At 40.3% G+C, this 115343-nt stretch carries 96 protein-coding genes, 2 tRNA genes, 3 rRNA genes and 1 pseudogene (1 of these 102 running past the window's edge); 45 read left to right on the plus strand and 57 right to left on the minus strand.

From position 1 onward, the window contains the following. Positions 1-1012 precede the first annotated feature (1012 nt). From MSVAZ_RS00205 to MSVAZ_RS00220, 4 genes are all read left to right on the plus strand, one after another. Entirely contained in the window at positions 1013-2257 is a 1245-nt protein-coding gene (locus MSVAZ_RS00205) for an ORC1-type DNA replication protein (protein ID WP_048116571.1), read from the plus strand. 855 nt (positions 2258-3112) lie between these two features. After that, on the plus strand, positions 3113-3673 hold the full coding sequence (locus MSVAZ_RS00210; RefSeq protein WP_048116573.1) for a dephospho-CoA kinase: 561 nt from the start codon (positions 3113-3115) through the stop codon (positions 3671-3673). A gap of 73 nt (positions 3674-3746) precedes the next feature. Continuing rightward, positions 3747-4226: an RNA-binding domain-containing protein gene (locus MSVAZ_RS00215; protein WP_048116576.1), complete on the plus strand. Its 480-nt coding sequence runs from the start codon at positions 3747-3749 to the stop codon at positions 4224-4226. A 242-nt stretch (positions 4227-4468) separates the two neighbouring features. After that, positions 4469-5242 carry a sugar phosphate isomerase/epimerase family protein gene (locus tag MSVAZ_RS00220; protein WP_048116579.1) on the plus strand — a complete coding sequence of 258 codons (774 nt, stop codon included), beginning with the start codon at positions 4469-4471 and terminating at the stop codon, positions 5240-5242. Positions 5243-5401: 159 nt separating this feature from the next. Here the strand turns inward: MSVAZ_RS00220 and MSVAZ_RS00225 are convergent, their stop codons facing one another. The 4 genes from MSVAZ_RS00225 to MSVAZ_RS00240 form a co-directional block, all read right to left on the minus strand. Continuing rightward, a complete protein-coding gene (locus tag MSVAZ_RS00225; protein WP_048116581.1) occupies positions 5402-6241 on the minus strand; it encodes a class I SAM-dependent methyltransferase in 840 nt (279 codons plus the stop codon). Between the two features lie 414 nt (positions 6242-6655). Then, the gene (locus MSVAZ_RS00230) at positions 6656-7243 is read right to left on the minus strand and encodes a gamma-glutamylcyclotransferase family protein (protein ID WP_232316157.1); all 588 of its coding nucleotides are present in this window, start codon (positions 7241-7243) and stop codon (positions 6656-6658) included. 41 nt (positions 7244-7284) lie between these two features. After that, positions 7285-8355: an elongation factor Tu gene (locus MSVAZ_RS00235; RefSeq protein ID WP_048116583.1), complete on the minus strand. Its 1071-nt coding sequence runs from the start codon at positions 8353-8355 to the stop codon at positions 7285-7287. A gap of 469 nt (positions 8356-8824) precedes the next feature. Next, positions 8825-9997 carry an RNA ligase gene (locus tag MSVAZ_RS00240; RefSeq protein ID WP_048116586.1) on the minus strand — a complete coding sequence of 391 codons (1173 nt, stop codon included), beginning with the start codon at positions 9995-9997 and terminating at the stop codon, positions 8825-8827. Positions 9998-10264: 267 nt separating this feature from the next. Here MSVAZ_RS00240 and MSVAZ_RS00245 point away from each other — a divergent pair, with 267 nt between their 5' ends. Next, positions 10265-11053 carry a TIGR00266 family protein gene (locus tag MSVAZ_RS00245; RefSeq protein ID WP_048116589.1) on the plus strand — a complete coding sequence of 263 codons (789 nt, stop codon included), beginning with the start codon at positions 10265-10267 and terminating at the stop codon, positions 11051-11053. A gap of 462 nt (positions 11054-11515) precedes the next feature. On the opposite strand, the gene MSVAZ_RS00250 is transcribed toward MSVAZ_RS00245, so the two are convergent. The 6 genes from MSVAZ_RS00250 to MSVAZ_RS00275 all read right to left on the minus strand — a co-directional run bounded on the left by MSVAZ_RS00250 (position 11516) and on the right by MSVAZ_RS00275 (position 18975). Continuing rightward, positions 11516-12292: a CBS domain-containing protein gene (locus tag MSVAZ_RS00250; RefSeq protein ID WP_048116592.1), complete on the minus strand. Its 777-nt coding sequence runs from the start codon at positions 12290-12292 to the stop codon at positions 11516-11518. Between the two features lie 171 nt (positions 12293-12463). Further along, on the minus strand, positions 12464-13309 hold the full coding sequence (locus tag MSVAZ_RS00255; protein ID WP_048116595.1) for a CBS domain-containing protein: 846 nt from the start codon (positions 13307-13309) through the stop codon (positions 12464-12466). Positions 13310-13882: 573 nt separating this feature from the next. Further along, positions 13883-15004, minus strand: coding sequence for a CBS domain-containing protein (locus tag MSVAZ_RS00260; RefSeq protein WP_232316158.1), 1122 nt, complete (start codon positions 15002-15004; stop codon positions 13883-13885). Between the two features lie 182 nt (positions 15005-15186). Continuing rightward, on the minus strand, positions 15187-16002 hold the full coding sequence (locus MSVAZ_RS00265) for a CBS domain-containing protein (protein ID WP_048116598.1): 816 nt from the start codon (positions 16000-16002) through the stop codon (positions 15187-15189). A 64-nt stretch (positions 16003-16066) separates the two neighbouring features. Beyond that, complete coding sequence (locus MSVAZ_RS00270) at positions 16067-16714, minus strand: CBS domain-containing protein (protein ID WP_048116601.1); 648 nt, start codon at positions 16712-16714, stop codon at positions 16067-16069. Between the two features lie 806 nt (positions 16715-17520). Further along, a complete protein-coding gene (locus MSVAZ_RS00275; protein WP_048116604.1) occupies positions 17521-18975 on the minus strand; it encodes an OB-fold nucleic acid binding domain-containing protein in 1455 nt (484 codons plus the stop codon). Positions 18976-19812: 837 nt separating this feature from the next. Between MSVAZ_RS00275 and MSVAZ_RS00280 the strand changes: the two genes are divergently transcribed. Continuing rightward, positions 19813-20436 carry an RNA 2'-phosphotransferase gene (locus MSVAZ_RS00280; protein WP_048116607.1) on the plus strand — a complete coding sequence of 208 codons (624 nt, stop codon included), beginning with the start codon at positions 19813-19815 and terminating at the stop codon, positions 20434-20436. Positions 20437-20560: 124 nt separating this feature from the next. Here the strand turns inward: MSVAZ_RS00280 and rtcA are convergent, their stop codons facing one another. Continuing rightward, entirely contained in the window at positions 20561-21556 is a 996-nt protein-coding gene (gene rtcA, locus MSVAZ_RS00285) for an RNA 3'-terminal phosphate cyclase (RefSeq protein WP_048116609.1), read from the minus strand. 99 nt (positions 21557-21655) lie between these two features. Then, entirely contained in the window at positions 21656-23134 is a 1479-nt protein-coding gene (locus MSVAZ_RS00290; protein WP_048116611.1) for an NAD(P)/FAD-dependent oxidoreductase, read from the minus strand. Between the two features lie 1515 nt (positions 23135-24649). Between MSVAZ_RS00290 and dnaG the strand changes: the two genes are divergently transcribed. Together dnaG and MSVAZ_RS00300 are read left to right on the plus strand one after the other, a co-directional pair. Then, positions 24650-26206 carry a DNA primase DnaG gene (dnaG, locus tag MSVAZ_RS00295; RefSeq protein ID WP_048116614.1) on the plus strand — a complete coding sequence of 519 codons (1557 nt, stop codon included), beginning with the start codon at positions 24650-24652 and terminating at the stop codon, positions 26204-26206. A 698-nt stretch (positions 26207-26904) separates the two neighbouring features. Next, the gene (locus tag MSVAZ_RS00300) at positions 26905-27183 is read left to right on the plus strand and encodes a UPF0058 family protein (protein WP_011305979.1); all 279 of its coding nucleotides are present in this window, start codon (positions 26905-26907) and stop codon (positions 27181-27183) included. Here the strand turns inward: MSVAZ_RS00300 and rimI are convergent. Together rimI and arcS are read right to left on the minus strand one after the other, a co-directional pair. Continuing rightward, positions 27167-27697, minus strand: coding sequence for a ribosomal protein S18-alanine N-acetyltransferase (gene rimI, locus MSVAZ_RS00305; RefSeq protein ID WP_048116619.1), 531 nt, complete (start codon positions 27695-27697; stop codon positions 27167-27169). The genes MSVAZ_RS00300 and rimI overlap by 17 nt on opposite strands. Positions 27698-27988: 291 nt before the next feature. After that, a complete protein-coding gene (gene arcS, locus MSVAZ_RS00310) occupies positions 27989-29869 on the minus strand; it encodes an archaeosine synthase subunit alpha (RefSeq protein WP_048116622.1) in 1881 nt (626 codons plus the stop codon). A gap of 315 nt (positions 29870-30184) precedes the next feature. Between arcS and MSVAZ_RS00315 the strand changes: the two genes are divergently transcribed. The 4 genes from MSVAZ_RS00315 to MSVAZ_RS00330 all read left to right on the plus strand — a co-directional run bounded on the left by MSVAZ_RS00315 (position 30185) and on the right by MSVAZ_RS00330 (position 33466). Next, positions 30185-31555: an FAD-binding oxidoreductase gene (locus MSVAZ_RS00315; protein ID WP_048123441.1), complete on the plus strand. Its 1371-nt coding sequence runs from the start codon at positions 30185-30187 to the stop codon at positions 31553-31555. A gap of 4 nt (positions 31556-31559) precedes the next feature. Then, complete coding sequence (locus tag MSVAZ_RS00320; protein WP_084626034.1) at positions 31560-32753, plus strand: (Fe-S)-binding protein; 1194 nt, start codon at positions 31560-31562, stop codon at positions 32751-32753. Positions 32754-32905: 152 nt separating this feature from the next. Beyond that, on the plus strand, positions 32906-33178 hold the full coding sequence (locus MSVAZ_RS00325; RefSeq protein WP_232316159.1) for a hypothetical protein: 273 nt from the start codon (positions 32906-32908) through the stop codon (positions 33176-33178). Positions 33179-33184: 6 nt separating this feature from the next. Continuing rightward, positions 33185-33466: a hypothetical protein gene (locus MSVAZ_RS00330; RefSeq protein ID WP_048116624.1), complete on the plus strand. Its 282-nt coding sequence runs from the start codon at positions 33185-33187 to the stop codon at positions 33464-33466. A gap of 248 nt (positions 33467-33714) precedes the next feature. Here the strand turns inward: MSVAZ_RS00330 and MSVAZ_RS00335 are convergent, their stop codons facing one another. The 3 genes from MSVAZ_RS00335 to MSVAZ_RS00345 form a co-directional block, all read right to left on the minus strand. Further along, on the minus strand, positions 33715-35193 hold the full coding sequence (locus MSVAZ_RS00335; RefSeq protein WP_048116627.1) for a flippase: 1479 nt from the start codon (positions 35191-35193) through the stop codon (positions 33715-33717). A gap of 399 nt (positions 35194-35592) precedes the next feature. Then, positions 35593-35853, minus strand: coding sequence for a type II toxin-antitoxin system RelE family toxin (locus tag MSVAZ_RS00340; protein WP_048116630.1), 261 nt, complete (start codon positions 35851-35853; stop codon positions 35593-35595). Between the two features lie 2 nt (positions 35854-35855). Continuing rightward, positions 35856-36116, minus strand: a complete 261-nt coding sequence (locus tag MSVAZ_RS00345; RefSeq protein ID WP_048116633.1) for a DUF2683 family protein — start codon at positions 36114-36116, stop codon at positions 35856-35858. Between the two features lie 273 nt (positions 36117-36389). Between MSVAZ_RS00345 and MSVAZ_RS00350 the strand changes: the two genes are divergently transcribed. Continuing rightward, complete coding sequence (locus tag MSVAZ_RS00350; RefSeq protein WP_048116636.1) at positions 36390-37715, plus strand: HEPN domain-containing protein; 1326 nt, start codon at positions 36390-36392, stop codon at positions 37713-37715. A 359-nt stretch (positions 37716-38074) separates the two neighbouring features. On the opposite strand, the gene MSVAZ_RS00355 is transcribed toward MSVAZ_RS00350, so the two are convergent. The 4 genes from MSVAZ_RS00355 to MSVAZ_RS00370 form a co-directional block, all read right to left on the minus strand. After that, the gene (locus tag MSVAZ_RS00355) at positions 38075-39916 is read right to left on the minus strand and encodes a YgiQ family radical SAM protein (RefSeq protein ID WP_048123447.1); all 1842 of its coding nucleotides are present in this window, start codon (positions 39914-39916) and stop codon (positions 38075-38077) included. A 417-nt stretch (positions 39917-40333) separates the two neighbouring features. Then, a complete protein-coding gene (locus tag MSVAZ_RS00360) occupies positions 40334-40975 on the minus strand; it encodes an MBL fold metallo-hydrolase (protein ID WP_048116639.1) in 642 nt (213 codons plus the stop codon). A gap of 312 nt (positions 40976-41287) precedes the next feature. Beyond that, positions 41288-42046: a TatD family hydrolase gene (locus MSVAZ_RS00365; protein ID WP_232316160.1), complete on the minus strand. Its 759-nt coding sequence runs from the start codon at positions 42044-42046 to the stop codon at positions 41288-41290. Between the two features lie 154 nt (positions 42047-42200). Then, on the minus strand, positions 42201-43709 hold the full coding sequence (locus tag MSVAZ_RS00370) for a 2-isopropylmalate synthase (RefSeq protein WP_048116644.1): 1509 nt from the start codon (positions 43707-43709) through the stop codon (positions 42201-42203). A gap of 831 nt (positions 43710-44540) precedes the next feature. Between MSVAZ_RS00370 and MSVAZ_RS00375 the strand changes: the two genes are divergently transcribed. From MSVAZ_RS00375 to rrf, 3 genes are all read left to right on the plus strand, one after another. Further along, a 16S ribosomal RNA gene (locus tag MSVAZ_RS00375) occupies positions 44541-46018 on the plus strand. Between the two features lie 209 nt (positions 46019-46227). After that, positions 46228-49135, plus strand: a 23S ribosomal RNA gene (locus tag MSVAZ_RS00380). Between the two features lie 71 nt (positions 49136-49206). Beyond that, positions 49207-49328, plus strand: a 5S ribosomal RNA gene (gene rrf, locus MSVAZ_RS00385). Together the 16S, 23S and 5S rRNA genes form the textbook arrangement of a ribosomal RNA operon. A gap of 485 nt (positions 49329-49813) precedes the next feature. On the opposite strand, the gene bfr is transcribed toward rrf, so the two are convergent. After that, positions 49814-50284, minus strand: coding sequence for a bacterioferritin (gene bfr, locus MSVAZ_RS00390; RefSeq protein ID WP_048116646.1), 471 nt, complete (start codon positions 50282-50284; stop codon positions 49814-49816). A gap of 293 nt (positions 50285-50577) precedes the next feature. Here bfr and MSVAZ_RS00395 point away from each other — a divergent pair, with 293 nt between their 5' ends. The 7 genes from MSVAZ_RS00395 to tpiA all read left to right on the plus strand — a co-directional run bounded on the left by MSVAZ_RS00395 (position 50578) and on the right by tpiA (position 55286). After that, positions 50578-50964, plus strand: a complete 387-nt coding sequence (locus tag MSVAZ_RS00395; RefSeq protein WP_048116648.1) for a hypothetical protein — start codon at positions 50578-50580, stop codon at positions 50962-50964. Between the two features lie 228 nt (positions 50965-51192). Next, the gene (locus MSVAZ_RS00400) at positions 51193-51825 is read left to right on the plus strand and encodes a YIP1 family protein (protein ID WP_048116649.1); all 633 of its coding nucleotides are present in this window, start codon (positions 51193-51195) and stop codon (positions 51823-51825) included. Positions 51826-51952: 127 nt separating this feature from the next. Beyond that, positions 51953-52024, plus strand: a tRNA-Cys gene (locus MSVAZ_RS00405). Between the two features lie 60 nt (positions 52025-52084). Further along, positions 52085-52156 (plus strand) — tRNA-Cys (locus MSVAZ_RS00410). 154 nt (positions 52157-52310) lie between these two features. Continuing rightward, on the plus strand, positions 52311-52925 hold the full coding sequence (locus MSVAZ_RS00415; RefSeq protein ID WP_048116650.1) for an endonuclease III domain-containing protein: 615 nt from the start codon (positions 52311-52313) through the stop codon (positions 52923-52925). A 287-nt stretch (positions 52926-53212) separates the two neighbouring features. Beyond that, complete coding sequence (locus MSVAZ_RS00425) at positions 53213-54391, plus strand: bifunctional 5,6,7,8-tetrahydromethanopterin hydro-lyase/3-hexulose-6-phosphate synthase (RefSeq protein WP_048116656.1); 1179 nt, start codon at positions 53213-53215, stop codon at positions 54389-54391. Positions 54392-54617: 226 nt separating this feature from the next. Next, positions 54618-55286, plus strand: coding sequence for a triose-phosphate isomerase (gene tpiA, locus MSVAZ_RS00430; RefSeq protein WP_048116659.1), 669 nt, complete (start codon positions 54618-54620; stop codon positions 55284-55286). On the opposite strand, the gene MSVAZ_RS00435 is transcribed toward tpiA, so the two are convergent. The 3 genes from MSVAZ_RS00435 to MSVAZ_RS00445 form a co-directional block, all read right to left on the minus strand. Next, the gene (locus tag MSVAZ_RS00435; protein ID WP_232316161.1) at positions 55283-58147 is read right to left on the minus strand and encodes a HEAT repeat domain-containing protein; all 2865 of its coding nucleotides are present in this window, start codon (positions 58145-58147) and stop codon (positions 55283-55285) included. The genes tpiA and MSVAZ_RS00435 overlap by 4 nt on opposite strands. Before the next feature lie 350 nt (positions 58148-58497). Then, positions 58498-58677 carry a hypothetical protein gene (locus MSVAZ_RS00440; protein WP_048116665.1) on the minus strand — a complete coding sequence of 60 codons (180 nt, stop codon included), beginning with the start codon at positions 58675-58677 and terminating at the stop codon, positions 58498-58500. A 154-nt stretch (positions 58678-58831) separates the two neighbouring features. Then, positions 58832-60874 carry a DNA-directed DNA polymerase II small subunit gene (locus MSVAZ_RS00445; RefSeq protein WP_048116667.1) on the minus strand — a complete coding sequence of 681 codons (2043 nt, stop codon included), beginning with the start codon at positions 60872-60874 and terminating at the stop codon, positions 58832-58834. 730 nt (positions 60875-61604) lie between these two features. Here MSVAZ_RS00445 and MSVAZ_RS00450 point away from each other — a divergent pair. From MSVAZ_RS00450 to porB, 6 genes are all read left to right on the plus strand, one after another. Further along, a complete protein-coding gene (locus tag MSVAZ_RS00450) occupies positions 61605-62162 on the plus strand; it encodes a signal peptidase I (RefSeq protein ID WP_048116670.1) in 558 nt (185 codons plus the stop codon). Between the two features lie 674 nt (positions 62163-62836). Then, positions 62837-63808 carry a tRNA dihydrouridine synthase DusB gene (dusB, locus tag MSVAZ_RS00455; RefSeq protein ID WP_048116672.1) on the plus strand — a complete coding sequence of 324 codons (972 nt, stop codon included), beginning with the start codon at positions 62837-62839 and terminating at the stop codon, positions 63806-63808. Between the two features lie 614 nt (positions 63809-64422). Continuing rightward, positions 64423-64971 (plus strand): pyruvate ferredoxin oxidoreductase subunit gamma, encoded by a 549-nt coding sequence (locus MSVAZ_RS00460; RefSeq protein WP_048116675.1) that lies wholly within the window; start codon positions 64423-64425, stop codon positions 64969-64971. Further along, complete coding sequence (gene porD / locus MSVAZ_RS00465; protein WP_048116678.1) at positions 64968-65252, plus strand: pyruvate synthase subunit PorD; 285 nt, start codon at positions 64968-64970, stop codon at positions 65250-65252. Before MSVAZ_RS00460 ends, porD begins: the two co-directional genes overlap by 4 nt. Then, the gene (gene porA / locus MSVAZ_RS00470; protein ID WP_048116681.1) at positions 65252-66460 is read left to right on the plus strand and encodes a pyruvate synthase subunit PorA; all 1209 of its coding nucleotides are present in this window, start codon (positions 65252-65254) and stop codon (positions 66458-66460) included. The genes porD and porA overlap by 1 nt, the downstream gene beginning before the upstream one ends. Beyond that, positions 66457-67347, plus strand: a complete 891-nt coding sequence (gene porB, locus MSVAZ_RS00475) for a pyruvate synthase subunit PorB (protein ID WP_048116684.1) — start codon at positions 66457-66459, stop codon at positions 67345-67347. The genes porA and porB overlap by 4 nt, the downstream gene beginning before the upstream one ends. Positions 67348-68842: 1495 nt before the next feature. Here the strand turns inward: porB and MSVAZ_RS00480 are convergent. From MSVAZ_RS00480 to MSVAZ_RS00510, 8 genes and pseudogenes are all read right to left on the minus strand, one after another. Continuing rightward, the gene (locus MSVAZ_RS00480; RefSeq protein WP_048116689.1) at positions 68843-69298 is read right to left on the minus strand and encodes a hypothetical protein; all 456 of its coding nucleotides are present in this window, start codon (positions 69296-69298) and stop codon (positions 68843-68845) included. 473 nt (positions 69299-69771) lie between these two features. Next, positions 69772-70596, minus strand: coding sequence for a metal ABC transporter permease (locus MSVAZ_RS00485; RefSeq protein ID WP_048116691.1), 825 nt, complete (start codon positions 70594-70596; stop codon positions 69772-69774). A gap of 54 nt (positions 70597-70650) precedes the next feature. Beyond that, positions 70651-71415 (minus strand): metal ABC transporter ATP-binding protein, encoded by a 765-nt coding sequence (locus MSVAZ_RS00490; RefSeq protein WP_048116693.1) that lies wholly within the window; start codon positions 71413-71415, stop codon positions 70651-70653. 250 nt (positions 71416-71665) lie between these two features. Continuing rightward, the gene (locus tag MSVAZ_RS00495) at positions 71666-72628 is read right to left on the minus strand and encodes a metal ABC transporter solute-binding protein, Zn/Mn family (RefSeq protein ID WP_048116695.1); all 963 of its coding nucleotides are present in this window, start codon (positions 72626-72628) and stop codon (positions 71666-71668) included. Positions 72629-72910: 282 nt separating this feature from the next. Further along, the gene (locus MSVAZ_RS00500; protein WP_048123449.1) at positions 72911-73360 is read right to left on the minus strand and encodes a metal-dependent transcriptional regulator; all 450 of its coding nucleotides are present in this window, start codon (positions 73358-73360) and stop codon (positions 72911-72913) included. Positions 73361-73508: 148 nt separating this feature from the next. Continuing rightward, entirely contained in the window at positions 73509-74822 is a 1314-nt protein-coding gene (locus MSVAZ_RS00505; RefSeq protein WP_048116698.1) for a GntP family permease, read from the minus strand. A gap of 122 nt (positions 74823-74944) precedes the next feature. Further along, positions 74945-75055 (minus strand): annotated as a pseudogene (locus tag MSVAZ_RS19880) (IS1 family transposase); the annotation flags it as partial. Between the two features lie 465 nt (positions 75056-75520). Further along, positions 75521-77218 carry a hypothetical protein gene (locus tag MSVAZ_RS00510; RefSeq protein WP_048116701.1) on the minus strand — a complete coding sequence of 566 codons (1698 nt, stop codon included), beginning with the start codon at positions 77216-77218 and terminating at the stop codon, positions 75521-75523. Positions 77219-77642: 424 nt separating this feature from the next. Between MSVAZ_RS00510 and MSVAZ_RS00515 the strand changes: the two genes are divergently transcribed. From MSVAZ_RS00515 to MSVAZ_RS00525, 3 genes are all read left to right on the plus strand, one after another. Beyond that, the gene (locus tag MSVAZ_RS00515; RefSeq protein WP_048123451.1) at positions 77643-78962 is read left to right on the plus strand and encodes a cobyrinate a,c-diamide synthase; all 1320 of its coding nucleotides are present in this window, start codon (positions 77643-77645) and stop codon (positions 78960-78962) included. A gap of 539 nt (positions 78963-79501) precedes the next feature. Continuing rightward, entirely contained in the window at positions 79502-79966 is a 465-nt protein-coding gene (locus MSVAZ_RS00520) for a glyoxalase/bleomycin resistance/dioxygenase family protein (RefSeq protein WP_048116704.1), read from the plus strand. Positions 79967-80711: 745 nt separating this feature from the next. Next, positions 80712-82145, plus strand: coding sequence for a methanogenesis marker 14 protein (locus MSVAZ_RS00525; protein WP_048116707.1), 1434 nt, complete (start codon positions 80712-80714; stop codon positions 82143-82145). Positions 82146-82324: 179 nt separating this feature from the next. Here MSVAZ_RS00525 and MSVAZ_RS00530 read toward each other — a convergent pair whose 3' ends face one another. Together MSVAZ_RS00530 and mptA are read right to left on the minus strand one after the other, a co-directional pair. After that, complete coding sequence (locus MSVAZ_RS00530) at positions 82325-82651, minus strand: DUF2098 domain-containing protein (RefSeq protein ID WP_048123454.1); 327 nt, start codon at positions 82649-82651, stop codon at positions 82325-82327. Positions 82652-83185: 534 nt separating this feature from the next. Next, positions 83186-84145, minus strand: a complete 960-nt coding sequence (gene mptA, locus MSVAZ_RS00535) for a GTP cyclohydrolase MptA (protein ID WP_048116709.1) — start codon at positions 84143-84145, stop codon at positions 83186-83188. Between the two features lie 400 nt (positions 84146-84545). Here mptA and MSVAZ_RS00540 point away from each other — a divergent pair, with 400 nt between their 5' ends. Then, positions 84546-84830, plus strand: a complete 285-nt coding sequence (locus tag MSVAZ_RS00540; protein WP_048116710.1) for a non-histone chromosomal MC1 family protein — start codon at positions 84546-84548, stop codon at positions 84828-84830. 121 nt (positions 84831-84951) lie between these two features. Here the strand turns inward: MSVAZ_RS00540 and MSVAZ_RS00545 are convergent, their stop codons facing one another. Further along, positions 84952-85260, minus strand: coding sequence for a hypothetical protein (locus tag MSVAZ_RS00545; RefSeq protein WP_157205982.1), 309 nt, complete (start codon positions 85258-85260; stop codon positions 84952-84954). 49 nt (positions 85261-85309) lie between these two features. Between MSVAZ_RS00545 and argB the strand changes: the two genes are divergently transcribed. Next, complete coding sequence (gene argB, locus MSVAZ_RS00550) at positions 85310-86209, plus strand: acetylglutamate kinase (protein ID WP_048116714.1); 900 nt, start codon at positions 85310-85312, stop codon at positions 86207-86209. 73 nt (positions 86210-86282) lie between these two features. Next, positions 86283-86789 (plus strand): GNAT family N-acetyltransferase, encoded by a 507-nt coding sequence (locus MSVAZ_RS00555; protein ID WP_048116717.1) that lies wholly within the window; start codon positions 86283-86285, stop codon positions 86787-86789. Between the two features lie 35 nt (positions 86790-86824). Here the strand turns inward: MSVAZ_RS00555 and MSVAZ_RS00560 are convergent, their stop codons facing one another. Further along, a complete protein-coding gene (locus MSVAZ_RS00560; RefSeq protein ID WP_048116720.1) occupies positions 86825-87865 on the minus strand; it encodes an archaeosine biosynthesis radical SAM protein RaSEA in 1041 nt (346 codons plus the stop codon). Between the two features lie 142 nt (positions 87866-88007). Further along, entirely contained in the window at positions 88008-88925 is a 918-nt protein-coding gene (guaA, locus tag MSVAZ_RS00565; RefSeq protein ID WP_048116722.1) for a glutamine-hydrolyzing GMP synthase, read from the minus strand. A 492-nt stretch (positions 88926-89417) separates the two neighbouring features. On the opposite strand from guaA, the gene MSVAZ_RS20975 reads away from it, so the two are divergent. Continuing rightward, positions 89418-89561 (plus strand): hypothetical protein, encoded by a 144-nt coding sequence (locus MSVAZ_RS20975; RefSeq protein ID WP_232316162.1) that lies wholly within the window; start codon positions 89418-89420, stop codon positions 89559-89561. Between the two features lie 719 nt (positions 89562-90280). Continuing rightward, complete coding sequence (recQ, locus tag MSVAZ_RS00570; RefSeq protein WP_052728030.1) at positions 90281-93058, plus strand: DNA helicase RecQ; 2778 nt, start codon at positions 90281-90283, stop codon at positions 93056-93058. Positions 93059-93284: 226 nt separating this feature from the next. Here recQ and hxlA read toward each other — a convergent pair whose 3' ends face one another. Beyond that, on the minus strand, positions 93285-94565 hold the full coding sequence (gene hxlA, locus MSVAZ_RS00575) for a 3-hexulose-6-phosphate synthase (protein WP_157205983.1): 1281 nt from the start codon (positions 94563-94565) through the stop codon (positions 93285-93287). Between the two features lie 366 nt (positions 94566-94931). On the opposite strand from hxlA, the gene MSVAZ_RS00580 reads away from it, so the two are divergent. The 4 genes from MSVAZ_RS00580 to MSVAZ_RS00595 all read left to right on the plus strand — a co-directional run bounded on the left by MSVAZ_RS00580 (position 94932) and on the right by MSVAZ_RS00595 (position 97885). Then, positions 94932-95408 (plus strand): DUF5788 family protein, encoded by a 477-nt coding sequence (locus tag MSVAZ_RS00580; RefSeq protein ID WP_048116726.1) that lies wholly within the window; start codon positions 94932-94934, stop codon positions 95406-95408. 331 nt (positions 95409-95739) lie between these two features. Further along, positions 95740-96666 carry an aspartate carbamoyltransferase gene (gene pyrB, locus MSVAZ_RS00585; RefSeq protein WP_048116728.1) on the plus strand — a complete coding sequence of 309 codons (927 nt, stop codon included), beginning with the start codon at positions 95740-95742 and terminating at the stop codon, positions 96664-96666. Further along, positions 96663-97133 carry an aspartate carbamoyltransferase regulatory subunit gene (gene pyrI, locus MSVAZ_RS00590; RefSeq protein WP_048116730.1) on the plus strand — a complete coding sequence of 157 codons (471 nt, stop codon included), beginning with the start codon at positions 96663-96665 and terminating at the stop codon, positions 97131-97133. Before pyrB ends, pyrI begins: the two co-directional genes overlap by 4 nt. A 278-nt stretch (positions 97134-97411) precedes the next feature. Next, positions 97412-97885 (plus strand): DUF5788 family protein, encoded by a 474-nt coding sequence (locus MSVAZ_RS00595; RefSeq protein WP_048116733.1) that lies wholly within the window; start codon positions 97412-97414, stop codon positions 97883-97885. A 90-nt stretch (positions 97886-97975) separates the two neighbouring features. On the opposite strand, the gene MSVAZ_RS00600 is transcribed toward MSVAZ_RS00595, so the two are convergent. From MSVAZ_RS00600 to MSVAZ_RS00645, 10 genes are all read right to left on the minus strand, one after another. Continuing rightward, the gene (locus tag MSVAZ_RS00600) at positions 97976-98716 is read right to left on the minus strand and encodes a DUF1673 family protein (protein ID WP_157205984.1); all 741 of its coding nucleotides are present in this window, start codon (positions 98714-98716) and stop codon (positions 97976-97978) included. Between the two features lie 11 nt (positions 98717-98727). Next, the gene (locus MSVAZ_RS00605; RefSeq protein WP_048116739.1) at positions 98728-99519 is read right to left on the minus strand and encodes a DUF1673 family protein; all 792 of its coding nucleotides are present in this window, start codon (positions 99517-99519) and stop codon (positions 98728-98730) included. Continuing rightward, positions 99516-100139, minus strand: coding sequence for a DUF1673 domain-containing protein (locus tag MSVAZ_RS00610; RefSeq protein WP_269746804.1), 624 nt, complete (start codon positions 100137-100139; stop codon positions 99516-99518). Before MSVAZ_RS00610 ends, MSVAZ_RS00605 begins: the two co-directional genes overlap by 4 nt. Then, positions 100136-100738, minus strand: a complete 603-nt coding sequence (locus MSVAZ_RS00615) for a DUF1673 domain-containing protein (protein WP_048116742.1) — start codon at positions 100736-100738, stop codon at positions 100136-100138. The genes MSVAZ_RS00610 and MSVAZ_RS00615 overlap by 4 nt, the downstream gene beginning before the upstream one ends. Further along, a complete protein-coding gene (locus MSVAZ_RS00620) occupies positions 100735-101355 on the minus strand; it encodes a DUF1673 domain-containing protein (RefSeq protein WP_048116745.1) in 621 nt (206 codons plus the stop codon). Before MSVAZ_RS00620 ends, MSVAZ_RS00615 begins: the two co-directional genes overlap by 4 nt. Continuing rightward, a complete protein-coding gene (locus tag MSVAZ_RS00625) occupies positions 101352-101969 on the minus strand; it encodes a DUF1673 family protein (protein WP_048116748.1) in 618 nt (205 codons plus the stop codon). Before MSVAZ_RS00625 ends, MSVAZ_RS00620 begins: the two co-directional genes overlap by 4 nt. Continuing rightward, positions 101966-102583, minus strand: a complete 618-nt coding sequence (locus MSVAZ_RS00630; protein WP_048116751.1) for a DUF1673 family protein — start codon at positions 102581-102583, stop codon at positions 101966-101968. Before MSVAZ_RS00630 ends, MSVAZ_RS00625 begins: the two co-directional genes overlap by 4 nt. Before the next feature lie 13 nt (positions 102584-102596). Beyond that, positions 102597-103247: a DUF1673 domain-containing protein gene (locus MSVAZ_RS00635; protein ID WP_231592323.1), complete on the minus strand. Its 651-nt coding sequence runs from the start codon at positions 103245-103247 to the stop codon at positions 102597-102599. Positions 103248-103311: 64 nt separating this feature from the next. After that, the gene (locus MSVAZ_RS00640; protein ID WP_048116755.1) at positions 103312-103893 is read right to left on the minus strand and encodes a DUF1673 domain-containing protein; all 582 of its coding nucleotides are present in this window, start codon (positions 103891-103893) and stop codon (positions 103312-103314) included. Between the two features lie 40 nt (positions 103894-103933). After that, positions 103934-104383 carry a hypothetical protein gene (locus tag MSVAZ_RS00645; protein WP_048116757.1) on the minus strand — a complete coding sequence of 150 codons (450 nt, stop codon included), beginning with the start codon at positions 104381-104383 and terminating at the stop codon, positions 103934-103936. A gap of 254 nt (positions 104384-104637) precedes the next feature. On the opposite strand from MSVAZ_RS00645, the gene MSVAZ_RS00650 reads away from it, so the two are divergent. The 3 genes from MSVAZ_RS00650 (at position 104638) to MSVAZ_RS00660 (ending at position 106329) form a co-directional block, all read left to right on the plus strand. Then, positions 104638-105054 (plus strand): hypothetical protein, encoded by a 417-nt coding sequence (locus tag MSVAZ_RS00650; RefSeq protein WP_048116760.1) that lies wholly within the window; start codon positions 104638-104640, stop codon positions 105052-105054. A gap of 48 nt (positions 105055-105102) precedes the next feature. Continuing rightward, positions 105103-105306 carry a hypothetical protein gene (locus MSVAZ_RS19885; RefSeq protein WP_156150922.1) on the plus strand — a complete coding sequence of 68 codons (204 nt, stop codon included), beginning with the start codon at positions 105103-105105 and terminating at the stop codon, positions 105304-105306. A 501-nt stretch (positions 105307-105807) separates the two neighbouring features. Continuing rightward, positions 105808-106329: a hypothetical protein gene (locus tag MSVAZ_RS00660; RefSeq protein WP_232316163.1), complete on the plus strand. Its 522-nt coding sequence runs from the start codon at positions 105808-105810 to the stop codon at positions 106327-106329. Positions 106330-106999: 670 nt separating this feature from the next. Here the strand turns inward: MSVAZ_RS00660 and dapB are convergent. From dapB to MSVAZ_RS00695, 7 genes are all read right to left on the minus strand, one after another. Beyond that, the gene (dapB, locus tag MSVAZ_RS00665; RefSeq protein WP_048116763.1) at positions 107000-107791 is read right to left on the minus strand and encodes a 4-hydroxy-tetrahydrodipicolinate reductase; all 792 of its coding nucleotides are present in this window, start codon (positions 107789-107791) and stop codon (positions 107000-107002) included. Continuing rightward, positions 107788-108663 carry a 4-hydroxy-tetrahydrodipicolinate synthase gene (gene dapA / locus MSVAZ_RS00670; protein WP_048116766.1) on the minus strand — a complete coding sequence of 292 codons (876 nt, stop codon included), beginning with the start codon at positions 108661-108663 and terminating at the stop codon, positions 107788-107790. The genes dapB and dapA overlap by 4 nt, the downstream gene beginning before the upstream one ends. A 40-nt stretch (positions 108664-108703) precedes the next feature. Continuing rightward, positions 108704-108898, minus strand: coding sequence for a 30S ribosomal protein S17e (locus tag MSVAZ_RS00675; protein WP_048116768.1), 195 nt, complete (start codon positions 108896-108898; stop codon positions 108704-108706). 571 nt (positions 108899-109469) lie between these two features. Continuing rightward, positions 109470-109769, minus strand: coding sequence for a hypothetical protein (locus MSVAZ_RS00680; protein ID WP_048123461.1), 300 nt, complete (start codon positions 109767-109769; stop codon positions 109470-109472). Positions 109770-110063: 294 nt separating this feature from the next. Further along, positions 110064-110828, minus strand: coding sequence for a heparan-alpha-glucosaminide N-acetyltransferase (locus MSVAZ_RS00685; RefSeq protein WP_048123463.1), 765 nt, complete (start codon positions 110826-110828; stop codon positions 110064-110066). A gap of 419 nt (positions 110829-111247) precedes the next feature. Beyond that, complete coding sequence (locus MSVAZ_RS00690; RefSeq protein WP_048116769.1) at positions 111248-112123, minus strand: CPBP family intramembrane glutamic endopeptidase; 876 nt, start codon at positions 112121-112123, stop codon at positions 111248-111250. A 2-nt stretch (positions 112124-112125) separates the two neighbouring features. Beyond that, positions 112126-113007: a DUF1616 domain-containing protein gene (locus MSVAZ_RS00695; protein ID WP_048116771.1), complete on the minus strand. Its 882-nt coding sequence runs from the start codon at positions 113005-113007 to the stop codon at positions 112126-112128. 477 nt (positions 113008-113484) lie between these two features. Here MSVAZ_RS00695 and MSVAZ_RS00700 point away from each other — a divergent pair, with 477 nt between their 5' ends. Continuing rightward, positions 113485-114381: an NAD-dependent epimerase/dehydratase family protein gene (locus MSVAZ_RS00700; protein ID WP_048123465.1), complete on the plus strand. Its 897-nt coding sequence runs from the start codon at positions 113485-113487 to the stop codon at positions 114379-114381. 324 nt (positions 114382-114705) lie between these two features. Here MSVAZ_RS00700 and MSVAZ_RS00705 read toward each other — a convergent pair whose 3' ends face one another. Next, positions 114706-115343 carry the 3' portion of a DUF1616 domain-containing protein gene (locus tag MSVAZ_RS00705; RefSeq protein WP_048116774.1) on the minus strand. The gene runs 259 nt beyond the window's last position, so 638 of the gene's 897 nt are visible here — the last part of the coding sequence; its start codon lies off the right edge, out of view; its stop codon occupies positions 114706-114708.

Consider the following 115343-nt stretch of genomic DNA (forward strand, 5'->3'; position numbering starts at 1 on the left):
TATTTAAGGTATAAAATATTTCCAGTGGAAATCAGGGGGTCTTTACCATAACAATTAATACGGTGTACTTCCATTGCATCTACTGCAAATATAGCTTAAATTCACTTGTTTATAAACCAATTTCACCTAAAATTTCAACAAAAGAAGATATGGAATATAGATTTTATCTGGTAGGCGAGGTATCTTAATACTTAAAACTCGCCCGCCATTTTATCATTAGCTAGTAGAAAATAAGGGTTTCAGGCATTAATTATAAGCAATATGTCTCTTCTATCCCTTTCTCCTTATTAGCAGGATATATAGGGTTTTTCATAAAGGCACAAATAATGATGGAGTAAAATCTCAGAAATCCTAAAATGAACTTTAGTTCCAGATATTGAAAGTTAAAATTTCGGAGTTGAGAGTTTAACCTTTCCCCCTTTCCCTCTCTCCCTCTTTCCAAATATCCCTTACATGAAACCACATTTACAGCCTCCTAAAATCCCTTGATAACCATTACACAAATTATTGAAAACCGCTGAACGGCTATTGTAAAATCAGTCTAAAGCTTGTCAAATAGTTGCGGTTATAATTGTCAGGCATTTGAAAAGGAAGCTCTAAAAACACAATACTTAATAGATGCGGATCAGGAGGATTAAATTGACTGCAGACTGTAAAAATTCCTCCTGATTTCAGGTAACAGTAAAACGTTTGAGATTAAAAACACTTAAAATTAGTAAAACGCTTAAAATTAAAAGCACTTAAAATTAGTAAAACATTTAAAATCAAAACATTTAAAATTAAAAAACTAAAAATCATTATTACAAAAATAAATATTAAAGTAATTCAAAGAAAAAGTATACAGAGTTTTTCAACTATATTAATTTATTATATCTAACTTACTTAGTAAAATTACTGTATCTACTGTATCCATTAATTTGACATGCAATGGTTTGCATTGTATTAATTATCTGCGTTAGAAGTATCTTAATTTCTTAAATGCTTAATATCATAATTTTTATAGAGGATCTTCATGATAAAAGCTCAATCATTAGACGGCTTATTCGAAAAATTACTTGACGGAAAATCAATTTTCAAAAATAAAGAAGTACTTCGGCCTTCTTATACGCCTGACCTTTTATTGCACAGAAATGAGCAAATTAACAGTCTTGCGACAATCCTGGTTTCTGCACTCCGAGGAGAAACTCCTTCCAATGTACTTATTTATGGGAAAACCGGGACAGGAAAAACCGCTGTTACCCGTTATGTTGGAAAAGAACTTGAAAGGGTAAGTGAAGACAAATCCCTTTTCTGCTCGGTTGTTTATATTAATTGTGAAGTAATCGATACACAGTACCGGCTCCTTGCAAATCTTGCCAGACATTTTGAAGAAGAAGTTCCGATGACCGGATGGCCTACTGATCAGGTCTTCATGAAATTCAAGGAGGCAATAGATTCCAGAGAGCAGGTCATTGTCATAATTCTGGACGAAATCGATAAGCTGATAAAAAAAGGCGATGATGTTCTTTATAACCTGTCGAGAATCAATACAGACTTGCAGAGAGCCAAAGTCAGTATGATCGGCGTTTCAAACGATCTTAAATTCACGGAATTTCTGGACCCCAGGGTCAAAAGTTCCCTGGGTGAAGAAGAACTTATCTTTCCTCCTTATGACGCTGAACAGATAAGCGATATCCTGAAACAAAGAGCAAAAATGGCCTACACCGACGGTGCTCTTGGTGAGATGGTAATTCCCTTATGCGCCGCTTTTGCAGCTCAGGAACACGGCGATGCAAGGCGCGCACTTGACCTCCTAAGGGTCTCGGGGGAAATTGCAGAAAGGGAAAATCAGCCTCAGGTTCTTGAAGAGCACGTAAGGCGCGCTCAAGAAAAAATCGAAGTTGACCGCGTAGTCGAAGTGGTAAGAACCCTTCCAACCCAGTCCAAACTCGTACTCTATAGTATCATTCTTTTGCGGAGTAGAGGCAGAGAAGGTAAAAATGTCACAACAGGCGAGATGTACAATGTTTACCGCCAGCTCTGCCACCATATTGACGTGGATATTCTTACCCAGCGCAGGGTTACTGATCTCATGTCCGAACTTGATATGCTGGGAATAGTCAACGCAGTGGTTGTAAGTAAAGGTCGCTATGGTCGAACGAAAGAAATTTCACTGAGCGTTCCAGTCGAAAGCACCCGTAAAGTACTTCTTGAGGATTACAGGCTCAAACCTCTGGTAGATTTCAAGGCATCAGTTTTCAGCAAGATGTTTTCGTAAAGACGTTTTCGTAAAGACGTTTTCGTAAAGACGTTTTTGTAAAGACGTTTTTGTAAAGACGTTTTTCTAAAGATGTTTTCAGCAAGACGTTTTCATAAAGACGTTTTCATAAGAATGAGGCATGTTTTCACAAGGATGAGACTTTTTATATTCTCCATCCTGGTTTTTTGGCCTACCTGCTAACTTCTCACTTTTTCGGGGTTTCCATAACTTCTTTTAACTTTTCTTATTTTAGGTCTTTAAGTCTTCTCTAACTTCCCTTACTTCAGGTTTTTGCCTTTCTTTGCCCTTTCTCTACTCTCAGTTTTCTCTCAGTTTTTCAGTTTTTTTCGTGCTCCAGCTTATTTTTATCATTCATGTGTTAGTTTTCAGGAAATAATATATACGATCCTGTGATTTGACTAGAATCATATTATCTTATGTTAGCTTATGGATTCGATTATTCAACTTACTATTTAATTTATAATTTTATCTCTATCCACCTTTGAAATTAGGATTCAATATACTCAGGTTTCTGTTCAAATCTAATAATTCAATAGTACAAACCCAATAATCTAATATTAAACAAATTAGACAATTCAAATCCAATGATTATTGCTTAGGCAATTCAGATCCAATGATTATTGCTTAGATAATTCAGATCCAATGATTATTGCTTAAATAATTCAAGTCCAATGATTATTGCTTAGATAATTCAAATCCAATGATTATTGCTTAGATAATTCAAATCCAATGATTATTGCTTAAATAATTCAAGTCCAATGATTCACGATCCAGTAATTCAAGTTAATAATTCAGGTTTAATGGCTCATATTAATAGTTTAAGTTTAATTAAAGTTTAAAGGGTAATTTTTGATGAAGATAATAGCGTTCGTAGGCATGCCAGCATCTGGAAAGTCGGAAGCTGCCAGAATTGCTGCTGAAATGGGTATTCCCGTTATTAACATGGGTGATGTGATCCGGAAGGAAGTTTCAAAGCGCGGGCTTGAACCCAATGATTCCAATACCGGAATGGTTGCAACACAACTTCGCAAATGCGAGGGTATGGATGCAGTCGCAGTACGCTGTACTTCCCAAATCAGGGATGCCGGCTCTGACCTTATTGTTGTGGATGGGGTGCGTGGAATTGCCGAAGTGGAATGCTTCAGGCGAGAATTCGGAGAAGGTTTTATTCTAATTTCGATTTATGCTCCTATTGAAATTCGCTTTTCTAGAGTTCAGAAACGAGGAAGAAGCGATGATATGAACAGTATAGAAGGTCTCCGCAACCGGGACGAACGAGAACTCGGCTGGGGGATGGGAGAAGCTATAGAAGCATCGAATATTGAAATTGAAAATAATTCCACTCTGGAAATTTTCAAAAAGGATGTTGTTGAAGTTTTGAGCAACTACTTTGGAAAAACTCCCGCGAAGTAACACTCTCAAATATATTTCTGAAAAAAATTCAAAATTCCGGAATAAATCCTTTTTAAATTACTGGAGTAGATTTATGATACATGTTAAGGTTTCAGCAGCTGTATATCCTACAGAAGACTCGGAAAAGGTTGTCAAAGCAGTCTCGTCTCTTTTTACTGATATTGAACTTGAGAAGAAAGATATTGAAATCACTGGTTCAGAAACGGGAGTTTCTCCTTCCTTTTTCTTTTCAGGGGAAGGGGGAATTGATGTTCTGCAAACCCTGCATTGGCTCATTCGCAGGGAAGAAATTATAGATAGCGTCCGCAACAAAGCTTTCAGCAAAGGTTTGTCCAGCGACGGGCTTTCGGTTCGTTTTTCGCTCAATAAACAGGCTGCTTTTGTCGGAATTCCCAGTGTTCCTGCGCAGGAAGAATCTCTTGGATCTATTGAAATCATTATCAGGGCCGACTCTCAGGAAGAAATGGAAAGGCTTTTTGAATGGCTTTTGCCCCTTACTGAAGATGGAAAGCCTGTTGTTGAGGTAGAAATGGACTATGTGGAGAGGAATTGAAGGGCTTTAACATGTTTTACACAACATACATTTTCTTTGTAACCTTTTAATCCATTTTTAATCAATTTTTAATATATTCAAAATATATTTTTAATACATTTTTAATACATTTTTAATATTTAACATCTTTAATATTTTGTAAAACTGGGCTAATAATAGTTCATTAAAATAATTCAGTTAAATATATCTCAGTTCTCGCTAGATGATGTATATTGATAAATGAAAAGGAATGAACTTTCATCATGCAATTGCACAGAATCAGCTATTCTTCGCGTGCAGTCATTGAAGACCCTTTCAAATGGGCTTACACGCTCGAAGACCATGGATACACCGGTTGGGAAGTCGTACAGGAAGGTTCTCAGTGCCTGAACAGTAAGAACATTCAGAATTTGAAAAATATCAGTGAAACCACAGGTCTCGAGCTAACTCTGCACCTACCTTTCTCGGATATGAATCTGGCAGGTCTGAATTACTCAATCAGGACAGAAGTTATCAGGCAGATGAAGCACTACCTCACTCTTGCCTCTAACTATGTCAATCTTGCTGTAGTACACCCTGGTTATCTTTCTCCTTATGGTGCGCAGGTTCCACAGGAAGCTTATTTTACCAATCTTGCTTCTCTCCAGGAAATCTGTGACTTCGCTGCGGATTTCGGAATCCTTGTTGCTGTCGAAAATATGCCCGACATGCCTAAGATCTTTGGAAAATATCCCGACGAGATGCTTGAGATGCTTGAATCCATTGGAAGCCATAATGTAGGTTTCACCTTCGATGTCGGACACGCAAACACATTAGGGCTTATTGACGATTTTCTGGATCAGTTAAGCAATCGTATTTCCCATGTGCACATCCATGATAATATGGGAAAAAAAGATGAACATTTACCTATTGGAGAGGGTAATATTAACTGGAAACAGGTTATGGAGAAGCTCTCAAACTATGAAGGAATCTTTGTTACTGAAATGAGTTCAGTAGAAGAAGGGATCAAGAGCCTCGAGTTTTTAAGGAATTTGTGATAAGGAACTTGTGAGTTTTTGAGGCTCTGTTTCCCATTTTTTACTTCTTTCAAATTATTTTTTTCCCTATATTTTCATAACTCATCTTTCTGAAGAACCTCTTGAAATTATTTTTCCCCTATATTTCCATAACTCGTCTTTCTGATGATACTATTTAAATTACTTTTTAGTTGCCTTGCAAAAGATAACATTATTTCCATTCCAGAGATCAGTATCTGGCAAGACGTCATCATAGCACTCGACCTGTTTAAAGCCTTCCTGTTCCAGAATTTTCTTCAGGTCATCAGACGTAAAGAAGTGAGTCCAAAAACGATATACATTGAAATTGTCAGAATTATCGATTACGATGTGCTGGTACAATATCACTTTGTCCATCGGATAATAATAGGAGTCTGAAAGAACAAGGTATGGTCTATCTTTCCAAAAGCCACATTCTTCCATTTCCCAGGATTTTTCAGCAACTTTCAATTCGATGTCTTTATCGCTGAGAACATCAAAAATGAAAATTCCTTTAGGCTTTAAAGCTCTGTAAGTATTCTGTAATAAAGTCCTTCTTGCAACTGGTGTTAAGACGCCAAAATCAGTAAAAATCATCATTGCAAGGTCATATTTATTCTCTTCACATAGTTCGAGGTAATTCTGGTTTATGTATTCTATATCCAGGTTTTTCTTTATGGCTTCATTTCTGGCATATTCGATTGAATTCTTTGAGAAATCGACACCTGTTACTTTATGTCCCCTCTTTGCCATAACCTCAGCATACAATCCGGGTCCGCATCCCAGATCAAGAATATTCATTTTTTCCTGATTGACGGAGTTTAAAATCCAGTCCACGGTACTCTCTATACTTGCTTTTTTCCGGCTTGCCAGATCAATATCCGGGTTCAAATGGATATTCAACAGCTGCTTTGAAATGTGGTCATCTGTCCACATAACAGCGTTTCCTTCTGCATAGATTTGCGGTTTCTTTGTAAACTCTAGAATATCTATAAAATTCATAAATGAGCCCTCTTTTCCACCATCATGGATTTATTTACGGACTTATTCACGGACTCTTATATTTGCGATTAACCACAACTCTCTATCTCTACGATTAACCGTTAAACAACTCTCTATTTGCGATTAACCACAACTCTCTATCTCTACGATTAACCGTTAAACAACTCTCTATTTGCGATTAACCACAACTCTCTATCTACGATTAACCGTTAACATCTTTCAATAAAACAGAATGCTCAGCTGTTGTTCATTCTAAAATCCTTTTTTGAATTCCCTATTAATAACTTACGCCATGGTGGGAATTCTTCGTAATGTTTAGCATGAAAATTCTTTCAAGTACTTTCATTTCTTTGTGCCTGTGATTAGAAGAATTTCATGTGTGTTTTGGTAGTATTATTCACTTTCTTAATTGTTTCATTCCTGTGGTTCTTTTTCATTCAAGTATCTGGCCCAGTCACCATGCTCGATTCTTTCCGATTCAGGTTTCTCATCATAAACGTAAATAAAGCCTCTAAATTTCTGCTCACCAATTTCCAGATCTACATACTCCCTGTGGTATCCTCCGAAAAGTTCCATATAATCAATTGATTTGGCAATTTCAAGCTGCTGTTTTCCTGAAAACCTGCGTACTTCAGCTACAACACAGGAATTTTCCAAGGGATAGATGCCTGGATAAGGGCCCAGGGAGTAAAGAGCGTACCCTCTTACTGTTGTTGTACCAAGAAACTCTGACCTATTTTGCAGATCAAAACGGCGGCTATTGTAAAGCCCATTTCTTAGGCTGCCGTACAGTGCTATGATAAGCTCTTCACCTTCAGGTTTCTGGTAAGAACGCTGCCAACAGACATTTCTATGAAAAACATTTCCATAAAGAGTCTTATCTCTTACTGTACTCTCCACGTCTTCACAAGTAGCTTCATTTTTTCTTGAATCATCTTTTCCTAAATCCCTTTTTCCTAAATCCTTTTTTCCCAAATCCTTTTTTCCTGAATTTTTCTCCATATTCTACCCTTAAAAATTATGTATATAAATTTATAAAATAGTTATTTTGTAAAGCCATAGCCTGCAAATCTCTGGGGAATGTCAAGGTTTGCCAGCAGGAAACGGTCTTCTTTACTGTAAGCTACTTTTTTGTTACCTAAAAGTTCCATCACGCAGGTACTGCCAGGCTTTGCTTCTTTTACTTCCTTCCCATCAACCAGGATCTTCTCCACACGTACAGGTTCGGACTGCAGGCCAACAAAGAGATGAAGCACACTTGAGGTTTCAATTGCTCGTGTGAATCTTGAGATGGTGCATTCAAGGACATAATCAGTACTTATGATTTCTTTATCGGAGATGATAAATCCCCTTTCTATATCTTTGGCCTGCACGTTTTTAAGACGCATTCCTACTCTGGTGCCTGTGGGTGCACTTTCAATATCCACATCGTGGCTCTGGATGGATCGGATTTCAATGTCTCTGTCCATCGGGAAAATTTTGGTTTTGTCCTTGTCTTTTGAAATCCCCTGTTTGACAACTCCAAGAACAACGCAGCCTTTTCCAGTAACATTGAACGCATGATCTATAAACACTCTTGTAGGCAGACTATTCAACTCAGCCTGTTCGGCTTCGATTTTTTCCGAGATCTCGGAAATTTTGGCTTTGAGGTCTTCCACACCCTCAAAAGGATCTTTTGCACTTTTATTGGTATTCAGGGAAATACATTCCCAATCCTGAAGGGAAGTGCCTGCGGTCATCAGTTTTATTTTCTTTATCAGCTCATCGATTGCATACATATGTGTACTGTCGGACTTTGTCAGGGCAATTATTCCATGCTTAAAGCCGAGCAGATCCAGGGCAACAATGCATTCTCCGGTATGAACACTTGCAGGATTATTCCTATCAAGGCCATCAGGAGGGACACAGAGGACTGCCATATCTGAAATATTCAGTACCGTAATCAGGGATTTTAAAGCTTTAGGATAGCCGTGCGAGTCTACAAAAACCATTTTCCGGCTCTCCTTAGCATTATTATACATAGTTATGTCGGAGGATGTTCCTTTTTTCCCCAGGTTTGCGGCAAGGGAGGTTCTTCCACTTTTTTCCGTCCCGATAATTGCAACATTTGTCATACTGGATTCCTTCTAATTTTTTGTAATTTCTTTTAATTTCTTGTAATTCCTTTTAATTTCTTTTAGTTCCTTGTAATCTCTTGTAATTCCTTTTAATTTCTTTTAATTTCTTTTAATTTCTTGTAATTTCTTGTAATTCCTTTTAATTCCTTTTAATTCCTTTTAATTCCTTTTAATTCCTTTTAATTCCTTTTAATTCCTTTTAATTCCTTTTAATTCCTTTTAATTCCTTTTAATTCCTTTTAATTCCTTTTAATTCCTTTTAATTCCTTATAGTGTCTTGCAATTCCTTGATCTATGTGCTATTGATAACTCTGAATTTACAGTGTATTATGACTCTGAATTTACAGGGTATTATAACTCTGAACCTGCATCTGGTATAATTATACTGTAATATATTTCTTTTCGAAACACTCTGAAAAAAACTATTCAAAATTCAAATCTTAAAACACAATCTGGCAGGGAAAGATTACCAGGTTTCACCCTGCCACATTGCTTGAGTTTTATCGTTGGTGCTTTTGTTAATCTTTTTTATAATTACCAGATACTCTTCTCCTACTAACTGAGGCTCTTCAAAAATTGCATCTATCCCGAGTCTTTTAAGATAATCTTCGAACTCGGCTGCAGTTTTTAGATCCCTTACCCGGATCTTTGCTTCTTCATATAACCGCTGACCGTTTTTTACACTCAGAATGGATTCACTGAGAGGGCCAAGTATACTCTTCCCTAGCTGCATGCAGCGTTTTTCAAACTCGGCCTTATCTTCGTTCCATTCAACTGTTTGAAAACCTTCTCTGACAATTCGGGAAAGCATATAGTCTCTGCCGGTCTCATTGTAAAACTTAAAGGCATGTCTGAGATCCGAGCAATTACTCTGGGAAGAGGTATATTTTAACGGAGAAAGAACCATTTCCGGGTCTTTTATTACGACGCCTTCATGTTCTTTTTCTCCGAGTTCCCGGATGATTTTTCCAATTTCTTCAGCAGCACTTTCCAGAGGAATTTCTTTGAAAAACTTTACCTGGAAAAAGCCGTACTTTTCCAAAATTTCCTGTTTCCGGCTTATTGGGAGAGGCTTACCGCTATTTTTCTCCCGGATATCAAAAATATAAAACTCTACTGAATCGATGCCATAGATATCTTTAGGGACATAAGGATTGTCCGGACCTATCATCTCTCCATAAAGTACAAGTTCAGGGAAATCGTCAAAAAACTTCAGGTTCAATTTCTCTTTTGCTTTTTGAGTCGTATAGGGACAGATATATCCGCTTCGGGTAATTGCAAGAATTTCGTCTTTTGCAATCGCTATGCGGACATTATACCCATTCATCTTTTCTTCCACAGCCACTTTTTCAAGGCCGCTGAAGTGCTTTTTAATCGTGGTGTCCAGTACCATTGCTCTCCGGATTTTCGGGAAACCCATTATGATTTCGAAAGAATCGTCTTTCTCATAAAGCACAGTTCCCCTCTCTATATGGGAGATCTCCTTATCGAAACGGAACAGATATTCATATTTTCCCCAATTCTGGGCAAGATAGTTTTTCTCAAAAAGGTGCTGAACCCTTTCTTTATCGAATCCCAGGAAACTGGCAAGCTTAACTATAAATTGAGGATCTATTTCCTCGTTCCCCTCTCTACTCATGTTTATTTATCTGTTTTCACGCCTGAAATAAGTTGTCGTTATCAGGCATGTATCAGAATATCTACATCTGTCTTCACAATAACCTGTCTTCACAATAACCTGTCTTCACAATAACCTGTCTTCACAATAACCTGTCTTCACAATAACCTGTTTTCATGAAATAATTTAAAAATGATTTAGTCCATTAAAAATGTTTTTAAGTATTCGGTTCTAATTTGTTTCTAATTTTATTACATCTAAGCTTACAAAAAGGTTGGAGAGTATAATATGGCAGATGAAATCGACTACGAGATTATCGGCGACGATATGCAGATCGTTGAAATTGAGCTTGATCCGAATGAAGCTGTTCAGGCAGAAGCCGGGGCTATGGCATACATGGGGCCCGGAATTGAGATGCAGACCAGTATGGGTAACGAAGGTGGTGGATTTTTCGGAGGTCTCAAAAAAGGACTTAAAAGGGCCCTGACAGGGGAAAGTTTCTTCATTACAAGCTTTGTTCAAAAAGGTTCTGGAAAGGGACATGTAGCTTTTGCGGCTCCTTATCCGGGAAAGATTATTCCCCTTGACCTCACAAAGTTTGGAGGCAGTCTCCTCTGTCAGAAAGATTCATTTCTCTGTGCTGCTCGCGGAGTAGAAATAGAAGTAGCTTTCACCCGCAAGCTTGGAGCAGGATTCTTCGGTGGCGAAGGTTTTATCCTGCAGAGACTGACAGGTGACGGTCTGGCCTTTCTCCATATCGGGGGCACAGTTATAAGAAAAGACCTGGCGGTTGGTGAGACTTATCGTGTTGACACAGGCTGTGTGGCAGCTTTCACCGAAACCGTAACATATGATATAACCTGGTCAAGGAACTTTAAAAATGCCCTTTTCGGTGGTGAAGGAGTTGTTCTTGCAACCCTTACAGGTCCGGGCACAGTATATATGCAGAGCCTTCCTTTCTCCCGCCTTGCTGACAGAATCTTTGCAGCTTCTGCTTATAGTCACAGGGACGAACAGACCGGCGTTGCTGGAACTGGTATTCTGGGAGGCCTCATCGGTGGAGATAGATCTTTCTAAAAATAGGAAAGTATTCTAAATGAAAAAATCATTCTAAAAGGGGAATTGTTTTAAAATCGAATCTTCTTAAACAGGCAGTCTCAAAAGTAAACTTGATTCTACAATTGATATATTATATTTGACTGTAAAGTTAATCCATATCTAAAGTTTGGAAAAATAGCTTCGATGTATTTAAAGTAAATATTATCCATAGTCCAATTGTAGAAATGGCTTGAGTTTTGAGACAGCTTGTAAAGAGAAATTCATTGAAAAATCGAATTCTTCTTAAAGAGAGATTCATCGTAAAATAGGAATCCTTCCTAAATCGGATTAAAGTAAAATTTGTTTTAAAGCAAGAAATAGGTCCAAGAGAAAGTGCAGAAATTCAAAAAAGGCCTGTTTAAGAAAGCAGGCCTTTTTTTAATTACTGGCTTTCAGGATTTCAATTAAGTTTTTTCTCTCTCTCTTTCTCTGGTTTTGAGCTTACTTCTCAAGTGTATTTATTACATTTCTGCGGGCCAGGAAACCAGCAAGTTCATCATCCAGGCTAAGGACTGGAACACCTCCTACATCGTGTTCTAGCATTGTCCTGACAGCTTCTTCAAGTGGAGTATTGGTATAGACACTAATCACACTACGGGTCATAATATCCCCTACCAATAGGTTCTTGATCCTTGAATCCTGCTGATTATCAGCCACCAGATCCCTGAAAGAACGCATGGCAAAGGCAATATCGTCTTCAGCAATAATGCCTACAAGTTTTCCGTTTTCAAGTACTGGCAGCCTTCCTACATCTTTGTCCAGGATAACTCGCCTAGCATGGCTAACCCTATCGGATGAACTGATTACTACAGGATTTTTTTCCATTACTTCCCCGACAAAGCCTGTGAAGTGATTTAGTTCCATGAATTCCTGGGGTGTCACCCAACCCAGGGCTTTTCCATTATCAGTGACAATAATTACGCCACCAGTCTTTTTCATCAGGGTAAGAACATCCCTGGTATCGGTATCAGGCAGAACCTTTACAAAATTGTCGGATACGGCTGTTGCAACATGCAGAGAGGATGCAGGTTTGCTCAGTTTCTTGCGAGTCCCGAGCTGCTCTGTCAGACTTCTCATTGTAAGTACACCGATTATCTGATCGTCATGAACTACCAGCAGACGTTTTGTGTTTTTCTTTTCCATTAGATCCAGAGCGTGAGATATGGTGTCTGACTTATCAATCCTGTATGGCTGTACCATCATGTCTTTAGCTTGCATGTAATTCACCTCATGCGTATCCAGAATTTTTAATTATATTTTTCGTAATTCTTTACGTGTTTTCTTCATCCGTTTCCTACGGTTTAATTCCGCATTCTTTTCTTACATTTGGATGATTTGTCTATCGCTGTTAATTGGTTCTTTCGCAGTATGTACCTCCACTGCGGTGTTTCAGAGGATGGCTTTCATGATATCGGTTCTGCTTATTATGCCCACTATATCTTCTCCATCACTGACAGGTAATGCAGTCACTCCATTTTCAATCATCTTTTTGGCGGCTGCACTGATATCTTCATTTGAATCAATGGAGTTTATTGGAGATATCATGATGTCTTCTGCGGTCAAGGGTAACTCTTTTACATATCTATAGGTCTTCTGGCCCCCAGGAGAGGATTTGCGAGTCATCTTGATGTTTTTCGTGGAAAGTTCGCCTTGAAAATCAGTTAAGAGGTTTAAGGCAAGGCTTCTGCTGGAAATAATTCCTACAGGCTTTCCTGCATCGTCTTTAACAATCACTCTTTCGATGTTATTTCTGTTCATTTCGTCAATTACATGGTTGATAGTATGATGCCTGTGAACAGAAATAATATCTTCAGTCATTAATTTAGAGATTTTTGTTTTCATTTCCTCGTCATTTTCCGCAACAAAGCGCACAAGATCTGTCCTGGTGATAATACCTACAATATCGTTCTTTACAACCGGGATAGTATGCACCCCGTTCTCAAGCATTAAGGCAGCTGCTTGGGAAATAGAGGCTTCAGGATAGATGCTAATGACCGATTCAGTCATCAATAACTTGATAGGGATTTGATCTATTGGCCTCCTCCTCCATAGAGGTTCAGCCTGAGCCAGACGGTTAGTGATGTCTGATTTTGTAACGATTCCCACTATTTTGCCCTCATTGAGGACGAGCAACGTACTGATTTTATGCCTTAACATCAGTTTTCTCGCACGTGACACGGGTTCATCTGTATTTACGACGTACACAGGTGAACTCATGATGTTCGCTACATTCATGAAGTACCTCCTTCACTTTTACAATATATAAGTGTCAATAATTATACTTTTTGAATCGGAAGCAAAAGTTACAGTTTTTAGCTGTACTCGGTGAAATTTCAGGGAAGTAACCAGTACCTCTTGTTGAAGCGAGAATTATTTTAAAAGGTTCTTATTTTAGAAAGTTTTTATTTTAATGAGCTACACTTCAAATCCTGAGTACTCAATGTACAGCTTACTTTTCGACCTATCCACAAATTGTAGGCTTACTTCTTGATCTATCCAGCTAGAAAATTTTCCTTTTCTTCAAGTCTCCTGGAACCTTAGTCTCCTGGAATCTTAATCTCCTGGAATCTTAATCTCTTAAAACTTAAGCCCGAAAGTTTCTCGGGCTCAGTTCAACTTTAATTTTCGCTAAACTTCGTTAAGTTCCGTGACAGTTTGAACCAGCTTGAATCAACTTGTATCGGCTTGAATCAGCTTGAATCAGCTTGAATCAGCTTGAACCGACTTGAACCAGCTTGAATCAACTTTAACCAGCCTGGATGAGGTCTAATCAATTTGAATCTCTAATCAATTGATTATTCCTAGAATTCATTTAAGAGATCTCAGAAGGTCTCTTTCAGTAATAATGCCGCGGAGCAGCCCATTATCCAGGACCGGAAGTGAACCTATCTTTTTCTCAAGCATTATTTCCATTGCTTTTCCCAGGTCTGTGCCTGGACCAGTCCATATCAGCTCTCTTGAGACAATAGAACCTACAGGCCGGTCTAGAGCCTCGTGAATGTTTCCTGTTGTCAGCTTACTGAAGGCTTCCCCCTTTCCAAGGAAATGGATAATATCAGAGGACGTGATAATTCCTGCGAAGATGCCGTCCTTGACTACAGGAAGCCTTCGAAGCCTGTTCTCTACCATTATTTTTGCTGCCTGTCCAATGGGGGTATCAGTTGAGACCATTCTGACGTTCTCGGTCATATATTCATCAACAGTTCGGTTTGTCACGATTCCGCCCATCAATTCAAGTGCATTCCTTTCGGTAAAGATTGCAACGACCTGCATGTCACTGTTCACGATTGGCAGACCGCCTGTTCTTCTTTCAATCATTGTTGAAACAGCGTCTTTAAAGTCAGCCTGGTCATAAAGATAGGGAATGTCAGTTTCCATGATTTGTCGTACTTCTTCGTTGATTGCAGCCAGAAGGTTACCTTTGAAGCGGTTTTCAACGAGCAGATTCTTTTTTCCGCCCCCCAGAAAATCGATAATATCTACGGAAGTAACTACCCCTTCCAGTCTCCGCGTACCGGCGTTTGTAATAGGAATGCGCCTGAACCTCTTTTCAGTCATAATCCTGATTGCATCCATTATTTTTGCGGTTGGAGGGAGGGTTACTACATTTCTTGTTGCCAGAGCCAGGATTTTTCCCTCATGTTCTGAAATGCGGGATTTAAACTCAGGACCTATTCGCATAGTGCCCATGCTGCTAATCGTGTGCGGGTCTTTCTGCTGCGCTTTCTTGGATTTGCTCACACCTGGCTGAATCTTCATCTTGTCGACAGATTTAAATGTCATATTTTTGTCCAATGGAATCACCGAATTCGAGTTGCAGTTAATTGCTTTTTTCATATGCCGTTTTTCTCTTCCTGCAGCTTGCAGGAGTTTCCCTGGAGCGTGCAGCTTACTTCTCAGCAAACCCAGGTTTGCTACTGGAAAAAACAAAACCTGAAAGCAATTTCTCCCGAATCTTTCCGAAAGGTTTACTTTATTTGTGGATTTATAATTATTATTGATGATAGTCTTTGATGTTATAATCTTTTTGCATGAAAACTGCCATTTATTTTTTACATTAATTTTCTGGCCAGTTTTCACAATTCACGGAGCTTTAAAGTAGAAAGTTAATTTCAAAAGCGATTATCTGAGGGTTGTTCAGTCCATACATTGACAATAGACTTCAGAAGATCCTGTCTGTCAGCAATTCCGGATACTTTTCCATGTTCATTCACTACAGTGACCCTCCCGATATCATAGTGAATAATCATCTCAATTGCACTCCGGACGGAATCGCTTTCTGAAATAGTATATGTGGGAGTTGACATTACCGTTTCAACCTTCGGACTGTCATTGGGCCTTGTCGCTCGATCGTCTTCTACGGATATCCGCACAGCTCCTGATTTGATGATGTCCCTTCTGGTTATCATCCCTATGGGCTCCCCTGTTTTTGAAGCTACAGGAATACCCGTGTAATCTGTCTCAAGCATACGCCCCCAAATCTTTGCCACTCTTTCTTCTGGAGAGCAGATTTCAACTTTTTTTGTCATAATCTCCTGTATGGTTTTGGGAAGATTTTTCGGAAGCTCCACGTTTCTAAGAATATCCACATTACTCAGGACGCCGACAACCGTATGGTCAGCAGTTGATTTAACAACCGGGACCCTATTCTGTTTCGATTGCACTATTAACCTTGCAGCTTTCATGACATCCATATCCGGAGTGACTGTCGGGGATTGGCTTGCATACCCGTCTACTGTGACATTTGAGCGTGTAGAGGTAACCCTCAAGATATCCTGGTCACTTAGCATTCCCACAAGCCTGTTCTCTTCGTCAACAACAACAAGGCTTCGAAGAAGGTAATCGCGCATCAGCTGACGGGCGTGAGTTACAAAGTCTCCTTCTTTGATACTTATAGGCCCTTCTGACATAATCTCGCTGACATTCATTGTTTACCTTCCTGTGCTTTCTTTAAGACCGAATATTTGAAAGTCGAGATTTCAAGATTGTAATTCATTCGTAATTCTCCCCTTCTTCTTGCCGACAGTTTTCGCATAAATACATGCCGTCAACTAATTTAAGGTCTGCTGAGTGATAAAAACAGGATTCACATATTCCTGTGATGAACTCCTCTGTAATCTCTTCAACTGAAGGAGTGGAGAGGAGAGCTTCCCGGTTCATATCAATAAGATCTTTGAGTATGGTGCTGAGCCCGGGTGTAACCATCAGAATATCAGTATTCGAAACCACTCCTATTATTGTACCGTTTTCCAGGACTGGCAACCTTTTAATATTCGCCTTTAACATGATCTCAGAAGTTTTTATTACACTTGTTTCAGGCTTTACAGTTATTAAGGGGGTTGAGAGGATTTCACTTGCCTTTACCTCACCTGGTTTTCTATCTTCTGTAACAATACCCTTTACAAAGTCCCTTTCAGTTATAATTCCCATGGCTTTGCCATTTTCTGTAATAATGACGCTTCCTGCATCACGGCTGACCATTTCCCTTGCAATGGCAGGAATGTCTGAATTAATGTCCATTATTATGACTGCTTTATTCATGACTTCAGCAACTGAGACCTCTCTTTCAATCTCTCTGCTGTGAATACCAGTATCTATATCTCTCTCAGCATCGGTGCCCCTTCTAGGTCCATCTGCCATCTACCGCCGTTCCCCCTTTCATTCCGTAATTCGGCAATTCACAATATAAAATTTACAGATAATTTTAGATAATTTTAGATAATGTTAGATAATGTTAGACAACGTATAATATATAAACTTATAATATATTATTTAAAATATAATTTATACTAAAATTTCGAAAAAGCTCTTCAGGTATCAAGTGTCCTGTGGAAAAACGTTCAAGATCGCTTTAGTTTTCCCTCCAGTTTAGGCCTTGCAATCATTAGCTTTTTAAAGATAATACTCCGGTGAGGCCCATTGTCCCGGATTTCTTTTTTTGTCCGCTTCCTCTAAGATGTTTTCCCCATAATTTTCGGACTTTTTTTACAGCTTATATTATGATTCAATGGTACATAATAATAACGGCATTTACTTTTTTTGTAGAGAACATAAATTTGCATGAAGTCAAGCGCATTCACTTTAAATCTCCAGTTAGTTTGCTTATGGTAAATCTCATAGTAAAAAGCTTGAGGAAATCACGGAGGAAATTTTTCAGAACCCCCCTATTTCCACTGGAGGTTTTTGCTGAGAATGAAAAAGATTCAATCTTCTGGAAGAAGTATTAGAAAGAAGTGCAGAAAAGAAGTATACTTTAGAAAATAGGCTTATACAGTTTCAAAAAATCCAAATTATATTTGTAATGCTTTCTATTTCTCTCACAAGAAATTTTTCAGACCCCTTTATTTCCACTGGAACGCACTTTATAAGTTTTTACCTTAAAAAGTATGGCTTGAGGAGTAAACCAGAAGCAGAAGCCCGATCCGAACCCGAAAAAGGGAAAGTGATTAAAGCATAATTACTCTGCTTCGGTTCCCAATACTCAGCTCGATTTCTTCATTCAGGCCATACTTCGAATATGCATTAATGACCTGGATTTCGGAGTCAATATCAAGATCTTCGATCACATAAGCCTGTTCTCCCCAGAGAGTTAGCCTTATGCTGCCGGTTTCGTCTTTTATTTGGAGATTTGCAACCACATTCTCGGTTCCATCTTCCCTTTCAAACTCGCGGAGTTCCCCTATTTCGGAAACCTTACCCTGAACCGAATAGTTTTCCCCAGGGATAATATCAGCGATATCCGTAAACTTTTCTCTGTACTCAATCTCCTTTTCACTCTTCTGGATTATTCCCCGGCTTCCCATGTTGAGTTCCACCTGCTGGTTGAAGGCATTTTCACGAGAGTAAGCATGAAGTACCTCTATGGTCTCGTCAAAGTCGATTTCATCCAGAAAACTGGTTTTTTCATCCCATAGAGTCAGCCTGATTTTTCCAGTGGAATCACCAAGAAGAAGATTTCCGACTCTTCCGGCAGACCCGTCTTTTTTCTCAAAGGTCCGGATTTCCCCTATATCAAGAACTCTACCGGAAACGTTAATATTGTTCATATCAGCCCCGATATCCTCAATTGGGGTAAATTCCTCTTCGTACTCGATTTTTTTCTCACTTTTCTTTATTATACTTCGGTTTCCCACCTGCAACTCAACTTTCTGGGTAAAGGCATTCTCCCGCGCATAAGCACTGACCAGCTCCACAGTGTCTCCATATTCTACCTGGTTCATAAACTCAGTCCTGTCGTCCCAGAGGGTCACCCTGACTGTGCCTGTACTGTCTCCAAGAAGCAGATTTCCTACCTTTCCATTGGTCCCGTCTTTTCGCTGGAAGGTCCTTATCTCTGAAATTTCCAGGACTTTTCCTGTCAAATTCAGGTCTCCCATGCCGTCCTTTATATCCTTTATTTTCTGGTTGTTGGCAGCTACATCGATTTCTTCTTCACTCTCGGCCAGGACTCCATTATTTCCGACATTGACTTCCACTCCTGAGTATCCTTGCTTCGCATAGCCGCTGATCTGGAGGGTTTGCCCTGCTACGATTTTTCCAGTTTTGATGAGATCTGCCATGTTGTCCCAGAGAGTGAGCTTAATCTTGCCGGTTTCATCTCCAACAATTATATTTCCGACTCTACCTATCGTCCCGTCGTTTCGGGTGAATTCTTTGATCTCAAAAACCGACACAACCTTTGCAACAAAGTTAATTTGCCCGCTATCAGCTGTAATATTTTCAACTTTTACACTATCCCGACCTACATCCGAAAATCCAAGTTCATTGGCAACCAGCATGGCAGCCATAGGTTCATCGCAAAGCCCTCCCATGCTTTCGACCTTTTCCTGTACACGCTGCAGAAAGTCTTCTTTACTGATAACGTTATTAAGTTTATTATAGATTGATTCAATATCTGTCATATTATCCCCTTAATATATGATTTCTATTTTCAGTGTCTATTATTTGCCTCAATTATTTGCCTTAATTCCTGTGGCAATAATTGTTAGTGACTATTAGTGATTGTTAGTGACTATTAGTGATTGTTAGTGATTGTTAGTGACTATTAGTGATTGTTAGTGACTGTTAGTGATTGTTAGTGATTGTTAGTGATTGTTAGTGACTGTTAGTGACGGTCAATGCTTTGAATCCGGTTTAGCATTATGGCATAAAATTCAAAAACTGTTAAGAGACAAGTAAATTACAGGTTAGTAAATTACAAGTTTATAAGTCTGAGCACATTAACTTAAGTCGCACATTAACTTTTTCTTACATCTTTTAATGAATGATAAGAATAATCATAACCAAATACCTTCTAAAGTCCCTTTTATTCTTTTTGATTTTAAGTTTGAACACGCGGCTGTTGAAGTACTTTATATATTGCGCTACGATATGCAAGCCGTCTTACTAAAGATTACCGTGTGCCAGATGAAAGTATTTCTCAACAAAGCGGAATCAATATTAATAAACTATGCCCGTTTAATAAACTATGCCCATTTAATAAACATGCCTGAGCTTATCTATTCTATCTCCCGCTGGCTTTCAAACTAAAAATATCCTGAAATCAAAGCTTGATATTCACTATTTTTCCTTGAATGCCGTACTGAAGAACTCAGAGGTTTCCTGTCCTGCGAATTTCAGGAAATAAATTGGGGTAGAGGATAGTTGAGAAACATACAATTTTGGCTCTGCAACTTTGTTAAAATAAAACTTAAAACAAAACCTTATTTATAGTAAAGTTTCATTATGTACGTGATATCATGATTCGAAAATGCACTGAGCACGGCTATTTTAGAGGAGGCAGCTGTCTGCAGTGTAAACGCCCTGGAAGATACCTGCTGGACGATAACAAGGAAGAAAAGCTTGGCAGGTTTGTATCTGGTGCTCTCAGACATTTCCCGGAATCTGCGGGAGTTGAAATGGACAGATTCGGCTGGGTTAATATCAACGATTTCTGTGACGTTATGAGAAAGCGATACAACTGGATGAGGAAGGAATACCTTTACGCGCTTGTAGAATCTGATGAAAAAGGAAGGTACGAGATCCGCAATTCAAGAATCAGGGCACGTTACGGGCACTCTGTCAATATTGATCTGGATTACAGGGAAAGCGATTCTCCATATCTGTATTATGGGGCAAGCCCTGAAGAAGTTGATGTTCTGCTGGAGAACGGAATATTTCCAATAAAGCAAAGATATGTCCATCTCAGCACTTCGTATGAAAAAGCAGTAGAAGTGTCTCTTATTCATACTGAAAGCCCTGTCATCCTTCAAATCGATGCCTTTAAAGCTCAGGAAGATGGGATCTCTCTCAAACTTGCAACTGATGACATCGTACTTGCGGAAAAGATACCTCCTGAATATCTCTTTATCGTTGAAGACTGATTTTAAAGGGTCGATTTCAAAAGAACAACTTTAAAAGGCTGATTTTTAAATTTCCAGCAAGTTATTTGTGTTACTTTTCTTTTCGTTCTTTTCTTTTTTCTTTTCTTTCTCTTTCTCTCTTCTTTCAATTCACGGACACTTCTAAAAAGCCTTCTTTTTTTTCTATCCTGAATTTGACATTCAGAAACTGTTCAGTAATCCAGATATTTGTCGTAGTATGAAGAGAGAGTTCACGGACAGTGTAAGAACAATTTCCTGCAAGAGCCATGTACGGTATTAGCTGGTCTGCCAGATGTGTGTCCACCGAGGCTCCTGATCTAAGTTCAGGAATAATTTCGTCTGCGGCATATTTGCCTACTTTTTCTGCGGGAAGCCCTCTTTCCCCAAGGGCACTCCCACCTATATAGCCTGTCCAGAGGGTTATCCCGCTTCCGGTGGAAAAAGCTTCAAAGGATTGAGTTTCAATTTGAGATGTATATCCGGCTTCCATTAATCTCGTACTGGCAGCTTCGGCCTGGCGTAAAGGTACATGAGCCGGAAGATTCGAAGCGTGAGAAATCCCCTTGATTTCTTCCTCTTCTTTTAAAAAATTAAATCCTCGCAACCTGCACGGCTTAAAATAAGCTGAAACTTTTCCTCCTCCTTTTGGGTAGTAACCGTGTTCTTTCAGAGTTAAGCTGCCTGAATATCCAAGTTGTTTCAGAGCCCTGAAGGTTACATTCTGCAGGTAGTCTATTGTTGGAGACCAGGCAACGTCGGTTCCCCCTTTTATAGTGAGCTCGACCTTCTTTTTTGCAAACGGTAGGGCAGGCATAATGCACTGGAGGAGCAGGGTTATGCTTCCTGCAGTCCCGATATCAATATCATACTTACCCCCCCCTATTTCCACTGGAACAAACAAAATTTCAGTAGAGCCTGGAAAAAGTCCAGATGTCTGAGCTCTACATATACTGGCTGCAGTTTCCAGCGCCTTTAAATGCTGCTGTTTCAGGCCTGGATTTGGTCTGTTTTTCCTGATATTAGTAATCCTTATCCCATTTCCGGTAACTGCGGAAAGGGCAACAGCCGTTCTGACCAACTGCCCTCCCCCTTCACCATAAGAGCCGTCGATCTCTAACATTTGCTTCCCCCACATTTTCCTGATTCCATCTTACGTTATCCTACTGATTTCTATTTGCTTTGCTTCCATTTATGTTGCTTCTATTTTCTTCGCTTCCATTCACTGTGTTTCTATTTGCTTTCCTTCCTTTTCCTTTATATTTCGGATTGCAGTTTTTACAGCTGGTCTGAGAGGATCCACAAGCATAGAGACCGGTGGTGCATAGCAAGTCTCCAGGTCAAGAAGGTCTCTAATGGTAGCTTTCTTTCGGATTGCCAGGGAAAGAGCATCAATCCTTTCTTTTATTCCCTCTCCTCCGGCAAGCTGTGCACCTACCAGAATATCGTCTTTGAATAGGAGTTTAATGTACAGGTCTTTACGGCCCGGATAATAGGAAGCTCTAGTACGCCCCCGTGAAAATCCTGTGTTTATTTTTATTCCATGGCTTTCAGCCTCTTTTGAGGTAATGCCAACTCCGCCGAATTGTAACTCTCCTGCCACGGCTACCCAGGGGTTGGTAAGTGGTCCGAGAGGAGTACGTTTTCCTGTGAGATTATTGCCGATTATGTCGGCCATATGCCGGGCTGTCGTTCCCAGTTGACTTAATTTTGCTTCCCCTGTTATAAGATCTATTACTTCCACACATTCCCCGCCTGCATATACATAGGGAAGAAATTCTTCTCCTGCCTTAACCTGGAGCATTTCATTTACAATTATTCCTCCTGCTTTCCCTATTTCGATACCGGCCTCCAGGGCAAGGGATATCTCAGGTCTAACTCCACTCGCAAGAAGTACAAGATCTGCAGAAAGCTGACTATCTCCTACATATAGCGTTTTTTCTTTCCAGAAATTTTCAGGATAAACAGCAAGTTCCCCGAAAATGACCTCAATCCCGAGACTTTCCAGATGTTCTTTTATGATTTCGGAAATGTCAGGGTCCAGTTGTCTGGAAAGCAGATTTTTACTTCGGCTTATAAGGGAGGTTTTAATTCCTCTTTTTGAAAGTGCCGCTGAACACTCTATTCCTATTGTTCCTGCGCCTATTATGCAAACTCTCTCAACAGTTTCCAGGGCTTTTTCAAAAAGTACTCCATCGTCAAGGGTCCTTAGAGTAAAAACACCATAAGGGAGAACATTTGTGCTGCCTGTTAGAGGTATAAATGGAAGGCTACCTGTAGCGATAACAAGTTTGTCAAAAGGATAAGTCCCTTCTCCTGTCCGAACAACTTTTAAATCGAGGTCTATTGAACTGACACACTCGTTTAGCCTGACATCTATTCGATTTCTTTTGAAAAAATCCGTGGGCTTCACTATTAATTTTTCAAAACTCTCGATTTCCCGGCTCAGAACAAAAGGGATTCCGCAGTGGCTGTAAGCAGTATGGGAATCTCTTGAAATTACGGTAATCTCAAAATCGCTCTGTCTTCGAATTTTGGTAGCAACCGCCATTCCACAGGCTCCCCCTCCTATAATAACCACTTTTACGGGGTCTTTTTTTTCGAGATTCTGTGCGGATACTGCTCCCTGAAATTTTCCATCGGCTCTGACTGCTTTCTGTATTTCATCTACAACGCTTTCTGTGCCAAAATCGCTTCCCATGCTCTCAGTAATTGTGTTTCCCGCCTATTATAATTTAAGTGCCCAAAAAGCTTTCAGGTTAACGAGTGGAGAATTCTTAAAACGATTCATCAAGGTTATTTGATCAGGCATTTTTTGAAAGGCAGATTACTTGAAAATCATCTGCTCTTCCCACATGAAAATGGGTCTTTACATAATCCGGAAAAAGCGTGAAAAGGACTTATAATCTTCAGGGGTGGCTGAACGAGCGAGTTTGGGAGTGGGGGGTTAGTACATAAAAAAGTTTCTATGCCTCGCCCGTTCAATTTTTTACAAGTCTTTTTTTTTATATATACTTTTCTAAATTTTCGACTCTATTATTTTTTACATTTTCTAAATTTCTTATGACCCGTTCTGAAAGACTTCTTCTGAAGTTGTTTTGAAAGTATCTTATCTTCAAGACATCAGACATGAAAAATTACTTTGATTTGATAAAACTCTTTAAATAACCACAAAGTTCTTAAAGCCTGCCGGCATTAAATACATGAATTTAAAACATATGACGTACAGGTTTCCTCATTTGCCGAGACTCCTTTAAAAGCAGAAGGGAACTGTTCTGTCAGATCATATCATTGATTAACAACTTCACCTATTCACCATTGCTAAATTCGTAAAGATAATCCAATGTAACTAATCCATATGCAAATTAATAAAAACTTCAGATTCACTACATTATCACTCAGGGTTAAAATACCATTCAACGTAAAACTGAAATTCATATCTCATCACCCATGAAGTAAAAGTCAAAAAGTGTTCTCGATAAACCTGATATACATTTCACTTACCGCTTACCAGTTATCACTACAGAGCCCCTAAATCACGGGATAGGGCGTCTGCACATATCGGCTTCATGCCCGGATTACCCGTTTTTAAGGGTATTTATTGAAAATCATAGTTATCAGGCTAATTGAAATGTGAACACTTTTTTTTGGCTTTCGGTCCTGAAGTTTATCTCAGGGTCATAATAAGAACTTATGTTAGGGAAAAGGCTTTCGAACAGATATTGGAAAGTCTCAGAAACAACGCAGGTATTATTGTCTGTTCAATTGAAAGTTAAGAGATTCTAGATCTAGAGAGCCTTAAGACAGGTTAACTCAGGTCTGGGATTATAGCAGGTTCTCATAAGGTAAGAGCTTCCACTTAATAGCGTAAATTTCTGGCACTCTACCGAATTATGTCTCCTGGCATAAGTACAATGGAAACTCAAGGCAGGTTCGGAACTAGCTTTCCGGCTACATTTATAGTTAATTCTTAAATCTGCCCCTTCAAGGGTGTTTTGTCCCTGATCCGAGATGAAATCTGATTTTTTTACTATTTTTGCATTTTCAGGGCTTTACGAGTTTTCGGAGTCTAGAGAATAGTTTATGTTATCAGAAAACTCGACGGATCTAATTCACAAATGTAATTAATTACAATTGTTGGGAATTAACTTCCTAGTGTGTTTAATTTAATAAATCTATCACGATAAATCATTCACAATATATGAGGAGAATTCACATGCAAAATACGGATACTACAAAATACATCATTCATTCTAAAATTAATGCTGATGGGGTAATTGAACGTCCTGATATCGTAGGTGCGATCTTTGGGCAAACTGAGGGATTACTCGGGGCTGATCTTGATCTCCGTGACCTGCAAAAAACTGGCCGGATTGGCAGGATCGAGGTAATGGTTACGGCTAAAGGAGGAAAGACTAAAGGAAATATCTTTGTTCCCTCAAGCCTTGATAAGGTCGAAACCTCAATTCTTGCCGCGTCGCTTGAGACCATTGACAGAGTGGGGCCATGTAGCGCAAAAATCGAGGTTTTCCAAGTAGAAGACGTAAGAGCTGTAAAGCGAAAGAAGATTATTGAAAGGGCAAAACTCATTTTTACCAAAATGTTTGATGAGACCGTGCCTGAATCCCAGGAACTGGCCGACGAAGTACGACAGTCCGTAAGAGTCGATGAACTCACTTACTACGGAAAATCCAGAATTCCCTGTGGGCCGAATGTACTTAATTCAGATGCCATTATTATTCTCGAGGGAAGGGCTGACATTCTAAACCTGCTCCGCTATGGTATAAAGAACACCATCTGTGTAGGAGGAACAAATATTCCTCCGGAAGTTGCAGAGCTTACTAAAAAGAAAACGGTAACAGCGTTTACTGACGGAGACCGCGGAGGAGAACTCATAATACGTGAGCTCCTCCAGGTGGCAGACATCGACTATGTTGCCCGTGCCCCCGATGGAAAATGTGTAGAGGACCTTGTCCAGAAAGAAGTTATACGAGCTCTTCGTCGGAAGGTTCCTGTAGAGCAGATCATCGAGAAATACGGAATCCAGGAGAGGGAAGGCGAAGATAGTGCCTGCAGAGTGGAGAGGGGCTCCAAAAGAAAGATAAGGACACCTGAAATTGCTCCCAGGATTGCCGAAAAGAAGTTGCACAAGCGTGTTAAAGTTCACAGGGTCTCTTCAAAGCCAGACCTTTACGGGGAGGAATTCCCGGAAGAAGAAACGAAAGAAACAGAATCTGTAAAAGCTTTTGAAAAGATTTCTGAAAAAACTGCTGAAAAAGTCTCGGGAATAGTTCCTGTGACTGCAGAAAAAGTCAAAACAAGACCTATCATCGCAAAACCTCAGATTTCAGCAAGGGTAGTTCCTTCTGCTGTCAGAGTTTCCAGAGAAAAGCCTGCCGATAAGATCCCGGCAGCCGTCAAAGTTCCTGGAGGTGAGGCGGTCAGGGTCTCACCTGCTCCAGTAAAGCCAGTCCCTGTTTCTCCTGAAGCCCTCAGGTTCAGGCCTCATGTCGAGGCTCTGAAAGGAACTTTAACAGCCAGAATTCTTGACTCTCAGGACAAGGTAATAGAAGAGATTGCGGTGCGGGACCTTGCGAGCAGGCTGAAAACCTATAAAGAAAATATCCAGAGCGTAGTTTTTGATGGCGTAATTACTCAGAGACTCGTTGATATTGCCTCAAGTAATGCAATTAAGAACCTTATAGGTGTAAAGATAGGGAATATAGCCAAGGTTCCTGCTGATATGGAAGTTTTAACCGCAAGCATGCTTTGAGAGACCTTTACTTCTCTCAATATTTATTCTTTTTTACTTCCTTTTTTCAATTTCTATTCCTTATTACTTCCTTTTTTCTATTTTCATTCCTTATTTCTTCATTTTTTCATTTCCTATTCCTTATTACTTCTTTTTTCACTTTTCATTCCTTATTGCTTCCTTTTTTCATTTTTCCTTCCTTTTTACTTCTATTATCCTAATTTCCATCCTTTTAAACTACTCTTTTTTCAATCTTCACTCTTCCCTATTCTTTTTTCTTTTTCCAGCTTATCTTTCATTTTTTCAAGTTTTTACTTCTTTTTTGTTTTTTTTCTTAATTCTGGGGTTTTATTTTCTAAAATCTGTTTTTTTTCCATAAGTTCTTACATTTCATGATCTCATTTTTCTAAAAAATACATTCCTATACTTTCCATCTTTTTCTAAAGTCAACTCCATCTGGACTGTCATCTTATGTGTAATATTTATATATAAGGTCCAGAAGTTTATGTATAGGGTCTAGAGGATCACCACGATTTGGTATTTTTTCACACCATAGTGCTAAACTTCACACTTTCTGCCATAATCCTTCATTATTTATCATATACATTATATGGAAAAGTTTATCATTTAAAACTAGGAAGTTCATTTCCTCGGATAATTCTTTTATCCGATTCAAGATAACATTAAATTGATCTTGTAAAATTGTAGGTCTGTTCGCTATGCACAAGGAAGAGCTAATACAACTACACACGTATATGGCCCAAATGAAGAGATATTTCGAAAGGCACGGGGTAACGCACGAATTCGATGATTACAAGGCTTTATCCATAAGCCCTGTACACATTCACCGGAGCAAGGCAGATCACAAGCGCGCAATTTTTATTTTAGGAGGCGAACTTGCAACTCTCATGTCCCGGGACGATCCTATCTTTGAAGAAACACCAGCTCATATGAGGGATTCACTGAATTCCGTCATCAAGCTCATGGGTAATAACTGATAGGGCCCCTGAAGGTGACAAAGAATTCGTTATCTGAAATTATAGATTCCAGGTATTTTTGTTTTGAAATTAGGAGACGATAAGGGTGAAGGTGCATCTTCATCACCATCCCGTCCTCTCCATCTGCATAATATTTTTTTTCGGTCCAGCAGGATACAAATCCTATGGACTTATATAATTTTTGCGCTCCTTCGTTACTGTTTCTTACTTCGAGCCTTGCGTATCGAAGACCGTTTGCAACAAATATATCACAGATAGCATGAATTAGTGATGTGCCTATTCTTCTTCCCCGATATTCTTCTTTGACACCGACAGAAAAAATGTGCCCTTCGTTTTCTCCGGAACGGTAGCCTACTACATACCCCACGACTTTTCCATCTTGTTCTGCGACAAGAAAACCATCCCCGACGGTTTCATAAAAGCTCATGTACAGGAGGGAGTTGTGCTCCGAAAAGGCCTCACTTTCAATTTCAACTACTTCTTGAAAGTCCTCAGGTACAAAACGCCTTATCATAATATCTAATATATTCCTGCCATTTTATTATTTCTTCGAGAGGAAAAGTTTCTTCTAATTTCCTCCCAAAGTTCTTCTGAAGTCATTTTGAAGCCATAAAGTTCAGATTTCATGAACTTATTTCAGTATAGCTGGTTTTCATATAGCTGGTTTTCATATAACCGATTTCAATATAACCGATTTCAATATAACCGATTTCAATATAACCGATTTCAATATAACCGATTTCAATATAACTTATTTCAATATAACTTATTTCAATATAACTGATTTAGAGGTCCATGTATAAGCTCAGAGTTTCTTGATATGCCTGACATCCACTGCAACTCCTCTACTGGATTTCACCATTTCTTCTCCGCTCATCATAGCTCGCCCTACACAGAGCGCTTTTTTCCCGAGCACAATTACCTCATCATTAGGCCTTATTCCCGGATCGGCTTCAATAACTCCTGGGGCAAGGATGGAACCGCGTGGTAGAAAATCATCAATTTTTACCAGGTATTTCTTGTTTTTTAGCACGAGTTCAGCCCCTTCGAGGGAAAGAGCAAGCATTCCGTATTGCGGAACCAGGGTTGCGAGTTGTTTTTTTCCAGAAAAGAGCTGATACTTGGGGAATCGGCCTTTAACTGCAAGCTTTCCGGTTTCTTCAGAGAAAAGAAATGCAGCACCTTCTCCGAACTGATATTCTGCAATAGCTCTCATGAAATTCTTTTTGTCTTCTTCCGCGTTCAGGCTTTTCCTGCTGAAACTTTCGGATGTGCAGATAGACTCAACGGTCTTCTTGAGGTTTGAAAGAGCCTCCATAGATACAAGGCTTCCTGTGGCAGTATAGGTTATTTCAATCCCGAGCTTACCTGCCGATCGTTCACAGATTTCTCTGTATGCCCCTTCTACATGGGCGACTATGGCCTTGTATCTGTATTTTGAGAGATAAGCCTCAAGGCAGCCGGAAACCCAGGCTTTTTCTTCTTCGTCCCAGTGCCCTGTAACCGCAGTGTCATAATGGGCTGCTGGGTATGTTAATTCCAGTTCTCTGGGTACTATTCCAAGAGGCGAGGTTAAAATCACTTCATGGACGAATTTCCGGTATTTTCCTAGGGCCAGAATAAATTTCTGATGGGATTGGGAAATTGAGTAAGGTTTTCTGGCCGCGCATGGTAAAAGTACGAGGATCTCAAGGTCCGGAGGTGTATACTTCTCCTGTATACGCCGTGCAAACCGCACCACTTCGACTCGAGATAGAGCCTCCGAGGTATCTGCAAGCAACTGGTTTTGCCGGAAAGCAGGAATTCTTTCTTCAAGGTAGGAATACTCAAAATCTCCAAGTCTTAACAGGGCTGTGAGCCAGGGCCTGACTCTGCACTGGCCTTCAACATATTCTCTCAATGTTCCGGTCCTTATTCTTTCCCGCACAAGGGAAAGTTCGGCTTCGAGAGCATTCTTATTGTGAGCTGAAAGGAATTTTGCTCTCTCTATCTTCGGAAGCTTCCTGAGATCTGCAGGTGTACTTTCGGCACATACCCTGCACCTGCAGGGAAACTCTGTCAGGGAGTCAAGATAAAAGCTGCCTGCTGCTGTCAGGTAAATATCAGAATAAGCTGCAATTTCTGCTCTGGTATCGTCCAGGACATCAACTCCGAGGTAGACCAGCATAGCTATATTTTCAGGAAGCGCCAGGTTTGGGGCATAAAGAGCTGTATCAGGGGGAATATGGTTTCTAAACTCTATTACAGTCTCGAGAAATCTTCGTGCATTGTTTTCCAGGGTACCTGCCCCTTCCATTACATACAGGTCAGTTTTTTCAGGCTGTTCTCCCATCCTCAGGAGAGAACCTGTCGGGCCTGCATCTTCAACGTTTTCGCCTTTAAAAGCAGTAAATTTTTGGACTTTCTCAAGGGACTCAACTGGAATAGAAGGCGGATACGCTTGATGCGGCAGGATTATAAGAGTTCCTTTTCCTGCTTTTTCCCGGATTTGCTTTACGCGTGCTTCTAGCTCTGCATCGGATTTTACACCCCAGAAACTTCCTGCATCAATAACAGGGCCAGGTTTTTCCAGCCTTCCTAGTTTTGCCGCATTCAAAATGCAGGGCGTATGAAGCTCGGGAGACAGCAGAAGTTTTCCAATCCTTGCTGCTCCGTCTCTCTGTTCTATCTCAAAGTACCGTGTCATATTTGTCCTCTTATGTCTATCAGGATGTAAAGGTTTGTCCTGCACTTTTTTCCTGAATATTTCTTTTACTCCCCGCTTTTCTGAAGCTAAAAGGTTCTCAGCTTTACGTTTTATCCCTTGAACTCTTCAGAAGGAGAATGGTATTCTTCAGAAGAAAAAAAGATATTCCTCAGAAGAAAGGAGGATGGTATATTTTTATATATTATTAATCTTGATTATTTGCTGCAACTCATCTTTCATTTGTCTGTCATTGTCTGTCTCAAGCCGTGGCAGAAATTCTATTTTTCACATTTGAACTCCAATTTGAGGTCTAGAATGGATATAACTGCAGAACTTCAAAAAATCGTTGGTGGACGACTTTCTGTCTCTCCTTCGGAACTTTATTGTTATTCTTCTGATGCATCCCAGGTCAAGGGAATGCCTGATTACGTGGTACGCCCGAAAAGTACAGACGAAGTAAGCCGGATTGTCAGGCTTGCCTATGAGAACGAGATCCCTGTGACTGCAAGGGGAGCAGGCACCGGACTTGCAGGTGGTGCAGTCCCTGTTAAAGGGGGCATTGTGCTGGATATGTCGGGCATGAACCGTGTTCTTGAACTCGATATTGATAATATTCAGGTTCTGGTAGAACCCGGGCTTATTCAGGATGCTTTAAATGAAGCGCTAAAGCCTTATGGCTTTTTCTTTCCTCCAAATCCTGGCAGCTCAGCCATGTGTACTATCGGGGGTATGATAGCTTACAACGCAAGCGGAATGCGCTGTGTTAAGTACGGTACTACCAGAAACTACGTTCGTGACCTTGAAGTGGTGCTTGCGGACGGGACAGTTATTCATACCGGTTCAAAGATGCTGAAATCCGCAGCAGGATATGATTTGACCCAGCTTATTGTAGGTTCGGAAGGCACACTCGGCATTGTCACAAAAGCCAGGCTTAAGATTGCTCCTCTCCCTAAAACCCGAAAACTGGTAATTACTTCCTTTGAAAATGCGGAAATTGCAGGGCAGGCAGTTGTAAAAACCTTTTCAAACGGGGTTATTCCCTCGGCCTGTGAGATTCTGGACAGGGTTTCTCTACAGGTTCTCAAACGTTACGACCCGAACCTTGTGCTTCCTTCAGAAGGCGATGTTATTCTTTTCGAGGTTGACGGCACTGAAAACTCGGCACGTGAAGCTGCAGAACAGATAATGAAAGTTTGTGCCCCCCTGGCTCTTTCCATAAGGCTTGCGGAAAGTGAAAAGGAAATGGCAGATATCTGGGCAGCCAGAAAACTCGTAGGGGCTGCTGTTTCTCGCCTGGATCCAACAAAGAGCCGCATCTATGTCGGAGAAGACGTGGGAGTTCCCATAAAGCAAATCCCGGAACTGCTAAAACGAGCACAGGAAATCGCCGAGAAATTCAACCTGCCGGCTATGAAATACGGGCATATAGGGGACGGAAACCTGCACCTTGCCCTTTTCATCGATGTCTTGAATAAAGACGAGTGGGACCGCCTGAAAAAAGCTGCGGACCTTATTCACAGGACAGCGATTGAGCTTGGAGGCACAGTTAGCTCCGAACATGGTATAGGCGCGGCCAGGGCTGAATACATGAAAGCACAATGGGGCCCTGCCCTTGAGGTAATGCGTGCGATCAAAAATGTCCTTGACCCGAAAGGTATACTGAATCCGGGCAAACTGGGGTTGTGAGAACATGAAAAACGAAGGAAAAAAGGAAACTGAGCAGGCAAAAAAACCGGCAAAAACCAAAATAACCGATAATGAGATCAAAATAACCGATAATGGGATAAACGGGAATGAGAGCGAAAGCGAAAAGCAGTCCTTTGAGGTTGACCGCAGGTCGGTTTATAGATGCGTGCAGTGCGGGACCTGCCGCTCGGTTTGCCCTGTGTTTGACGTGGTAGGCTGGGAATCTGCCAACACACGAGGCAGGATGCTAATCATCAAAAGCCTGCTCGAAGGGAGGCCCCCTTCCGAAGATGTCCTCCCAAGCCTTGCTTCCTGTACAACATGCGGAATCTGTGCTTCCAAATGCCCTGCAGGAGCAAACCCACCTGAAGTTGTGGAAGCTGCCCGTGCCCAGCTTGTGAAATGTGGTATCACAACTGACGCCCAGGAAAACTTGAAATCGGCAATTATGACATACGGAAACTCGTTCGGGGAAACAAGAGGCCGTAAACACTGGCTCTCCGAAGCAGAACTTTCCAAACTTCCTCATAAATCCGATTATGTCTATTTTGTGGGCTGCTTCGATTCCTACCGCTATCCGGAGTTTGCTAAAAGAACTTTTGAAATTCTGCAGCGTTTTGGAGTGACTCTCCTTCCTGACGAGCAGTGCTGTGCTTCTCCACTCCTGCGTACCGGATTTAGGGAGGAAGCAGAAGAGGTAATGAAGCACAACCTTGAGCAGATCAGAAAAGTAGGGGCACACACAATTATCACAAGCTGTGCCGGTTGTTATACAACGCTCAAGAACAACTACCCCGAGGAACTTAAGGTTATAAGTCTCCCTGAATTCCTTGCCGAACACCTGGAAGAACTCAATTTAAAGAAACTTGACCTTACAGTTACCTATCATGACCCCTGCCACCTGGGCAGGCATAATAAGGTTTATGATGCTCCAAGAAAGGTTATTCAGGCAATCTGTACTCTCAAGGAAATGAAGAATATTAAAGAGAACGCACGTTGCTGCGGCGGCGGAGGCGGGGTACGGACAGGGTATCCTGATATCTCTCTTGAACTTGCAAGAAACAGGCTTCAAGATGTGCCGGAAGGCATGGATTATATCGTCACTTCCTGTCCTCTCTGTGTGAGAAATCTCAGGGATGCAGGCGGAAATATCGAGGTTATTGATATTGTAGAACTCGTGGCAATGGCAATGGAGTAATTCTATCTCCTTTTTCTTTCTCCTTTTTCTTTCTCCTTGTCTGATGTCGCTTCAACAGTAAAAAACAGTATATTTTTATCTCCTGAGTGATTCTTGTTATTGAATGCTGTATTCAGATGTCAACCTTATAAGTAAGTCAGGAGGACAGGACTGTGAGTGATAATTCAATAACTTTCCATAACGTTTCACCTGCCAGTTTCAAATGTATGAAGAAAAAGCTTCAGAAAATGGGTATTTTTGTCCCTCCTGGCAACAAAGGAAAGCTTTCAGGCCAGGGAGTTGCAGCAGATTTCGAATGGGATGGAGAGTCAAAACTTATCATTACAATCAAGAAAAAGCCCTTAATTGTCAGTTACGAGACTGTAACTTGGAAAATGAGCGAATTTGTTAAAGAGTGCCAGGGCTCAATAGAGAAAATTCTGTGATTAAGTATGGCCGAAAGGAAACTGGATACTGAGGGCTGCCAGGGAATTAAATTCAGAAATGTAACTCCTGAAGTATTTTCCTGCATAAATAAAAAATTTCAAAGCTATGGACTTGAAGTTTCATCCGGGAATTCCGGTGTTCTTAAAGGAAACGGAATAGTTGCACATTTTAGCTGGGATGGTGAGGCAAACCTGTCAATTGAGATCAAGGAAAGGCCTCTGGACACTTACTGCGGGCAGGTAAGTGGAAAATTCAGGGCTTTCTGGCGTGAATGTCAGGGTTTATGAAGGTAAACCCAAGCCATGCTTACATCAGGATTACGTGTGTTTTTTATAACTGGTTTAAAAAAGAATTATTGATTGATTTGGCAGATCTTGATATTGAAATACGGTATCTTTGTAGATATAGTACTTGAGAATCTCATAATCCCATAATCTCATAAATATTTTCACAACTCTTTCCATGTTACGGGAATTATAGCAATATTTTAGTTTTATGCGGCAGAGAATGAGTTCAACATTAAACAGTCTAATGTTTAAACTCCAATTATTTTGACTAGATTTTTCTTGATTCCAAACAAATATCTTTTCATTAAAGAAAGTTCAAGGTCGTTGAACCCTCCCAACAGAAACATTCCAAATAAATAGATTAAAACACCTATTCCTGCTACCTCAAAAATCTCATGGATGCTTGAAATCTCAAAATAAGAAACAAAGAGATACATAGCCACTGAGGACAAAATGCTTTTTGCAATATCATGAAAATAGAATTCATGTTTAAAATATTTTAAAGACATATGCGTGCAGAGAATTGCCATAAAAAAGTATGAGATCAGAGTTGAAAGAGCAGCTCCGACAATACCTATTGAGGGTATTAGTAAAAGATTGAGCAATACGTTCGAAACTGCCGCAGCAATATTGATATTAGTTTGTGCTTTTGTTTTTTTGACAATTAACAGTGTATTGACAAAAATTTGAACAACTCCTGCCATAAGGCCAGAAAAAGCGATAACAGGAATCACAAACCAACCCGATAGAAAGTCTTCAGTTGTAAATATTCCAAGTAAAGGCTTTGCAAGAGCTGAAAGCCCAAAGACTGCCGGAATGGAAATGAAAAGGAAATATCGCAAAGAATAGGACATATAAATAATTACTTTGTCAATTTTATTTTCATCAAACAATTTTGCAAGTTCTGGGAGAAGAATAAGCTGAAGGGGACTTACAAAAAGCTGTGTAAGGCTACCAATGGAACAGGCTGCCGAATAAACACCCACAATTTTTAGACCAAGAAAGTAGGTAACCAGATATCTATCACTTGATTCCGTAACCCATCTGATAAGAGCATTTGGGGTCAGCGGTAAAGAAAATTGCAGGTACTCTCTTATATAAACAAATCGAGGAATAACAAATCCAATCTGTGATATAATTGTTAGAAAAGCGATTAAAATAATCATGCTCTGTACCATTAATGTGGCTGCTATGACACCAAGAAGCCCGTATCCCATTTTAAGAAGAGCAAGAGTCAAAAGTAGTTTTCCAAACACCTCAAAAATAGTAAGGCAAGAGTATTTCTTGATCTGTTTAAATACTCTGAAATAATATAGGGACACAGGTTCGAGCACATTCAAGAGAATCAAAAGTGAACCTGCTTTGATGAAATAAGCTGCTCTAAGGTCCTTGAAAGCAAATGTCGCGAGAGGTTCTGCAAACATATAAAGCAAAAAAGAGACTAAAAGACCAGACATAGTTACGAAAAAAAGAATGGAGTAGACAGCTTCCCTTATTTTGTTAATCTCTGTTTCAGAAGATAAAAATCTAACAAGAGCCATTGAAAGGCCCAGAAGTGCAAATGGGGTAATAAGGGACACAGTGATAGTGATCTGAGCCCAGATGCCATAATAATATGCTCCAAGGCTTTTTGTGATTATCGGAAGTAGAAAAAAAGTACCCAGGCTTGTAAGTACTTGAGCCGTGCCTATTAAGCCAACATCTCTTGCAAACTTTTGATATGACATCAATTAACCTTGAAAAAATCCTGTTTTTTTATATTTATAATTTGAATAAACTCACGAAAATAATACTTACAAAAATACTCTTAAAATTTAATCCAACTTATTATCAATAATGTATTTAAATCCTTTTGAACGTCATGTGGAGGTCCATTGCAAAAATAAACCCTAAAAATAAAAACACATTGTCACAAAAATCAACATTATCTAAATTTACACATAAGACCTCTGGACACTTACTGTGGGCAGGTAAGTAGGAAATTCAGGGCTTTCTGGCGTGAGTGTCAGGGTTTATGAAGGTGAATCCAATTCATGCTTACATCAGGATTACGTTTATTACAGCAAATTCATGACACTGCCGAAGTGCTACTAAAGTTCAACAATTTACACGAACTTGCACTTTAATTAATAAGCATCTTTGTGATGGGCCAATTTTACTAACGTCACAGTTTGCTCTTTTTCATCAACAGAAAAACATAGCACAAAATTAGAATCAACATGCACTCGCTTATACTTATTCAAAGGATAGTTGAGATTTTTGTAATGCTGAGGATTAATGCAAATTTCATCAGCTTTTTTGAATACTGCCTCAAATAGGACATGATTCTTTTTGTTTAACTTTCTCAGCTCTTTTGAAAGTTTTCCTTTGATTAATAATTTGTACAAGCTTATTCATCCTCATCAGGCAAGCTTTCGATGTATGCTTTTAGTTCATTGGCATTTTCAAATGGCCCAATTACTTCGTCATTTTCCGAATCAAGCATTTCCTTTATGAACTCAGGACTGTACTGAGGCTCAAGTATTTTCTCTTCATACTGAGCTACAACTAAGTCAAGAGCTGCACTCTTATCCTTTAGATTATATTTGGCTTTAACAATATTCAAAACCTGGTTTGTCCTGTCTGATATTTTAACTCTAGCTTGTATCATATACATTCCTTATGCACATTATATGCACACGTTGAATATAATACTATCTTTCTATAAAGCCGAAAAATACATAGCTTTATGACAAAAACTATGAATCATAAATTAAAATTGTCAGATCTTTAGATATACTGATTTGAAAAACAGTTTTGGCACTAATTTTGCAACAAAAACAGATTTTTGTTCACTTGATGTACGTCATAAAATAGGACAAAGGACAATGAAATGTCATAAAGAAAAACATGAGAATTTATACTCTAAATAAGATTTCTTATTATGAGCAAAAAAGACCAATTCATAAAAGAGTTTAAACCTTTGATAGATAATTTTCTGCAGATAATATGGGATAATAAAAGACATCAAAAAGAAAACGTAAAAGGTTTTACTGTCTCTGGTTTTCAATATGATATTATCATAACAATAGATCAATTTACCTCTTTTAATGATCTTGTGACGAAGCTCACTTACTACCAAGATTTTGAGGGTAATTTTTCAGAAAAGTATGTAGAAAAAGAATTCTTAAACCTACTTCATAAATTACGAAATGATTACTCCCAAGCCGATGAATCTATTGAAAAGTTCTATACAAATTTTATAGAGAATTCAAATAATGAATGGCGCGTTATTGCTCAGTTAGAAAATGTAATATTTGTGGAACGTGCCGTTTTTAAGTTAATTGATTGCACTCTAAAACATATGAAGCTAGATGACTTAATTGATTGCACTCTAAAATTAATGAAGCCAGATGAATTATCCATTAGCGGTAGTTCACTCCAACAGGAGGTTTTAGGACCTCATTATTCAAACTGGGTATTATCACATTGCATATATACAGACGTTAAAGCAGGTGATCTCTCAAAAGCCGAGGAATTGGCTATTGATAATTTTAATTTATCTATTAATTTATTAAAACTTTATTTTCCAAATTTAAAAATTAGTATTAAAAATCCGGTATCTCTATCGGATAAACAAGAAACAATTATTTATGAACTAATTTCAACTAATATCACGAAAAAATGTGCTAATGTATCTGGAAAAAAAGATATCAACCAACAGCAAAAATTGAATCCAAAAGTGTATGAGTACTTAGTAAAAAATGGAATAAACAGTCTTTCGAATAATAATCAAATAAACTGTGAGTTTAAAATAAGTGATGTAGTAAAAGATTGTTTATATTGGTATGGACTTGCTTTGGACACAAATCTTCTGTCAGCCAAACTCCTTAATTACGTTACTGTTTTAGAATCCGCTTTAAAATTCAACGATCGTAACGAATTGACACAAAGGATTGCAGATCGCTGCGCTTTGTTCCTAGAAACTGATTATAAAAAGAGAAAGGATATTTGTACAAATGTAAAAGAAATTTATAAAATGAGAAGTGCAGTTGTTCACTCGGGTAGTATCATTGGCAAAAAATTTAATAAAAAATTTGAACAATTGAAATTAATTGAATTAGCAGGTATATATGCAAGAAGTGTATTGATAAAATTAATTAGAGAGAACGATCAACGAAATGGAGATTTTAAGACATTTATTCAAGATCTAGATGATATTAAATACAAAGAAAAATTTTACGTTTTAACTGTTCGTGACTCAGTATAAAGCTACAATTTTGACAAAAATGAGAAACTCTCGAAAATGGTACTGTCAAGTCCTACGGGTGCTAAGGTATTTTTCCAGCCACGGTTGAGCTTATAAAGTGTCTAGCATCTGTCAACTTGACAGAATATAAATATTTGTACAGCGCATTCACAAAATCCATTCATTTCATACTATCTAGAATACGAAACAATTCACCGATCCTATCAAACGTAAAAAATAGTGAGAAACATATAGGCAGAATTAATGGGTATTTCACCTAGGTTTTTACAACAAAGCCTATGTATCACAAATTATAATTTACAGAACTTTTAGTATACTACCACTGAATTACTTTAATTTCTATAAGAACAACTTTATCTTTACCACTTACCTTTCCTTCTTATCAAACACTTATGGGCATTACCTACGAGGTCAAGTCTTCCTACCTTCTCGAGAGCTTCATATACAAGCTCGTAATTTGCAGGGTTCCTGTAGTGCATAAGGGCTCTCTGCATGGCTTTTTCTTTCTTACCTTTCGCAACGTATACTTTTTTGCCTGTGAACGGGTCAAGTCCTGTATAATACATGCATGTCGATACGGTCATAGGTGTTGGGGTAAAGTCCTGTACCTGTTCAGTATAGCCTCCATGGTCTCGCACATACTCCGCCATTTCTATCATATCTTCAAGGGTACAACCCGGATGTCCTGACATCAAGTAGTTTACGATGTACTGTTCTTTGCCGCACTTCCGGTTGACATCTGTAAATTTCTGGGTAAATTTCTCGTAGACTTCCCTGCCTGGCTTGCACATTACATTTGTAACCTGCCTCGAAAAGTGTTCAGGTGCGATTCGTAATTGTCCGCTGATATGGTAAGTGCAAAGCTCTTCAAGGTACTCTTCATCCTTAAGAGCCAGGTCATAGCGTACCCCGTAACCTGTAAAGACATGCTTCACTCCCGGAAGTTCGCGCAAGCGGCGTAAGAGTTCAAGCAGTTTTTTGTGGCTGGTATCCAGAGCAGGGCAAATGCGAGGATAAAGGCAGGATTTGTCCAGACAGGCTCCTTTTTTCTCCCAGGTTTTACACTCCATGCCATACATGTTTGCGCTTGGACCGCCAACTCCGTTTATAATGCCCTTGAAATCAGGTTTTTCCGTGAGCTTTTTTGCTTCACGCAGGACAGATTCGATACTGCGGCTTGCAATCATGCGTCCCTGATGTTCTGTAATTGCACAGAAAGCGCAGCCTCCAAAACAGCCTCTGTGCGTTGTAAGGGAGAATTTTACCATTTCAAGAGCAGGAACCGGTTCAGTATAGGAAGGGTGTGTTTCGCCAGTGAACGGCAGTTCATACACATGGTCCATTTCAGCCTCTGTAAGGAGACGCATTGGCCTGTTTTGCACGATTATGGTTTTCGGGTGAGGTTGAATAACCCCTTTCCCAGTAACAGGATTCTGTTCCGCAAAATAAATGCGAAAAGCCTTTGCAAATGCCGTTTTATCCTGAGAAACTTCTGAAAAGGAGGAAACTTCGAGATATTGCTTTAAAAATGTGGCTGCGTCCTCAGCTATTTTCTCGTCTTTTTGTTCTGATTTTTCGGCTCTTTCCTTGAGTTCTTTCCAGGCTTTAACTTCCATCTTCCATACTGTACCCGGAATATCTCTGATATTTCTGATATCTTCCCCGGCTTGCAGTCTTTTTGCAATTTCCACGACCTGAAGCTCCCCCATGCCGTAGACTATGAGGTCAGCAGGCGCGTCAGCCAGAATGGACTGTCTGACCTTATCCGAAAGATAGTCGTAATGGGCAAAGCGACGTAAGGAAGCTTCAATACCTCCCATTACTATAGGCACTTCAGGGAATGCCTCTTTTATCCTGTTTGAATAAATTATCACGGCGCGATTCGGACGAAGCCCTGCTTTGCCTCCAGGGGAGTAAACGTCCTTTTCGCGTGGTTTCAGGCCCGGAGTCAGGTTGCTGACCATAGAATCAGTATTTCCTGCACTTACAGAAAAAAAGAGTCTGGGCTTTCCAAGTTTTTTGAAATCTTCAGGGCTATCCCAGCGCGGTTGGGCGATTACTCCTACTCTAAAACCGGCATCTTCAAGAACTCTTCCTATTATTGCCGTGCCAAAACTGGAATGGTCTATATAGGCGTCCCCAGAAATCAGAATAATATCAAGTTCTTCCCAGCCGCGAGCTTTCACTTCCTCAGGGCTCATTGGAAGAAATTTCGATGCAGGTATGCGGGAAGAAATGTATTTTTCTTTTCTTTCCTTCTTCCTGTGTTTGGTCTCAGATCCTTTCCCTGGTTTTCTTCCCACTGCTGTCGGGGACTTTACTTTTGAGATCTTTACTTCTGAGACCTTTACTTCTGAGACCTTTACTTCTGAGAACTTTATTTCTGCTTCTTTTCCTTTGGTTTTATCAGATTTTATTCTGGGATTTACGCCTAATTTAGCTTCTTCTTTTGTTTTTTGCTTCGCTTCAGCTTTTTTTGGAACAAAAGAACTGGGTTTTCTGCTCGGTCTTTCTTTATTTGGCTTTTCCGAGCTTAAGCTCTTATTCTTCTTTGAAATTGCTGTATCTTTGGCCATAATTTGCTTTAAGGCTCCTCATTTTCGTATTTTTATTCGCTTTTATTCGCCCATCATCATTTTTAGCATTCTGTACGAAGCCATAATCTGGTTGTTCCCATCCCTGTCTGTAGGAGCTCCATGTCCAGAATACAGAGCTTTTACGTCCAGTTTTGTGAGTTTTTCTATTGAGCTAGCCATCTTTTCAGGTTCCGAACCCTCAAAGTCCGTTCTTCCGAACCCTCCGCCTGGAAACACAGTGTCTCCGGAGAAAAGACTTTTTGAAACAGGCTCATAGAGGCAGATACTTCCTTTTGAGTGGCCCGGCGTATGGATTACTTCCAGGTATTCCCCATTTCCTATGTCTATTTTATCTCCTTCTTCATATGTAATTGTGGGCCTGACCTCAGGAGCTCGCTCCCCAAAAATCACGGCCACGCTGAGGTATTCATCATTTATGCCTTCCAGGTCAGCTTTATGTATTCCGACTTTTGCACCGCTTCTTTCTGCAATAACTGCGGCTGCTGCGGTATGATCATAATGACAGTGTGTCAGGACTATTAATTCGATGTCGGTTAGCTTTATATATTTCTCCAGTTGCTTGATAATCAGGTCGCTGTTCATCCCTGTATCGATCAGCACTTTCCCATTTACCAGATAGACACTGGAATCGTAAGCTGTAGGGCAAATATACCGGACTTCCATAGTTTTTCCTCTTTCACTTCTCTTTCTCTTTTTTCCTTGCTGCCATTTCCTGCACTTTCTGCGTAACTTCTCTTTCTTACACTTTCCTTAACTTTCCTTAACTTTCCTTAACTTTCCTTAACTTTCCTTAACTTTCCTTAACTTTCCTTAACTTTCCTTAACTTTCCTTAACTTTCCTTAACTTTCCTTAACTTTCCTTAACTTTCCTTAACTTTCCTTAACTTTCCTTAACTTTCCTTAACTTTCCTTGCACTTTCCTTACTGTTAGTTCACTCTTTGGTTTTAATATGTCTGAGCACTATGTCTGATAATTTAGATATTAAAAGCTCTGCGCGCATTTTCAGTAGTCGATTTTGCAATTTCTGCTGGCTCCATATCCTTAAGTTGTGCTACTACCGGAACGGAGTCTACTATGAAGGCAGGCTCGTTTCTGCCTTTGCGGGGAGAAAGGAAGGGACTGTCGGTTTCCAGAAGCAAGTTTTCAAGCGGGACTGCTTCTGCAAGAGTTTGGTGATGTTCGGAAAAGCATACAAGAGTTGCCAGGGAAATATAGTATCCCATATCCACAATTTCCTTCATGGTCTCAAGAGGGCCGCTATAGCAGTGATAGATTACCGTATCCAAGTCTTTGACAAGTTTCAATACTTCCGCTTCAGCCATTCGGGCGTGCACTATAAGAGGTTTGTTCAGATCTTTTGCAAGCTCAATTACCTTTTTGAATGCAGCAGTCTGTCTCTCACGTTCCTCGTTTGTTTTGCAGTCCTGAAAATCCAGTCCTGCTTCCCCGATTCCAACTGCTTTTCCTGCATTGGCCTCAATCTGGACAAGAATATCATTTATCTCTTTATCTTCGCCTTCCCTGCCAATATCAGGATTCAGGCCAAGTGTGGCATAAATATCTTCATTATTTTCCGCAAGTTCAAGGCTAATGCGGTTGCCTTTCAGGGAAATCCCGGAGTTGATCATTCCGACAACTCCTGCCTCTCTGGCTCGTAGAATAGTCTCTTCCCTATCGCGGTTAAATTTGGGAAAATCAAGATGACAATGAGAATCAATAATTGGATAAGGCATGGGTCTGTATTCCATCTCATTTTATTTTACTTTTTACACATGATTATGGAATACAGACCCGAAAATGAGTATGCAGCTCTTATCCGGTTTTTTGTTTTTTTAATTATAGCACTCGAGCCTGCCAGTCTGTTTTGGCCAGCCCAAGTTGTCAATTTTAGCTTTTTTCTTCTCTCTTATACAGCAGGTTCATAGCATTTACAAGAGCTTCTACAGAGGCCATAACTATGTCCGGGTTTGCAGACCGTGCAGTTACGACTCTGCCCTTTTCATTTTCGAGACCTATGTATACATCTGCAAGGGCATCTGCTCCACCTGTAATTGCATCGATCCTGAATTCCTGGAGTCTGAAGTGGTTACTTTCTCCCAGGATATCTCTTACTGCTTTGAGGGCGGCATCTACAGGGCCAACCCCTGTCTTTGCTGCAATGATTTCTTTGCCTTGGATATCTGCTTTGACTACTGCAGTTGGTGTCAGGATATTTCCTGTCATTACAGAAACTTCTTTGAGTTTAATCAGTTCTTCTTCTGAACTTGCTTTCCCAAGCACGGCAGAGGCAACAGCATAAAGGTCTGCATCTGTAATGTGCTTTCCTTTATTTGCAATCTCCTTAATTCTGGATACAATTTCATCAAGCTGCTTGTCACTGCTAATTATGCCTGCAGATTCAAGAGATTGCTTGACTGCATGTTTGCCTGTATGCTTACCAAGGACAATACGCCGTTTGTGTCCTACCATTTCCGGTGTCATTATTCCGGGCTCGAAAGTATCGGATTTTTCGAGTACTCCCTGGCTGTGGATTCCTGACTCATGGGAAAAGGCGTTTTGACCTACGACAGGTGTATTTGGAGGCAGCCTGATTCCAGTATAGTTTTCAATCATTTTCGAGGTTTCTACAAGATACTCAGTGTGAATATTTGTTTTTGCCCCGTAGATTGAGGTCAGACTCATGACTGTCTGGGAAAGGTCGGCATTTCCTGCTCTTTCACCTATTCCATTTATTGTAACCTGAACTTGGGATGCACCTGCTTCGACTGCCATAAGGCTGTTTGCTACAGCAAGCCCGAAATCGTTATGGCAATGTACGTCAATGGGAATCGTTATTTCAGTCGCGATGTCCTTTATCTGCCTGTACATTGCTGATGGAACCATAACGCCAACAGTATCTGGCACATTAATGATATCGCATCCTGCTTCCTGCACTGCTTTGAAAACCTCTATGAGATATTCAGGTTCGGTTCTCGTAGCGTCCATTGCAGAAAACATGCATCTTCTCCCATTATCTTTAATGTACTGGACAGCCTCCACAGCCATTTGAATAACTTCTTCCTGGCTTTTTTTGATGGTGTATGTCCGCTGTACTTCAGAAGTAGGGACGAAAGTATGCACAAGTCCTACATCACTGTCAAAACAGGCATCAATATCTTTTTTCAATACACGGGCAAGTCCACAAACCTCAAGGTCCAGTCCGTCATTAGAAATAGATTTTACGGATTCTTTATCTCCTTCTGATGAGATAGGAAATCCAGCTTCTATAATGTCTACCCCAAGTTTGTCAAGTTGACGGGCAATTTCCAGCTTCTGGGCAGAAGTTAGAGATACACCAGGGGTTTGTTCTCCGTCACGCAGTGTTGTGTCAAAAACAGTTACCTTTTTATTCCTCATAGGTTCGATGTAAAAATCGATCCCTTCTTTCAGTTCTTACATTCATAGTAATCATCTAGTTGAATGTTAATTCCTAGTATATAAATCTCACGAGAGTTCTTTTATATTTAATATTAAGTTTTGTTTTTCAATTTCTCGACGGAAAATTATATATACTAGATACCCCATTCTAGGGTTGCTTCTCAAGGTGTAACACAACATCTATGAGGATGAAAAACGAAACTTGAAAAACGGGACTTGAAAAACGGAATTCAAAGGTGCCGAAAAAACGAATCTGAAAAATGGAAACAGAAGGCGCCTGTAGGCATTGTTTCTTGAAGCAATGGCTCATAAAAACGGATAAAGTTAAGGATTCGAAAGTACAACTCTTTTGAAATCTTTTAACTCTTCTCATTTCCCTCTTTCAAAATTGTTCAATCTCCTTTGCAGGAGAAGTTTTATATACAATCAATGCGTTGTATATCTTCCTCGTACATCTCCAATGTTCTGAGGAAAGCAATACAAAGCTTTATATACAAGAAATGTCTTGTATACATCCCTCACACAAGCGATTGTGTCGAGGTGAATAACACAAAGCTTTATATACAAGAAATACCTTGTATATGACCCTGCGCAAACTGATTGCGTAGATACAAATCACAAATCTCTTTCATCTTTTAATGGAGTCAGGAGTTGTTTCCTGACTGACGAGGATTTTGTCGGTTCGGTTAATTCTGGGCGGTGAGAGTTTTCATAACATATCATCGCGAAACTGAAATAACTGAATTGATAGTTGTTAGTGCAAGTTTCTGCGACCAAGATCTTTATTTTGAAGTGTGCGATACATTAACAATTCTGGTTGATCCTGCCAGAGGTTACTGCTATCGGTGTTCGCCTAAGCCATGCGAGTCATATGTTCTTCGTGAACATGGCGTACTGCTCAGTAACACGTGGATAACCTGCCCTTGGGTCCGGCATAACCCCGGGAAACTGGGGATAATTCCGGATAACGCACATATGCTGGAATGCTTTATGCGTAAAATGGATTCGTCTGCCCAAGGATGGGTCTGCGGCCTATCAGGTAGTAGTGGGTGTAATGTACCTACTAGCCTACAACGGGTACGGGTTGTGAGAGCAAGAGCCCGGAGATGGATTCTGAGACATGAATCCAGGCCCTACGGGGCGCAGCAGGCGCGAAAACTTTACAATGCGGGAAACCGTGATAAGGGGACACCGAGTGCTAGCATCATATGCTGGCTGTCCAGGTGTGTAAAATACACCTGTTAGCAAGGGCCGGGCAAGACCGGTGCCAGCCGCCGCGGTAACACCGGCGGCCCGAGTGGTGATCGTGATTATTGGGTCTAAAGGGTCCGTAGCCGGTTTGGTCAGTCCTCCGGGAAATCTGACAGCTCAACTGTTAGGCTTTCGGGGGATACTGCCAGACTTGGAACCGGGAGAGGTAAGAGGTACTACAGGGGTAGGAGTGAAATCTTGTAATCCCTGTGGGACCACCTGTGGCGAAGGCGTCTTACCAGAACGGGTTCGACGGTGAGGGACGAAAGCTGGGGGCACGAACCGGATTAGATACCCGGGTAGTCCCAGCCGTAAACGATGCTCGCTAGGTGTCAGGCATGGCGCGACCGTGTCTGGTGCCGCAGGGAAGCCGTGAAGCGAGCCACCTGGGAAGTACGGCCGCAAGGCTGAAACTTAAAGGAATTGGCGGGGGAGCACAACAACGGGTGGAGCCTGCGGTTTAATTGGACTCAACGCCGGACAACTCACCGGGGACGACAGCAATATGTAGGCCAGGCTGAAGACCTTGCCTGAATCGCTGAGAGGAGGTGCATGGCCGTCGCCAGTTCGTACTGTGAAGCATCCTGTTAAGTCAGGCAACGAGCGAGACCCGTGCCCACTGTTACCAGCATGTCCTCCGGGATGATGGGTACTCTGTGGGGACCGCCGGTGTTAAATCGGAGGAAGGTGCGGGCTACGGTAGGTCAGTATGCCCCGAATTTCCCGGGCTACACGCGGGCTACAATGAATGGGACAATGGGCCCCTCCCCTGAAAAGGGCTGGTAATCTCACAAACCCATCCTTAGTTCGGATCGAGGGCTGTAACTCGCCCTCGTGAAGCTGGAATCCGTAGTAATCGCGTTTCAATATAGCGCGGTGAATACGTCCCTGCTCCTTGCACACACCGCCCGTCAAACCACCCGAGTGAGGTATGGGTGAGGGCACGAACTCTGTGTCGTGTTCGAACCTGTGCTTTGCAAGGGGGGTTAAGTCGTAACAAGGTAGCCGTAGGGGAATCTGCGGCTGGATCACCTCCTAAGCAAAAAAACCCACTGCCCAGATGCCGATAAACCGAACAAAATCCTCACCATTAAAATCATCGATCATAATCTCATGATCAACTCAAACTCATCAAATGCACCCGGAAAGTAAATTTTCGGGGAAGGGCGGATTGCCTGCGTTGACACGCAGGTACATGAAGTCATGTATAGGTGCTGTATACTGGACGCTTTCTGGACCTGGTTAGGATACACAGGAATTATGCTATCAGGTGGATGGCTCGGCTCAAGAGCTGATGAAGGACGTGCCAAGCTGCGATAAGCCCGGGGTAGGTGCAAGGAGCCAATGAACCCGGGATTTCCGAATGGGACCTCTCCATAGTGATCAGTAATGATCGGGAACGCTCCGAATTGAAACATCTTAGTAGGAGCAGGAAAAGAAATCAACCGAGATACCGTGAGTAACGGCGAGTGAAAACGGCACAGTTCAAACCGAATCCCTTCACAGGGAAATGTGGTGTTGTAGGGCTGTTCAAACGTCCGGCGGCTAAACAGAACTTGCCTGAAACGGCAGACCGTAGAGTGTGACAGTCACGTATGTGTAAACCAAAAGACCGGAACATGTCCCTGAGTACCGTGCGTTGGATATCGTGCGGGAATCTGGGGGGCACCAACCTCCAAAACTAAATACTACTTGAGACCGATAGCGAAATAGTAGGGTGACCGAACGCTGAAAAGTACCCCGAGAAGGGAGGTGCAAAGTGCCTGAAACCTGATAGTGATAGAACGATACGGCATGAAAGGAACTCTGATATGAAGGAAACATTCGCGAGAATGTTGTACGAATATCACTGCCAGTGTCGTATCTTACGTTTTGAAGAACGGGCCAGGGAGTTTATCTCAGTGGCAATGGCTAACCTTATATTTGGGCAGCCGAAGCGAAAGCAACATGTGCGCAGCCCTTCGGGCGAGGCACGACGTATACAAGTGCGTGGAGTCACTGGGGTAAGACCCGAAGCCGGGTGATCTAGGCGTGGGCAGGTTGAAGCGTGGCGAAAGCTACGTGGAGGACCGCAAGCGGTATTGATCTGCAAATCATTCGTGTGACCTGCGTCTCGTAGTGAAATGCTAATCTAACCCGGCATCCGCTGGTTCCTTCCAAAACATGTCGCAGCATGACCTGACTGGAGATCGTCGGTGGAGTAGAGCACTGATTAGCGGTTCCGGGGGGGAAACCCCTCGCCCGCCTGTCAAACTCCAAACCCACCGTCATTGTAGAAAGTCGGAGTCCGGACTGCTGGGGTAAGCTTGTAGTCCGTAAGGGAGACAACCCAGCCCGTGGTTAAGGTCCCCAAGTGTCGACTAAGTGTTAATACTAAAGGGCGTCCCAAGCCCAAGACAGCTGGAAGGTTAGCTTAGAAGCAGCTACCCTTCAAAGAGTGCGTAACAGCTCACCAGTCGAGGTTTGGGGCCCCGAAAATTGACGGGGCTCAAGTCGACCACCGATACCACGGAGTACCGCAAGGTAATCTCGTAGGAAGGCGTTGCGTTCGGGCTGAAGCAGGGCTGTAAAGTCCTGTGGACCGTTCGCAAACGAAAATCCTGGTAATAGTAGCAGCAAAGCAGGGTGAGAATCCCTGCCGCCGAAGGGGCCAGGTTTCCTCGGCAATGATCGTCAGCCGAGGGTTAGTCGGTCCTAAGACGTACCGTAATTCGAGTACGCCGAAAGGGAAACAGGTTAATATTCCTGTACCATTTAGCAATCCGTCTGACGTCTCAGGGCAGGCCGAGCGGCGTCGTCGCGCCGTCTAAGCAGCGAACCCCGTGGAGAGCCGTAATGGCGAGAAGCGGGCGAATCTGTAATGGCTAAAGTCGGCTGCACCCAGGGACCCGTGAAAAGGCCGCTAAATGTCCGTACCAAGATCTGACACTGGTGCCCCTAGCTGAAAAGGCTAAGGCGTGTCGGAGTACTTCAGTTAAGGGAATTCGGCAAATTAGCTCCGTAACTTCGGGATAAGGAGTGCCTGCTGTGAAGACAGCAGGTCGCAGTGACCAGGGGGCTCTAACTGTCTAATACCAACATAGGAGATTGCAAACCCGTAAGGGCTAGTACAATCTCTGAATCCTGCTCAGTGCAGGTACCTGAAACCCCGTTTCAACGGGAAGAAGGGCCTGTAAACAGCGGGGGTAACTATGACCCTCTTAAGGTAGCGTAGTACCTTGTCGCTTAATTGGCGACTTGCATGAATGGATCAATGAGAGCCCTACTGTCCCTAACTGGAATCCGGTGAAGCTTACATTCTAGTGCACAGTCTAGAGACCTCTAGGGGGAAGTGAAGACCCCGTGGAGCTTTACTGCAGCCTGTCGTTGGGTTGTGGTTCTGGATGTACAGTGTAGGTAGGAGGCATCGAAGCGGGTGCGCCAGCATCCGTGGAGCCGCAATTGGGACACTACCCTTCTGGGACTACGACCCTAACTCTGCGAAGAGGACCCCGATAGGTGGGCAGTTTGCCTGGGGCGGGACGCCCTTGAAAAGATATCAAGGGCGCGCAATGGTTGACTCAAGTGGGTCGGAAACTCACTGAAGAGTGCAAGAGCATAAGTCAGCCTGACGTTATTCAGCATAGCAGTGGATGACGAGACGAAAGTCGGCTCTAGCGAACTTTTGAGCCTCCTTGGTGGGGGCCAAAAATGACAGAAAAGTTACCCCGGGGATAATTGAGTCGTTGCCGGCAAGAGTACATATCGACCCGGCAGCTTGCTACCTCGATGTCGGTTCTTTCCATCCTGGCCGTGCAGCAGCGGCCAAGGGTGAGGTTGTTCGCCTATTAAAGGAGATCGTGAGCTGGGTTTAGACCGTCGTGAGACAGGTCGGTTACTATCTACTAGAGGTGTTCGAGGTCTGCGGGTAAGCTGCTTTTAGTACGAGAGGAACCAAGCAGCGGCGCCACTGGTGTACCGTTTGTCTGACAAGGCATCGCCGGGCAGCTACGCGCTTCGGAATAAGAGCTGAATGCATCTAAGCTCGAAATCTAACCTAAAAAGAGACCTCATTAAGGATTCCGGTAAAAGACCGGTTTGATAGAAACGGGATGTAAGCACCAAGGCAACGAGGTGTTCAGTCCGCGTTAACTAACCATCCGTTCCTTTCCTAATCAAGTCCAGGCGAAATTCAGTATGCAGCACTATACATGACTTTATTTCATAATCCCACTTATAGGTTGAGTCTGGCGGCCATAGCGGCAGTGTAACTCCTGTACCCATCCCGAACACAGTAGATAAGCCTGCCCGCGTTCCTTACTGTACTGAAGTGTGCGAGCCTTCGGGAACTCTGGATCGCTGCCATACTCACCTTATAATACTTTACTTTTCATGATCTGTTTTTAAAATTAGTTTTTGATTAATTTTATATCGCTTTTTCAGTCCATTTTTGAATCGCTTTTTCTCGTATTCTGCTTTATAGACCTTCTTATGACTACAAAAACAGATATTCGCCTTTTTCCATAAGAAATAAAGGCGATAAGAAATAAAGGCGTTTTCTGATTCTTTTAATGCTCATGTTTTTGCATCGTTATCGTCTAACTGCTGCCAATTTGGTAGGATATTTTGTATTCTTACGTGATCGGCGGAATTAATGATTTAAGAAAGCAATAAAAAAGGCTAAAAATATATTCACAAATTCTATTTCCAATTTCTCATCTTATAACTCTCCTTAGAAAGATATTCCTGGGATACTGAAAATTTTTTTACCCTTTAGTCAGGGCATCTCATGAATGGCCCCAGGAACCTCTTAAAAGCAATCTTTTCAAGATATAGATTCAGCAGGAACTTCCTTATCCATAGATCTGCTGTGCCAGATAGGTCTGGATACCTATCTGTCCAATCTGGTCGAGCTGGGCTTCTAACCAGTCGACGTGTTCTTCTTCTTCCTTCAGGATAGATTCGAGAAGGTTTTTAGTGTTGTTATCTCCCAACTCCGTCGCCAGGCGAATGCTTTCATTATAACCTTTGACGGCCCCTAATTCAGCCTCAAGATCATGCTCATGCATCTTCGGCACATGGGAACCAATGGTTATTTCGTTCAGTTTGCTGACTATGGGCTTTCCTTCCAGGAAGAGGATACGTTCGATTAGTTTTTCAGCGTGTTTCATCTCGGCAATGGCTCGCTGCTCGATTGCCTCGCCCAGTAGTTTGTAGTTCCAGTTTTCGCACATCTCAGCATGAACAAAGTACTGGTTGATAGCAGTCAGTTCCTCGGCCAAACGAGCGTTTAGACTCTCGATAATCTTTTCATCTCCTTTCACAAATAAACCCCCTATGCAAAAGAAATTATAATTTTCACAATTTATAATTATAGTTTATGAATATTTTTATGTACCCACCAATTCCTGAAAGTGTTGAAGTTTTTCATTGGGGAAACAATGTTGTTGAGCCTGGTTTTTGGGCTTTTCGACCACAGAAACCGTCTCAAATTCTGAGTAATAGCAACCAACTACCATCGAAATCAATGTTAAATTTTAGCGAATCCGGAATATTATAAAAATCGTCTAAAATTGTTAAATATCATGAAGTCTTTAATTATTGTGGGGAATATATTATGAGTGATGAAAATAAAACGAGTCAAGATAACGAGAGTAGGTTCAGGTATAGACTTGGTAAGTGGCTTCTGAATAGAAATGAATGCGTCTTCATGAGTGTAATAGATCAGAACAGGGACGATAAATCTATACACAAGCACTTAATTGGATCAATTAATAATTGGGTAAACAAAAAGGAAGAATTTGCAACACAGGAAATGGTTTCTGAGATATGCGAGTTTATTAAAAGCGAAAATGAAGACCTTTACTACCGTTTAATGGAAAAATGCGCTCTAAAAGGAATAAATGTAGGTGAAGGTATATTTGAAGCACTGAGCATGTGCAAGTGTGAAGAAGCAGTAACTAATCCCCAATGTGGTATAACTGACGACGCATCTGGTGTGTGAGATCTCCAGTCTGCTTTCTGATTTTCGTGAACATTCAATGCAATGCTATTTGTGCTGTATTAGTGATCCAGGTTCGTGTTCGGTGGGGGTCTCTATATTATGTGCCTCTACCGTTACGGGCTTATAATGAAATTTCTCTTAATTTTACTGAGATCAAAGGATCTTATCAGAACATTTTAATAAATTCATCTAAATAATAATTAAATCTATACTTATTGGGGGTAACTCATGGGTTATATCGAAACCTGGAAAGAGGTAATGCAAAGTCCGTCTGACTTTTACAGAGAAATGCCTAAGACCGGAGGGTATACTGATCCGCTTACCTTTGCAGCAATCAGTTTCATCATATACGCGTTTTTAGCCGCACTTTTAACCGTACTCTTTGGCCCTGGAATGTATATGGGCTGGATGCACGGTGGAACGTATGGTGGGATGTACGAGGGTATGTTCGGTAGTTCGAGAGGGCTTGGCTTTTTCACGATACTTATGACTGTGATCATAACACCTATTACAGGTATTATTTCTATCTTTATCGAAGCTGCAATACTCTATGTTATTTATAAAATACTTGGAGGAACGGGAAGTTACGAAGGCACTGTAAGATTCATTTCTTATGCAACTGCTGTACTGGTACTTTCCTGGATTCCTATTATCGGCTGGATTGCCGGAATTTACGGGATATATCTCTATATTGTGGGCGGAATATATGTCCATGATATAAGCATGGCAAGGTCCGTAATAGCTATACTGCTACCAACTTTACTTATAATCCTGTTTATGGCCATATTCATGGCATGGATATTTGCTTTCTCAGGATTATCTCTCTTGGGGTTCTTTTCTACGGGGGTTATCCTTTTATAAGAACGACTCCCTCTACTTTTTAGTTACGTTCTCTGTAAAAATTTAAAAACCGATTGCCTCGAGCTAAATATTTATATATTAGAAATTACTTTAATTGAAGCTACACGAGCAATACGTGATCAAGAATGCCAAGATGGCGGAGCGGCTACGCAATCGCCTGCAGAGCGATTCCATTCCGGTTCGAATCCGGATCTTGGCTTCTTACTTAAACAATTTATTGCTCTAAATTTTTAAAGTATTCCAAACGAATTTGCATAATGCCAAGATGGCGGAGCGGCTACGCAATCGCCTGCAGAGCGATTCCATTCCGGTTCGAATCCGGATCTTGGCTTTCCTTTAAAAACCAATCTTTTTTCCAGAACTTTTAATTCCCTGAGAACTTTTAATTTCCTGATTCTCACGACTTTTATGTAATTTAGAGCTTACTTTGATCCAGGTTCAATTCCGAACCTTAATTTTATATTAGAGAATACTGATTTTTGAGCATGGACATTGATGAACTCATGAAGAGGCTCTTTGAACTTTATCCTGAAGCTTCTAACGATGCCTTTAAAGATCCTTTTTTTGCGCTAATTTCCACTGTGATGTCCCACAGAACCCGGGATGATGTGACCTATCCAGCGGCTAGCAAGCTTTTTGAGAAATTTTCTACGCCTGAAGAAATGGTGAGAGCTGATGTTAGCGAGATTGAAATTCTTATAAAAGATGTGGGCTTTTATAGAGTTAAAGCCGGAAGAATAAAGGAAATTTCCAGACTTCTTCTAGAGAAATATGATGGCAGGGTTCCTGACGATATGGAAGCTCTTCTTGAACTGCCTGGAGTTGGCAGGAAGACTGCTAACTGCGTGCTTGCGCATGCCTTCCTTAAGGATGCCCTTGCCGTGGATACTCATGTTCACAGGATTTCTAACAGGCTTGGTCTGGTAGAGACAAAAGCTCCTGAAGAAACTGAAATCGAATTAAAAAAGATCTTTCCACAAAAATATTGGAGACATATAAATCTCCTGCTTGTAAAATTAGGGCAGAATACCTGCCGGCCCATTTCTCCCAGGTGCAAAACATGCGCTCTTGATGATATCTGTCCTAAAATTCTCCTTTAATAGGGAGTTTTCTGTGGTCCCGGAAATTTCGAAGTCAAACTCCAATATGGCTCCGAAAACTTCAAAGTCAAACTCCAAAATCGAACTCCGTGCCTCTCTTTGGCTCTATCAGGCTGCGGAAAAAACCTGCGAGGCGATACGAGATTATTTATATAAGGCTGGCATTTAGCAGGCAAAAGGGTTATTCGTATCCTTAGTTAATAGTAAAATATTTCCATGTACACGGCTATCCATACCGTTATCAATACTCAGTATCATATAATTTATCACATTTTACGAGGTCAAATATGTTTCAAATAGGAGAAGCTTTAATGGGGCAGGGTGCAGAACTTGCCCATGTTGATTTGATGATTGGAGACAAGGGAGGACCCGTAGGTCAAGCTTTTGCAAACGGCCTGACCCAGCTTTCAGTCGGCCATACTCCACTCCTGTCCGTTATCAGGCCCAATTTGCCTCCAAAGCCTTCAACTCTAATTATTCCGAAGGTTACGGTAAAAAATATGGATCAGGCAGGAAAAATTTTCGGACCTGCTCAGTCAGCCGTTGCAAAGGCAGTAGCAGACTCAGTTGAAGAAGGCGTAATCTCAAAGGATCAGGTTGAAGAAATTGTCATTGTAGCCAGTGTTTTTATTCATCCTGATGCCCAGGATTACAACAAGATATACAGGTATAATTACGGAGCCACAAAACTTGCAATCAAGCGTGCTCTCAAAGGCTTCCCGGACATAGACACTGTTCTGGAGGAAAGCAACAAGTCTACCCATGCTATCATGGGATTCAAGGTTATAAGGCTCTGGGACCCTCCCTATCTGCAGGTTGCTTTTGACAATCCTGACATCCAATTTGTGCAGTCTGCCATCTCCCAGATTCCTAAAAGTGATCACGTTATTATCGAAGCAGGTACACCTCTTATCAAACGCTATGGTATGGATGTCATTTCAAAGATCAGACAGGTAAGGCCTGATGCCTTCATAGTAGCTGACCTGAAGACTCTGGACACCGGAAACCTTGAAGCAAGAATGGTTGCTGATGCTGCAGGAGATGCTATTGTAGTCTCTGCCCTTGCTCCTATCAACACTATTGACAAGCTTATCGAGGAAGCTCATAAGACAGGCATCTATGCAGTCATGGACACGCTTAATCAGCAAGATCCAATTTCTGTCTTAAAACAGCTTAAGGTCATGCCTGATGTCATTGAACTCCACCGTGGAATCGACATTGAGGCCACTGAACATGCATGGGGCAATATTGCTGAGATCAAAAAGATTGCTCCAAAAACTCTGGTTGCTGTTGCAGGCGGGGTCCGTCTGGACAAGGTGCCTGTGGCTCTCAGTCAGGGTGCTGACATTCTTGTTGTGGGCCGTGCGATTACTAACGCAAAAGACGTCAGGGAAGTTGCTGAGCAGTTTATCAACAGCCTTAATAAACCGGAAATTGACCAATTCAGGATCATGACTGACTTCTAAGCAGGTTTAGGAATTTTCCATAAAAAGGTTTAGGAATTTTCCATAAAAAGGTTTAGGAATTTTCCATAAAAAGGTTTCAGAATTTCCCGAAAAAGGTTGCTGAAAACCTACTGCTAAAAACTTACCGCTAAAGGGGAAAACCATGCAGTGATTTCGGCAGAAACCTTTAGAGAAAGCGTTGAAATTCGCGCTTTCCATTCTTTTTACTTTTCAAGAGGGGATTTTTTTGGGTTTACCATTCATTGTATTGAACTATAAGACTTATTTGCAGGGTACTGGTCAGGGAGCAGTGGAAATTGCAAAGGCCTGTAAAGCCGTATCCGAAGAGTCAGGTATCGAGATAGCAGTAGCTCCGCAGCTTCCGGATATTTACAGGGTAGCTTCGGAAGTTGAGCTTCCGGTCTTTTCACAGCATCTGGATGGAATAGGAGCAGGAAGCTTCACAGGCCATGTTTTTGGAAAATCCATAAAAGAGGCAGGTGCTGTAGGGACTCTGATCAACCACTCTGAAAAGCGTCTGACCCTTGCAGAGATCGAGGCATCGTTAAAGGCTGCAAAGGAATTCGGACTCAGGTCAATTATCTGCACTAATAATGTCCCGACAACTGCAGCAGCAGCAGCTCTGGGTCCGGATTATGTTGCAATCGAGCCCCCCGAACTTATAGGGAGCGGAATCCCCGTTTCAAAAGCTGACCCCGAAGTTGTTAGCGGTTCGGTTGAGGCAGTTGCAAAAATTGATCCCAGGGTAAAGGTACTCTGCGGAGCCGGGATTTCCAAAGGTGAAGATCTCAGGGCAGCCCTTGACCTTGGTTCTCAAGGCGTGCTTCTGGCATCTGGAATTGTGAAAGCCGCAGACCCAAAAGCCGCACTTGAAGACCTTATCCGTCTGGTTTAAGTTTTGTTTTCTTGAATTTCAGGTTGAGCTTTGGTATTTGCATTTAAGTACTTGGTGAGAGGTTTTACCGCTCTTTCATCTCCAATGTCAATTAGCAGGAACACGGAGTTCTCCCTGATATTCTTGTTTTCACTACTCAGGCCTCTTATTAGAGGTTTCACTGCTTCTTCTTTTCTATCAATAAGGATCTTTGAAGCGCAGTTTCTTACTTCTTTGTTATTATCTCCCAAAGCTCTGACAAGAGTTTCAGTTGCTTTTTCATCTTTTATCTCTCCTAAAGCAGTAACAGCAGAGAGCCGAATTCTGGAGTTATTATCCTCAAGAGCCTTCTCAAGAGTTCCAACTGCTTTTGGATCGTTTATTTTTCCCAGAGCTTCTAAAGCAGCGCATCTGAGTGTTTCATTTCCATCTACTGCAGCACTATTGAGCACACCCACAGCTGTGGCATTACCTATATTTCCAAGAGCCCATGCTGAAGCGGTTCTCACATTTTCGTCTCCATCTTGCAGTGTCACAGTTAAAGATTTCACTGCTTTTTGGTCCCCTATTGCCCCCAGAGCCAGAGCTGCATTTTGCCTTACTTCGGGATCTTCATCGGATAGTATCTGGGTCAGGGATTTAACTGCCTTCGGGCTTCCAATTTCTCCCAGAGCAAGGGCTGCACAACTTTTTACGGAATCGTTTTCGTTTAAAGCCATGATAAGAGGGGCTACTGCCCTTTGATCCCCGATTTTTCCGAGGGAAATGGCACTGCACTCTTTCACATTGTCGTATTTATCCGTTTTCAGGGCAATTGATAAGGGTTCCACTGCCTTTTTGTTTCCAATTTCTCCAAGAGAAAAGGCTGCACAGGCTTTTGTCTCATTGCAGTCTTTGACCAGTATTTCAATAAGAGGCTCGATAGAACTTTCTTTTCTCATTCCTCCCAGTGCAAGTATAGAGCTGACTCTCACATAACTCTCTTCATGTTTTAATGCATCTAAGAGTTTCTCCGGCGCTTTTTTATCTTTAGGATTAACTCCGGAAGCCTCTTCGTATTTTTTTATGTTTTGAGGGTCTGCTTTCAGTGCATTGATGAGGGGTTTTGTTTCTGAGTTCCCAACATCTTCAAAGGCGTTTGCCACTTCCTTCCGGAAGTTCAGGTCTTTTTCTTCTACAGCCTTCTGGAGAGTCTGGTCTACTTTTTCGTCACCTTTTTTTTCAGTAAGTTCAGCAGAAGTTTCTGTTTTTTCCTTGAAAAGTTCCTCAAGTTCTGGAACGGCTCTCTTGTCTCCCATTTCAATGAGTGAAAAAACAATATATTTTCTAACAGTCTTATTCTGGTTCTCAAGAGATTTTATCATATAAGGGACTGCGGGTTCTCCTATTTCTACAAGAGCTCTGGCACAGCTCAATCTTGTTTCTTCATTTTCAGCCGAGAGATTTTGAATGAGAGGTTTTATTGCTCTTTTATCTCCTATATTTCCAAGAGCCCAGGCGGCCGTACTGCTTGTATATGCATCATCATCTGAAAGGGCTTCTATAAGGGGCTTAACTGCTGGTTTTCCGATTTCAACAAGAATATCACCAGCATATTGCTTGACATTCTTATTTTTATCCTTTAATGCCTGAATAATCGGTTTAGTGTTTCTATCTCCCGTTTCTTCAAGCGTTTTTACAGTTATATTTCTGACTTTTTGGTCAGGGTCTTTTAACTGCTGGACGAGAGCTCCTATTGATTCTTCTTCTCCTAATTTTCCAAGAGATTCCACGACAAGACTCCTTACTTCAGGATCTTCATCTGAAAGAGCACTTATCAGGGCTTTTTCGGCTCTCTGATCCCCAATCTCTCCCAATTCAACAGCGGCAGTACAGCGGATTTCCTTATCTTCACTCGAAAGGGCCTTAATCAGGGCTTCTGTTGCTCTCTCTTCCCGGAGTTCTCCAAGAGCGACAATGGCTTTCTTTCTTGTTTCTCTATCTTCGTCATTCAATGCTTTTATCAGGGGTTCAGTTGCTTTTTTATCCCCTATTTTTCCAAGGGCTTCCACAGCATTCCTTCGAACTTTTTCGTCCTTCTCTGAAAGTGCCTGAATCAGAGACTCTTCAGCTTTTTCTCCTCCAAGTTTCCCCAGAGCTTCTGCTGCATTGGACCTTACCTCACTGTTATTATCTTCGAGACTCAGGCAGAGTGCCTCAACAATTTCCTCATTTTCGACTTTTCCTGAGAATAAGGTTCCTCCCCAGTCATCTTCCTCTGAAGAAGAACCTGTCTTTTCAATTTCCCCAAGAGCCCAGGCTGAATTGGAGCGCACTCTTTCATCTTCGTCTGAAAGTGCCTGGATTAGTTGTTTTTCTGCTCTCTGGCTTCTTGCATTACCAAGAGCTAGAGCTGCACTGCTTCTAACCTTCGGGTCTTCGTCATTCAAAAGCTTTATTATGGCTTTTTCTGCTTTTTGCCCACCAATATTTCCAAGAGCCAGAGCTGCTTCACATCTTATTTCCGGGTTTTCAGAGTCAATAACTTCTATAAGAGGATCTACAGCTTTTTCTCCCATTTCTTCCAGAGCGAATCTGGCTTCCTTTCTGGAGTCTATATTGTCATTTCCTAATGCCTTTATCAGAGGCTCTATAGCCTGTTGAGTTTCTGACTCATTCGTATCTAACATGGTTGTTTCATTGGAGTTTTCATTGTTGCTTTCGCTGATCCCGGAAGCAGCTCCAACCAGTGTTAGTGTGGGAGGTTCTATAGCCTGTTGAGTTTCTGACTCATTTATATCTAAGATGGTTGTTTCATTGGGGTTTTCTTTGTTGCTTTCGCTGATTCCGGCAGCAACTCCAACCAGTGTCAGTGTGAGTAGTAACAGTAAGATTTTAGGCACTGAATGATTCATATTTTATACCGTTTCCGTAAATTCAATGTCAGTTTGATTTTGAAGTTTAGAGCCTTAAGTTTTGTAGATATTTTCTGAAATAATGAATCTAGCTTAACGTTAAATGAATATCCTGATACATTTTTGGTATATATTTAGTTTCTTGCAATTGATTTATGTAAATTTTTGCAAAACAAATTTTCAGAAATTTACATTCTTACCAGGGGACGGTGCTTGATGAGGGATATGCTTGGGTGATGAAAATTGATGCATCGAAGGAATTATGAGAAATTTTAAAAATCTCCATAGGGTATTCATTAATCTAATTTTTACTTTACTATTTATTACTAAAAAAATCATTAATTATTACCGTATGTTATGAAAAAATACTTTTCAAGAATCCACGCCGGAAAATCTATCCTTAAACATTCGATAGCAATACGCTGCCGGCAATTAGTTTCAGCTTCCAGAAAGCGTCTTCCGGGGAGCACTTTTGAGAGCTTCTCAATTCCATGACTGCTATAAATGTCTTTTAGCATTTTCCAGGTTTTTACCTTTTTTCAAAGATTGAAAAATGTCAGGCAATTAACGGTAGCAGGAAACTTCATCAGGAGTTAAAAATCATCTTATCCATACGGAATCGCGAAGAGCCCTAATATAGTGCATAAGAATAGTGTCGCAGTTTATAAAAATTCAGTCAAAAGGAAGAATCTTTACGTCGAAATTTTCGAGATCCACGATAGGGACCCTGGCAGGGACAGGTACTAGATTTACACGCTTCTGGAACTCTGTTTGGCCCTGCCATGTTCCGGAATTGACCAGAAGGACGTTCTTATAGTGCTGGACCCCAAGGGTGTGGACGTGACCTGTATGAATAATATCAGGCACAGGATCGATTATGAAATAATCCTTTTTCTCAGGGGATATTGAAACTCTACTCCCATAGGTCGGAGCAAGATGCCTGCGTTTCAGCATCTCAAGGACTGCCCCGGCAGGTTCCTGGTACGAGACTCCGGGGACACTCGCCACAAGGTCGTCAATCGACCTGCCGTGGTAGATCAGAAGGCGAACACCGTCAAGTTCCAGAAAAGCAGGGTTACCAACAAAAACAATATTCTCAGAGAAATACGCCTGGATACTTTCCGGCAGGGCAGGCTGAGGTTCTGCCTGGCGAACAGCATCGTGGTTACCTGGACTTATTATTACACGAATATGCTCGGGGATTTCCCTGAAATATTCGGCGGCCTTCCTGTATTGGTCGTAGACATCCAGAATGTCAAGTTCCAATTCCTGGTCAGGGTAGATCCCTATCCCGTCAACAATATCTCCTGCGACAACAAGATAACGGACACTGGCTGCAAGTTCCCGCATATCCTCTGAATCCGATTCCCCTTTCAAAAAATCCAGGAAATCAAGCCAGGCATCTTCCATAAACTGGGAGCTACCCACGTGCACATCCGAAATCAATATAGCTTTTCCGTGGCTTCCAGTTCTGCGCTGTACATTATTCGGGACATCGGGTTGTATTAGCTTTGTTGCTATCATGAGGCTTCCGTCATTGGTTATCGAACCAGTAACCCCTATGACCTCATCAAGGAGAATTTTTGATGCAAGCTCAAAAAGCTCTTTATCGGAATTTCGAATCAGGACTGAAAAAGAACCTGTTGGGTCTTCCAGAGAAAGGATTTTGTGGCCGTTCGTTGTGCTGTTGATATCCGAAACCATACCTATAATCGAGATTTCTTCAGAACCTCCATCTCCTCCTCTGCGAAAGCTTCTTCTTTTTAAGCTTTCGATAGGACGTGCATTGATCCTGCTCCGGATAATCTCCGAAAGCCTGCTGTATCTGTCCCTAAAATATTGCACAAATTGCATATATTCCCCGACACAGGTGGAATGCCCTGTTATATCCGAAACGACGGTCACAGGATTTTTGCCCGGATAATGTTTGTATTCATCGATGGAACTCGAAAATATCCCTCTCTCAGAAGTGGAAGAAGATGGTTCTGTCCTGAAACTCCTATTTGAAGGAATTGAGGAAAGAGAGTTCTCCTGCCCGAAAAAAGAGGAGACTGGCCTGTTTGCATCCAGGGAGGGATGAAAAGAGAAAGTTGGAGTTGTTGTTTTCACCGAAGAAAAGGAGTCTGAGGCAAGATCGGAGGCCAAAGCTTCGTCAGATAAAACAGTGATTGATTGTGTATTCAGAGTATTCGGAGTATTCGGAGTATTTGAAGCATCTGGAATATCCTGAATGTTTGAAGCATCTGGAATATCCGGATCTGGTTCGTAAGCCTTATCCAGAACAATGCCCTGAACTGAAGAATCAGGAACATCGTCTTGAGATAATTTTATACTTGGATCAGAAGCTGTAGTAATAACATCGGGCTCTGAGGAAAGAACAGGTTCTGAAAGAGGATCGGGCACTAAAAAGGAATCAGGTTCTGAAGATGGATTGTCTGATCTGGAAGAAAGTATGGAAGTCCCGGAAAGAATTTTCCTTTCCTCTGTAGAGGAGGCATGTATTTTATCTGAATGCGATTCCCCTGCCGAAAAAGCGTCAAAGCCTTCAAGATCTATATCTTCGATACTTATGACAATAACAGAGGCATTTACAGTTGAAAGGACATATTTAAGCAGGTCTTCGGGAGAATTACTGGAATAAATAAGTTCTACAGCTTCAGGACTTATCTGGTACTCTTTTTCCATAACAGTCCTTATAATATCCTTTTTTTCCATAATTCCAACCTGACCTTTCGAACTGACCTGAGTTCTTCCAACTTTTCGTGCGATCTGGCACCATGATCAATTTCACTCAAGACTTACAGAGACTAAAGCAAAAGCCTGCTTACAATATAAAAACTAATAAGGTACAAAACTAATGTACTAAATTTAGTTTGTTACCATAAAGAAGAATGTATGAAACTTTTGTACGCTCGATAGAGTACTTATAGTTATTAATTCCTATCTATTGTAGAATGAGTATTAGTTCCTATACGATATAGAACGAATCTGTTCATTGTTTATTAAGAAACGATAAATGTTTTAAATAAACAATAAAAAATATTAAAAAAATAGATTAATCAATTGAAAAGAATTGGTTAAAAAAGTTAATTGAAAACTAATATAAAGTAAAAACAAGTCTTCAGTAATCTACTGAGAAAACTCAATAAACCAATTTTTGACTAACTTATATAAGTCAGAAATGTAGAATGTAGGGCTGAAATAGTTTTGCGGCTGCATTATACTCTGAAAATCATACTAAGTCCCTGGGTAATAATAAGTTTAGCCAGATGATAAGATTTCGAGTAGGACAAAATCTAATGGAATATAACGCAGCATCCTGGTGTTGAGTCAACAACAAAATGTCGTATCAAATCGATTGCAATTATTCGGAATTATTGAATCCTTGATGATTGACTCGACACTGGCATCTATAAGGATAAAATCAAAAGAATAAAGGCTTAGCATGAGCGAGATTAATAAGGAAAAAAGTGCCCAGGAACAAGAAAACGCCTGGGTTTCCCTTGGGAAGGACTTGATGTCCGTTGTAGCTGTCGTGATCATTTTTATGGTCCTTTCCAAGCTGGCATTTGGACTCTGGACTCCTATGGTTGCGGTGGAGTCGGGGAGTATGGAACCGCATATGCAGATAGGAGATATTATTTTCATTAAAAGCATCGATAGATCAAATATTACAACGTACGAAGAAGGAAAAAACACAGGCTATAAGTCATTTGAAAATTATGGAGATGTGATTCTTTATCGCCAGTATGGCGAGGAAGGAGTGACTCCGATTATTCATAGGGCTATGTACAGAGTGGAAGCTGGAGAGCCAATGTGGGAAGGCGGTCCACCTGCTCCTTATTCCGGTTATATTACCAAAGGAGACAATGCTGTAACCAACAGTCACTATGACCAGGAAGGGCAGATAAGTTATAATATGCCTGTAAAAGATGAATGGATTATAGGGACTGCGAAGTACAGGATTCCTTATCTGGGATATGTCAGATTGCTCTTCTCATGAATCAAATTCATATGACTCTCGACTTATCTTTTTAAATCCCTGAATCAGTTTTCTTGATTAACTGGTTCAGGCATCCTGTTCTTTATTTCTTGAATCTTTTCAGGTTCTTGGTTTGTGTTTCTCTTATTATTATATATTACAATGATTATGTTTTTAAGTAATCGTTCTATTTTTGCCAGAAATTGTGTGAGTTTCTAGTTGCGTGAATTTCTAGTTGCGTAAGTTCCTGATTGCGTAAACTTCTGGTGCGTAAACTTCTGGTTGCGTGAATTTCTAGTTGCGTGAATTTCTAGTTGCGTGAATTTCTAGTTGCGTAAACTTCTGGTTGCGTGAATTTTTAGGTTTTGGCGTATTAGAGAAAACTCACATAGATTCAAAGAATTTCAGGAAATCAAAAGAGGCTCAATAAATCACAAAAAGGTTTCAATTACAGGAAGCTAGAGGCAGCAATCTTTGAGGAGGCAACTCCAAAACAAATAAATAAGGGAAAGGAATGAGAAAACCACTAGGAAAATAATTAGAAAAACAGTCAAAAAACAACCAAAAGAAACCAAAAATAACCAAAAATAACCAAAAACAATTAAAAATAGAATCAAAAACAGATCAAAACAGAATCAAACTGGAATCAAAACAGAATCAAACTAGAATCAAAATATTCAAAAACCGTTGGAAAAATGAAACTTAATAAACTAAAAATCGGCAAGACCGAAACACCTGGAAACCTTCTTCTTGCGCCTATGGCAGATGTTACAAATCTGGCTTTCAGGTTGCTCTGCAGGCAGAATGGAGCTGACCTTACATATACTGAGATGATCAGCGCAGATGCCCTGGTCAATGAAAACCGAAAATCACTCCTCAAGGGGCTGTCTTCCCCTGAAGACCGACCTTTTGGAGTTCAGCTTGTAGGAAGTTCTCCTGAGAAACTGAGGGAAGCTGCTCTCTTTATTGAAGACGAGTATAGACCTGAACTCATTGACGTGAATATGGGTTGCCCTGCACAGCGCATTACTGGAACAGGGTGCGGCTCAGCTCTTCTTAACTCCCCGAAACTTGTATATGAAATTATCTCAGAGCTGACCGATGTGCTGAAGACTCCTGTGACTGCAAAGATCCGCATTCTGAAGAGGGATGAAAAAACCCTTGAGATTGCACGCCTGATCGAAGAGGCTGGGGCTTCTGCCCTAACTGTACATGGCAGGAGGGCAGAGCAAATGTACTCCGGAAGTTCAGACCTTAGAGCGATAAGGGCCGTTAAACAGGAACTTTCCATTCCAGTAATTGCAAACGGCGATGTAAGGGATGAGGAGTCTGCCGAAGCTGCCCTTGATTTTACTGGATGTGATGGGCTTATGATCGGACGCGCAGCAATGGGGAATCCCTTTATCTTCAAAAGGATAAGGCATTACCTGGAAACTGGGGGAAGGCTGGAATTTGACAGGCAAGTTCGGCAATTGGAGGACTTTGAGAATTATATCGCCTTACTTGAAGAATATGACCTCAGCACGTCTACAAATCTAAGAATGCACGCTCACTGGTTTACAAAAGGGTTGCGCGGCTCGCGGCAGATTAGGGAAAAGATTAATAATCTGAAAGATGGAAAAGCGATGATTGAGTTAATAAAGGATTTCTATAAAGAGAAATATTAAAATATCCCATATTTTTAAAAAGATATTTGTTTACGGCTATGGTGCAATAAAAACGTAACCAGACAACAGGTTAACCTGAATGTACCAAATATAATACATTTAAAAAATAATTATAGATTAGAAATATATATAAAGAATATATTTCAATTCACCGAAAACCTAATAATATTCTACACTATTATCCATGAACTATCAGGCATAAAACAGTGTGAATTCAGAATTGAAAATAAACCTTTCAATATTAGTTATAATTCATGATATGAAAGAGATCCAGGTTAACAATTTACCATCCAGGTTTTTGGGTCCCTGACATGGATGTACATGTCACACTTATTATATTACAGTAGTGCCTGAAGAAAGAGTCAGATGCTGTGGTTGTGTCTGGCAGAATAAAATGCTGATTATGTCTGACAAAATAAAATGCTGATTGTGTCTGACAAAGCAAATAAATTGAATAATATTGGGTTAATTCGCTTAGTATTTTGACTAATAGAGTGTGCCAGACAGCTAATTAAAACTTGTCAAACAGACTGCCGAGAACAGCAAAATTACAGAAAAATTTGAAAAACAATCGAAAAACAATAGATAAAATCTCATTAAAAAGGAGAATCTAGATGAAGGAAATCAGAATACACGGTCGAGGAGGCCAGGGTTCTGTTACCGCGGCTGAAATGCTTTCCGTTGCAGCTTTTGAAGATGGAAAATTTAGCCAGGCCTTCCCCGCTTTTGGGGTAGAGCGTAGAGGTGCCCCAGTCCAAGCATTCACGAGGATTAACAATAATCCTATCAGGCTCCGAAGTCAGATTTACAAACCGGATTATGTTATTGTCCAGGACGCAACTCTGCTTGAGACTGTTGACGTTGCAAGCGGGGTAAAGGATGACGGAATAATTATTGTTAACACAACCGAAAAACCGGAAAGCCTGAAACTCAATACAAAAGCTAGGGTCATGACCGTGGACGCTACCAAGGTGGCAATGGACATCATAGGTATCCCCATTGTAAATACTGTCCTCCTTGGAGCTTTTGCGGGTGCAACCGGAGAAATCAATGTTGAATCAATTCAACATGCAATAAGGGCTCGTTTTTCAGGAAAGGTAGGAGAAAAGAATGCAAATGCAATTCAGAAGGCCTACAAGCTTATCAGGGGGGAAGAAGCGTGACAAATAAAGAGGAAGAATGTTTAAACATTTCACGCTGCAGAGTCTGTAAACCTGGTTCTACTCTCATAAACAAAACCGGAGGCTGGAGAAACTTCCGTCCTGTTTATATTTACGAAAAATGTACCAAGTGCGGAATTTGCCATATTGTCTGTCCTGATATGTCTATCAAACCTAGAGAAGATGGCTTTTTTGAATATGATTATGATTACTGCAAAGGTTGCGGCATCTGTGCAAATGAGTGTCCTGCAGATGCAATTGAAATGATTCTGGAGGAGAAATAATGATTGATCCGGCTTACAGAAAGAAAATGGTAGTCGTGGAAGGTTCCTATGCTGTGGCCCATTCCGCAAAAATCTGCCGTCCAAATGTAATTTCCGCCTATCCGATTACTCCTCAGACACATATTGTCGAACATCTATCTCAGTTTATGGCAGACGGGGAAATCCCTAACTGCGAGTATATTAATGTAGAAGCTGAGTTCTCGGCAATTTCTGCCCTTATAGGAGCATCAGCCGTAGGTGCAAGGACTTATTCAGCCACAACCTCCCAGGGGCTTCTGCTCATGCATGAGGCACTTTTTAACGCTGCAGGCATGAGACTTCCAATTTTAATGACAGTGGCAAATAGAGCAATTAGCGCTCCAATCAACATCTGGAACGATCATCAAGATGCTATTGCGCAGAGAGATACAGGCTGGATGCAGCTCTATGTAGAGGATGTTCAGGAAGCGTGTGATACCCTGCCTCAGCTCTACAAAATCGCAGAAGACAATGAGATCATGGTTCCGGGTATGGTCTGCATGGACGGCTTTATCCTGTCTCATGTTTATGAACCTGTTGTCCTGCTTGAACAGGACCTAACTGATGAGTTCCTTCCGTCCTTCCAGCCCGAAGATATTCTTGATCCTGAAGACCCCAAGACTTTCGGAGCCTTTGCATCCCCTGATACATATGAAGAGTTCAGATATCTTCACGAGCAGGCAATGCAGAAAGCCCTTCCAAAGATCGAAGCCGTTGCAAAGGAATTTGGGGAAGTATACGGTAGATATCACGGAGGACTTATTGATGGTTATATGCTTGATGATGCCGAAATAATTATCATGGCTATGGGCTCTATTCTCGGCACTGTCAAGGATGTTGTTGATAAGTATAGAGCAAAAGGAGAAAAGATCGGCGTCTTAAAGGTCAGGTCCTTCAGGCCTTTCCCGAAGGAACAGATCTGCAAGGCTGTTAAGAATGCCCACGCAGTTGTCGTCCTTGATAAGAATATTTCTATCGGGACTAACGAAGGAGCGCTCTTTACAGAAACAAAATCCTGTCTCTACAACAGTAAAGTCCGTGTACCTGTGGTTGGCTATACTGTAGGGCACGGAGGCCGTGACATTCCAGTGGAAAGTATTGCAAAGGTTATAGAAGAAACCAAGAAAGTTGCAAAATCTGGAATCACGATTGAAAGCCAATTCCTGGATCTTAAGGAGGAGTTGCTATGAGTAAAACTGCACCTCAAACATATATTACGTCCGGGCACAGCGGCTGTGCAGGTTGCTGTGATGCCTTTGCTGCAAAATTCACACTTATGGGCGCAGGCCCAAATACAATTATAGTTAACCCGACGGGTTGCCTTGAAGTCATGTCTACACCTTTCCCATATTCCTCCTGGCAGGTTCCGTGGATTCACTCCCTCTTTGAAAATGCAGGTGCAGTGGCTTCAGGTGTGGAAGCTGCTTTGAAAGCCCTTGGAAAAAAGGATGACATCAAGGTTGTATCAATCGGGGGAGACGGTTCTACTATGGATATAGGTCTCGGTGCCCTTTCTGGTGCATTCGAGAGAGGCCACGACTTCACCTATGTGTGCATGGATAACGAAGCGTATATGAACACTGGAGTCCAGCGCAGTAGCGGAACACCTTTTGATGCAAGTACCACAACAACTCCAGCCGGAAAAGTTTCCTTTGGAAACCCACGCCCTAAGAAGAACATGCCTGCTATCATGGCAGCTCATGGATCTCCTTATGTGGCCACGACCTCCATAGGTTTCCCAAGAGACATGATACGAAAGGTCAAGAAGGCAACTGAAATCGTAGGGCCTACCTATATCCATGCTCAGGCCCCCTGTCCAACAGGCTGGGGTTTTGATACCTCCAAGACCCTGGAAATTGCCAAACTTGCAGTCGAAACCTGCCTCTGGCCCATGTATGAAATGGAAAACGGGGAAATTACCCAGGTCAGGAAAGTTAAGGACCCCAGGCCAGTTGAAGAGTACCTGAGAGCCCAGAAAAGGTTCAAACACCTCTTCACCATGGAAGGCGGCGAGGAAGAAATAAAGAAGATCCAGGCTCTTGCAGACTGGAACATAAAGCACTTTGGGCTTCAGTAAAAACTGAAGTTCTATTTTTTAATTTTAGTTTTTAATATTACTTTTTTTTAATTTTACTATTACTTCACAATTTTCTATTTTCTTTACAACGCTACTGGAATTATAGAGTTCGATAGCTTAATTTTTCGGGATTGTCAACACAAAATTTTCTGGAAAAGAAAAAATATCAAAAATCAATAAACAATAAACAGAACTGTGAATTTTATAGTGTATAAATGCATGAAGCCCATTTGTACACTATAAACTATATCTTTCTGTCAAACTATTGCATCGATTCTCAAAATAAGTGCATAATAAAAAAATGATTCCTGCTTACAATTCGAATATTGTTTTAAAGTCGTATGAGATTTTTTAACGCAAAAACACAGCCAGTCGCAGAGCGATTTAATCTGAATATTACAACCACGGAATAAACGGAAAACACGAGAGAACCACGCCTTTACTACTCATTTCCGTGTTTTCCGTGCTTTCCGTGTTTTTTTAAAAATTCATTCTTGACATACTTTGAAATCAATAAACTAATATTATGGCAACTTAATTATCGAGCATAATTTTTGATAACTTTTCATTAAACGATAGCGATTCAGATTTAACATATGGTTAATATCTAAATTTTCAAGATACTAGGATATAATATAAAGAATTTTTGGAGTTTAAGACATACTAAACGAACATGATATTCTTTGAATAACATGCAAAAACAATGAAAGTGCTTGCAGATGGTAGCATTTTCATGCTAAAGTAAACTTGAGGATATCCAATACTAAAATGGAGATACGTAATGTGAAGAAAGAGAAAAATTCTTGAAACAAATACAAAAGGTTCCGTATTACGAAGACAGGCATCTGTTTTTTAAATGCCGTTTTTAAATGCCGTTTTTAAATACCGTTTTTAAATACCGTTTTTAAATACCGTTTTTAAATGCCGTTTTTTGAAAATCCGTTTTTAGTACCGTTTTTTAAAGATCTTTTTTTAAGATACCGTTTTTTAAATACCGTTTTTAAATACCGTTTTTAAATGCCGTTTTTAAATACCGTTTTTAAATACCGTTTTTAAATGCCGTTTTTTGAAAATCCGTTTTTAGTACCGTTTTTTAAAGATCTTTTTTTAAGATACCGTTTTTTAAATACCGTTTTTTAAATACCGTTTTTTAAGATACCGTTTTTTAAATACCGTTTTTTAAAGACACCGTTTTTTTACAGATGCCTAGCAATTCAGATATCTTATGGTCATATAAAACTACGGATGTACTGAAAAAGAAATATATAATTCTGGAAGTACCGTAAAATATATAGAAAGTTTAAAGATAATAGAGAAAAAACTTCCTTTCTGCATTCAATCAAAACAGAGTACTGGAAGCACATTCAATTCATAAAATTATTAAAATGATTAGAGTTAAGATACTTATTATAATCTTAAAATATAAAAGAGTGGAAGCCTGGTTTTGAACCCTGATGAAAAAAGAATTTGAGCGAAAAAGTAAGTTACCGGATGATTACAGATCAATTAGTGGTAACTGTCTTCTCAGGTCAGGCAAATAGCCTTCTCTGTGCAGGGCTATTTTATAGTCGCTTATTGCTCTGCATAATTTGTGGGTATATTTTATGCAGTCGTTACCAACATTTCCCTTAAACAGCAATTTTTCTGTTTTTTCTATAAATTCGGGATACGTAAAAACCAGCTCTTCTTTGGTGTGCAGGAACAGAGCTGCAAAGTCCCTGTGAATGCCCATGCTTCTTTTAAGCAATTCAACGTTAAGATGTTCCTCAGACAGATAGGGGTTGAACTTCACAAAGGTGTGAAAATCTGCAATGTTCTGGTTTAAGGAGTTTAGAATTGAGTATAGAACGTTGTCGGTTTCCGGAAGGGGGATATCCGGAAGATCGAGGCAGTCTCCATCAAAAGTCTCGTTTTCTTTTATATTTTGATCTCGGGTTGTATCACGATCCATTTTATCACCCTGATTGTAAAAACTTATTTTAATGAATGCTCTGGTGGCTTCCGTTTCGTATAACGGGTTCAATCACTTGCTTTAATATAGTTTTCAGATACACTTATCGGATTGTCTTCGGGTGGCTCCAAATAAATCCATTGTGTTAATCACCGGCGTTTCCGTCGCTTCCCCACTCGAAGCGGTTGTACGCACATGGGTTTAGATGCTTCAGATTCCGTTTTTATCTCCACGAACCCAGCCTTAGAGGTCTAGGCACTGAGTCCTGTAAAGTATGATCAATTAAACGTTTAGGCTCTAGCATCTCACCATATATAAAATTATGTCTTAATAAAACAGACTAAATATAATTATATTAAAAATTTTTACTTGATACTGTAAAGATCCTGAATAGCTATCTAAATTGACCTTAAGCAATCTTGAATAAATCGTAAACACCAATTTAAAGCCTTTAAAATAAATTTCAGGGAATTTTAAACCCCTGAACTTCTTCTGTTCTCCAGCATTTCCATCCCGAAAGCTGCAACTCCATAAACAAGGCTCAGTACGAGAATGATCGTCGCACCGGATGGGACATCCAGAGCATATGAAAGACCTATTCCTGTAACGCTGATTACAGTTCCAAAGGCTATGGAAATCAGCATCATACGCTTCAGGTTATGAGTGAATTTACGGCTCAGGGAAGCAGGAATGGTAAGTAGAGCGATTACAAGGATAATACCCACGACCTTAATAAGCACCACAATTGTTAGCGCAATTATGCAGAGCAGGAAAAGGTAAAGCTTCTCGGTAGGAAGTCCCTGCACGGTTGTGAATTCTTCGTCAAAACAGAGAGCAAGGAATTCCTTATAAAGTAAGTAAACTGCACCTACTATTACTATATCAAGAGCTAGCATAAAGTAAAGGTCGGAGCGGGGCACCGTTAAAATATTTCCGAATAGATATGTCATAAGATCAGGAGCATATCCAGGGGTTAAATAGACAAAAATTATTCCAAGTGCCATTCCAAGAGACCAGAGTATGCCTATAGCACTGTCTTCAGGGATTTTAGACCTCTTGCTAACTGTTCCCATAACAAGAGCCGAAAGCAAGCTGAAGGGAAGAACTCCGAACATAGGGTTGATTCCCAGGTAATAGCCCAGCCCAACACCTCCAAAGGAAGCATGAGCTATCCCCCCACTTATGAATACTATTTTTTTGACGACAACATAGACTCCTATAATCCCGCAGGCTATACTTGCAAGAATTGCGGCTGCAAGAGCGTTCTGGATAAAGGTGTATTGCAGAAAATTAAACATTCTTATTTCTCCGTCTGTTTTTCGAGTCAGTCTTTTTCGGACAAGTCCTGATTATCAGGAGTTCTCCTTATGGTTTTCCAGCACTCTGTGAGGTATTCCATGAGCAATCAGTTCAACAGGGCACTGGTAGGTAGCTTCAAGATCTTCAACCGGGATTTCTCTGGAGTTGTGGTAATGGAGAGTGCGGTTTAAGCAGGCTATTCTATCGACATAAATAGAAACCGCGCTGAGGTCGTGAGTAACCATGATGACTGCCATTTCCTTCTTTAGCCTGTCCAGCAGGCGGTAGAGTTCCTCCTGCATATGCGGATCAAGCCCGGAGTTAGGTTCGTCCAGAAGCAGAAGTTTGGGGTTTGTGGCAAGAGCTCTCGCAATAAAGACTCTCTGACGCTGCCCTCCCGAAAGCTGGCCAATCTGCCGGTCCTTGTACTGGAACATTTCTACCATCTTCAGGGCTTCTTCTGCAGCCTTTTTGTCTTCTTCTCTGTATTTTTTCCGAAAACCCGTATGGCTCATCCTGCCTGTGAGCACCACTTCCCAGACACTTATAGGAAAGTCAAAATCGAAACCTTTGTATTGAGGAACATAGCCTATAAGCTCTCTGCTCTTTTCGGGTGTTTTCCCAAAGAGCTTCACACTGCCTTTATAGGGTTTCAAAAGTCCAAGGAGCACTTTTAGAAATGTGGTCTTTCCTCCCCCATTAGGTCCGATAATCCCAAGCAGTCCATTGGGCTCTTTTAATTCAAAATTGATTGCCTCAAGGATAATCTGGTTTCCGTAACGAACCCAGACATCTTTCAGTTCTATAACCTTCTCCATTGCCTTCCCTTCAGAATATCGTTTTTATTATCGTTTTTATCATCGTTTTTATTATCGTTTTTATCATCGTTTTTATCATCGTTTTTGTTTATCGGATTACAATCTTTTGATATTTATATACGAAATTTGAGTGGTTGACTTTACCAGAACTCAAATGCTAATTTTACTAACTTCGTACCTTACTGACTTTTTACCTTACTGCCTTCGTACCTTACTGCCTTCTTACATACTGCCTTCGTACATACTGCCTTCATACGAGGTTTCTGGCAAAAATATCAGATACATTATCCATATTTGCAATGTAATCCTTTGCAAGCGGGTCTACAGCTACAACCTCACCGCCGATCTCTTCAGCTACGGCTTGAGCACTCTGCTTACTTGTTTGGGGCTGGATAAAGATTACTTTGACGTGCTTTTCCTTTGCAAGATCTACAAGCTTCGCCAGATCCTCAGCGCTTGGCTCTTTTCCTTCACTCTCAACTGAAATCATGGTAAGGTTATAATCCGCTGCAAAATATCCCCAGGAAGGATGATAAACCATGAAGTTTCTTTCCGTTTTTCCCGAAAGCTTTTCGCGAATCCTTGCGTCCAGGGTGTCCAGGTCCTTAAGATAGGCGTCTCTGTTCTGAGCATAGTAAGTCTTGTTCTCAGGATCTATTTTGGCAAGTCCCTCATAAATGTTCTCGACCATTATTTTTGCATTTGCAGGAGATGTCCATATATGGGGGTCCAACCCAGTTTCTTCTTCATCAGCTTCAAGTTCCCCTGCTCCTTCTTCTTCGTGATGATCGTGAGCAGCAAGTTCTCTGAGTTTAATTCCATTAGAAGAGTTTACAATAAGAGTTCCACTGTTAATAGATTCAAACCTGTCGATCCAGACTTCCTCAAAGGGCATATCGATTCCGACTGTAACATACATACTGGCTTTGCTTATATTTTCTATCTCTTTAGGGGATGGTTCATAAGTATGAGGGTCTGCTCCCGGAGGAATTATGACAACAGTTTTTACTTTGTCTCCCCCCACTTTTTCTACAAACTCAGCCTGAGGAAGTACACTTACAGCTACAATTACAGGCTCGTTTGACCCTGCTACTCCAACTTCCTGTCCTGTACTCTCATTAGTTTGGGAGTCATCTGGGCTTGTACAGCCGCTGGCAAAAAGGCTCAGACCAACAGTCAAGAGCACTAATAAAGGTAGAATTTTCAGATTCATATTAAGATCCCACTTTCTTCACTTTCACTTTTCTTTGGCTCATGAATGGCTCATGAATGGCTCATGAATATATTTCTGGATGAGATAAGGCCGACATTATTCAAAGTCTCTCTATACCCAAAGTCCATAAGTATCCAAATTTGGCATATGTCCAAATTTTTGAGTTATTCAGATAATTTTTTGGTGTATGGCCAAATTTATCTTGAAGCTCATACTCAGCACTTAATTAGCACTTTAGTTCTTCATCTAACATTTCGTTTAATGCTCCACTTATTCAGGCATTCAATCATGTTTTTCTTCATACAAGCATCTTTCATGGCTTATTTCCCCGCATACTCCGAACATTGGGTGGCCCATTGAGCTGCAGATTTTATTTACAGCGTCCCTTGAGACGAAAGCCTCAAAACGCGAAACTTCACTACAAGCTTCCTCCGACGAAAGACCGTAATGGGTTAAGAGAAGGCTGAGGATCCTGTGCCTTCGGATAAGAAACTGCGTATACGCCTCACCCATTTCCGTCAGATCCACCCCCCTGTAAGGGACATGGTTCAGGTAGCCTGCACTTGCAAGCTCGTTTAAGGTCTTGGTTGTGGTTGAGGGGTCTACTTGCAGGCCTGAAGAAATCTCTGTAGTTTTTACAGTGCCTCCTTTTTCTAGAATGAACTTAAGATAATCTACCTTTCTCGGCGAGAGTTCAAGGCCTGTAAATTCATGATAACTTTGCTCATTCATATAGAGAAATATAAAAAACTGGTATTTATTGTTTGCCACGTCCCAAATTATGAAGTTATAATTTTACTGTGGCAAAATTAGAAAAGCGGGAAGAATGTGAGGAGTAGAGTTTAAAACTCTCAGTAAAAAACACGGTAAAAGGAAGAATTCAGTAAAAGAAGATATACACAGTAGATATCAGCAAGAAACTCACGATACCCATCAAGGCGTTCCCAAGGGTATTTGACTTGAAAACCTTAGATGGCTCCAGTTCTGCAAGCTCTCCGAAAATCCAGAAGAAGGGATCATTGACATGGGAAATTAGAAAAGTGCCTGAAGCCATTGAAAGGATAACAATTTCCGGAGGAATCCCAAGTTCAGGAACCAGTGGCAGTAAAAGGGAGGGTGCAATAAGCATGGTAACAACCCTTGATCCCTGAACGGTTTGAAGGGCTGCGGCAACGAGAAAAGGCACAAGGATATGGGGAAGGCTCAACTGCAAGAAAAACCTGCCAAGAGCTTCTCCTGCCCCGGTCATGGCAAGAGTTGCCCCGAGAGCGCCTCCTCCGCAAAGGTCAAGAAGAACAACTCCACTTCTTCTCACAGCTTTTTCGATCAGTTCCCTCAGTACGAGAGATCCAAGTTTTCTGGCAGAAAAGATGGAGAGAAGGACCCCTATAAGAAGAGCAATATTTGGGTTTCCCAGAAAGGTGAGCACAGGATGGTGTTCAAAGCCTGTGTGAAGGAGAATAAGGAGTAAAGGAAAAAAGATTGGGGCGTAGGCCTCAAGCCGTTTGGGTCTTTTGACAGAGTTACTATATATTCCTGAGGTTTTTTCCTGAATTTCAGTTGTCTTTTCCTCTACCCTGTTCGAAAGATATGCAGTCTCAGACTTTTCCAGATTTTTGGAATAAAGGTAACCTGCAATGGAAGTCGGAAGTGCGATAAGAAGTCCCAGAATAAAAAGCCTGTCCACATTAGCTGATAGCTCTTCTGCTGCCGAGATTACTACCGGTGAAGGATAGACAAGGTTAAACGAGGCAACGGCTCCGAGTGCAAGGACTGTTGCAGTGGAAATGGGGGGGTTATCGAGCCTGGCAGCCAACTCTTTAGCTATTGGAATAAAGATAACATAGGCAAGAATGTAACACATCAGGGGAACAGAAAAAAGAAAGCCAAGGACATTAAGGGCAAGTAGGGGATTTCTGGAAAAACGTATAATATCAGAGGCTATTAAGGACATCCCTCCGGTTCCCTGAAGCAGGAGTCCAATAACACTTCCACATGTAATAATAATAGCAAAACGAGAAAATACACTGCCCAATCCTCCGGTTATTGCTTCGACCGTAGCCAGGGGCTCTCCTGCAAGGATTCCTGTAAAAACGGATACAAGGACAAGACTGATAAAAGGGTGCAACCTGAGTCTGGCTGTAAAAAATAAGATGCAGAGAAGGGCAAAAAGGAATATGATTACAGGATGCATGTTTAAAACCTGATCGTGGATGGTCTCTCTTTATTCGATTGATGTTTTAAAACACCTGAATGTCAGCAGTTCCTTTAAAGTCCATATTGAGTTCACAATTCCTGCCGCTCTTGCAGGTGTATTATGTAAGTCCCATTCCCGGAAATATTGCCTCGGTTAGTAAGACCATAGAGCTTGCAGGTTTTATTTGGACAGGCAACGTTAAAGAATTGTGGGTTTTGACTTCTTTTCCCCTAATGTACACATATGATATTCAAATATCTAATACAAATCAAATATAAATTAACCCTCATATTGACTCAGTACCAAAATCTAGTGATGAATGTAAAATTCAAAATCACTAGATTTTGTAATTGGTCACAATCCTTGTAATACAACTTAGGGATTGACGTCTTTAGATACCGAATATTGATTTTAGTGAAAACCGAATTTTTCTTGCTAATTCAGATTTTCAATCAAAAAATGCAAAAATCACTGGATTTTGGACCAGAGTCCTCATATTCTTTTTCTTAAATCAAAAATAAGGATTAGCTTTCAATAATACTTTTATAACTTTTGAATAAAACTAGAACTTTAAGGATTCTCAGATACTAAAAAATCTATCTGATGAATAGTTGCATTTAATGTTGTATTCTAACACTTTGTGTGGAGAGTAGGTATACTCTCCGACACATATGTTATATTTTTTGCTGGCTAATTTATTCACATTCTTTTGTTGAAGTCTCTGCAGCATTATCACATGTCTTTTCTTCTGTTGAAGTCTCTGCAGCATTGTCACATGTCTTTTCTGTTGTTGAAGTCTCTGTTGAGGTATCTACAGCATTGTCACATGTTTTTTCTTCTGTTGAGGTATCTGCAGCATTGTCACATGTTTTTTCTTCTGTTGAGGTATCTGCAGCATCGTCACATGTCTTTTCTGTTGTTGAAGTCTCTGTTGAGGTATCTACAGCATTGTCACATGTTTTTTCTTCTGTTGAGGTATCTGCAGCATTGTCACATGTTTTTTCTTCTGTTGAGGTATCTGCAGCATTGTCACATGTCTTTTCTGTTGTTGAAGTCTCTGTTGAGGTATCTACAGCATTGTCACATGTTTTTTCTTCTGTTGAGGTATCTGCAGCATTGTCACATGTTTTTTCTTCTGTTGAGGTATCTGCAGCATTGTCACATGTCTTTTCTGTTGTTGAAGTCTCTGTTGAGGTATCTACAGCATTGTCACATGTTTTTTCTTCTGTTGAGGTATCTACAGCATTGTCACATGTTTTTTCTTCTGTTGAAGTCTCTGCAGCATTGTCACATGTTTTTTCTTCTGTTGAGGTATCTACAGCATTGTCACATGTTTTTTCTTCTGTTGAGGTATCTGCAGCATTGTCACATGTCTTTTCTGTTGTTGAAGTCTCTGTTGAGGTATCTACAGCATTGTCACATGTTTTTTCTTCTGTTGAAGTATCTGCAGCATTGTCACATGTTTTTTCTGTTGTTGAAGTATCTACAGCATTGTCACATGTTTTTTCTTCTGTTGAGGTATCTGCAGCATTGTCACATGTCTTTTCTGTTGTTGAAGTCTCTGTTGAGGTATCTACAGCATTGTCACATGTTTTTTCTTCTGTTGAGGTATCTGCAGCATTGTCACATGTTTTTTCTGTTGTTGAAGTATCTACAGCATTGTCACATGTCTTTTCTTCTGTTGAAGTATCTGCAGCATTGTCACATGTCTTTTCTGTTGTTGAAGTATCTGCAGCATTGTCACATGTCTTTTCTGTTGTTGAAGTCTCTGTTGAGGTATCTGCAGCATTGTCACATGTCTTTTCTGTTGTTGAAGTATCTGCAGCATTATTACATGTTTTTTCTGTTGTTGAGGTATCTGCAGCATTGTCACATGTTTTTTCTGTTGTTGAAGTATCTGCAGCATTGCCACATGTCTTTTCTGTTGTTGAAGTATCTACAGAAACGCAGCTGTGTAATTCAGAGCTACAATTTGTTGAGCTACAATTTACTACGTTGCAATTTACTAGGTTGCAATTTACTAAGCTACAATTTGCTAAGCTACAATTTGCTTGCTCGCAGTCTGTAATAGACTCGCAATTACAAGAGGTACATTCCTTATTACAATATTTGTTCTGTTTTCCGTCTACAATAGAAACGCAGCCGTATAATTCAGAGCTACAATTTGCTGAGCTACAATTTGTTACGCTACAATTTACTAAGCTGCAATTTACTAAGCTGCAATTTGCTAAGCTACAATTTACTAAGCTACAATTTGCTTGATCACAGTCTGTTGCAGACTTTACAGAATTATCACAGGAAGCTGCTCCTGCGGTAATTGAAGTTGAGATCATTAGTAATATAAATAAAATAGATCCCATTATTTTTGCAATTGATTTTTCATTAGAATTCATCTTATTCCTCTAGTTCCTCTGATTCCTCTGATCTTGTAACTTGAGAAAATCCGGAACTAAAGTTCATCCTTTCAATTATATATATAACAATACTTACATTAAATACGTTATATAATATTCACAAGAATGTTTCTAATACTTCATAACCTCTAATAAGGCGATAAAAACAAATTTAAAGCTTTATAATGCTTTATTTACTTCTAACACTTATTTATAAAGTCACGAACTTAAATATTAATTAATTTTATTAAATTTTGCTGTTGTTCTTTCTGTTTAACCGCACTTATTACTAACATTATAACATTTTTATTATATATTAAAATTTTCAAAATTTTTTCATTCTTTTTTTGGACGCGATCATAAAGTGCTGAAAACAGCCGGATTGATAGCTTTAATATATTTTAACGGCAACAATATCCAGCAGATGACAAAAGGAATACTTATTGCAGGAACCCATAGTGGGGTCGGAAAAACGACAGTCTCCATGGGTATCATGGCTGCCCTTAAACACAGGCAGCTAAAGGTTCAGCCTTACAAGGTAGGGCCTGACTATATCGATCCTTCTCATCACACTGCAATTTGCGGGCGTCCTTCAAGGAACCTGGACACATACATAATGGGCACTGACGGAGTCGGGCAGACTGTGGCCCGGACTTCTGCAGATGCGGATATTGTGGTAGTAGAAGGAGTTATGGGGCTCTTTGATGGAATTGATTCTACAGAAATTGCAAGTTCCGCACATATCGCAAAAACCCTTAAGCTCCCGGTAATTCTGGTAATCAATGTGCATGGGATGTCCAGGAGTACCGCTGCCCTCCTTAAAGGGTATTCTGAGTTCGATCCTGAAGTAAGGGTTGTAGGCGTTATCCTGAATCAGGTAGGCAGCCAAAGGCATGCGGAACTCGTAAGAAATTCACTTCCGGGTAACATTCCTATTGTAGGTATGATTCCAAGAAGGAAAGATATCGAGGTTCCCTCCAGACATCTCGGGCTGTACATGGCTCATGAAAAGGACTACAATACTGAGGAAATGGCGGCTTTTATTGAGGAAAATGTTGACCTTGATGCAGTGATCGAACTTTCTGAGCCTATTTCGGTCCCGGAGATCAGAAATATCACTGGGCCTGAAGCGGATCTCAGGATAGGAATTGCTATGGACCCGGCTTTCTGCTTCTATTACCAGGATATGTTCGACGCTTTCAGGGATTGCGGAGCTGAAGTCGAATTTTTCAGTCCTATGGAAGGAGAACTTCCGGATGTAGACGGAATTTACCTTGGAGGCGGCTACCCTGAACTTTACGCAGAAACCCTTGAAAAGTCAGAAACGACCCGAAAACTTAAAGGTCTTGCAGCTGACGGTTTGCCTATCTATGCAGAATGCGGTGGCCTTCTTTACCTCTGCGGGACATATGAAATCGATAACAGAACATATAAGCTCGCAGATGTCGTGCCTGCAAACACACGCATGACAAACCGGCTTAAAGCCCTGGGATATACTGAAGCTCGCCCTCTGGATAAAACCTTCTCTTCTCACAATATCAGAGGTCACGAATTCCACTACTCTGTCACAGAATGTGATCGCGATGCAAAGTTTGCATATGAAATGCTGCGCGGAAAAGGTATACAGGACGGTTTTGATGGCCTTGTCGAGCATAACACCCTGGCAGGCTATATGCATTCTCACCCTGCTACCTTTCCGGTGGAAAAATTCGTGCAAAAATGCAAGGAATACAGAAAACGGTAAATGTTCTTTTAGAATAAAGCACAGATTCAGGATCAGTGTAGTTGCTTGCAAAGCAAGCAACTTTTTAATTTCTACCTTTTTAATTTCTACAATTCTTAAAACATATGCTGTGTCTTTTGTTGAAGTTTTTAACTGATAATATTACTGCCATTTTCATTTATCTCTTAAATTCGCGATCTGTCTGAAGATTCTTTTTTCTTTCTCTTCGTTTTTCTCCTTTTTTTCTCCCTTTTGGGTTTTTCTGAGAGCTTTTTGTGGGTGGTTTAGAAGTCTTTTTAGAAGTCTTTACAAATTTTAAGTTTCAACAATATAGTTCGAATTTTTTGGCACTTTTACCTGAAATTTCATATAAACACTTTCAGTCTGTTAGGCTATAATTTATAATGTCTAAAGTAATTTACAATTACCAACGTAATTTTTGGAACGGAGGAAAATAAAATATAAGGGGATGTACCAGAAGAGAATGCACTTTAAGAGAACTCAGTACAAGAGAATACAATAGAAGAGGTATCATATTATTTACAAAAGGAGAATCTAAAATGAAATTTATATGCCCGCTTATTGTTGTAAATGATATAGGGGCTTCCAGAAGCTTTTACGAAAACGTCCTTAATCAAAAGGTACAGTGCGATTTCGGTGAGAATGTATCATTTGAAGGCGGCTTTGCTATACACTTGAAATCACATTTTTCAGATTTAATAAGCATAAGCAAGAACGACATAGTTCAAAAGTCAAACAATTGTGAATTGTATTTTGAAGAAGACGATCTGGATAGTTTTCTTCAAAAGCTGAAAGATGTGGGTTCCATTGAATATGTACACGGTTTGAAAGAACAGCCCTGGGGACAGCGAGTTATCAGATTCTACGATCCTGATATGCACATTGTTGAGGTTGGCGAACCTATGGAAAGCGTAGTAAAAAGGTTCTTGAGTCAAGGCTTATCAATTGAAGAAACCGTAAAACGCACTTTAATGCCAGAGGAATTTGTCAAACAGTGTTTGTAGATAAATGAACTATTTTTGAGATCTAAATTACGGGTTGGCAGTGCAACAATATCGATTTTAGCAAAATATGCCGTGAAAATGTTTCTGTATGGGTAATTTGTATATAAAGTGGAATTTTGTGGAAGAAATAAATGAGAAATCGCCAGATTACGGAATAGTGTCCTAAAAATATTATAAAATCAAATTGCGTGCTGCAATCTCTCCTAAAGGATGCTTCGTGCCTTTCGCCTGGTTTCTGAGGAATTGTGTAATGTCCATGTATGAGATTTCCATAAGATAAAGTTGCATTCTCAACTATGTAACCGGAAGTGCCAGGAAAGCTCATTTTACAAAGAAACGATGGTAAAGAAGTTTAAACGAAAACAAAAAGAGGCGAGGATTCACTTCGTCCCGCACCTGAATGCAGGGTATTCGTAACCTTCCGCGCTCCCGATATAATAATATTATTAATTTACAGTACTTAGCAAAAGTTATTATAGGTTTTGATGAATACCATCTTTAAACCTTTGACAATCCACTCCTGTTGGTCTTTTTGTAAAGTTAGAGAAGTACTACTTTTCCCGATTAATCTGAGTTCAAATACTGGCTTTCTAAATATTAAAAACATAAATTTATCCTGACTGACTTCAATTAGGTCTGAATAATCTTCAAATAAGTCGGTATTGTTTTTAGATTAAGTTCGCACAATGACTTGTACTTTGTACTAATTCGAGTTTATGCACAGGTTTTTAGGAAGGAATTAAAAATGGCTCTGAAACCCAGAATTACAGAATCCCCTCAGGTTCGTTTGATTGACCTTAAGTCAAAACCTTTCTTTATTGTAGCTTCCGTAGAGGTTGGAAACACCACAACCAAATGTATCCTTACAGCTACCAATATGGAGACTGGAAGGACTCATATTATTAATAAGGTAGTGCGGATGACCAGAGATGTCCGCCACCCTAGTCCCGGAGAAGTTGTATTCGGGAGGACACTTACCGGTGTGGAACTCACTCGTGAATCCGTTGCAGAACTGGTACGTGGAACCCTGGCCGAATCAATGGAAAAAGCAAGTCTGGATATAAAAACCGATCTGGACTTTGTGGTTCGTTCCACTGGAGTTGTTGCAGGTTTTGATTCTCCGGAAGAAGTGGGCGAATTTATCAAGGCTCTGGCAGATGGCTGCCTGATGGCAGGAGTTCCCCCGAAAAACATGACCCCACCAATGTCTATTTCAAATATCCCCAAAAAATTCCAGAAATACAGTAAACTGGAAAAAGTAATTTTTGATGGGGCTGTAGCCGGCGTACTACCTCCGATAGGTTCAACTGGCGTTGAAATCGTTGCAAATGAGATGGAAGGGGAGCTTGCAACCGCGGGGATTAAGGAAGCATCCAAACTTACAGATGTTGATTTCAGGAACCCCTGTATTTCAATCGATTTTGGGACAACCCTTGATGGCAGGGTCACAAATTCGGATCAACCGTATGCAAAAACAGTGGGTAACTTCTGTGGCTATGCCGGGGCAATTCCTGACGCAATTATTCGGGGTTCGAAGATTGTGGACTCAAAAGTAGGAACTGCTCTCGAAGTTTTTGAAAAAGAGAAACCGCCTTCTTTCCTTACTTTAAAAATGAAGGCTAAAGCGATTGAAACGTATACAAAGCGTATTCATGAACTTATTGTTATAGAACAGGTTCCACGGGACAGAACGAGGTACGGAAGCGTGCCTGTAAGGCCTGATGCAGCTGAACAGATAGGTGTAACACTTATAGGTTGCGATGTAGGAGTAAACGGCTCCGATATGGGCAAGCTTAGTGCTATAGGCATGGAAATCTGCAAGACTCACGGACTTCAGGTTGTTTCTGCTGTTATTGATGAGGTTATGGCAGGCGTGGTTTGCAGGTTGATTAAGGTTGCAAAAGAAGCAAAGCTTGTTTTTGAGGATACAACTATAGGGATCACTGGCAGGGCAGGGATTACGGGGAACAAACCTAAATTGATCTTGAAATGCTTGGAAGATCTGAATATTTCTTCGAAAATCGATGAGAGAGTAGTCTTCGTAGACGATGGACTTGCCAGGGGCGCAGCCGTAATGGCTCGGTGTATGAATTCTCTTGGCTCGCCGCAAAACCCTCTAGGCGGCAGGCACGGTGGAAAATGTATTCTTGCACAGAGGGTAAAACTACAGAATAAATGACCTTAAAATTGCAGGACAAATGGCCTTAAAACTACAGAAAAAATAACCTCAAATTCAAGATAAATTACCTTAAAATTACAGGCCAAATGACCTTAAAATACTAAAAATATAAAAAATATTTAAAATGTGGAAAAACTCGAAATATTAAAAGAGAAGGTTTTTAAATGCAGCAAGAGGAATTAACCTCCTGCTCCTCCACCACCGGCTTTTCCAAGGTCGAAGGCTTGCATTGTTTCTCTCTCTTTTCTGAATCTTTCTTCCAGTTCCTCGGCTGTGAATTCTCTTTCTTCTTTCTTTTCTTTAGCTTTAAGCTCAGTTAGTTCCAGGGTTTCTTCCCTGTACCATAGCTCTGTACTTTCGAGCAGAACCCATACCTTTCCCTGCTCATCCTTTTTGATTTGAGTTACGCGGCTGACCGTATCACTGTTTACGTATTTGACGGTATCTCCCGCTTTAATGGGTTTTTTATTTCGCCCTACTGCTGTGATTACTTCAGCATCAGCCATGATCTTACCTCGAAGGCTTCCAGGACGCTGGTATTTCAGGCCCAAAAGTCCTTTGTTTTAATTTTCTGCTTATAGGTTGTCCAGGCCCTCTAATAAAGTTTATGTGGGTTAAACTCTGGGGTAACTCTGTAAATCCTTCTAAGAAAAAAATCTCATCAAAAACTTTTTCGAAAAAAATCTGTAACTATTCAGCCTAGGAAAAACAACATCATTAGCCTGATTTAACAGAATTCAATTGGCAAATTTCAGAAAATGTATTTTATTTGATTGTTGGCTATTGATTACGTTTTTTTCAACTATCATTAGTTAGAATTCAGACATGCCGATTTCATCAAAATCGATATCGATCGATAGATTCCGGCAAGCTGAATCGTTACAAGAATCTCATCAAAAACGTTTTCGAAAAAAGTTTTATCAAAAACTTTGTGGAAATTGTTTTGGATTGAACTTTTGGGGCCTCTGGGGGTCAGAGCTTTTTCCAGAGACCTCCGGGGTTCAAGGTATAGGACGGGTCTATTTTGTATTCTCTTATTTTTAACTGTGATTAATTTCCGACCTTAGATCTCCCATCAGGGCAACTCTTTCGGCATAAGCATTGTGCCTGTGAATGCTTTCCTCATTGGTTTGCTTGATAGTAATTACTGCATTATCAGGAAGGTTCGGAAACTCTTTTACTACATTGTCTGCCATGGTTCTTACACAGTCTTCCACAAATTTCGGGTTCATATGTGCAGTTTCCACAACGACTTTTTCGTCTGAGCGTTTCAATACCTCATACACGCTGGAACTCATAGAGTGATCAATAATGCTGATGATGCTTTCGAGGGAGACGTCAAAATCATGTGCTACCTTGATTGATATAATTCCTCTTCCACGCTGGTTATGGGTAGCCATGGGAACTTTTTCCAGGAATTTTATAATCGTATCTTTATCGACTCCAAGTTCAGAAAGCTCATTTGCGGCTTTATCTCGCATAATCTCCTGAGCACAGGGGCAGGCTGTCATTCCTACAACTTCGGCGCCTATTAGCTTCTTTACATCAAAATAGTCATCATTGCCCTGGCCCCTTATGGCTGATGCTTCAGCAAAGATATTTACAACTTCCTGGCACTTGATTCCGGTGGCAGGGGACGCACGCCTGATCATATATTCGCTTGTCATCCTAACTTCGGCCTGGTTGGCGTATTCATGTCTGCCAAGCAAGTTGTGTGCGATATCACTGCAAAGCTGCTCAATTTCGTATACGGGCATACTGAGTATTTTTTCCAGTACCTCATCTACAGCTTCGAAGTTCCTTGAGAGATTTGCTCCTTTTCGGTCCGAGGGCAGGTCAACAAAAACGTCAAAAGTTGAAATAAGTACGATAGGACGTTTGTCTTTTCGCTTGATTTCAACGAGTTTTTTAACATTTGTTACCCCTACTCGGGTAAGGTTTATAGCTATGCTTGGTTTGCTGGCCTGGACGTCCGGGAGGTTGAAAGTGCAATGTTCCATAATTAACCAGATCCATAAAAAGATGAATGTTTAATTTTGTAAAATGAATCTTGATAAACATGCAATTTTATTCCATTTGGAAAAATATAATGATCATAAGGAGTAATAGCATGTAAAGTTTGTGCTTTCAGGGGTTTTCGAATATATACAATAAACTCAAATTTCTTAATTGCCCAAAACTGATTTCCTAAAACATATTTTGGACTGCATTTCTAACAAGATATAATTATTTAAATATTTCCCATTTTGCCAACAATATTGAAAAATTTAGTTTATATATTCCTCGCAAATTGAGGTGAATTTTTGATAAACCAATAACTACAGGCAACATCCTGAAGAAAGATTTTATATACTTTAAAACGTAATCAGTGTCTAGCAATACATTTGCGAGGTGACCTTTATGTCCAACACAAGAAATTTTGTTTTACGAGACGAAGAAGGCAATGAACACGGCGTTTTCACAGGAAAACAGCCTCGACAGGCTGCCTTGAAAGCTGCAAATCGGGGCGCTGGGACTAAATCCAATCCGGATGTCATCCGACTCAGAGAACGCGGGACAAAGAAGGTGCACGTTTTCAAGGCATGGAAGGAAATGGTTGAAGCGCCTAAAAATAGGCCTGACTGGATGCCTGAGAAAATCAGCAAGCCCTTTGTCAAGAAAGAAAAAATAGAAAAAATCGAATAAATCGGATAAATCGAACAAATCTGATAAAAATAATTTCTCTCATATACCCTGAAAATAGGGTTCTTTCTTTTTCTTTAATATAGATAAGGAATTAGCCTGGACTGGTCTTTAATTTTTTATACTATCCGGGCTGGCTTATTTCCAATGTTTTCATTTCCACTGCCTTCATTTCCATTGCCTTCATTTCCACTGCTTTCATTTCTACTGCTTTCATTTCCACTGCTTTCATTTCCACTGCTTTCATTTCCACTGCTTTCATTTCCACTGCTTTCATTTCCACTGCTTTCATTTCCACTGCTTTCATTTCCACTGCTTTCATTTCCACTGCTTTCATTTCCACTGCTTTCATTTCCACTGCTTTCATTTCCACTGCTTTCTCAAAATTAATTCTCTTACTCTTATTTTTTTGCATGTTGTTTCTAACTATCACCAGAGTCTTTAACGATAAGTTTAAAAATAGATTTTCTGATTCCTACATCATGGAACTAAAGAGAGAGAACGTGCTTATTGAAGCTCTGCCTTATATGCAGGAGTTCTATGACTCAATCATGGTTATAAAAGTGGGCGGAAATGCAATGGTTAGCGCCCAGATCATGGAGGATATCATAAAAGATGTTGTGCTCCTGCGCTATGTGGGAATCAAACCCGTTATTGTACACGGGGGCGGGCCTGAGATTACTGAAAAAATGGAGCGTATGGGCAAGAAAGCTGAGTTTTTCCAGGGATTACGTATTACAGATGACGAGACAATGGAAATTGCCAGGATGGTGCTTGTCGGAAATATCAATACCAAAATTGTATCTCTTATCGGGGTTTGCGGAGGAAATGGTATTGGGCTTACTGGATACGATGGAAGAATGATCCTTGGCCATAAGCAGGCTGTAAAGAAGGTAGTGATTAACGGTATTGAGACTGAAGTTGATATTGGCTGGGTTGGGGAGTGTGAGGTAATTAATCCTGATATTCTCCATATAGTACTTCAAAACGGTTATATTCCTGTCATTTCTCCTATTGCTGTGGATGCGAAAGGCAATGCCCTGAATATTAATGCCGATATAGTGGCAGGCGATATTGCAGCAGCTTTGCATGCTAAAAAGCTTATTCTGATGACTGATGTCTCAGGGCTACTTAGAGATGTAAATGATCCCAGTAGCCATATCTCCCGTGTAACTCTGGATGATATTGATAACCTTATCGCCGAAGGCATTATACAGGGTGGTATGATCCCAAAACTCAAAGGCGCAGCAGTCGCAGTAAAAAACGGGGTTGAAAGGGCTCATATAATAAACGGAAGTGTTTCTCACTCCATGCTTCTTGAACTCTTTACTGATTGTGGAGTCGGAACCATGGTCTACAAGTTCAAAAAGCCAAAAGATTAATTATAAACGACCCGGCAGCTTATAAATACCTCTAGTTTTTGATTAATCTTGATAAAAGAGTTTAGAGGTATTTATGAATCTAATCATCAGGCCTGTCAGGTTAAGTGATTCTCAGGACATCAATGAGATGCGAAGGCAAAAAGAGGTCAGGGCACATAACCTTGCCCTTCCTACCGAAACTATTGAGTTTACGGAAGGATTCCTGAGGAGTATGGGCGGTGACGACCATGTACTGGTATCCGAGTCCGAAGGAAAAGTTATTGGAATGGTAGGGATACATCTTCTGAAAGGTGTCAGGCAGAGACATTCCGCCTTCCTTGGAATTATGGTAAGGACTGAATATCAGGGGCAGGGTATCGGGAAAAAGTTGATGGAAAACATTCTTGACCTTGCAGATAACTGGCTTATGCTGGTAAGAATCGAGCTTGATGTTACTGCAGACAATGAAAAAGCTATCAGTCTTTACCAGTCTTTTGGTTTTGAGATCGAAGGGACAAAAAAATACGCAATAATAAAGGATGGGAAGTATGCCGACCTTCTCATGATGGCCAGGTACAATATTCCCACTCAGTTCAAATAAAAAAAGTTCAGGTAAAAATGAATTTTTTACGGTTTTTAATCTAAAATAGGTGCTCCGTAGGTAAAGTCTTCAAGTTCCAGGACTTTTCTCCAGAGTTCTTTGCATTCGCAGTCTGTTTTGCTGAGGTCTTCTGGATTCTGGGTAAGTGAAAAAGTCCTTAGAGAGTCTGCAACATCCGAGCTGCAGATTTTACAATTGTGAGGACCGCGTTTTGAGCCTGCACCTACCGGATCGGACATAAGAGGAAGGTCTGGATGAGCGGCTTTTGCCCTTTTCAGGATTTCTACAATACTCCAGAGCCAGGGAGGGCGATATTGTCCTTTTTCCCAGAGCGCTTCAACAAGGGTACCTTTCTGGACATTGCAGAGGTTGATCGAAATTGTGTCAGCGTAAGGAGCCGCATCATCTATGGAACCGATAATGTCCTCAAGAGCCTGGCGTTCGGAAAGAAATAGAGGTTTTAGCATCAGGTAGGCTTTAACAGTTGCCCCATTTTTCCTTGATATTTCTGAGGCACGGACAAAATCCCTGAAGGTAAAACCTTTATTAATAGAGTCCCTGCGGATTCTGTCCGAGCTAGTCTCCAATCCGAAAGCCAGTTCAAATGGCTTATTTTTCAGAATATTGAGACATTCCTTAACATTCTCTTCAGTTACGAAGTTAGGGCGGGTTTCCGCAAGTACCTTGACTACTCTGGGATCGTCTGCAAGAGTTTTGAGGATTGCATCTCTTGCCTCAGGAGGAACCTCCTGCTCGTCAAGAAAACTGCCTGAGGTGAAAATTTTTACCATAAACTCAGGGAATTTTTCAGCTTTCTTCATTGCTCTTGCAAGCTGGGCCTTGTAATCCTCCAGAGTTGGGGGTTCACTTGCGCAGTCATAGACATAACCGCACATAGTACACCCTCCGGCTTTTCCCCAGCGGCACCCGGCGCTCTTGAAGATCACAGTCAAAGTCTTTACCTGAGTTTCATTTACCAGGTCTACTCCTGTCCAGCTTGCTGCAGGTTCATTGGTAGGAGAAGGTCTAACTTTAATCCGCTGTCGGATTTCCATTACTGCTTTATTCAGTGTCATGGGCGTAAAAACTCGCTTTGTGGCTTGCTTCATATTATAAAAAAGATTTGAAGCTGAGAGCCAGCTTCATTATTCATTCCTTATATTCTGTACTTTTACTTTTATACTCTGTAACTCTAATTCCATTTAAGTGGCCTGTGCTTCACTCAAACTCAATAGTTGCAGGCGGTTTTGGTGTGATATCATAAACCACTCTGGCTACTTTCGGGATTTCAGAGGTAATTCTTGATTCCAGCTTTTTGAGTACATCCCAGGGAAGTTCGAGCGCTTCTGCAGTCATTCCGTCTCTGGAGCCTACAGCCCTTACAGCTATTATCCAGCCGTAAGCCCGGATATCTCCTTTTACGCCTGTTCCCTTGCCAAGTACAGCAGCAAAAGTCTGCCAGGGACAGAACCTGTCAAGAAGTTCTTCTTCAACTATAGAGTTCGCTTCCCGTACAACCTCAAGTTTCTCCTCTGTAACTTCTCCAAGAATCCGCACAGCCAGGCCAGGTCCGGGGAAAGGCATCCTTTCACAGATTTCGTCAGGCAGCTTGAGAGCCCAGGCAACTTCTCGAACCTCATCTTTGTAAAGGTCCTCGATAGGTTCTATTATCTTCTTGAAGTCCATTACGCTGGGCAGCCCTCCAACATTGTGGTGGGATTTGATTCCGCCTTCTGACTCGATCCTGTCAGGGTAAATTGTGCCCTGGATAAGATAATCGGCTTCAAGTTTCCTTGCCTCTTCTTCAAAGACCCGGATGAATGTCTCGCCTATAGCCTTCCTTTTCTCTTCAGGGTCAGTTATGCCTTTCAGGGCTGCAAGGAACCTGTCCTTTGCATATACAATATCCAGGTTCATGTGGGAGAAAATATGCTTTATCCTCTCGGTTTCTCCTTTTCTCATGAGCCCTGTGTCAATGTAGATTGGTTGCAGCCTGCCCCCTATTGCCCTGTGAGCCAGTTCCGCACAAACAGAACTGTCCACGCCGCCTGAGAGTGCAATAATTGCTCTCCCATCCTTTATTTCCTTGCTAATTTTCTCAACTGCTTTTGGAATGAATTTCTCGGGTTTTACCATTGAAATGCTCCTTAAATGATGCTGAACTGAAAATCCTTTGAAAAAATGATCGTGATCAGTAAAGACTTATTAGAATTATCTGAATTTGACTATTTTAGTGTGATATATGAGTTTGTGCATGGGGTTTTTGATATTTAAAGGTATCATAAAAGAAGTTTGCAGATAAATAAAAATATTTTACTTCTACTGAAACGAAATAAAATTTAAATGTATTCTCTTTGTCTAGCAGCTATAAACGGGAAATTAGTTTTTTAATTCCCAGTTATGATTTTGTTTTAGATCTTATTAGCCAGTAACTTACTGGCTGGTAAGATAACTTCAAATGGAGTCGAAATCAATTTCCTGAAGACTTTATGGAAAATTAAGCTTGATACGAAAGCAAGTATTCTACATAGGCAGAAATTTACGTCTACCCCCTCTAGAAAATTAAAAATTAGAATTATATACAAAGCTTTTCCAAAAATATTCCTATTAAAATCCAGAGAGGAATTGGTGATAGGAATGGGTAGTGAGAACTATGAGCTTGTCGATACGCTTGAAAGAATTGCAAAGTCCCTGGAAAGCCTGGCAGAGTCACAGAAAAAAATAGCTGACACTCTGGAATGGGTGGTAAAAGACAAGGGATTTGTAGACTGAAGCGGGCGAAATTTTTGGAATAAGGAAAAGTGTGCCATGAATAGAAAACTGCGGAAAACTGAAAACATAGCTGGTTGGTATAGATTATCTTAAGAGGAAGATAAGAAGTACCTGGGTGTAGCCGCACTCCTTATCTTCCTATCTTTACCTAAGATCAAACATTAATAATGCTGACGCTAGAAACCAGTAAACCACTTGCTTATCACCACTTTTTAATCCTTTTCCGACTTTTCCTAATTTGGTGATGTGATTTTCTTTTCTAAATTTTTTCCTAATTTGGTAATTTAATTTTCCTTTCTATATCCTTTTTTGAATTTTACTATCTTGAGATACCTCTGATGTATGTCCATAGCTTACAGCTAATACACCCGAGTACTTTCACCCCGCACACCTGCAACTTAAATATGATGAGCGTAAAACACCACAACATCAGGATTCCATACCTGACACATTTTATACTGATATTACTGATGTCTAATTCCTCACTACACGGGAATAATTTACTATAGAGGAATAGTTTTCATAAACATAGAATAAGTCTATTATAAAAATTGAAATATTGAGGATATGTCTGTGCATGAGAGCATATCCACACTTTGACTTCCCTGGATCTTCTGGGGTTTATATTCTGGCGTGACATTGATTCTACAGGTCAGGGGGATTCGAAAACGAGCACTGAGTATGATTTCTTGAAGGCAAGTAAACGTGAGCTTGAGCCAATGCCTTCCCTGTCCGCCAGAATGCATTCAACCCTTCACCAGTATTTCGGATACACTTCCTTTCGCCCGTTGCAGGAGGCAATTATCAGGGATGTTCTGGAAAGGAAAGACGTTTTCGTGCTCATGCCTACCGGCGGGGGCAAGTCGATGTGCTACCAGTTGCCTGCCCTTCTCATGGAAGGAGTTACTGTTGTTGTTTCTCCTCTTATCTCTCTGATGAAAGACCAGGTTGATGGACTTGAAGCAAACGGGATTGCCGCAGCCTGCATGAACAGTACCCAGAGCGCCAGAGAAAACCGTGATGTAAAGACGGCTTTTCTCGAAAACCGGTTAAAAGTTCTTTACGTTGCTCCTGAAAGGCTTATGATGCCAGGGACCCTTGCTTTTTTAAAGAAAGGAAAGGTCAGTCTTTTTGCGATTGACGAAGCTCACTGTATTTCCGAGTGGGGCCATGATTTTCGGCCTGAGTACAGAAAATTGAAACTTTTGAGAGATCCTAAAACAGGCTTTCCTGATATCCCAATTATTGCGCTTACGGCAACAGCCACAGAAAGGGTCCGAGAAGATATCATATCGCAACTCAATCTTCATCTTCCTCCGGAAAAAGGTCCGTATGTGGCCAGTTTCAACCGGAAAAACCTTTACTATGAGGTCAGGCCAAAAAAAGAAACTTTTTCCGAGATTACTGACTACCTGCGCAGGCATAGAGGTGAAGCGGGTATCATCTATTGCCAGAGCCGAAATAGTGTCGAAGCACTTACAAAAAAACTGAACATTGCAGGTTTCAGGGCCCTTCCCTACCATGCAGGGCTTTCAGACTCCGAGAGGAACCGAAACCAGGAGATGTTCATTAAAGATGACGTGGACATCATAGTAGCTACAATCGCTTTTGGGATGGGGATTGATAAGTCCAATGTACGTTTTGTAATACACTATGACCTTCCCAGAAATCTTGAGAGCTACTATCAGGAGACCGGCAGAGGAGGAAGGGACGGAAGCCCATGCGAATGTATCCTTTTTTTCAGCAGAGGAGACCGTTTCAAGATTGAGTACTTTATCTCACAGAAGACAAATGAAAAGGAGAAGGACATTTCTCTGGTGCAGTTAAGGCAAATGGTAGCTTATTGCGAGGTAAATAAGTGCAGGCGCCAGACTTTGATGGAGTACTTTGGTGAAGAGCTCCCAGAACCCTGCGGGAATTGTGACTGCTGCCTTACTCCTAAAGATACCTTTGACGGGACTGAAGCTGCAAAAAAATTGATAACCTGCGTCCAGGAACTGAACCAGCGCTTTGGCACTAACTATGTTATTGATGTCCTCACAGGTTCAAAGAATAAAAAGATCAGGCAAAACCGTCATGAAAGGTTGAAAAGTCATGGCAGTGGCCTGGAGTTCACAAAAGAACAATGGAAATCATTAGCTTCCGAAATGATAAATACCGGTCTTCTGGACGTAAGTGGGACAAAGTATCCTGTATTGAAGCTTAATGCCATGAGCAGAAAAATACTGAAAGGGCTGGAACAAGTAGAGCTTGTCTGCCCCGAAGGTTTTGCTCCTGAGGCTGAAGAAAGTTTCATGCCTTCTACGGTAACTGGTACAAAAGGCAAAAAAGCCGACGATCTAAGTTTCTCTGAGGAAGAAACTTTTTCAGATAAATTTTCAGTTGCTTCTGACATCCTCAAAGCTTCAGAGGCGAAAAAAGCTATAATCTCCGGGAAAGAGCCTGATCCTATTCTTTTTGAACGGTTAAGAGCTCTGAGAAAGGAAATTGCTCTACAGAAAAATCTTCCTCCCTACATTATTTTTTCTGACACTTCCCTTAAGGAAATGGCTACAAGATTTCCGCAAACTTCTGAGGAGTTTCATTCTATTACAGGGGTTGGAGAACATAAATTAAGAAAATACGGGGATGTTTTTCTCAAGGAAATCGAAAACTACTGCACAGATTACAGTTTAGTACCCGCTGAAAAACCTGCTGAAAAATCTATTGAAAAACCTGTTGAAGAATCTGCTGAAACACCTGTTGAGAAATCTATTAAAACACCTGTTGAAAAATCTATTGAAAAATCTATTGAAAAATCTATTGAAAAACCTGTTGAAAAATCTATTGAAACACCTGTTGAAAAATTAGAGGCTACCTGTAAAGACCCTGAACAAGAGGGAATAAACTCAAAAGAAACTGCTCAGAATGCTCAGAATGATGAAAATCCCAAAGTTGAGATCGAGATGTTCGGGACTAATATCTCCGACCCCGAAACTGACAAAATCAACAGTTTGGAAGTTTGCAACTTATCCACAAAAAAGACAAGGTATCTGGATACGAGCATTCAGGACTGGTCAGAGCGGAATTCTTCGGCAGGCGGCTTCAGGGAAATAGATACTGCAGAGATATCGCCTGAATTAGAGGTTGTAAACGCCACCATAGCAGATCCTTCTATCTCCGGTTCTTTTGAAACGGATTCTATGCAAAGAACTTTCTCTCTTTTTACGCAGGGGTTTGGAATCGATGAGATTGCTGACATCCAGGGTATGAGTATCAGAGCCGTTTTCAGGCAACTTGAACAGCTCACTCTTTTTGGAAACGTAAGAAATATTGGAGGGCTCTTACCTCCCAAAAGACAACAACAGATCAAAGCTTCCCTGGAAAGCTTAGAAGTTGAGCTAAACTCTCTGCTTCGGGCAAGGTTGGGTGAGAACTGCCAGGAAGAAGAAATGAAATTTGTCAGAGCTCTCCTTCTGTCCAGAATCTGCTTTTCCCAGTCTGAAGGTGGTAAGTAAAACCCTTTTCTGCAAATTTCGCTGTTCTTCTTTGATTTTTATGATTTTCTGACCTTTTTAATTTTCACTGTTTTTCAATTCTCACTACTTTTTAATTCTCGCTGTTTTTTAATCCCACTTTTTTTAATTCTCGCTGTTTTTTAATTATCACTTTTTTTAATTTTCACTTTTTTAATTCTCATTTGTGTTTTCTTGTTTTTGGCCTGAGTCCTGAAAATGGGGGCATTCAACGTTTTTCCCATTTCTTTAGATTCATAATCTCAGACAGCGTCCCGCCTCTCTTGATTTCATCGAAGAGTCTTTTTTCGGTTTTGTAAACCTCTTTTGCTCTTCTTGCCAGCTCGTATGCCCTTTCTGCTGGAATTACCACAACACCGCTTTCGTCGCCCACTATATAATCTCCTGGCTTCACTGTCTGGCCACCGCAGGTAATCTCAGCGTTGATTTCTCCAAAACCTTTAGGATCTCCGGCGTTAGGTACTGTATTGCTTGTATAAATCGGAAGTCCCAGGGTTTCGACTTCGTCAATATCCCTGACAGCGCCCTCTATTACCACGCCTGCAATTCCCTTGTTCAAGGCGCTCCAGGTTGCAAGCCCTCCCCAGCAGGCAACATCCTTATTTTCATTGTAAATAACGATTACGTCTCCTTCTTTTGCAATATCAATTGCTTCCACGGGCTTTGCCCAGTCTCCGGGAAAAGTCTGCACGGTAACTGCGGTTCCTACCATTTTTCCTCTTACCAGAGGATGAATGCCTTTCATTGCGCCTTTCCGGTGCATGGCATCAGAAATGTTTGAAGTGGATACTTCCTTAAGAATTTCTCTGATTTCCTGGTCTACAGTGCTGACACTGCAGATTTCTACAGCTTCTGGGGAGTCCACACTCTGCCTGATTTTTCTTGCAGCTTCGGTTACGTTGTCAGAATGGGTGATATTCCCTCCGACAATTACAACTTTTGCCCCGGCCTTAACAGCCTGCACTGCACTATTTGCATCGAGCCCACCAGCGACTGCAAGCTGTACGTTGACTCTCTGTGAAATTTCCCTGAGAAGCGATATGGGGTCTTTTCCCATCATCTGCTGGTCTATACCTATGTGTACATTAACATAGTCTACGCCCAGAGACTCAAGTTCAATTACTCTTTTTACAGGGTCAGGAGCCGAAATGAGGTCTGCCATTAACCTGACTCCATATTTATGGGATGAACGGAGTGCATCAAGTAACGTAGAATCATCTGCACTCCCTAGCACAATAACGACATCAGCCCCAGCTTTTGCTGCCATCTCAACTTCTATAGCGCCTGTATCTACAGTTTTCATGTCTGCCAGAATCGTCCGGTCTGGAAAAGCTTTCCTCATAGTGCGGATTGCGTCCATTCCCTCACTTTTGATCAGAGGGGTTCCAATTTCGATCCAGTCCGCACCTCCTGCTATTGCCTCTTTTGCAATCTCTACCGCACGATCCAATTCCAGAAGATCAAGTGCAACCTGAATTATGGGAACTATAGTATCACCTCAAGCGGGAAATAGGAAAAGCTGAAATTTTCAAGTATTTCTATATCAGCTGTCCTGTATGTTTTTATCCTGTTTTACTCCGGATCTATTCCTTCGGACTTCCGGGTTTTATATCGATTCTTTTAATTTAATTCTCTTAAATTTATCCTTTTATTCTGACTCAAATTATCTAATTTTTATATGTGAGTTTTTCATTACCTATATTTCTTTTTATTTGCGACTGTTTTTGTGTTCACGGTGTTGTTTATATCTGACATTCACAGGTAAAGAATAAATATTAGCCAGTTATAAAAAATGAATATTATCCAGTTGTCGTAGGAATTTGATTAATGCTATAATATTTACTGGGGGAAGACAATGGAAAAGAACCTTGGAATATCCGAAAAGAATGATTCTGAAAATTATATCACAGATGAGGAACGCAAGCAGTTACTTTCGGCTCTGCATTCTCGCCTTTTCTGGGTAGGTCAGCGTATCCCGGATTATGTTGAGCTTGAGGGAGAAACTTATCCTCTTCACAACTATATATGGGAACTGGTTCAAAAAGAGGAACTCAGTGAATCTGAGAAATCCAGGATAGATAAATGCATTGAAATTCTTTCAGCAAAGGAAATGAAAGATGAAAAAGAGCTTGAAGAGAATTCTCTTACTTCGGAAGAATCAAGAAATCTCTATCATGAGACTGCAGGCTTATTGCGTGCAATCACAAATTTGCAGGAGATCGAGAGCGGAATCTTCAAGCAAAATACGAAACGCTTTCAGGAACAGTTCGCTAATCAGAGGGTTAGAGACGCAAAGCTCTGGCTTGAATTCATAAAAAAAGTGTCTAAATGATGTAAGTGTCTAAATGATGTAAGTGTCTAAATGATGTAAGTGTCTAAATGATGTAAGTGTCTAAATGATGTGTTAGCATTGTAAGTGATATGTTAGCACTGAAAGTAATGCATTAGTACTGAAAGTAACATTGCAGCATTAAAAGTAATATCTTAGTACTGAAAGTAACCTCTCAGCATTAAAAGTAATGCATTAGCACTTAAACTATCATATTACCATTGAACGTGATATGTTAGCACTGAGGTACAATACTGGATTTAATTTCCTTCAATACTCTTAGAAATTTCTGGAGCAAAGGTTATATCTCTGGGAACCACTTTATGAAAACAGGATGTCATTTAAGAACAGAAACGTCATCTCTATGAAGGACTTTTCGCGAAAAGAAATCGATTACGTTCTGGATACGGCAGAAAAGCTTGAACCTGTAGCCAGAGGTGAAGAGAGGTCCCGGTTGCTGGATGGAAAAATAATAGCTCTTCTTTTTTTTGAACCAAGCACAAGGACAAGGCTGTCTTTTGAGGCCGCTGCGCAGAGGCTTGGAGGGCAGGTTCTTAACCTGGGTTCTGTGGAGGCAAGTTCAGTAATGAAAGGAGAAAATCTTGCCGATACTATCCGCGTAATCAGTAAGTATGCAGATCTTATAGTGTTGCGTCATCCTCTTGATGGGTCAGCACGAATGGCTGCGGAATTTGCAAGTGTTCCTATTATCAATGGTGGAGACGGCTCTCTACACCACCCTACGCAAACTTTCCTTGACCTCTATACTATTCGCAGGGAAAGCCATCTAGAAGGTCTGAAGATCGCTATGGCAGGAGACCTGAAGTATGGAAGAACAGTTCATTCCCTATGTCATGCCCTATCTCTTTACGGAGCCGAAATAACTTTAGTTTCGCCTCCTGAACTCAGGATGCCCCAGGAGATAATCAGGGATCTTCAAAAGAATAAGATCAGAATCAGAGAGACAACTTCTCTTGAAGAAATAATTGGAGATGTTGAAGTTCTTTATATGACAAGGGTTCAAAGGGAACGTTTCCCTGATCCCGAAGAATATGAAAAGGTCAAAAACAGGTTGAGGGTTACAGGTGACCTGCTGAAAAACGCAGATCCTAACCTTAAGATTCTTCATCCTCTCCCACGGGTCAACGAAATCTCTCCTGAAGTGGATTCAACACCGTATGCATGTTATTTCGAGCAGGCTTTTTATGGGGTCCCTACGCGGATGGCACTTCTCGCTCTTGCCACGGGAGTGATTGAATGAAGGAAAAAAGAGACCTGAAGATTCAGGCAATTGAAAATGGAACGGTGATTGACCATATAAAGGCTGGGCAGGCTTTGAATGTTCTGCGTATACTCGGGATTTCCAGTGCTTTTCGAGCTACTATCAGTTTCGTTATGAATGCACCCGGTGCAGCAGGCATAAAAGACGTTGTGAAGATTGAAGGTAAGGAACTCAGCGTCGAAGAGCTTAACAGGATTGCTCTTATATCTCCGAAAGCCACTATCAATATTATAAGGGATTTTGAAGTGGTTCAGAAAAATAAGGTTGTGCTTCCTTCTTATGTTGAAGGTGTTGTACGCTGTACCAATCCAAACTGTGTTTCTAATAGCAGTGAACCCATAAAATCAAAATTTTCCGTGCTTCAGTCCGAAGAAGAAGGGGTAACTCTACGCTGTCTTTACTGCGAGCACGTAATTTCAGAAAATATAGCCGAAAATTTGCTGTAAATGAAAATTTGCTGTAAATGAAAATCTGCTGTAAATGAAAATTTGCTGTAAATGAAAATTTGCTGTAAATGAAAATTTGCTGTAAATGAAAATCTGCTGCAAATATATGACTTTCTGTGAGCTAAAAATCAATTTTCGTTTTTATCTTGAGGTTCTCTTACAGGACTGAAGTGATCGGTAATTAATTCACAGGATATTAGTTCAGTGTAGTTCGAATATTATCTATTTGAATATAATTTTGCAGTTTTAACTGCTATTATCTTCAGGGGAAATTGCTCATGATAAAAAGAGATAATGATACGGAAGAGGCAGATGACGAATATATAAGTACTCAAGAGCGCAATAAGCTCCTCTGGAGCCTAAGGAGTGATTTTGCCTGGACAGGAAAGAAAATCCCTGAAAGCGTAGAGATTGATGGGCGTGAGTACAAACTCAGGGACATGGTTCGAGAACTGAGCGAAAAAGAATCACTGGATACAGATAAAACTGCCGAAATCAGAGCTCTTATCCCAAAATTGAATGAAAAATCAAAAGTAGACGAAGAATTAATAGAGACCGAAGAGCTTACAAAAGCAGAGGCTGAAGCCCTCTACGAAGAAGCAACTGGGCTTATGCGGGCTTCAATGGAATTAAAAGACAAACTTGAGGGGAAAGGTGGGGAAAAAAGTGTTGATGAGTTTAAGCGTATGCTCAATAACCAGAAGATAGTGGACGAAAAGTACTTTCAGAATCTTATTAAAAGTTTAAAGTAATAAGTTTGTTTGTGATTTCTTCAGTGGTTTCGGCTTCAGGGAATTTCAATTTCAGGATAGTCTTTCGATTTCTTTTTTGTTTTCAATTTTCTACTTACTCTTATTTTTTAAGGTCGCCATAATGTCTTCAGGTTCTTCAGTGTAGAATTCCAAACTTAAGTTTGATCGTGTAGTAATTTTAAGAATCTGTTGATAAGGCACTGTGAGTTCGAAGATATAAAAATAAATAACAAGGACATATGCAACTATCCAGAAATCTACCATGACTGAGCTTAGTTTTATGAAAGCTGGAGCTGCTTCCATCTGCAAATCTCTGGTTATATTTTCTACGATATGAGGCAGTTGAATTACAAGGGTAGCAAGGGCTAACAAACGCAGTGGCCAACGCAGGGAACGGCCTTTGTTCTTTGATATAGTGTTCGTCACGATATTCTCTTTCCTTAACACGAGGGATCTGAACAGATGCCGGCGAATAATTATTTTTTCAGGAGTCAACAACACAGTAGTATGATTATAAAGAATAAAAGCCAAAAAAGCCAGATAGGGGATTAAGGAAGAAAAGAGATCGAAAAAAGAGCCTGCAGGACTATATAATCCCAAAATTAAACTGATTACTAACGATGTACCGATAATTTTTCCAATTCCGTAGCCTCTATACAGGCCCCGTCCTTTCAGAACCTCACCTTCTTGCATACTTGCAGGAGAATGTACTGGTTGGCCCAGCTTTTCCAGTCCAAAACTATAACAGCCGCCTTCCTTCCTTTCTTTTTGGATAGAATCCTCCATAGGGCACCATCCCATCAATTTTCTAAAATATTTTACCAAAATCATTTCATAAGCCTTCAAAACGTTTTTATTTCATTTTGATCCCTTTCGTTTTTGAGGAAACTTGTAAGCTCTTCAGGTTTATTAGTAAAAAACGTAATTTCCAGTTTTGAGTGAGTAGTAACTTTAAGGGCCCACTGATAAGGCGTTAAGAGTTCGGCATTGTAAAATGCCACAAGTAGAATTGTTACTGTTGCAATATGTCCCAGAAATAGACTAAGATCAACATAGTTTGAAAGTAATCCTTCAATATATTCAACATATTCAATATATTGCGAGTTCCTTGGCATCCCTTCTATAAAGTAGATTGGTATTAAAACTACACAAAACAAACGGGATAGCCATCGTAATGAATGATTATAATTTTTCGTTGTCGAGATTTGAATGATATCCTCTTTTTCAATCACAATAGGCTTAAGCAGAGGCTTTTTGATTCTGATTTCCCCAGGTGTTACTGTGACAGCATCGGGGCGATTAAGAAGAAATATTATAGGCAGAAAGAACTTAACAAGGCCTGAAAATATAATCAAATAAGAGTCTTCAGGAGTATATGCCCATAAAAGCGAGGAGGCTATTAATGTGGAAAAAACGATTATTAAAACCCGCAATAACCACCACCAGTCAAAGAGACTGGCTTGCACTTTAAGAGTTCTGTTTTCCTGGAGATCTGCGGGAGAGGAGCTTAATTGAATATTTCCATTTCCCCATTTAAAATCCGGGAGGCAACCTTCCTGCATTTGATTCTGGAGGGAGTTTTTTGTCGGGCACCATCCTATCAGCTTTTCTATGTATCTGGACTCCCGGCTCATAGTTCTTCATCCTTTTCTCCAAGGACATACAACTTTTGCTGTCCCTTTTCTCTTTTCATGTACATTTTCATATGGTTTTTCTTCTCCCAGTAAATTAGCTGGAAATAGAATCCCCACATCAGAATCAGGGTTCCTGAAGTGAAAGAGTACAGTGCCTGATCGTTAAAAAGATAAGCTGCATAAGACGAGATATAGGGCAATAAAGCCATGAGCAAAGTGAAACCCAAAAATAGGAATAAGATCACGCAGGCAAAAGTTCTTCTAAAGGAAGGAGAAACGACAGGATTTCTTTTCACGGCATCGTATTGACGCATCTGTTTTTTCCAGCCGAGCAAATAGATCGGTAAAGAAAGTGAAAGGCCAAGAAGGAAAGCCTCTGTATTTACACCTTTTTGAAATAAGTTTATATAAATATAAATAAAGATAATTGGTAGCAAGAGGAGTTGGTTATCAAGCCTGGAATGCTGTTTAGGAATATTATTCAGACTTCTTGTCTTTTCTCCTCCGGACTGGTCATTTGCTGCAAAATTAGCAGAGCTAATTCGGGTTTCAGGTTCAAGTGCTTTTGCATTCGGGCACCATCCCATAAGCTTTTTTATGTTTTCAACTCTAAGGCTCACATTTCTTCCTCCTTTTCCCCAATAGCATATGCCTTTTGGAAGCCATTTTCACTTTTAATATAAATTCTCATGTGGTTTTTCTTTTCCCAGTGAATTAGCTGAAAATAAAAACCCCACATGAAAAAACAAAGAATTGAAAGTCCGAATAAGGCCAAGTGCCAGGATTGTATTATCATATAAGTGAGCAACATCATCGGAGCAATAAAAACTATGATTATCAAAAAAATCCAAAGATATGATAATTTAGAGATATAACGGACAATAGGCTTTTTCGCAACGTCGTTGAACCGCTGAATCCGCTCATTCCAGTGAAATACAAAATAAAATAAGGGAGGTAATGGTGCAAAAAGGGATGGGAGAAGGCCCATGTGATTGTATATAAGGAAATGAACAAATGTTAAAAAAATAGCAAATAGAAGAATTTGATTGCTTTCTCTCTGGAGCCATCCAGGATTCTTTAAACAGCTGTTATCTCCCCTTGCCCTGTCCGGAACATTGGAATCAAAATTTTCAAGGTCAATATTCCTTCTAGCTTCATATGCTTTTGCATTTGGGCACCAACCCATTAGCTTTTTTATGTATTCGACTTTAAGGCTCATATTTCTTCCTCCTTTTTCCCAAGAGCATATGTTTTTTGGAAGCCATTTTCAAATATTATACAAATTTTCATGTGATTTTTCATCTCCCAGTAAATTAACTGGAAATAAAAGCCCCACATAAAGAACCAAAGAATTGAAATATAAAATATCGGTATCGATTGACTGCCAAAGTTGAATATGTAAGAGAGAACTATAAGAAGAGATGTGAATAGAATAGTAAAAATTATGAATAGTAAACCTGGAAGATATTTTTCTTTAGAGCCATAACGAGTAATAGGTTTTCTCGCAATGTCGTTGTATCGCTGCATTTGCTTATTCCAGCGTAATACTAACTGAGATAGGGCCACTAAAAATCCAGCAAGTAAATAGAGCAGGTTCAGATCTATCAGATTAATCATCAGGAGATACACAAACGTTAAAAAAATATCAAATAGAAGAATTTGATTACTTTCTTTCCGGAGCCATCCAGGGTCCTTTAAATCTCCATTTTCTCCCCTTGCTCTGTCCGGAATATCGGAATCAAAACTTTCAAGATGAGCGTGCTGTCTGGCTTCATATGCTTTTGCATTTGGGCACCAACCCATTAGCTTTTTTATGTATTCAACTTTAAGGCTCATATTTCTTCCTCTTCTTCCCCGATAGCATATGTTTTTTGGAAGCCATTTTCATTTTTGATATGAATTATCATGTGATTTTTTTTCTCCCAGTAAAATAGCTGAAGACAGGTTCCCCACATAGTAAGAATCCAGGTTGCTGCAATAAAAGAATACATTGATTGAGAGTTAATAGAAGAAGGCGTGTTAGACAAGAAAACTATAGGTGGGAAACTCAAAAACAAAATTAGGGATAAGAAAACAAAGAAGAGTACTATTTTAGAGACATAACGAACAGTGGTTTTTTTTGCGGCAGCATCGTACTCACGTATCTGATTTTTCCAGAAAAGTAAATTTATCAGCAAAGAAAACAAAATGCCCAAAAAGAATAAATCAAAATTTACACCCTTTACTAATAGCATAACTGTGTAAACAGGAGTTAAGAAAAGTGTTGGTAAGAGTAGTCTGACATCAAGCCTGGAAAAACGGCTAAGAGCCATCGGAATCCTGACTTTTTCTCCTCGAGGTTGATCATATGCTTCAAAATTAACAGGGCTAACTCTAGATCCGGTTTCAATTGTTTTTGCATTCGGGCACCATCCCATTAGCTTTCTAATGTATTTTGCTTCCCAATTCATGACTCTCCCTCCTTTTCCCCAATAGCATACATCTTTTGGAATCCCTTTTCACTTTTCACATAAATTTTCATATGACTTTTTCTTTCCCAGTAAATTAACTGAAGATAACTTCCCCATAACAGAATCAAAGCCCCTACAGTTAAGGAATACATTGACTGAGCGTTAAGAAAAGAGGGTATCTGAGATAAGAAGACCATAGGCAAAATTAAGAACAAGATTAGGACTAAGAAAACCCATAAGAGCGTTTTCTTTGAGGAAGAGCGAACAATGGATTTTTTTGCCAGGGAATCGTAATGATGCATCTGCTTTTTCCAGCCGAGCAGGTAAATCAGCAGAGAAAGTAAAAAACCTAAAAAGAGAGCTTCTGCATTTATACCTTTTTGAAATAGCAAATTTATGTAAACAAGAGTTAGGAATAATGTTGGTAAGAGAATTCGGATATCAAATCTGGAAAAAAGCCTGGAAATACGACTTGCAATCTCTGGATTCCTGTCTTTTTCTCCTCCAGATTGACCATATAATTCAAAATTAGTAGGGATAATTCGAGATCCGGTTTCAAGTGTTTTTACATTCGGACACCATCCCATCAGTTTCTTGATGTATTCCAGAGTCATAGCATCTCTCCGTTTATTTATTTACAATGTAGACTCCCGGCATTTTGCGCCCGTACACAATGATTATTTTCCCATTCCTTTTTTCCCAGTACATATCTGTAAGGTAATACAGAAAAGCCGTCAAACAAAAGCCAGATAGAAATGCTATAATGTATTTCCAGCCAAGAAATGAACTTAAGCCGAGAAGCACTACTAAGCCAGTTGAATCAAAATTAAAATAATAAAACAAAGCTATCAAACAAAAGGCAGAAATAAAAAACAAAATGAGTCCCCAATTAAACTGTGAAAAAAAGAGATACAGTAGTACCAGGGAAAGTAGTAGATTTATAATTCTCCATTTTGGAGATACAATATTCTTCTTTATTTTCTTGCCTGTGTTTTTTATTTTATTCAAGAAATGCCAGTTCCAGATGCACAAGAGCAGGTTAAAAATGGTTCCGATAGTTAACCCAAATATGAAACCTTTATCCATAGGATGAATGCCCAGAAATCCAATTCCCAATACAGAAAAAAGAGTCAATCCAGAGGATATTACTAATGCTCTATTATGGCGTTTGTTCCACCAACCAGTGGGTAAAACCGGAAGACTTCCAGCATCTCTCCCTTTAGCTTGGTCACTGGCTTCAAAATATTTAGAATGGATGGAATGTTGAGTTTCAAGCATTTTTGCATTCGGGCACCATCCCATCAGTTTCTTGATGTATTCCAGAGTCATGTGTCCATTCCATTCATGCATTTACAATGTAGATATCTGGCATGTAACTCCCTTCCAGAAGCACAATTTTTTCGTTTTTCTTTTCCCAGTATACATCTGTAAGGTAATACAGAAAAGTTGTCAAACAAAAACCGGAAATAAATGCCAAAACAACTCTCCAGCCAACCAGTGAAGACTGTGTAAGCAGCGTTGTAAGGCCTAATAACCCAGATATGACTATCAATTTATTTTTTGTCTGAACTCTTTTGCTGGAGTTTTTTATTTTATTCAAAAAATGCCAGTTCCAGATGCAAAGAGGCAGGTTAAAGATAGTTCCGATAATTAACCCAAATATGAAACTTTCATCTCTGAGATGCACCCCAAAAAATCCAATTCCCAACAAAGATACAAGAGTCAACCCTGAGGACACCATTAAGGTCCTGTTATGGCGTCTGTTCCACCAGCCGGAGGGTAAAGGCGAATTTGCGGCATCTTTTCCTCTGGACTGGTTGTTCGCTTCAAAATATTCAGGGTGGATGACATTTTGAGTTTCAATCGTTTTTGCGTTTGGACACCACCCCATAAGCTTCCTTATACTTTTTGTGAATACGTCCATCTTTAACCCTTCACTTAATTTTACCTGCCTTTAGTCAGGCCTATTCAATCGATTCTTTTAATTTCTCAAATAATTCATCAGCTATCTTTGTGGGATCTTCCGTACTCTGGAGTTTGAGCTGCATCTCTTCTGCAAAGTCCCAGAGAAGTTCAATGCATTCCCTGTACCTCTCGCAAGACCCGCATTCACCTTCGTGTTCGTACCAGACTTGCATTCCGTGTTTTGCCGAGACAAAGATTATTGCGTTGGCTTTGAAAGGGACCGATTTTCCAAAGAGTATCCCCTTTTTTGAGTCAAGTTTTTCTACTTCGATCCTGTTTGCACTGGCCATTTCAAGCAGGGTTTCTTCAATGCGTTTATCCATACTAAGAAGGGCTCGCGAGACCGCCTGCCTGGAGACCCCGAAACGTTTTGCGATATTGATATTCGGAAGCCCGTTTCGGCGCAGAACCCAGAATTCAAACTGTTTTTCACCTGCTGGAAGAAACATATGTAAACATCTGAACGTTGACTATATATAACTTTCTGCTCTGAAAATTTTTGAAGCTATTTGTCTAAAAAAATTCTTCTCTCTAAAGATAATTCTAAAATCTTATTAAAAGCAGTTTAATGACCTGACCATAAAAAATATATAGAAACTGATTAAAGTTTAATCAGAGCTTTATATATTTTTACAAATATCTATATATTAAATCCCATTTTTGAAATTATAAAATGAAAATGTAAAATCAATAGGGATGTTTTATGCAAAAAGATAGTGATTTTGAAATAAATCCTGAAGTTATATATTTTTCTGAAGACTCAATAGCCGAAAATGAAAACGAAAAAAATAAGAAAGAAACTGAAGAATTTGAAGCCCAAGCTGCAGCATCTATTGATTCCAGAACCTATGAACACTCTTCTTTTTTTCTCGGTATACCTTTGATTATTATTATTGGGGGTATAAGAAGCAGTTATGAAAGTGTTTTCTCCATTGAATATAAAGGAAAAAACGTAGTTGTACTATACAATGGTATCTGCCTTGTCTCAGTAGCGGACAGACTTTTTATTCACGGAAAATGGGACAAGGGAAAAAGGCTCGGAATACAGGGAAATGTCGTTGTTGCGGACAGAATTGAAAATTTGAGTTCTGGGCTTGTCTTCAGTCATGACAGTCAATGACCCTGCCTGGAAACTGTTCTATCAGGATTCACGTTAATTAGAGTCCGCATGAATTTGCTTTCGACTTCAATCCTGTTTGCCCTGGCCATCTCAAGCAGATTTCTTCGATGCGCTATTTATACTAAGAAAGGCTCGCGAGACCGCCTGCCTGGAGACCCCGAAACGTTTTGCGATATTGATATTCGGGAGCCCGTTTCGGCGCAGAACCCAGAATTCAAACTGTTTTTCACCTGCTGGAAGAAACACATGTAAACATGTGAATGTTGACTTTATATAACTTCCTCTCTCATTAACTTTGTTGAGTCTCTTTAATGAAAATTTTTGCCAGATGAAGAAATCCTGAAGTTTTGTTAAGAATAGATTGAAGATCTGGTCATAAAACATATATAGAATAACATTAAAATTTATTCACAAATATAACTATTTATTGAATAATATAAAATTTGAATTCGATGTTATGGTACTATAAGTTCGAAGTTGAGGATTTATTTAGGTCTTGATATGCCGAAGAAATTATTCAGAATAAATTTAGAGATCCTGTTTCTTTTGGAAGATTCCCGAAAACTGGTGCAGACTCTCTCCAATGTTAAACTCTCTATAAATCCTGCACTTCCAAAAGTGACTGAACGCGGTGTTGCTCAATCTGTTCAAAATATGTAGGGCTGATGATCTCTGCGTTTTTAGGACTGATTCGCTTTTATATTGCTAGTAAATGGAATAAAAGTACAGAACTAAGTTTTAAGAGTGATAAATGTGACTAGAATATCAAATTCTCTCGTGATCGGGGTAATTGTAGTATTTATTGTAGGAACCATACTTTTTTATTCATATTCCGTAGGCCAGCTACTCTGGGGCATTATAGCTGCGGGGATGATTATTCTGATTGCAGTTATGCTACTTTTTTTGCCGCTTATCACAGACCCTTTGAACTCATCCGGTTACAGGGGAAATGAGAAATCCGAATCTTTTGGCGTTGAATCTATATGTCTAGGCGATTCCATAGTTTATGAAAGACCATTTTTCTTCATCGGCTTGCCTTTCATTATAATTGCTCTAGGAGGTATATTTTCTAAATACGAAAGTATATTTTCTATAGCATATGAGAGTGGAACAACATTGGTTCTATATCATGGAGTCTGTTTTGTTTTAAAAGACGACAAACTTAGCATTAGGGGTAAATGGTACAGGGGAAAAAGGCTCGGAATACAGGGAAATGTCGTTGTTGCGGACAGAATTGAAAATTTGAGTTCTGGGCTTGTCTTCAGTCGTAAATGACTTTATATGGCAACTGTTCTACCAGATCATCGGGCAGTTCTGGCAGGTCTACCGCTTTCAGTTGTAAATGACTTTATATGGCAACTATTTTGCCAGGGTTCTAGTGCCATGGCAATTTAATTATTTAGTATAATTTTTGATAGCTTCTCATCAACATATAACGATTCAGAGTTAACATGTTGACCAATAACTAAATTTTCAAGACACCAGTGTCGAGTCAATCTTCAAGGATCCAATAATTCCGAATAACTGCAATTGATTTTATACGACATTTTGTTGTTGACTCAACACTAGATGTTATACTTCATGTTTTTTCTTTTGGTTTTGAGTTTTTTTGTCCAAGTTTGTAGTTTTCCTTATAATAGTTTTAATGGAATATTGCTTGCAAGCAAGTATCCCTATTGTTGTGGGATGATATTTTGAGATTTCAGGGCTATATACTTACAAGCAAGCAGTATCCTATTTCCTATCCTATACTATATATAACTTTCCAGTCAACGGGTTAATATTAATCTCCTAAAAAGTAAACCTGCCTGGATTAAGTTAAAAAAGATTAGAAAAAAGAGAGTAAATAGCTCTTTTCTAAGTTAAAAGAGAGTAGGCCTGATAAGGAAACTCAGGACTCAACCAGTTGTTCAAAATTTCTTTAAATTGCTGACTAAAGATGTTCTTATAAACCAAGCACATCGTCCATGGAATAAATTCCTGTTTTTTGCCTGCAGACCCATTCGGCTGCACGGACGGCACCTTTAGCAAAGATCTGGCGAGAGTGAGCCATATGCTTGATCTCAATTCTTTCAGAATTCCCCGCGAAAAGAACAGTATGGTCACCTGTGATATCTCCGGCGCGGACTCCATGAATTCCAATTTCTTTTCCGCGTGGGGCAATACCTTCCCTGCCATAGACATATTCCTTTCCGCCGAGAGCTTCACTTATAATGTCGGCTGCCCTAAGGGCGGTTCCGCTTGGGGCATCTTTTTTCTGGTTGTGGTGAGCTTCAATAATCTCGATATCATAATCTGCAAGATATTTTGCCGCTTCCCTGATAATCTTGAAAAAGACATTAACGCCTACCGAATAGTTGGGGGAAATGACGGCACTTACCTGGCCTTCATGAATAGCTTCATCAATTACTGCTCGCTGCTCCGGAGTCAGCCCTGTGGTTCCTATTATTAGATTTACCCCGGCTCTGGCTGCTATTGGAGCGTTAACTACGGTTGCACCGGCTATAGTGAAGTCGATAAGGACATCAGCCTTGCTTTCTTTCAGAACAGTTTCAAGGTCTTTTACGTCCGAGACCTTGACTCCCAGGTTCCCTACGCGGGCAAATTCTCCTATGTCCTTTCCGAAATTGTTGATGTCAAAAGCAGCAACAAGCTGCATGTCCGTAGAGTTGGTAACATTCTCCACAATTAAAGAGCCCATCCTGCCGCAGGCTCCGAGTACTGCTACGTTAATCATTCTATAACCCCCAGTTTCCTGAGTTCATCTGCAACCTTCTGAGCATTTGTCTCACTAAGGGGCGCGAGTGGAAGCCTCAGTTGCCCGCTTGCCAGGCCTACGAGTTCCGCAGCTTTTTTAACTGGGATTGGGTTCGTTTCCAGGAAAAGGGAGCGAATCAGAGGGGCAATTTCAAAATGGATCTTCCTTGCAGTTTCGTAGTCTCCGGCAAGAGCTGCATTTACCATTCTGGACATTCTGTCAGGCACTATATTTGCAGCAACAGAAATGACTCCTCTGCCTCCTACGGAGAGAATAGGAAGAGTCAAATTATCCTCACCTGAAATAACCACGAAGTCTTCATCTACAGTATTTTCCAGAATCTGGGAAACTTTCCCGATATTCCCACTGGCTTCTTTAATTCCCACGATATTTTCAACTTTTGCAAGTTCGACAATGACTTCGAGTGGCATGTCCTGTCCTGTACGGGAAGGGATATTATACATAACCATAGGAACATCGACTGCTTCTGCAATCTTCTTAAAATGCGCAAGCAGCCCCGCAGGATTTGGCTTGTTATAATAGGGAGAAATCAGAAGTACACCATCGACACCCGCGTCTGCAGCGTGTTTTGTAAACTGGAGGGCTTCTCCTGTATTATTTGAACCTGTTCCTGCAATTACAGGAACTTTTGAACATTCCACTGCAATATCTATGACTTCTTCATGCTCAAGTGCAGAAAGAGTTGCGGATTCTCCGGTAGTGCCACAGGGCACAATCCCTGCAACTCCTCCCTCTTCAACAAATTCAATATTCCTTTGTAAGCCTTCCCTGTCAATCCTGTCATCTTTCGTAAAAGGAGTTATCAGGGCAGGCATTGTTCCTTCAAACATTTCAGATATCCCCGCCTGTGTCCAGAAGTAAATCTTCTGCTCAGTATACTTTCATGCGTGCAACTTTTCTTGTGACGTAACCTGCAACCCTGTTCCTTATGACTTTGCTTTCAATGGTCGTATACTTTGTCACAAGAGCTTTGTTAGTTTCAAAGTCTTTTGTAAAGACATCCCCGTGGTTCTCAATCAGTCGGAATGCGATTCTTTTTATGTTTGTCTGTCTTATATTTCCCATCGTATCTCCTCTTAGATGTTTTTGCTGCTTTTAGTCCAGTTATTCAATTCTACTTCTAGTTTATCTCACATGTTTTCCTGTGAATTCTGGTTAACGTGAAGCCCGAGGTAAAAAATAGTTGTTTGATGTCTATTTTTCTTCTCTGGAATTGATAAGTTTAGTGAAAACTGGATATAATAATTTGATTGATCATGATTTTGTCGACTAATAAGGTCACTTGAGATTTATAACTTTTGGGGTCGACACTCTGGCCTAAACCTGTGAGGCTTATCATTCCTTTTCTCAATTACTTGAGTGTGTAATTAGATGCTGACAATTCTCCTTTGAATATATACTTTTTGCAGCATCAGTGCAACAGCTATAGTTAGATTCTGGGTACAGTTTTGTTATGTGACATTTGGATATATCCTTTAAATATTCTGTACCTTCATGTGACATTTAGATATATCCTTTAAATATTCTATACCTTCATGTGACATTTAGATATATCCTAGATTAAATATCCTGTACCTTCATGTGACATTTAGATTATCCTACATTAAATATCCAGCACCTTTATGTATTATATCTCTTATTTTCTCTTTACATAGTCTGTTTTACCAAGAAAGCGGTCAAGAGTCCCTGCGTTAGTGAAAACACGCTCTCTTCTCCCTTTACGGTTAATAAAGAGTCCTATTAATACTAAAAGTAGCCCAAGATCAGGTTTTGCTTCGACAGCAACTGCTCCTATCAAAACCATGGAAGAAGCTGCAAGTCCCTTCATGGCTCCTTTCCTGTAAGAACGGTAACCTGTTCTTTTAAAAATCCGGATATCCCGAAGGGTCAGGAAAAGAACTACAAAATAAGCAAACATTGCAATTTCTAGATACATTCTTTTCTCCATCTTCTGTTTTTAATTTTGTCTTCCTGCTCCTTTATCGGATTGAAAATATGAGTCTTATTTCTTTTTGTTCTTTTATCCCGGCTATACTTAATATCCTGATTATTTTTCAGCGAGCAGGCGAAGATTGATCAGTATACCAGTGTAAGCAAACAGATACACATTAAGTATATTACATAATATAAAACCAGCAGGTTTTGAACCTGCTGGTAATTTTGAGTTGTAAAGATAACTAGGAGAATATAATTTATGAGGTATTTTTTAGACTTATTTTTTCACTAGACTTTACAGCATATTCAGATTGAGTAGTCCGCTTAGGAATAAAAGTCCGAGAAAAAGGGGTTGATGAATGAAGTATATAACCAGAGAATGTTGCCCCGTTCTTGAAAACATCCTGATAAGGGGATTTTTTCCAGTATAGGGAATTTCAAACTGCCTTTTTCCGCCGGAGTACAGAAAATTACCCAGGCAAACTCCTGCTAGCAATACCCCAAACCAGGGAAATATAGGAAAGTAATCAAGGGTACTGAAATTTTCGGGAGTAAAGCCTAGCCAGAGCAGGCTGGAAAATCCAAAAGTCATATTCCTCAGGTAAAGCCCTATAAGGCCGAAAAACAGGCTAAAAAGGAGATTTTCTTTCCCATAATCCAGAAAGGGATAGACGAGTACTGCCGAAACCCCAAAAAAATGCAGGATTCCAAAGACAATATACTCTTCAGGTAAAAAGATCCAGGTTATAACTGTGAGCAAAAGCCCCATTAAATAGAGTTTTATTCCTCTTTTCAGGTACTTAGAAAAATTTTCTGCTTCATTTCCAGCAAACTTTTTTTTAAGGGCTCTTGAATGGCTTATAGAAAGGGCCGCTCCTGAGATCAGGATGAAAAGTAAAGCTGAGAATCTGCCTGCATATAAAATTAAACCGGACCTGAGCTGAACATTTGCAATCTCGAAAAAGTTCAGGTCATAGAGAAAATGATAAAGGAGCATCAAGAGAACAGCAAGTCCTCGCAGACAATCAATCTCCCAGAAGCGGTCTGCATATCTGGCCATAAATTTTTCTCCGGAGCGCATCAAATTCCATTCATAAAGAATGAACGTTTTCTTTTAAAGACGTATATTTATAATTTCTGGTTCATTCAGGAGAAGGCTAAGGTCTCTTACTCTTTGGTCTCTTACTCTTTGGTCTCTTACTCTTTGGTCTCTTACTCTTTAGTCTCTTACTCTTTTATGTAATGGCAACAGAGGCTTGATTCCTTCAGAAATTTCGATCAGCATGTCTAATCTGCCAGATAACTTCTCTTGCAACAGGAAAAAGGCACTCCTTGTAAGCAAATGGCTGCGTAAATAGTCAGGACTGAGTGTCTACTTCATTTCTATTAAGAATTAAGATTGCTACTATTAAGATCACTTCTATTAAGATCGAATACACTAACTTTCATGGACTTCTTCAAATCAACGTTTACAGTGTTTTATATCAATCCAATTATGGGTCCTGCATGTGGGATTATCCCAAACAAGAACACATTTATTGAGCCGTGAATCATTACCACAAGGGGAAGACTTCGGGTTTTATAAAATAGGTATCCTAAAAAACCTCCTAAAAGGAAGGTATATGCCATTTCGTAAGGAGTGCCGTAAGTAGAATGCATTATCCCGAAAAGGAGGCTTGAAAGAAAAATTCCCCAGGCTGGTCCCAGGAATTCTTCCAGGCTTGTCTGGAGAATTGACCTGAAGATGAGTTCTTCTATAAGCCCTACAATAAAAACCATTATAATTATGAGTATCAGCAGGTTTCTCAATGAGAGATCTGGTATCAGTTCTCTGGCCCCTATCATTACATATTCTACCTGTCCAAAAACCAGGCCTGCAAGAATAGATAGAGGAAGGTAGATCCATATCCTCTTCAGAGTGTCTCTTTTTTTCTCATATATCACTTTCTGATGCACGGTAGCAAGAGTTATTGGAATTGCCATGGGTGCATAGATAAATATGAATGAATAAAGATTTCTCTCAAAAAAAATTGGCATTGAAAAATTTACCAATCTGAAAATTGTCAGAAGCAGGAGGGCTTGGTAGATTTTTCTTATTTCAGTCTTTTTTAAAACTGATATTGAATATGAAAGCGAGAGCAGAAGCAAGGTATAAGCTATTGAAGCTTCTCTTAACCTTCCTCCGAAAATCAACAATTCGATAAGGGTAATTGCAGCTACAGGGATTCCTGCATAAATTATCTTTTTCAGGAACCCGCTTTTTTCTTCATTTTGCATTTTAAGCATTTTCCCGAGCTCCGGCAGAGAGGTCTTTCCCGCTTCCAGCTCTGAAGATATAAAATCCGAGATTGCCATCTTCAGGCCTCCTCAGTAACATTAATCCAGAGATGCAGGTTCCGGTAAGGTATGGTTTTCTCAGTTTCATTAAAGAGCAGAAACTCTAGTTTCATATTCTTTCCTTCAAGAGGTGGCGTAAAATTAACTGTTTGTTCCCAGGACATATTATTCCCCAGGCTTATCTGTTTCTTACTTTCCGGAAGCGACCTGTTTTCGAGCCTTACATCTATTGTATAATCCATTGGCCTGTACTCGTGGTTTATGATCCCTACAGTAACTGTTCCTTTTTCTCCCTGTACAAACTCTGTAGGATAGTCTCCGATCTTACTGTTGTTTCCAAGAATATAGAATTCGGTAAAGTGCTCTCCCTCTTTAGGGTTTCCTATAATATAAGCGAGGCTTCCCATAGAGGCCAGAATAGAAAGGATAAGGATAACCGCAATAACTTTATCAGTTTTCGATTCGGTCTTTTCAAGAATTCTGGCTTTCATGCTAAGGTAACATCTTTTGAATGAAACTCCAAAGGCTTCGGTTTCAGGCAGCAGTCCTCTTCTGTAATATGCAATTGCACACATCAGGAGAGTAAAAATTGAAAATTCTGTCAGCAGAGGAATCTCCCTGATACCCCAGCTGGAATAGTTCAGGCCAAGTCCCAATAATGGGGCGATTGAAATACTCAGTCCGAAGGAAATTGCAGCTCTCTCAATTCCGTCAAGATCTTTTTTTGCTGGGAAGAGAGCTCCAGTGAGTGCATAGCCCGGCAAGAAAAGCACAATAATAATTCCCAGGTACGTGTGCAGGAAACTGTCGCTAAGTACAGGTACGAGTATGAAGATGTTAGTAATAAACACAAAACCTGCAACAAACAGCAGGTCCATGGAAAGTTGTCTATTTCCGGCCATTATATCACTAATAAAATTATTTTATACTGTGTCCTCTTTGAATTTATATCTATGCAAGCCTTTTACTGCTAAACCCTTCTCATTTTATTCATAAGTATAATTTGGTCTTTCAGATGGTCTTTTTAGGTGGCTCTTGCAGGAAAACAAGGGAGAACATGGCTTTCCGTTTGAATTTAATTTTTGCTGGTATTGTTCTCTATTTATGAAATTTAGTTTTGAAAATAATTTTACTTCTTTCTGAGGCTCAATTTTCTGAAAAACATCTCAATTTCCAAATTTCTTAGACTCCCCCTTTATTGATTAGGTCTCTTTGTATGAAAAATTTCCCTTCTTTTGAAGAACTTTTTTCCTCTTTTGGAAGAGACCTTTTCCAGGCTGTGTCATATTTTGTACACTTCAGGGAAGTTTTAGCTTTATTTTATAAACCTTTGGGCGCGCACAGAAAATTTTATTTTGTATTTTTCCCTTTCTGCAAGCATGAAAGTGCTGGTTACTGGAGGAGCAGGTTTCATAGGCTCCCACATAGCTGAATATTTCGCAGAAGCAGGACATACTGTCAGGATGTTGGATAATCTTGCCACAGGTTTTCTCAGAAATATTCCGCAGTATAAAAACATCGAGTTCATTGAGGGAAATATATGTGACTTTTCCTCAGTCGAAAAGGCGGTTTCGGGCATGGATTACGTCTTTCACGAAGCTGCCCTTGTATCCGTACCTTTAAGCTGTGAAAAACCTGCTGAAGCTTTCCAGATTAACACGCTTGGGACCCTTAATGTACTGCAGGCCTGCGTTAAAGCCGAAGTCAATAAATTTGTGACAGCGTCTTCAGCTGCGATCTATGGAAATAACCCTATCCTTCCAAAACAAGAGAACATGTATCCTGAACCGTCTTCCCCTTATGCTATTTCTAAACTTGATGGAGAATATCTGGCGAGGATGTTTTATGAAGACCACGGTCTTCGTACTACTTGCCTGCGTTATTTCAATGTCTACGGTCCTCGCCAGGACCCAAAATCCCCATATGCAGCCGTTATTCCAATTTTCCTTGAGAGAGCGAAACTGGGAAAGGACCTTGTTATTTATGGAGATGGACTTCAGAGCCGAGATTTCGTTCATATTAAAGATGTAGTCAGGGCAAACGCCGCGGCTCTTGAGCATGGGGATGGTCAGGTCTTTAACGTGGCTATGGGAAAAAGCGTGACAGTTCTAGAACTTGCCGAAAATATTATTAAGTTAACTGGCTCTTCTAGCAGGATTGTGCATGCTGCTTCAAGGGCAGGTGATGTTCGGGACTCAAAAGCAGATGTCTCAAAAATCTCAAGCTGGTGGAAAGGAGAAATCGAGTTACAGGAAGGGTTAAAAAGCCTGATTTGATAGGATTGTAAGAGCTCTTACTTTCTAATCTAAAAACGAAAGCTGCTATCGGTTAGACAGCGGCTTTCTCATTGGTTCAAGCAGTTTCTTACCTTAAGTAAAGGTTCCAAGTTGAGTTTTCAGTGTACTATCTAAAATTTTTATATGGTCAAATCTACAAATTCTTAAAAGAAAATATTCAGTTCGGATGACTGAGTTATATAATCTCCAACTCTTTAATTGAGAGCTTTCAAACTGCAGAGATGCAGCTTAAAGACTGTATTATATGCTATTCGTCTGGAAATTTGAGAGCTCTTCCTGTTAAATATCTTTTCCGCCTGATATTTAAGTTTCCAGTTGTTTTGGTGCACTCACATTTACCCATAGATGAAGGTCTCTATAAGGCACACTTTTCTCAGTGTCATTAAAGAGCAGGAACTGAAGCTTCAGATTCTTTCCCTCAACAGGAGGCATAATAGTAACTGGTTCTTCCCAGGTAGCGTTATGGGCAAGATTGATATGCTTCACATTTTCCGGAAGGAACAGTGATTTATTTTCAAGTTTTATTTCCATTGTGTAATTTACAGGCCTGTATTCATGGTTTACAACTCCAACTATCACGGTTCCACTTTGCCCGAGCGTGTAATTTGTAGTATAATTATCTGCTTTTCCTTCAGGTCCAAGAAGATAGAACTCTGTGAAATGTTCTCCTTCTTTTGGGCTCACAACCACATAAGCCAGGGTTGCTATGGACAGGAGAATGGAAATTATCAGGAAAACCGTGAGAGCTCTATCCAGCCTTGAGTCTGAAGTTTCCATGATCTCGCCTTTGAGCGAAAGTGCTGCTGCTTTGAAAGAGATATTAAAAGCCTCGTTTTCTGGGAGACTGATCCGTCTAAGATATGCAAGGCCACACATAATAAAGGTAAAAGCGGACAGACTTATGAGAATTGGTAGAGTCCTGATTCCCCATGGAGTATAAT

This window comes from Methanosarcina vacuolata Z-761 (genome assembly GCF_000969905.1).
Lineage (GTDB): Archaea > Halobacteriota > Methanosarcinia > Methanosarcinales > Methanosarcinaceae > Methanosarcina > Methanosarcina vacuolata.

What these genes read in the sequence shown, in the direction of transcription:
- MSVAZ_RS00205 (WP_048116571.1), top strand. Translation starts at nt 1,013, where the DNA reads ATGATAAAAGCTCAATCATTAGACGGCTTATTCGAAAAATTACTTGAC.
- MSVAZ_RS00210 (WP_048116573.1), top strand. Translation starts at nt 3,113, where the DNA reads ATGAAGATAATAGCGTTCGTAGGCATGCCAGCATCTGGAAAGTCGGAA.
- MSVAZ_RS00215 (WP_048116576.1), top strand. Translation starts at nt 3,747, where the DNA reads ATGATACATGTTAAGGTTTCAGCAGCTGTATATCCTACAGAAGACTCG.
- MSVAZ_RS00220 (WP_048116579.1), top strand. Translation starts at nt 4,469, where the DNA reads ATGCAATTGCACAGAATCAGCTATTCTTCGCGTGCAGTCATTGAAGAC.
- MSVAZ_RS00225 (WP_048116581.1), bottom strand. Translation starts at nt 6,241, where the DNA reads ATGAATTTTATAGATATTCTAGAGTTTACAAAGAAACCGCAAATCTAT.
- MSVAZ_RS00230 (WP_232316157.1), bottom strand. Translation starts at nt 7,243, where the DNA reads ATGGAGAAAAATTCAGGAAAAAAGGATTTGGGAAAAAAGGATTTAGGA.
- MSVAZ_RS00235 (WP_048116583.1), bottom strand. Translation starts at nt 8,355, where the DNA reads ATGACAAATGTTGCAATTATCGGGACGGAAAAAAGTGGAAGAACCTCC.
- MSVAZ_RS00240 (WP_048116586.1), bottom strand. Translation starts at nt 9,997, where the DNA reads ATGAGTAGAGAGGGGAACGAGGAAATAGATCCTCAATTTATAGTTAAG.
- MSVAZ_RS00245 (WP_048116589.1), top strand. Translation starts at nt 10,265, where the DNA reads ATGGCAGATGAAATCGACTACGAGATTATCGGCGACGATATGCAGATC.
- MSVAZ_RS00250 (WP_048116592.1), bottom strand. Translation starts at nt 12,292, where the DNA reads ATGCAAGCTAAAGACATGATGGTACAGCCATACAGGATTGATAAGTCA.
- MSVAZ_RS00255 (WP_048116595.1), bottom strand. Translation starts at nt 13,309, where the DNA reads ATGAATGTAGCGAACATCATGAGTTCACCTGTGTACGTCGTAAATACA.
- MSVAZ_RS00265 (WP_048116598.1), bottom strand. Translation starts at nt 16,002, where the DNA reads ATGAATGTCAGCGAGATTATGTCAGAAGGGCCTATAAGTATCAAAGAA.
- MSVAZ_RS00270 (WP_048116601.1), bottom strand. Translation starts at nt 16,714, where the DNA reads ATGGCAGATGGACCTAGAAGGGGCACCGATGCTGAGAGAGATATAGAT.
- MSVAZ_RS00275 (WP_048116604.1), bottom strand. Translation starts at nt 18,975, where the DNA reads ATGACAGATATTGAATCAATCTATAATAAACTTAATAACGTTATCAGT.
- MSVAZ_RS00280 (WP_048116607.1), top strand. Translation starts at nt 19,813, where the DNA reads ATGATTCGAAAATGCACTGAGCACGGCTATTTTAGAGGAGGCAGCTGT.
- rtcA (WP_048116609.1), bottom strand. Translation starts at nt 21,556, where the DNA reads ATGTTAGAGATCGACGGCTCTTATGGTGAAGGGGGAGGGCAGTTGGTC.
- MSVAZ_RS00290 (WP_048116611.1), bottom strand. Translation starts at nt 23,134, where the DNA reads ATGGGAAGCGATTTTGGCACAGAAAGCGTTGTAGATGAAATACAGAAA.
- dnaG (WP_048116614.1), top strand. Translation starts at nt 24,650, where the DNA reads ATGCAAAATACGGATACTACAAAATACATCATTCATTCTAAAATTAAT.
- MSVAZ_RS00300 (WP_011305979.1), top strand. Translation starts at nt 26,905, where the DNA reads ATGCACAAGGAAGAGCTAATACAACTACACACGTATATGGCCCAAATG.
- rimI (WP_048116619.1), bottom strand. Translation starts at nt 27,697, where the DNA reads ATGATAAGGCGTTTTGTACCTGAGGACTTTCAAGAAGTAGTTGAAATT.
- arcS (WP_048116622.1), bottom strand. Translation starts at nt 29,869, where the DNA reads ATGACACGGTACTTTGAGATAGAACAGAGAGACGGAGCAGCAAGGATT.
- MSVAZ_RS00315 (WP_048123441.1), top strand. Translation starts at nt 30,185, where the DNA reads ATGGATATAACTGCAGAACTTCAAAAAATCGTTGGTGGACGACTTTCT.
- MSVAZ_RS00320 (WP_084626034.1), top strand. Translation starts at nt 31,560, where the DNA reads ATGAAAAACGAAGGAAAAAAGGAAACTGAGCAGGCAAAAAAACCGGCA.
- MSVAZ_RS00330 (WP_048116624.1), top strand. Translation starts at nt 33,185, where the DNA reads ATGGCCGAAAGGAAACTGGATACTGAGGGCTGCCAGGGAATTAAATTC.
- MSVAZ_RS00335 (WP_048116627.1), bottom strand. Translation starts at nt 35,193, where the DNA reads ATGTCATATCAAAAGTTTGCAAGAGATGTTGGCTTAATAGGCACGGCT.
- MSVAZ_RS00345 (WP_048116633.1), bottom strand. Translation starts at nt 36,116, where the DNA reads ATGATACAAGCTAGAGTTAAAATATCAGACAGGACAAACCAGGTTTTG.
- MSVAZ_RS00350 (WP_048116636.1), top strand. Translation starts at nt 36,390, where the DNA reads ATGAGCAAAAAAGACCAATTCATAAAAGAGTTTAAACCTTTGATAGAT.
- MSVAZ_RS00355 (WP_048123447.1), bottom strand. Translation starts at nt 39,916, where the DNA reads ATGAGCCCTGAGGAAGTGAAAGCTCGCGGCTGGGAAGAACTTGATATT.
- MSVAZ_RS00360 (WP_048116639.1), bottom strand. Translation starts at nt 40,975, where the DNA reads ATGGAAGTCCGGTATATTTGCCCTACAGCTTACGATTCCAGTGTCTAT.
- MSVAZ_RS00365 (WP_232316160.1), bottom strand. Translation starts at nt 42,046, where the DNA reads ATGCCTTATCCAATTATTGATTCTCATTGTCATCTTGATTTTCCCAAA.
- MSVAZ_RS00370 (WP_048116644.1), bottom strand. Translation starts at nt 43,709, where the DNA reads ATGAGGAATAAAAAGGTAACTGTTTTTGACACAACACTGCGTGACGGA.
- MSVAZ_RS00395 (WP_048116648.1), top strand. Translation starts at nt 50,578, where the DNA reads ATGAGTGATGAAAATAAAACGAGTCAAGATAACGAGAGTAGGTTCAGG.
- MSVAZ_RS00400 (WP_048116649.1), top strand. Translation starts at nt 51,193, where the DNA reads ATGGGTTATATCGAAACCTGGAAAGAGGTAATGCAAAGTCCGTCTGAC.
- MSVAZ_RS00415 (WP_048116650.1), top strand. Translation starts at nt 52,311, where the DNA reads ATGGACATTGATGAACTCATGAAGAGGCTCTTTGAACTTTATCCTGAA.
- MSVAZ_RS00425 (WP_048116656.1), top strand. Translation starts at nt 53,213, where the DNA reads ATGTTTCAAATAGGAGAAGCTTTAATGGGGCAGGGTGCAGAACTTGCC.
- MSVAZ_RS00440 (WP_048116665.1), bottom strand. Translation starts at nt 58,677, where the DNA reads ATGCTAAAAGACATTTATAGCAGTCATGGAATTGAGAAGCTCTCAAAA.
- MSVAZ_RS00445 (WP_048116667.1), bottom strand. Translation starts at nt 60,874, where the DNA reads ATGGAAAAAAAGGATATTATAAGGACTGTTATGGAAAAAGAGTACCAG.
- MSVAZ_RS00450 (WP_048116670.1), top strand. Translation starts at nt 61,605, where the DNA reads ATGAGCGAGATTAATAAGGAAAAAAGTGCCCAGGAACAAGAAAACGCC.
- dusB (WP_048116672.1), top strand. Translation starts at nt 62,837, where the DNA reads ATGAAACTTAATAAACTAAAAATCGGCAAGACCGAAACACCTGGAAAC.
- MSVAZ_RS00460 (WP_048116675.1), top strand. Translation starts at nt 64,423, where the DNA reads ATGAAGGAAATCAGAATACACGGTCGAGGAGGCCAGGGTTCTGTTACC.
- porA (WP_048116681.1), top strand. Translation starts at nt 65,252, where the DNA reads ATGATTGATCCGGCTTACAGAAAGAAAATGGTAGTCGTGGAAGGTTCC.
- porB (WP_048116684.1), top strand. Translation starts at nt 66,457, where the DNA reads ATGAGTAAAACTGCACCTCAAACATATATTACGTCCGGGCACAGCGGC.
- MSVAZ_RS00480 (WP_048116689.1), bottom strand. Translation starts at nt 69,298, where the DNA reads ATGGATCGTGATACAACCCGAGATCAAAATATAAAAGAAAACGAGACT.
- MSVAZ_RS00485 (WP_048116691.1), bottom strand. Translation starts at nt 70,596, where the DNA reads ATGTTTAATTTTCTGCAATACACCTTTATCCAGAACGCTCTTGCAGCC.
- MSVAZ_RS00490 (WP_048116693.1), bottom strand. Translation starts at nt 71,415, where the DNA reads ATGGAGAAGGTTATAGAACTGAAAGATGTCTGGGTTCGTTACGGAAAC.
- MSVAZ_RS00495 (WP_048116695.1), bottom strand. Translation starts at nt 72,628, where the DNA reads ATGAATCTGAAAATTCTACCTTTATTAGTGCTCTTGACTGTTGGTCTG.
- MSVAZ_RS00500 (WP_048123449.1), bottom strand. Translation starts at nt 73,360, where the DNA reads ATGAATGAGCAAAGTTATCATGAATTTACAGGCCTTGAACTCTCGCCG.
- MSVAZ_RS00505 (WP_048116698.1), bottom strand. Translation starts at nt 74,822, where the DNA reads ATGCATCCTGTAATCATATTCCTTTTTGCCCTTCTCTGCATCTTATTT.
- MSVAZ_RS00510 (WP_048116701.1), bottom strand. Translation starts at nt 77,218, where the DNA reads ATGAATTCTAATGAAAAATCAATTGCAAAAATAATGGGATCTATTTTA.
- MSVAZ_RS00515 (WP_048123451.1), top strand. Translation starts at nt 77,643, where the DNA reads ATGACAAAAGGAATACTTATTGCAGGAACCCATAGTGGGGTCGGAAAA.
- MSVAZ_RS00520 (WP_048116704.1), top strand. Translation starts at nt 79,502, where the DNA reads ATGAAATTTATATGCCCGCTTATTGTTGTAAATGATATAGGGGCTTCC.
- MSVAZ_RS00525 (WP_048116707.1), top strand. Translation starts at nt 80,712, where the DNA reads ATGGCTCTGAAACCCAGAATTACAGAATCCCCTCAGGTTCGTTTGATT.
- MSVAZ_RS00530 (WP_048123454.1), bottom strand. Translation starts at nt 82,651, where the DNA reads ATGGCTGATGCTGAAGTAATCACAGCAGTAGGGCGAAATAAAAAACCC.
- mptA (WP_048116709.1), bottom strand. Translation starts at nt 84,145, where the DNA reads ATGGAACATTGCACTTTCAACCTCCCGGACGTCCAGGCCAGCAAACCA.
- MSVAZ_RS00540 (WP_048116710.1), top strand. Translation starts at nt 84,546, where the DNA reads ATGTCCAACACAAGAAATTTTGTTTTACGAGACGAAGAAGGCAATGAA.
- argB (WP_048116714.1), top strand. Translation starts at nt 85,310, where the DNA reads ATGGAACTAAAGAGAGAGAACGTGCTTATTGAAGCTCTGCCTTATATG.
- MSVAZ_RS00555 (WP_048116717.1), top strand. Translation starts at nt 86,283, where the DNA reads ATGAATCTAATCATCAGGCCTGTCAGGTTAAGTGATTCTCAGGACATC.
- MSVAZ_RS00560 (WP_048116720.1), bottom strand. Translation starts at nt 87,865, where the DNA reads ATGACACTGAATAAAGCAGTAATGGAAATCCGACAGCGGATTAAAGTT.
- guaA (WP_048116722.1), bottom strand. Translation starts at nt 88,925, where the DNA reads ATGGTAAAACCCGAGAAATTCATTCCAAAAGCAGTTGAGAAAATTAGC.
- recQ (WP_052728030.1), top strand. Translation starts at nt 90,281, where the DNA reads ATGCCTTCCCTGTCCGCCAGAATGCATTCAACCCTTCACCAGTATTTC.
- MSVAZ_RS00580 (WP_048116726.1), top strand. Translation starts at nt 94,932, where the DNA reads ATGGAAAAGAACCTTGGAATATCCGAAAAGAATGATTCTGAAAATTAT.
- pyrB (WP_048116728.1), top strand. Translation starts at nt 95,740, where the DNA reads ATGTCATTTAAGAACAGAAACGTCATCTCTATGAAGGACTTTTCGCGA.
- pyrI (WP_048116730.1), top strand. Translation starts at nt 96,663, where the DNA reads ATGAAGGAAAAAAGAGACCTGAAGATTCAGGCAATTGAAAATGGAACG.
- MSVAZ_RS00595 (WP_048116733.1), top strand. Translation starts at nt 97,412, where the DNA reads ATGATAAAAAGAGATAATGATACGGAAGAGGCAGATGACGAATATATA.
- MSVAZ_RS00600 (WP_157205984.1), bottom strand. Translation starts at nt 98,716, where the DNA reads ATGATTTTGGTAAAATATTTTAGAAAATTGATGGGATGGTGCCCTATG.
- MSVAZ_RS00605 (WP_048116739.1), bottom strand. Translation starts at nt 99,519, where the DNA reads ATGAGCCGGGAGTCCAGATACATAGAAAAGCTGATAGGATGGTGCCCG.
- MSVAZ_RS00615 (WP_048116742.1), bottom strand. Translation starts at nt 100,738, where the DNA reads ATGAGCCTTAAAGTCGAATACATAAAAAAGCTAATGGGTTGGTGCCCA.
- MSVAZ_RS00620 (WP_048116745.1), bottom strand. Translation starts at nt 101,355, where the DNA reads ATGAGCCTTAAAGTTGAATACATAAAAAAGCTAATGGGTTGGTGCCCA.
- MSVAZ_RS00625 (WP_048116748.1), bottom strand. Translation starts at nt 101,969, where the DNA reads ATGAATTGGGAAGCAAAATACATTAGAAAGCTAATGGGATGGTGCCCG.
- MSVAZ_RS00630 (WP_048116751.1), bottom strand. Translation starts at nt 102,583, where the DNA reads ATGACTCTGGAATACATCAAGAAACTGATGGGATGGTGTCCGAATGTA.
- MSVAZ_RS00635 (WP_231592323.1), bottom strand. Translation starts at nt 103,247, where the DNA reads ATGCTTGAAACTCAACATTCCATCCATTCTAAATATTTTGAAGCCAGT.
- MSVAZ_RS00640 (WP_048116755.1), bottom strand. Translation starts at nt 103,893, where the DNA reads ATGGACGTATTCACAAAAAGTATAAGGAAGCTTATGGGGTGGTGTCCA.
- MSVAZ_RS00645 (WP_048116757.1), bottom strand. Translation starts at nt 104,383, where the DNA reads ATGTTTCTTCCAGCAGGTGAAAAACAGTTTGAATTCTGGGTTCTGCGC.
- MSVAZ_RS00650 (WP_048116760.1), top strand. Translation starts at nt 104,638, where the DNA reads ATGCAAAAAGATAGTGATTTTGAAATAAATCCTGAAGTTATATATTTT.
- MSVAZ_RS19885 (WP_156150922.1), top strand. Translation starts at nt 105,103, where the DNA reads ATGAATTTGCTTTCGACTTCAATCCTGTTTGCCCTGGCCATCTCAAGC.
- dapB (WP_048116763.1), bottom strand. Translation starts at nt 107,791, where the DNA reads ATGATTAACGTAGCAGTACTCGGAGCCTGCGGCAGGATGGGCTCTTTA.
- dapA (WP_048116766.1), bottom strand. Translation starts at nt 108,663, where the DNA reads ATGTTTGAAGGAACAATGCCTGCCCTGATAACTCCTTTTACGAAAGAT.
- MSVAZ_RS00675 (WP_048116768.1), bottom strand. Translation starts at nt 108,898, where the DNA reads ATGGGAAATATAAGACAGACAAACATAAAAAGAATCGCATTCCGACTG.
- MSVAZ_RS00680 (WP_048123461.1), bottom strand. Translation starts at nt 109,769, where the DNA reads ATGTATCTAGAAATTGCAATGTTTGCTTATTTTGTAGTTCTTTTCCTG.
- MSVAZ_RS00685 (WP_048123463.1), bottom strand. Translation starts at nt 110,828, where the DNA reads ATGGCCAGATATGCAGACCGCTTCTGGGAGATTGATTGTCTGCGAGGA.
- MSVAZ_RS00690 (WP_048116769.1), bottom strand. Translation starts at nt 112,123, where the DNA reads ATGGCAATCTCGGATTTTATATCTTCAGAGCTGGAAGCGGGAAAGACC.
- MSVAZ_RS00695 (WP_048116771.1), bottom strand. Translation starts at nt 113,007, where the DNA reads ATGGCCGGAAATAGACAACTTTCCATGGACCTGCTGTTTGTTGCAGGT.
- MSVAZ_RS00700 (WP_048123465.1), top strand. Translation starts at nt 113,485, where the DNA reads ATGAAAGTGCTGGTTACTGGAGGAGCAGGTTTCATAGGCTCCCACATA.